This is a genomic window from Paenibacillus sp. CECT 9249, from assembly GCF_918697855.1.
Lineage (GTDB): Bacteria > Bacillota > Bacilli > Paenibacillales > Paenibacillaceae > MSJ-34.
The window spans coordinates 114,976-230,318 of the sequence record NZ_CAKKLI010000001.1; the positions used below are offsets into that span (position 1 = coordinate 114,976).

The 115,343-nt window shown below is 50.9% G+C and carries 107 protein-coding genes and 1 tRNA gene (2 of these 108 only partly in view); 27 read left to right on the plus strand and 81 right to left on the minus strand.

What is annotated here, in order from left to right; translation table 11 throughout:
* The 5 genes in view from LQ229_RS00565 to LQ229_RS00585 are tightly spaced (at most 28 nt apart) and all read right to left on the minus strand, a layout consistent with a single transcriptional unit that may run on beyond the window.
* Positions 1-803, minus strand: partial view of a ketose-bisphosphate aldolase gene (locus LQ229_RS00565; protein ID WP_216539439.1) — the 5' portion only. Its footprint begins 64 nt before the window's first position; only the first 803 of its 867 coding nucleotides appear in the window; it begins with the start codon at positions 801-803; its stop codon lies beyond the left edge, outside the window.
* 28 nt (positions 804-831) lie between these two features.
* Positions 832-2,001, minus strand: a complete 1,170-nt coding sequence (locus LQ229_RS00570; RefSeq protein WP_230190676.1) for an ADP-dependent glucokinase/phosphofructokinase — start codon at positions 1,999-2,001, stop codon at positions 832-834.
* Positions 1,998-2,825: a carbohydrate ABC transporter permease gene (locus LQ229_RS00575; RefSeq protein WP_216539436.1), complete on the minus strand. Its 828-nt coding sequence runs from the start codon at positions 2,823-2,825 to the stop codon at positions 1,998-2,000. Before LQ229_RS00575 ends, LQ229_RS00570 begins: the two co-directional genes overlap by 4 nt.
* Before the next feature lies 1 nt (position 2,826).
* Positions 2,827-3,723 (minus strand): sugar ABC transporter permease, encoded by an 897-nt coding sequence (locus tag LQ229_RS00580; protein WP_216539435.1) that lies wholly within the window; start codon positions 3,721-3,723, stop codon positions 2,827-2,829.
* Positions 3,720-5,045, minus strand: a complete 1,326-nt coding sequence (locus LQ229_RS00585; RefSeq protein WP_216539434.1) for an ABC transporter substrate-binding protein — start codon at positions 5,043-5,045, stop codon at positions 3,720-3,722. The genes LQ229_RS00580 and LQ229_RS00585 overlap by 4 nt, the downstream gene beginning before the upstream one ends.
* A 396-nt stretch (positions 5,046-5,441) precedes the next feature.
* Here LQ229_RS00585 and LQ229_RS00590 point away from each other — a divergent pair, with 396 nt between their 5' ends.
* Positions 5,442-6,194 carry a DeoR/GlpR family DNA-binding transcription regulator gene (locus LQ229_RS00590; protein ID WP_230190677.1) on the plus strand — a complete coding sequence of 251 codons (753 nt, stop codon included), beginning with the start codon at positions 5,442-5,444 and terminating at the stop codon, positions 6,192-6,194.
* A gap of 116 nt (positions 6,195-6,310) precedes the next feature.
* Here the strand turns inward: LQ229_RS00590 and LQ229_RS00595 are convergent, their stop codons facing one another.
* From LQ229_RS00595 to LQ229_RS00660, 14 genes are all read right to left on the minus strand, one after another.
* Positions 6,311-6,649, minus strand: coding sequence for a YtxH domain-containing protein (locus LQ229_RS00595; RefSeq protein ID WP_230190678.1), 339 nt, complete (start codon positions 6,647-6,649; stop codon positions 6,311-6,313).
* Between the two features lie 19 nt (positions 6,650-6,668).
* Positions 6,669-7,127: a DUF948 domain-containing protein gene (locus LQ229_RS00600; protein WP_230190679.1), complete on the minus strand. Its 459-nt coding sequence runs from the start codon at positions 7,125-7,127 to the stop codon at positions 6,669-6,671.
* Between the two features lie 165 nt (positions 7,128-7,292).
* Entirely contained in the window at positions 7,293-8,105 is an 813-nt protein-coding gene (locus LQ229_RS00605) for a carbohydrate ABC transporter permease (protein ID WP_230190680.1), read from the minus strand.
* 17 nt (positions 8,106-8,122) lie between these two features.
* Complete coding sequence (locus LQ229_RS00610) at positions 8,123-9,022, minus strand: sugar ABC transporter permease (RefSeq protein WP_230190681.1); 900 nt, start codon at positions 9,020-9,022, stop codon at positions 8,123-8,125.
* 94 nt (positions 9,023-9,116) lie between these two features.
* Positions 9,117-10,433 (minus strand): ABC transporter substrate-binding protein, encoded by a 1,317-nt coding sequence (locus LQ229_RS00615; RefSeq protein WP_230190682.1) that lies wholly within the window; start codon positions 10,431-10,433, stop codon positions 9,117-9,119.
* Positions 10,434-10,665: 232 nt separating this feature from the next.
* On the minus strand, positions 10,666-12,267 hold the full coding sequence (locus LQ229_RS00620) for a response regulator (RefSeq protein WP_230190683.1): 1,602 nt from the start codon (positions 12,265-12,267) through the stop codon (positions 10,666-10,668).
* Positions 12,260-14,083, minus strand: a complete 1,824-nt coding sequence (locus LQ229_RS00625) for a sensor histidine kinase (protein ID WP_216539426.1) — start codon at positions 14,081-14,083, stop codon at positions 12,260-12,262. The genes LQ229_RS00620 and LQ229_RS00625 overlap by 8 nt, the downstream gene beginning before the upstream one ends.
* 164 nt (positions 14,084-14,247) lie before the next feature.
* Positions 14,248-14,682, minus strand: a complete 435-nt coding sequence (locus LQ229_RS00630) for a HepT-like ribonuclease domain-containing protein (RefSeq protein WP_230190684.1) — start codon at positions 14,680-14,682, stop codon at positions 14,248-14,250.
* Positions 14,683-14,822: 140 nt separating this feature from the next.
* Entirely contained in the window at positions 14,823-15,110 is a 288-nt protein-coding gene (locus LQ229_RS00635; RefSeq protein ID WP_216539424.1) for a Dabb family protein, read from the minus strand.
* Positions 15,111-15,311: 201 nt separating this feature from the next.
* Positions 15,312-15,704, minus strand: coding sequence for a phage holin family protein (locus LQ229_RS00640; protein WP_216539423.1), 393 nt, complete (start codon positions 15,702-15,704; stop codon positions 15,312-15,314).
* Between the two features lie 117 nt (positions 15,705-15,821).
* Entirely contained in the window at positions 15,822-17,132 is a 1,311-nt protein-coding gene (locus LQ229_RS00645; protein WP_230190685.1) for a 6-phospho-beta-glucosidase, read from the minus strand.
* Positions 17,133-17,168: 36 nt separating this feature from the next.
* Entirely contained in the window at positions 17,169-18,149 is a 981-nt protein-coding gene (locus tag LQ229_RS00650) for a BadF/BadG/BcrA/BcrD ATPase family protein (protein WP_230190686.1), read from the minus strand.
* Between the two features lie 144 nt (positions 18,150-18,293).
* Positions 18,294-19,169, minus strand: a complete 876-nt coding sequence (locus LQ229_RS00655) for a helix-turn-helix domain-containing protein (RefSeq protein WP_216539482.1) — start codon at positions 19,167-19,169, stop codon at positions 18,294-18,296.
* Positions 19,170-19,429: 260 nt separating this feature from the next.
* Positions 19,430-20,029, minus strand: a complete 600-nt coding sequence (locus LQ229_RS00660) for a TetR family transcriptional regulator C-terminal domain-containing protein (RefSeq protein WP_230190687.1) — start codon at positions 20,027-20,029, stop codon at positions 19,430-19,432.
* A 113-nt stretch (positions 20,030-20,142) separates the two neighbouring features.
* On the opposite strand from LQ229_RS00660, the gene LQ229_RS00665 reads away from it, so the two are divergent.
* Positions 20,143-20,685 carry a hypothetical protein gene (locus tag LQ229_RS00665; RefSeq protein WP_230190688.1) on the plus strand — a complete coding sequence of 181 codons (543 nt, stop codon included), beginning with the start codon at positions 20,143-20,145 and terminating at the stop codon, positions 20,683-20,685.
* A 74-nt stretch (positions 20,686-20,759) separates the two neighbouring features.
* On the opposite strand, the gene LQ229_RS00670 is transcribed toward LQ229_RS00665, so the two are convergent.
* Entirely contained in the window at positions 20,760-21,116 is a 357-nt protein-coding gene (locus LQ229_RS00670) for a helix-turn-helix domain-containing protein (protein ID WP_230190689.1), read from the minus strand.
* Between the two features lie 186 nt (positions 21,117-21,302).
* On the opposite strand from LQ229_RS00670, the gene LQ229_RS00675 reads away from it, so the two are divergent.
* From LQ229_RS00675 to LQ229_RS27240, 4 genes are all read left to right on the plus strand, one after another.
* Entirely contained in the window at positions 21,303-22,481 is a 1,179-nt protein-coding gene (locus LQ229_RS00675) for an MFS transporter (protein WP_230190690.1), read from the plus strand.
* A gap of 122 nt (positions 22,482-22,603) precedes the next feature.
* A complete protein-coding gene (locus tag LQ229_RS00680) occupies positions 22,604-23,329 on the plus strand; it encodes a cupin domain-containing protein (RefSeq protein ID WP_216539415.1) in 726 nt (241 codons plus the stop codon).
* A gap of 208 nt (positions 23,330-23,537) precedes the next feature.
* The gene (locus LQ229_RS00685) at positions 23,538-24,185 is read left to right on the plus strand and encodes a transcriptional regulator (protein WP_230190800.1); all 648 of its coding nucleotides are present in this window, start codon (positions 23,538-23,540) and stop codon (positions 24,183-24,185) included.
* 304 nt (positions 24,186-24,489) lie between these two features.
* Entirely contained in the window at positions 24,490-24,663 is a 174-nt protein-coding gene (locus LQ229_RS27240; RefSeq protein ID WP_216539414.1) for an Hsp33 family molecular chaperone HslO, read from the plus strand.
* A gap of 709 nt (positions 24,664-25,372) precedes the next feature.
* Here LQ229_RS27240 and LQ229_RS00690 read toward each other — a convergent pair.
* Positions 25,373-26,245 (minus strand): putative RNA methyltransferase, encoded by an 873-nt coding sequence (locus tag LQ229_RS00690; protein ID WP_230190691.1) that lies wholly within the window; start codon positions 26,243-26,245, stop codon positions 25,373-25,375.
* 154 nt (positions 26,246-26,399) lie between these two features.
* On the opposite strand from LQ229_RS00690, the gene LQ229_RS00695 reads away from it, so the two are divergent.
* Entirely contained in the window at positions 26,400-27,260 is an 861-nt protein-coding gene (locus LQ229_RS00695; protein WP_230190692.1) for a GNAT family N-acetyltransferase, read from the plus strand.
* 243 nt (positions 27,261-27,503) lie between these two features.
* Here LQ229_RS00695 and LQ229_RS00700 read toward each other — a convergent pair whose 3' ends face one another.
* From LQ229_RS00700 to LQ229_RS00710, 3 genes are all read right to left on the minus strand, one after another.
* Complete coding sequence (locus LQ229_RS00700; RefSeq protein ID WP_216539409.1) at positions 27,504-27,908, minus strand: DUF1801 domain-containing protein; 405 nt, start codon at positions 27,906-27,908, stop codon at positions 27,504-27,506.
* A gap of 663 nt (positions 27,909-28,571) precedes the next feature.
* Complete coding sequence (locus tag LQ229_RS00705; protein ID WP_230190693.1) at positions 28,572-29,609, minus strand: LLM class flavin-dependent oxidoreductase; 1,038 nt, start codon at positions 29,607-29,609, stop codon at positions 28,572-28,574.
* A gap of 27 nt (positions 29,610-29,636) precedes the next feature.
* Positions 29,637-30,059, minus strand: a complete 423-nt coding sequence (locus LQ229_RS00710; protein WP_230190694.1) for a MarR family transcriptional regulator — start codon at positions 30,057-30,059, stop codon at positions 29,637-29,639.
* 189 nt (positions 30,060-30,248) lie between these two features.
* On the opposite strand from LQ229_RS00710, the gene LQ229_RS00715 reads away from it, so the two are divergent.
* Complete coding sequence (locus LQ229_RS00715; RefSeq protein WP_216539402.1) at positions 30,249-31,493, plus strand: MFS transporter; 1,245 nt, start codon at positions 30,249-30,251, stop codon at positions 31,491-31,493.
* A gap of 120 nt (positions 31,494-31,613) precedes the next feature.
* Positions 31,614-31,886 (plus strand): hypothetical protein, encoded by a 273-nt coding sequence (locus LQ229_RS00720; RefSeq protein WP_216539401.1) that lies wholly within the window; start codon positions 31,614-31,616, stop codon positions 31,884-31,886.
* Positions 31,887-31,946: 60 nt separating this feature from the next.
* Here LQ229_RS00720 and LQ229_RS00725 read toward each other — a convergent pair whose 3' ends face one another.
* The 7 genes from LQ229_RS00725 to LQ229_RS00755 all read right to left on the minus strand — a co-directional run bounded on the left by LQ229_RS00725 (position 31,947) and on the right by LQ229_RS00755 (position 37,785).
* Positions 31,947-32,315, minus strand: a complete 369-nt coding sequence (locus LQ229_RS00725) for a DUF4180 domain-containing protein (RefSeq protein ID WP_216539399.1) — start codon at positions 32,313-32,315, stop codon at positions 31,947-31,949.
* Positions 32,316-32,428: 113 nt separating this feature from the next.
* The gene (locus LQ229_RS00730) at positions 32,429-33,952 is read right to left on the minus strand and encodes a M56 family metallopeptidase (RefSeq protein WP_230190695.1); all 1,524 of its coding nucleotides are present in this window, start codon (positions 33,950-33,952) and stop codon (positions 32,429-32,431) included.
* Positions 33,945-34,325: a BlaI/MecI/CopY family transcriptional regulator gene (locus tag LQ229_RS00735; RefSeq protein ID WP_216539395.1), complete on the minus strand. Its 381-nt coding sequence runs from the start codon at positions 34,323-34,325 to the stop codon at positions 33,945-33,947. The genes LQ229_RS00730 and LQ229_RS00735 overlap by 8 nt, the downstream gene beginning before the upstream one ends.
* A gap of 129 nt (positions 34,326-34,454) precedes the next feature.
* Complete coding sequence (gene tyrS / locus LQ229_RS00740; protein ID WP_216539394.1) at positions 34,455-35,714, minus strand: tyrosine--tRNA ligase; 1,260 nt, start codon at positions 35,712-35,714, stop codon at positions 34,455-34,457.
* 369 nt (positions 35,715-36,083) lie between these two features.
* Positions 36,084-36,818: an ABC transporter permease gene (locus LQ229_RS00745; RefSeq protein ID WP_216539392.1), complete on the minus strand. Its 735-nt coding sequence runs from the start codon at positions 36,816-36,818 to the stop codon at positions 36,084-36,086.
* A complete protein-coding gene (locus LQ229_RS00750; protein ID WP_216539390.1) occupies positions 36,815-37,546 on the minus strand; it encodes an ABC transporter ATP-binding protein in 732 nt (243 codons plus the stop codon). Before LQ229_RS00750 ends, LQ229_RS00745 begins: the two co-directional genes overlap by 4 nt.
* Positions 37,543-37,785, minus strand: coding sequence for an AbrB/MazE/SpoVT family DNA-binding domain-containing protein (locus tag LQ229_RS00755; protein WP_216539388.1), 243 nt, complete (start codon positions 37,783-37,785; stop codon positions 37,543-37,545). Before LQ229_RS00755 ends, LQ229_RS00750 begins: the two co-directional genes overlap by 4 nt.
* 202 nt (positions 37,786-37,987) lie before the next feature.
* Here LQ229_RS00755 and dnaE point away from each other — a divergent pair, with 202 nt between their 5' ends.
* Genes dnaE through LQ229_RS00775 form a run of 4 tightly spaced genes read left to right on the plus strand, consistent with a single transcriptional unit; the run spans position 37,988 to position 42,442 of the window.
* On the plus strand, positions 37,988-39,937 hold the full coding sequence (gene dnaE / locus LQ229_RS00760; protein WP_253074563.1) for a DNA polymerase III subunit alpha: 1,950 nt from the start codon (positions 37,988-37,990) through the stop codon (positions 39,935-39,937).
* An 11-nt stretch (positions 39,938-39,948) separates the two neighbouring features.
* Positions 39,949-41,073 carry a hypothetical protein gene (locus tag LQ229_RS27060; protein WP_253074564.1) on the plus strand — a complete coding sequence of 375 codons (1,125 nt, stop codon included), beginning with the start codon at positions 39,949-39,951 and terminating at the stop codon, positions 41,071-41,073.
* A 2-nt stretch (positions 41,074-41,075) separates the two neighbouring features.
* Positions 41,076-41,861, plus strand: a complete 786-nt coding sequence (locus LQ229_RS00770) for a DUF72 domain-containing protein (RefSeq protein WP_230190697.1) — start codon at positions 41,076-41,078, stop codon at positions 41,859-41,861.
* A complete protein-coding gene (locus LQ229_RS00775) occupies positions 41,858-42,442 on the plus strand; it encodes a uracil-DNA glycosylase (protein ID WP_230190698.1) in 585 nt (194 codons plus the stop codon). The genes LQ229_RS00770 and LQ229_RS00775 overlap by 4 nt, the downstream gene beginning before the upstream one ends.
* A gap of 133 nt (positions 42,443-42,575) precedes the next feature.
* Here the strand turns inward: LQ229_RS00775 and LQ229_RS00780 are convergent, their stop codons facing one another.
* The 4 genes from LQ229_RS00780 to LQ229_RS00795 form a co-directional block, all read right to left on the minus strand.
* Complete coding sequence (locus LQ229_RS00780) at positions 42,576-42,992, minus strand: CAP domain-containing protein (RefSeq protein ID WP_356709134.1); 417 nt, start codon at positions 42,990-42,992, stop codon at positions 42,576-42,578.
* 260 nt (positions 42,993-43,252) lie between these two features.
* Entirely contained in the window at positions 43,253-44,041 is a 789-nt protein-coding gene (locus LQ229_RS00785) for an alpha/beta hydrolase-fold protein (protein ID WP_230190802.1), read from the minus strand.
* A 123-nt stretch (positions 44,042-44,164) separates the two neighbouring features.
* Positions 44,165-45,202, minus strand: coding sequence for an ABC transporter substrate-binding protein (locus tag LQ229_RS00790; RefSeq protein WP_216539377.1), 1,038 nt, complete (start codon positions 45,200-45,202; stop codon positions 44,165-44,167).
* Positions 45,203-45,250: 48 nt separating this feature from the next.
* On the minus strand, positions 45,251-46,471 hold the full coding sequence (locus LQ229_RS00795) for a helix-turn-helix domain-containing protein (protein WP_230190700.1): 1,221 nt from the start codon (positions 46,469-46,471) through the stop codon (positions 45,251-45,253).
* 849 nt (positions 46,472-47,320) lie between these two features.
* Between LQ229_RS00795 and LQ229_RS00800 the strand changes: the two genes are divergently transcribed.
* Positions 47,321-47,986, plus strand: a complete 666-nt coding sequence (locus LQ229_RS00800; protein ID WP_216537365.1) for a transcriptional regulator — start codon at positions 47,321-47,323, stop codon at positions 47,984-47,986.
* Between the two features lie 346 nt (positions 47,987-48,332).
* Here LQ229_RS00800 and LQ229_RS00805 read toward each other — a convergent pair whose 3' ends face one another.
* The 3 genes from LQ229_RS00805 to LQ229_RS00815 form a co-directional block, all read right to left on the minus strand.
* A complete protein-coding gene (locus LQ229_RS00805) occupies positions 48,333-51,416 on the minus strand; it encodes an ATP-binding protein (RefSeq protein WP_230190701.1) in 3,084 nt (1,027 codons plus the stop codon).
* A 58-nt stretch (positions 51,417-51,474) separates the two neighbouring features.
* Positions 51,475-51,945, minus strand: a complete 471-nt coding sequence (locus tag LQ229_RS00810; protein WP_230190702.1) for a hypothetical protein — start codon at positions 51,943-51,945, stop codon at positions 51,475-51,477.
* A gap of 648 nt (positions 51,946-52,593) precedes the next feature.
* A complete protein-coding gene (locus LQ229_RS00815; protein ID WP_230190703.1) occupies positions 52,594-53,205 on the minus strand; it encodes a PadR family transcriptional regulator in 612 nt (203 codons plus the stop codon).
* Between the two features lie 143 nt (positions 53,206-53,348).
* Between LQ229_RS00815 and LQ229_RS00820 the strand changes: the two genes are divergently transcribed.
* Positions 53,349-54,554 (plus strand): NAD(P)/FAD-dependent oxidoreductase, encoded by a 1,206-nt coding sequence (locus tag LQ229_RS00820; protein WP_216537361.1) that lies wholly within the window; start codon positions 53,349-53,351, stop codon positions 54,552-54,554.
* Entirely contained in the window at positions 54,551-55,054 is a 504-nt protein-coding gene (locus LQ229_RS00825) for a hypothetical protein (protein WP_230190704.1), read from the plus strand. The genes LQ229_RS00820 and LQ229_RS00825 overlap by 4 nt, the downstream gene beginning before the upstream one ends.
* 108 nt (positions 55,055-55,162) lie before the next feature.
* On the opposite strand, the gene LQ229_RS00830 is transcribed toward LQ229_RS00825, so the two are convergent.
* From LQ229_RS00830 to LQ229_RS00870, 9 genes are all read right to left on the minus strand, one after another.
* A complete protein-coding gene (locus LQ229_RS00830; protein WP_356709281.1) occupies positions 55,163-55,438 on the minus strand; it encodes an AbfB domain-containing protein in 276 nt (91 codons plus the stop codon).
* Positions 55,432-56,388, minus strand: coding sequence for a glycoside hydrolase family 43 protein (locus LQ229_RS00835; protein WP_230190705.1), 957 nt, complete (start codon positions 56,386-56,388; stop codon positions 55,432-55,434). Before LQ229_RS00835 ends, LQ229_RS00830 begins: the two co-directional genes overlap by 7 nt.
* A gap of 10 nt (positions 56,389-56,398) precedes the next feature.
* Positions 56,399-57,268, minus strand: coding sequence for a carbohydrate ABC transporter permease (locus LQ229_RS00840; RefSeq protein WP_230190706.1), 870 nt, complete (start codon positions 57,266-57,268; stop codon positions 56,399-56,401).
* Positions 57,269-57,282: 14 nt separating this feature from the next.
* Positions 57,283-58,149, minus strand: a complete 867-nt coding sequence (locus tag LQ229_RS00845) for a sugar ABC transporter permease (protein WP_230190707.1) — start codon at positions 58,147-58,149, stop codon at positions 57,283-57,285.
* A gap of 89 nt (positions 58,150-58,238) precedes the next feature.
* Positions 58,239-59,600 carry a sugar ABC transporter substrate-binding protein gene (locus LQ229_RS00850; RefSeq protein WP_230190708.1) on the minus strand — a complete coding sequence of 454 codons (1,362 nt, stop codon included), beginning with the start codon at positions 59,598-59,600 and terminating at the stop codon, positions 58,239-58,241.
* 172 nt (positions 59,601-59,772) lie between these two features.
* On the minus strand, positions 59,773-60,609 hold the full coding sequence (locus LQ229_RS00855; protein WP_230190709.1) for an AraC family transcriptional regulator: 837 nt from the start codon (positions 60,607-60,609) through the stop codon (positions 59,773-59,775).
* A 466-nt stretch (positions 60,610-61,075) separates the two neighbouring features.
* Complete coding sequence (locus tag LQ229_RS00860; protein ID WP_216537354.1) at positions 61,076-62,566, minus strand: Lsa family ABC-F type ribosomal protection protein; 1,491 nt, start codon at positions 62,564-62,566, stop codon at positions 61,076-61,078.
* A 303-nt stretch (positions 62,567-62,869) separates the two neighbouring features.
* Positions 62,870-63,808: an RNA polymerase sigma factor SigJ gene (gene sigJ, locus LQ229_RS00865; protein WP_230190710.1), complete on the minus strand. Its 939-nt coding sequence runs from the start codon at positions 63,806-63,808 to the stop codon at positions 62,870-62,872.
* Positions 63,778-64,527, minus strand: coding sequence for an NAD(P)H-binding protein (locus tag LQ229_RS00870; RefSeq protein ID WP_216537352.1), 750 nt, complete (start codon positions 64,525-64,527; stop codon positions 63,778-63,780). The genes sigJ and LQ229_RS00870 overlap by 31 nt, the downstream gene beginning before the upstream one ends.
* A gap of 468 nt (positions 64,528-64,995) precedes the next feature.
* Between LQ229_RS00870 and LQ229_RS00875 the strand changes: the two genes are divergently transcribed.
* On the plus strand, positions 64,996-65,463 hold the full coding sequence (locus LQ229_RS00875) for a helix-turn-helix domain-containing protein (RefSeq protein ID WP_356709144.1): 468 nt from the start codon (positions 64,996-64,998) through the stop codon (positions 65,461-65,463).
* A gap of 467 nt (positions 65,464-65,930) precedes the next feature.
* Here the strand turns inward: LQ229_RS00875 and LQ229_RS00880 are convergent.
* Positions 65,931-66,006: transfer RNA gene (locus tag LQ229_RS00880), tRNA-Ala, on the minus strand.
* 125 nt (positions 66,007-66,131) lie between these two features.
* On the minus strand, positions 66,132-66,602 hold the full coding sequence (nrdR, locus tag LQ229_RS00885) for a transcriptional regulator NrdR (RefSeq protein WP_216537351.1): 471 nt from the start codon (positions 66,600-66,602) through the stop codon (positions 66,132-66,134).
* Between the two features lie 120 nt (positions 66,603-66,722).
* On the opposite strand from nrdR, the gene LQ229_RS00890 reads away from it, so the two are divergent.
* On the plus strand, positions 66,723-66,941 hold the full coding sequence (locus LQ229_RS00890; RefSeq protein WP_216537350.1) for an alpha/beta-type small acid-soluble spore protein: 219 nt from the start codon (positions 66,723-66,725) through the stop codon (positions 66,939-66,941).
* Positions 66,942-67,012: 71 nt separating this feature from the next.
* Here LQ229_RS00890 and LQ229_RS00895 read toward each other — a convergent pair whose 3' ends face one another.
* The 11 genes from LQ229_RS00895 to LQ229_RS00945 all read right to left on the minus strand — a co-directional run bounded on the left by LQ229_RS00895 (position 67,013) and on the right by LQ229_RS00945 (position 78,412).
* Positions 67,013-67,579, minus strand: a complete 567-nt coding sequence (locus LQ229_RS00895; RefSeq protein WP_216537349.1) for a lytic transglycosylase domain-containing protein — start codon at positions 67,577-67,579, stop codon at positions 67,013-67,015.
* The gene (gene coaE, locus LQ229_RS00900) at positions 67,576-68,172 is read right to left on the minus strand and encodes a dephospho-CoA kinase (protein ID WP_230190711.1); all 597 of its coding nucleotides are present in this window, start codon (positions 68,170-68,172) and stop codon (positions 67,576-67,578) included. The genes LQ229_RS00895 and coaE overlap by 4 nt, the downstream gene beginning before the upstream one ends.
* Before the next feature lie 22 nt (positions 68,173-68,194).
* Positions 68,195-68,893: an MntP/YtaF family protein gene (locus LQ229_RS00905; protein ID WP_230190712.1), complete on the minus strand. Its 699-nt coding sequence runs from the start codon at positions 68,891-68,893 to the stop codon at positions 68,195-68,197.
* 126 nt (positions 68,894-69,019) lie between these two features.
* The gene (gene mutM, locus LQ229_RS00910) at positions 69,020-69,865 is read right to left on the minus strand and encodes a DNA-formamidopyrimidine glycosylase (RefSeq protein WP_230190713.1); all 846 of its coding nucleotides are present in this window, start codon (positions 69,863-69,865) and stop codon (positions 69,020-69,022) included.
* An 85-nt stretch (positions 69,866-69,950) separates the two neighbouring features.
* The gene (gene polA / locus LQ229_RS00915; RefSeq protein WP_230190714.1) at positions 69,951-72,602 is read right to left on the minus strand and encodes a DNA polymerase I; all 2,652 of its coding nucleotides are present in this window, start codon (positions 72,600-72,602) and stop codon (positions 69,951-69,953) included.
* Between the two features lie 203 nt (positions 72,603-72,805).
* Entirely contained in the window at positions 72,806-73,462 is a 657-nt protein-coding gene (gene phoU / locus LQ229_RS00920; protein WP_230190715.1) for a phosphate signaling complex protein PhoU, read from the minus strand.
* A 24-nt stretch (positions 73,463-73,486) separates the two neighbouring features.
* Positions 73,487-74,242 (minus strand): phosphate ABC transporter ATP-binding protein PstB, encoded by a 756-nt coding sequence (gene pstB / locus LQ229_RS00925; RefSeq protein ID WP_216537344.1) that lies wholly within the window; start codon positions 74,240-74,242, stop codon positions 73,487-73,489.
* Between the two features lie 28 nt (positions 74,243-74,270).
* Positions 74,271-75,146: a phosphate ABC transporter permease PstA gene (gene pstA, locus LQ229_RS00930; RefSeq protein WP_216537343.1), complete on the minus strand. Its 876-nt coding sequence runs from the start codon at positions 75,144-75,146 to the stop codon at positions 74,271-74,273.
* Between the two features lie 2 nt (positions 75,147-75,148).
* On the minus strand, positions 75,149-76,015 hold the full coding sequence (gene pstC, locus LQ229_RS00935; protein ID WP_230190804.1) for a phosphate ABC transporter permease subunit PstC: 867 nt from the start codon (positions 76,013-76,015) through the stop codon (positions 75,149-75,151).
* Between the two features lie 175 nt (positions 76,016-76,190).
* Positions 76,191-77,183, minus strand: a complete 993-nt coding sequence (locus LQ229_RS00940; RefSeq protein ID WP_216537341.1) for a PstS family phosphate ABC transporter substrate-binding protein — start codon at positions 77,181-77,183, stop codon at positions 76,191-76,193.
* A 101-nt stretch (positions 77,184-77,284) separates the two neighbouring features.
* Positions 77,285-78,412, minus strand: coding sequence for a methyl-accepting chemotaxis protein (locus LQ229_RS00945; RefSeq protein WP_290369997.1), 1,128 nt, complete (start codon positions 78,410-78,412; stop codon positions 77,285-77,287).
* A 342-nt stretch (positions 78,413-78,754) separates the two neighbouring features.
* Here LQ229_RS00945 and LQ229_RS00950 point away from each other — a divergent pair, with 342 nt between their 5' ends.
* Together LQ229_RS00950 and LQ229_RS00955 are read left to right on the plus strand one after the other, a co-directional pair.
* Complete coding sequence (locus LQ229_RS00950) at positions 78,755-80,098, plus strand: cytochrome ubiquinol oxidase subunit I (RefSeq protein WP_216537340.1); 1,344 nt, start codon at positions 78,755-78,757, stop codon at positions 80,096-80,098.
* Positions 80,099-80,129: 31 nt separating this feature from the next.
* On the plus strand, positions 80,130-81,152 hold the full coding sequence (locus LQ229_RS00955; RefSeq protein ID WP_230190716.1) for a cytochrome d ubiquinol oxidase subunit II: 1,023 nt from the start codon (positions 80,130-80,132) through the stop codon (positions 81,150-81,152).
* A gap of 143 nt (positions 81,153-81,295) precedes the next feature.
* Here the strand turns inward: LQ229_RS00955 and LQ229_RS00960 are convergent, their stop codons facing one another.
* From LQ229_RS00960 to LQ229_RS00975, 4 genes are all read right to left on the minus strand, one after another.
* Positions 81,296-82,018 carry a response regulator transcription factor gene (locus LQ229_RS00960; protein ID WP_216537338.1) on the minus strand — a complete coding sequence of 241 codons (723 nt, stop codon included), beginning with the start codon at positions 82,016-82,018 and terminating at the stop codon, positions 81,296-81,298.
* A 102-nt stretch (positions 82,019-82,120) separates the two neighbouring features.
* Positions 82,121-83,959 carry a two-component system histidine kinase PnpS gene (gene pnpS, locus LQ229_RS00965; RefSeq protein ID WP_216537337.1) on the minus strand — a complete coding sequence of 613 codons (1,839 nt, stop codon included), beginning with the start codon at positions 83,957-83,959 and terminating at the stop codon, positions 82,121-82,123.
* 99 nt (positions 83,960-84,058) lie between these two features.
* Positions 84,059-85,600, minus strand: coding sequence for a fumarate hydratase (locus LQ229_RS00970; protein ID WP_230190717.1), 1,542 nt, complete (start codon positions 85,598-85,600; stop codon positions 84,059-84,061).
* 343 nt (positions 85,601-85,943) lie between these two features.
* The gene (locus LQ229_RS00975; protein ID WP_216537335.1) at positions 85,944-86,837 is read right to left on the minus strand and encodes a transposase; all 894 of its coding nucleotides are present in this window, start codon (positions 86,835-86,837) and stop codon (positions 85,944-85,946) included.
* A 461-nt stretch (positions 86,838-87,298) separates the two neighbouring features.
* Between LQ229_RS00975 and yfbR the strand changes: the two genes are divergently transcribed.
* Positions 87,299-87,886: a 5'-deoxynucleotidase gene (gene yfbR / locus LQ229_RS00980; RefSeq protein ID WP_216537334.1), complete on the plus strand. Its 588-nt coding sequence runs from the start codon at positions 87,299-87,301 to the stop codon at positions 87,884-87,886.
* A gap of 41 nt (positions 87,887-87,927) precedes the next feature.
* Here the strand turns inward: yfbR and helD are convergent, their stop codons facing one another.
* The 5 genes from helD to citZ form a co-directional block, all read right to left on the minus strand.
* Positions 87,928-90,276, minus strand: coding sequence for an RNA polymerase recycling motor HelD (helD, locus tag LQ229_RS00985; protein WP_216537333.1), 2,349 nt, complete (start codon positions 90,274-90,276; stop codon positions 87,928-87,930).
* Positions 90,277-90,433: 157 nt separating this feature from the next.
* Positions 90,434-91,303: an SDR family oxidoreductase gene (locus LQ229_RS00990; RefSeq protein WP_216537332.1), complete on the minus strand. Its 870-nt coding sequence runs from the start codon at positions 91,301-91,303 to the stop codon at positions 90,434-90,436.
* 123 nt (positions 91,304-91,426) lie between these two features.
* On the minus strand, positions 91,427-92,368 hold the full coding sequence (gene mdh / locus LQ229_RS00995; RefSeq protein ID WP_216537331.1) for a malate dehydrogenase: 942 nt from the start codon (positions 92,366-92,368) through the stop codon (positions 91,427-91,429).
* A 22-nt stretch (positions 92,369-92,390) separates the two neighbouring features.
* Complete coding sequence (gene icd, locus LQ229_RS01000) at positions 92,391-93,686, minus strand: NADP-dependent isocitrate dehydrogenase (protein ID WP_216537330.1); 1,296 nt, start codon at positions 93,684-93,686, stop codon at positions 92,391-92,393.
* A gap of 120 nt (positions 93,687-93,806) precedes the next feature.
* The gene (gene citZ, locus LQ229_RS01005; RefSeq protein ID WP_230190718.1) at positions 93,807-94,919 is read right to left on the minus strand and encodes a citrate synthase; all 1,113 of its coding nucleotides are present in this window, start codon (positions 94,917-94,919) and stop codon (positions 93,807-93,809) included.
* A 278-nt stretch (positions 94,920-95,197) separates the two neighbouring features.
* On the opposite strand from citZ, the gene ytvI reads away from it, so the two are divergent.
* A complete protein-coding gene (gene ytvI, locus LQ229_RS01010; protein WP_216537328.1) occupies positions 95,198-96,316 on the plus strand; it encodes a sporulation integral membrane protein YtvI in 1,119 nt (372 codons plus the stop codon).
* Here the strand turns inward: ytvI and LQ229_RS01015 are convergent.
* From LQ229_RS01015 to LQ229_RS01050, 8 genes are all read right to left on the minus strand, one after another.
* A complete protein-coding gene (locus LQ229_RS01015) occupies positions 96,294-96,689 on the minus strand; it encodes an FxsA family protein (RefSeq protein ID WP_216537327.1) in 396 nt (131 codons plus the stop codon). The genes ytvI and LQ229_RS01015 overlap by 23 nt on opposite strands.
* Positions 96,690-96,723: 34 nt before the next feature.
* The gene (locus tag LQ229_RS01020) at positions 96,724-97,209 is read right to left on the minus strand and encodes a thioesterase family protein (RefSeq protein ID WP_216537326.1); all 486 of its coding nucleotides are present in this window, start codon (positions 97,207-97,209) and stop codon (positions 96,724-96,726) included.
* Positions 97,210-97,383: 174 nt separating this feature from the next.
* Entirely contained in the window at positions 97,384-98,808 is a 1,425-nt protein-coding gene (gene pyk / locus LQ229_RS01025) for a pyruvate kinase (protein ID WP_216537325.1), read from the minus strand.
* 134 nt (positions 98,809-98,942) lie between these two features.
* Positions 98,943-99,908 carry an acetyl-CoA carboxylase carboxyltransferase subunit alpha gene (locus tag LQ229_RS01030; protein ID WP_230190719.1) on the minus strand — a complete coding sequence of 322 codons (966 nt, stop codon included), beginning with the start codon at positions 99,906-99,908 and terminating at the stop codon, positions 98,943-98,945.
* Complete coding sequence (accD, locus tag LQ229_RS01035; RefSeq protein ID WP_230190720.1) at positions 99,898-100,803, minus strand: acetyl-CoA carboxylase, carboxyltransferase subunit beta; 906 nt, start codon at positions 100,801-100,803, stop codon at positions 99,898-99,900. Before accD ends, LQ229_RS01030 begins: the two co-directional genes overlap by 11 nt.
* Before the next feature lie 140 nt (positions 100,804-100,943).
* Positions 100,944-101,132 (minus strand): glutamate decarboxylase, encoded by a 189-nt coding sequence (locus LQ229_RS01040; RefSeq protein WP_216537322.1) that lies wholly within the window; start codon positions 101,130-101,132, stop codon positions 100,944-100,946.
* Between the two features lie 97 nt (positions 101,133-101,229).
* On the minus strand, positions 101,230-101,742 hold the full coding sequence (locus LQ229_RS01045) for a phosphatidylglycerophosphatase A (RefSeq protein ID WP_216537321.1): 513 nt from the start codon (positions 101,740-101,742) through the stop codon (positions 101,230-101,232).
* A 133-nt stretch (positions 101,743-101,875) separates the two neighbouring features.
* The gene (locus LQ229_RS01050; RefSeq protein WP_230190721.1) at positions 101,876-105,469 is read right to left on the minus strand and encodes a DNA polymerase III subunit alpha; all 3,594 of its coding nucleotides are present in this window, start codon (positions 105,467-105,469) and stop codon (positions 101,876-101,878) included.
* Between the two features lie 158 nt (positions 105,470-105,627).
* On the opposite strand from LQ229_RS01050, the gene LQ229_RS01055 reads away from it, so the two are divergent.
* From LQ229_RS01055 to LQ229_RS01065, 3 genes are all read left to right on the plus strand, one after another.
* Positions 105,628-105,954, plus strand: a complete 327-nt coding sequence (locus LQ229_RS01055; RefSeq protein ID WP_216537319.1) for a YtrH family sporulation protein — start codon at positions 105,628-105,630, stop codon at positions 105,952-105,954.
* Positions 105,955-105,957: 3 nt separating this feature from the next.
* Positions 105,958-106,443: a hypothetical protein gene (locus LQ229_RS01060; RefSeq protein ID WP_216537318.1), complete on the plus strand. Its 486-nt coding sequence runs from the start codon at positions 105,958-105,960 to the stop codon at positions 106,441-106,443.
* 89 nt (positions 106,444-106,532) lie between these two features.
* Positions 106,533-106,829 carry a YtpI family protein gene (locus tag LQ229_RS01065; RefSeq protein ID WP_216537317.1) on the plus strand — a complete coding sequence of 99 codons (297 nt, stop codon included), beginning with the start codon at positions 106,533-106,535 and terminating at the stop codon, positions 106,827-106,829.
* A gap of 421 nt (positions 106,830-107,250) precedes the next feature.
* Here the strand turns inward: LQ229_RS01065 and LQ229_RS01070 are convergent, their stop codons facing one another.
* The 4 genes from LQ229_RS01070 to LQ229_RS01085 all read right to left on the minus strand — a co-directional run bounded on the left by LQ229_RS01070 (position 107,251) and on the right by LQ229_RS01085 (position 113,088).
* Complete coding sequence (locus LQ229_RS01070; RefSeq protein ID WP_216537316.1) at positions 107,251-108,591, minus strand: DRTGG domain-containing protein; 1,341 nt, start codon at positions 108,589-108,591, stop codon at positions 107,251-107,253.
* Between the two features lie 114 nt (positions 108,592-108,705).
* Positions 108,706-111,435 (minus strand): Ig-like domain-containing protein, encoded by a 2,730-nt coding sequence (locus LQ229_RS01075; RefSeq protein WP_216537315.1) that lies wholly within the window; start codon positions 111,433-111,435, stop codon positions 108,706-108,708.
* A 101-nt stretch (positions 111,436-111,536) separates the two neighbouring features.
* Positions 111,537-111,809, minus strand: coding sequence for a hypothetical protein (locus tag LQ229_RS01080; RefSeq protein ID WP_230190722.1), 273 nt, complete (start codon positions 111,807-111,809; stop codon positions 111,537-111,539).
* 109 nt (positions 111,810-111,918) lie between these two features.
* Complete coding sequence (locus LQ229_RS01085; RefSeq protein ID WP_216537314.1) at positions 111,919-113,088, minus strand: DUF445 family protein; 1,170 nt, start codon at positions 113,086-113,088, stop codon at positions 111,919-111,921.
* Positions 113,089-113,305: 217 nt separating this feature from the next.
* On the opposite strand from LQ229_RS01085, the gene LQ229_RS01090 reads away from it, so the two are divergent.
* Together LQ229_RS01090 and LQ229_RS01095 are read left to right on the plus strand one after the other, a co-directional pair.
* The gene (locus tag LQ229_RS01090; protein ID WP_216537313.1) at positions 113,306-114,673 is read left to right on the plus strand and encodes a YheC/YheD family protein; all 1,368 of its coding nucleotides are present in this window, start codon (positions 113,306-113,308) and stop codon (positions 114,671-114,673) included.
* A gap of 53 nt (positions 114,674-114,726) precedes the next feature.
* A protein-coding gene (locus LQ229_RS01095; RefSeq protein WP_230190723.1) for a YheC/YheD family protein crosses the window boundary here: on the plus strand, positions 114,727-115,343 show its 5' portion. Its footprint extends 502 nt past the window's final position; only the first 617 of its 1,119 coding nucleotides appear in the window; it begins with the start codon at positions 114,727-114,729; its stop codon lies beyond the right edge, outside the window.

The window sequence follows — 115,343 nt, forward strand, 5'->3', positions numbered from 1 at the left end:
TTCGCCGCGTCGATCGGCGCCGGGAACAATACGGTCGGTTCGTATTCGTTCGGGCGCGCTTCGAGATTGGCTCGCAATTGCGTGAAAAACGCCTTTTTCATTTCGCTGGAAATATTGACTTTGCTGATCCCCAATTGAATCGACTGCGCCACCTCCTCCGAGCTGTTATCCGAACCGCCGTGCAAAACGAGCGGTACCGGAACGACAGCGGCGATTTGCCGCAATCGGTCTAACTGCAGCTTCGGTTTTTTCGATTTCGGATACATCCCGTGCGCGGTTCCGATCGCTACGGCAAGCGAGTCGATTCCGGTCAATGAAACGAATTCCGCAGCTTCCCGGGGATCCGTATACAAAATCTCGTCATGCCCTTCTTCAATGCTTCCTTCCGCTTGCCCTACCGTCCCAAGTTCCGCCTCCACGGATACCCCTGCGGCGTGGGCAATGGCCGTCGCTTCGCGCGTCATGCGAACATTTTCGTCAAAACTGTATTTGGAAGCATCGATCATGACCGAGGTAAATCCGCAACGGAGCGCCCGGATCATATCGGCATTGTCGCCGCCGTGATCCAGATGAATGACAACGGGTACGGCCGCCTTCTGCGCCGCTTCCCGGCAATAGGCGACAAAGCTGTCCGTCAAAAAGGCAAGCTCCGACGGATGGATCGCCAGAATAACGGGAGACTCGTTCGCCTCGGCCGTTTCCAAAATCGCGCGCAAAAACTCTCCGTTCCCGATATTAAACGCTCCCACCGCAAATTTTCGTTCATAAGCTACGGACAGCATTTCTTTCATTGTGATTAACATTGTGACTTCTCTCCCTTGTTTTTAAGTTCTATGTTAGCCGCGGCGCGGCAAGCAGCAGTCCGGACGTGAACGTATCGCCTAACCCAACCGTACTTACAGCCTCCGCTTTCAATGCCGGGACGACGGCCGCCGTCTCTAAACGTTCGGCATAAGATGCTAATCGAATGCCGCGGGGATGCATAGGCAACTCCTTTTCCCAACGTTCGATTTCATCCATGCTGCAAAACCGTCCGCTCGCGGCTCTCGCCGCAGCGAATCTCGCTCCGTTCCGCAGCGCTTCTTCCCATCCCGCAAACCCTTGGGCGGAGATGCAGGCCGCAAATTGATGCGTGTGGACGATGAGATGCTCGACGCCGAAACGATGCCGCGCCTTGATCAACAGGTCGATCAGCTCATCGTCGTCCCGTTCCAACAGGGGGCGCTCCAAACCGTACAGCTCGCGGATTTCGTCCTCGTTTAATCCGAGGCTTTGCACGAGCGGCCCAAGCTCGCGGATAATGCGCAGTTGATCGCTGTTGGAAGATATAGCCGCCAGTTCCAGATGCGTTGGCGGGCGATTTGCGCCGAGATGCGTCAAAGCCCGTTTCGTTTCCTCGAGCAACTCCATCGTCTCGGACGAAGAATCGGCGGCATTATAGCCCGACAGAAGCAACCAACGGTACGGACCGTTCGCATTTTCCAACGCCTCGATAAAGCCGGGGGCGAAGACTCCCCCTTCAAATTCTTTCATTCCGCGCAAAATAACGCGATTGGAGGCCGAACCGTTATCGTATTCCACGATATAGTGGATTGGAACGGCGCCCCGCCGTTTCACGGCCAATTCCATTTCGTTATGATCCAACAAAAAGTTATAATCGTTCGACCACGAAGGAATATTCACGAGCGCGCCGAATCCGGCCCGGCAAGCCGCTGCCGCAGCTTGCAGCCCCGTTCCGCCGACGGCCCATTTCCAATCCGACATTTCGGCCAATGCCGTCATGATCCGTTCGTCGGCAACGATATACTCCCCGCCGCTCCCTTCCCGCTCATGCCAACGAATAGCGCCCGCCACCTCGTCCCAATGATGCAAAAAAGGCTTCGGCGGAACGGCCGCCTCCGAATTTCGTTTGCACAGTCCGGCGATCTGCTCGGACAACCCCTCGTTCCAATGTCCGGCGGCATCCACATTTGCCGTTAGTCCGCATGCGATACGCTTCATCCTTTAATCGCACCTCCGACCAAGCCTTTCGTTAATTTCCCTTCAAACAGGACGACGAGCAAAATTAACGGCAACGTTACGACCACCGAAGCCGCCGACAAATCCCCCCACGGTACGTAAAACATTTGCGGAAACAGAGCGATTCCCACCGGAATCGTCTGTACTTGAACGTTGTTGGTCAGTGTCAGCGCAAACAGAAATTCGTTCCAAGAAGCGATGAAAACGAGCAAGCCCGCCGTAACCAGCCCCGGCATAACCAACGGGAGCGCGATTTGCCAATATGTGCGGATGATTCCGCACCCGTCGACTGCTGCGGCTTCTTCCAGCCCGCGCGGCAAATCGCGGAAAAAACCGTGCAACAGCCACACGCAAAGCGGCAAACAGAAGAGCATGTACGATAAAATAAGGCCAAGATAAGTGTTGTATAAACCCATTTGCCTGATTAAAACGTACAGCGGACTGACGACGGCGATCTGCGGAAACATCGAGGTGGCGAGAAACAATCCCAATACGAATCCCTTCCCTTTGATCGGCAATCTCGCAATCGCATACGCTGCCATGCTGCCAAGCAGAAGGCAGACAATCGTCACGCTAATCGCAACGACGCCGCTGTTGACGATAAAACGAATAAAAGTGGACGAAAATACGTTCATATAGTGATCGAATGTAATTTCGGGCGGCAGCAGCGGCGGCAAAGAGTTCAAATCCCGATCAAGCTTGAAAGACGTAACGATTTGCCATACGAACGGTCCGATATTCAAAATAACGACAATGGAAAACAGCAGCAATAATATGAATTTGACAGGCTTATTGCGCAATGCCATGTTAGCTATCACCTTCAATTCGGGCATAAGTTCGTTTAAGTAAAAGCTGCATAAGGATCGCGAAGACAAGCACCGAAGCGGCCATTACCGCCGCCATGGACGCCCCGTACCCAACCTGCGTGGACGAAAAGGTAATTTTATAGGCGTAACTGGACAGCACTTCCGTCGAATTGGCCGGACCGCCTCCTGTCAGTACATAGATCAGGTCGAATACCCGAAAGGCGTCCAGCGCCCTTAGCAGCAGCGCGGTTAATAGAATCGGCATAAGCAACGGGAGAGTAATATGCCAGAAACGCTGCCAGGAACGAATTCCGTCCATATCGGCCGCCTCGTAAATCTCTTCCGGCACCGTCTGCAATCCGGCAAGCAATATAAGCGCCATAAACGGGGTCGTTTTCCAAACGTCGGCGGCAATCGCAGCCCATAATGCGCTTGAACTTTCGCCTAACCAATTCTGATACGAGTCGACGATTCCGATTTGCGTTAATAGATAATTGATTAGTCCGAAATCGGCGTTATACAGCCACTGCCACATGCTCGCCGATATGACCGTCGGAATGGCCCAAGGAATCAAAATACTGACTCTAACCCATTTTCTTCCCGGCAATTTCTGATCCAACAACAAGGCGATACCGAGCCCGATCAGCGCTTCTCCCATAACCGAAACGAACGTAAAGAGCCATGTATTTCCGTACGCCTTTTTGAACCAAATATCGCTTCCCAATCGCATATAATTGCCGAAACCGACGAACTCGGAAACCGGATTGATAAAGGATGCGTCGTATAAACTTAAAATCAATGTCCGCAGCAACGGATAAAACCCAACCACCGCCAAAACGATCAATGCCGGAGCGACAAACAGATATCCGACAGCGGCTGATTTCCGTTCCCTCTTCATTTCACAATATCCTTGATTTGTTTATCCATTTCCGACAACGCCTGGTCGACGGACATTTTATCCGACAGCACAGCCGATAAATTCGCCTGCAACTGCAAGGAGATTTGCGGATATTTCGGACTGATCGGCCTTGCTACCGTCCCGCGAAATACGTTGTCGATTTCCACCAGAAAAGGATCGTTCTTCTTAAGCTCCTCATTTTGCAAGACGGCAGGTCTGGTCGGGCTAAACGCCACTTTTTGCGCGAAATACAACTGCGAAGATTCGCTCGACAGAAATTTTGCAAATTGGATAGCCGCTTCCTTGTGTTTGGCATTTTTGGCCACCATAAATTGATAACCGCCCATCGTAGATGCGCTCTTCGTGCCGTCGAAAGACGGCAGCGGAGCAACGCCTACTTTGCCCGCCACTTTCGAGCTTTTTTCATCCTGCGTCACGTTCCAGACATACGACCAGTTGCGCAAGAAGATCGCATTCCCGTCCGTAAATACGGTCCGGCTCGGCTCTTCGTCGAACGAGAGTACGGAGGCTGGGCTTATGCCGTCTGCGAGCAGCCTTTTCATCAGCTCTAGCGTTTTTGCCGTTTCGGGGCTATTGATGACCGCTTGTTCGTTATGATCCAATACGGCTCCGCCCGCGCTTGTCAAAAATTCGATGAAATCGCATACAAGCACTTCCGCCTGTTTGGCCTGCCATACGTAACCTTGGAGCTTCGGATCGTTTTCCCGTTCCATAATCCATCGGCTCGTTTCGATAAGCTCATCCCATGTTGCCGGAACGGGCAGGTTATATTTGTCCAACAGGTCTTTCCGGTAATAGAGCATGCCTCCGTCGACGTACCAGGGAATGGCGGACAATTCGCCATTGTATGTAAGCGCCTCAATCACACCCGGATAATACTGGTCCTTGTCTGTCAAATGATCGTCCATCGGCTCGGTCCATCCTGCCGCCGCAAATTCAGGCACCCAGATCACATCGCCGGTGAAAACATCAATATCGTTCTGGCCTGAGGACAGCGCGGTCACTAAAAATTGGTGTATCTCCGTGCTCTTGGAAGGAGCGGGAAGCTGCGTCACATTTACTTTGATATTGGGATTTTCCTGTTCGAATCGCTGAACCAATTCGGTCCAGGAATCTTCGCCGAATGTTTTGATTCCCGCAAAATGAATCGTTAGTTTCTCATCGGAACTTTCCGCTTGCTGATTTTGTTGGACGGCTTGCGATTTTTCGCTCGGGCCGGCATTTGGCGTTTGCCCGCCGCATCCGGAAAGAACGAGCATGACGACACAAATCAAACTTGATATCACATGAAAATTACGCAAAACGAACCCTCCTCATTCTTTTTTCTCGGAACCAGAATCTTAAAAGAACGCCAGCCTACATACCGCTCCCCCCCTCGCTCACGTATGCAACCCTTCCCGGAAACGAATTCAACCCCGACAACCAAACAAACATATAAACAAATATTCCGTATTGTATTCGCTTCCACCACGAGTTACGAGTTCATATTAACAACAAAATGTTTGTTAGTCAACACAAAATAAACATTTCGAACAAAATATTTTTTGGTTTCTTACACTCAAAAGGATGGATTTCTATATTTTATTGCTTTATTTCAAACAGATTCGCATTGACAATGATTGTTCAGTAATCTAATATGTTTATATAAACAAATATAATGTATCGCCTTTGGGCTATGCTTTAAACGGAGGGTAACTATGTCGTCGGAACATCGTTTGCAACTGGCTTCCGAGATGATCAAGCAAAAAGGAAGCCTGTCTGTGCAGGAATTAATGGATTATTTTCAAGTTTCCGATATGACAGTTCGCAGAGATTTGCAGAAATTGGAGAAGACCGGCGAATTTCGCCGCTTTCACGGCGGAATCCGCTACTTGGATGAGCCTCCCATACCAATGCGCGAAACGTACCGGGGGGCGGAAAAGCAACGAATTGCCGATTATTGTTTGTCGCTCATTCAACCCAATGACACGATTATTCTGGATTCCGGAACGACAACCTATCAAATCGCCGTGTCGCTGGCAAAATCGGACATCCATAACGTCACCGTCGTGACCAATTCTTTAAACGCCGCTCATGTACTCAGTCATGTCGAGCATATTCATCTCATGATGTGCGGAGGCGAACTGCGCAAAAATTCACAATCGTTCGTCGGGAAGTCGTCCCGCGATTTTTTCAGCCAAATCTATGTCAATAAAGCCTTCATCGCTACTGGCGGCATTACTCTAAAAGGATATACGACAGCAAGCTTTGCGGAGGCGGAAATTAAGAACAGTATGACCCAGGCGTGTGAAAAAACGTATATCGTGGCGGACTCGTCCAAATTCGGCCATCATTCCTTGCATTTGTTCGCTCCATTGGAAAGCGCCGATGTGATCGTTTCAGATTGCAATGTCGATCAGGAATGGTCGCAATTAATAGAAAAAAGCGGGATCGATCTCGTCAAAGTATAGGTTCGCATCAAATCGATTCGAAGGGCTGGGGATCCGGTCCTCTTCTCATGCCTGCACATAAATAAAGACGGGGAAACGCCGCGCGCTCCCACGTCTTCTATGTGTACTTGATTGCTTTATTTCAAAACTTCCTCCAATACAAGCTCCCTTTCTTGCGCCTCCTCCTTAACTCCGGAAACTTCCGCAACCTCGAGTTCGGAACGATCCTCTTGATTGCCCCGGCGCCGCGAGGCCAGATCTTCCGCTTTGCTTCGGGCTTTGCCGATCCAGGCGGTCGTTTGCTCGCTGACTTGTTTCACGACTTGCTGCGTCTTCTCCCCGACTTGCTGCGCTCCTTCTTTAATATCTTTGCGCAGTTCGCGTCCGGACTTCGGCGCAAACAGCAAAGCCGTAACCGAACCGACAATGCCGCCGATCAATGCGCCTACCATAAATGTTTTCCCTTTGTCGTTCATGCTCACACTCTCCTCGTTATTAGGCATTCGGCGAATCCGTCCGGGACGAAGACGAGCGGTGCTGCTGCCATCTTTTCCATAGACCGAACCCGAAATCGACCCATTCGAACAAATCGCCGATTCGCTGCTCGTTTCTGGCATGGGCAAGCCGGATATGCTCGACGGCCGACTCGGCCAGCGTCGCCGAAACCGCGGAAACTTCGGCAGTCACCTGCTCAATCGTCTCGCCGATCCCGCGTGCGGACGCGAACAAAGGGTCGACGGCGTGGACATGCTCATCGAGCTTGCCAAACGTCCGATTCGCCCGTTCGAGCAGCTCTTCGACTTCGATCCGCAGTTGTTCGGAATCGTCCTGCAACTGTTCGATCGCGGCTTGCGCTTTGAGAAACGTTTGATTCACCGTGCGCAGCACCCATATGGCAGCCGCGGCCACAGCGATGAACGCGACGGCGACGCAAACAACGCTCCATTCGATCATGGCGATGTCACCTCGTTATCCAGACATTTACGGGCGAATGCCCATTTCTTTACTGACATTATAAGTAGGCGCAGCTCGTCTTGACACAGCGGACAACCCGTTTTCGCGCAAAAAAAAGCATCCCGCGATGCCCTGGCGCAGACATCCGGATGCTCTTTCTTCTTATTATCCTTTCACCCCAGTCATGGAAACGCCTTGAACGATATGCTTCTGGAGAAAAATATAGACAACCATGGTCGGAATGGCCGCAATCGCGCTGGCCGTCATAATCGTATTCACATGCAGCACGTTATTGGCAAGGAATGTCGGAAGCCCGGTCGCGAGTACCATGTTGTCCTCCGAATTTATGGCGATGTACGGCCAGATGAAATTATTCCATGACATGATGAAATAGAAGATGCCGATCGAAACCATGGCCGAACGCGTCAAAGGCATATAGATCGACCGCCACATGCGAAAATCTTTGCAGCCGTCGATTTGCGCCGCCTCCATGTAGTCCTTCGGCAATCCGTCCATAAATTGTTTGATTAAGATCAATCCGAGCGGATTCGTTAAGCTAGGCAAAATAATGCCCCATTTCGTATCGAGCAATTCGAGTTTCAACACGGTTTCGTATAACGGGATCAGCATCGCTTCCGTCGGTATGAGCAGGCCGGAAGCGCACAGAATAAACCAAAAACCTTTCGTCTTAAACGATTTGCGCGAGAACGCAAATGCGGCAAGCGAGCTAATCGCTACCGTAATAACCGTAGTAATGGCGCCGATGACCAAACTATTCGATGTCCATTTCAAAATTTGGGATTCCGTAAGCACCTTCTCGTAGTTTCGTATCGTCAAATCCGAGAAGTCCACCCATTCTTTGATCGTGATGGCGGATACGCCTTCGGGTTTAAAGGAAACGACGAACATCCAAACTAGAGGAATGACAAATAAGACGGCCAATAAGACGGTCAGACTATAGATTGCAGCTCGAGCCACCTGTATTCCCCCTCTATTTACGATTCTTTTCTATTCATAAGCATGTATTGAACGGCGGCAATCAGCAGCATAAAGATGCAGAACATCGTAGACTGCGCGGCCGCGAGACCGAACATATCCTTCTTGAATCCCGTGACATAGATGTAACGGATGATCGTGTTCGTCGCGTCCCCCGGGCCTCCGTTCGTCATGATTTGCACTTGGCCGAACAATTTCAATCCCGCGATGATCTGGAAGAAGATTTGCACCTTCATCACGGAAGACAACCCCGGAAGCGTAATATAACGGAACTTTTGGGCCGCGGACGCCCCGTCGATGTCAGCCGCTTCATAAAGATCCGGCGAGATTTCCTGCAGTCCTGCCAGGAACAACACCATGACGAAACCGACGGTCCACCAGACGGTGGCGATGACGATCGACCACCATGCCGCATCCGGGTTTGTCAGCCAGTTGACGGATGGCAGACCCAACGAATTGAGGACGACGTTCACAAGCCCGTCCCTCGAGTCGAACATCCGCAGCCATATAAAGCTGATGACGGAGACGGAGAGAACATAAGGGAGAAAGAAGATCGACCGAAACGTCGTCCGGAACGGAATTTTCCGCTGAATTAATAGGGCCAACAATAAACCTAGCAAAATAATGGCGGGAACAACCAACAGGACGAAATAGAAGCTGTTCCATAAATATTTGAAAAAATCGGAGTTCCCCAGCAGTTTCGTATAGTTGTCGAGACCTACGAACTTTTGTACACCAAGAATTCCCCATGAATGAAAGCTGATCCAAACTCCGCGAAGCAGCGGCCATATATAGAAGACTAGAAGCGGTATGACAAATGGGGATAAAAAAGCGAACGCCGAAAATTCAAGCTTAAGACGTCTCTTCCACCCGATGCCGGCTCCATGCTGAGCTTTCACATTCATCCTCCTCCAATGGTCGGCGAACCGAACCTTTCTCTATAAGGTGGAACGGAACCGCATCGTTCGATGCAGTCCCTTCCCCAACGATCGACTAGTTCTGAACGATCTCGTTGATCTCCTTCTCCATGCCTTTCAATCCGTCTTCGACCGTCACGGTTTTGAAAATGATGCTCTGAAGCCATTCCTTGACGATCGTATCAATCGCATTGTATTGATCGGTCTTAGGCGCGTATTTCACCGTTTTCTGCGACTCGATGAATTCGGCGCGGTACGGCAGGTTCAAATATTCATCGCTTGCCGTAACGGCTTTGCCCGCGGGAACATGGCCCGCTTGCGCCCATATTTTTCCGCCTTCCAACGTGAAGTACTTCATAAATTTCATGGCCGCAACCTGCTTCTCTTCCGTCACGTATTTCGGAATGACGAGCGTATGGGAGCCGGACCAATGGGATTCGCTGCCGAAGAACGGAGGGATGGATACGATGCCGACATTCAGCCCGTCTTCGCCAAGATGCCAACCCGCTTCCCATACGCCGCCGAACCAGGTCGCGGATTTGCCGCTATGGAACGTATCCCAAGGCGTTTTGTCGTTGATATCGCTAAGTCCTTGATCGTACAAATCCAGGTAAAAGTTCAGTACGTTTACAGCTTTCTCGTTGTTCAGGTCGGCCTTGCCAAGGTCTTCCGTCAAAATATTGCCGCCCGCTTGATAGTACAGATTGTAAAAAGGTTCGTGGAAATATGGCGTGTTCACGCCGAACGGCGTCACGCCCGGCACTTTGTTCTTGATTTCCGTCAGAAATTGCTTGAAGCCTTCCGGAGAAATGTCGCCGAATTTCGGCGTGCCGTCTTCGTTCAACAAATCCGCCTGGCTGAGCAAATCTTTGTTGTAATAGAACATATGGAAATGCGTATCGAGCGGAACGGCGTAAGGTTTGCCGTCATAACTCACGCTCTCTACGTTCGTATCCGTAATCTCGCTGAAATTAAAATCCGCTTTGGCGGAGAGATCGTCGAGCGCGCTTAATTGGTCCGCCTTAACGAACGGAGCCAGCCGGTCCGCATGGGCGACGGCTACGTCCGGTCCTTTGCCCGACGCCAGCGCCGTACCCAGCTTCGCGTAATATTCGTTGGATTCGAGTCTGAGCGTCTTCACCGTAACTTCCTGCTGCGACTCATTGAATCCGTTTACGATTTGGTCTACGAAATCGCCTTCGCCGCCGCCGAACAGATTCCAGAACGTAATTTCGACCGGCGCGCCAGTCCCGTTTCCTGCTGCGCTGTTGTTCGTCTCTGCCGGTTTTTCCGTATTCGCCGGCGTATTCCCCTTCCCGGAGCAGCCTGCCAGAATCATGACGCCTGCGAGCGCTGTCAGCAACATCGATGCCCATCTTTTGTTTCTCTTCATGAGATGTTTCCCCTTTTCTTATTAAATTCGGATTGGCGCGCAACGCGGCATATTTGATGTAAGCGTCTACACCCCGTTCCTGACTTTAATCATAATCATTGCAATGCGATACTGAAACGGAATGAACCGCGCATTCTGTCGTAAAATACCGCTCTATTAAAAAGCACGAATTCATCCAACGAATCCGTGCCAGTGGAATATTTCACGATGCCGGCGTCAAATGTACGGATGCTTAACCGTCGCTTCCCTCTCTATATTCGCTTGGCGTCGCACCCACCATCTTCTTGAACAGCTTGGAGAAGTATTTGGAATCCGGTATGCCCACCATGAGGCTAATTTCGCCGCTCTTCAAATCCGTGCCGCGAAGCAGCACTTTCGCCCGTTCCAACCTGATTCTTGTAATATAATCAATGATCCCCTCGCCCGTCTCCTTCTTGAACAGGTGAGCCAAATAATTTTTGCTCAGATGGACGTACTGGCTGAGCACCTGCAGCGACAACGCTTGGTCGTAGTTCTGCTCGATATACGCAATCACTTTCGGAATGGCGCCTTTGTCGCTCGAATAAACGCTTCGCAGCTTCCGGATCAACTCCTCGTACACCTCGACGAACCACCGTTTCAGGTCCTCCAGCGTTTCAAGCCCTTTGATTTGGTCATACAGCTCCTTTTTCCGTTCATACAGCCATTCGTGGTCGTTCGTTAATTCCGAATACATATTGGTCAAATTCAATAAAAGCTCAATGGAAATCAAATGGGTCCTCTCGTAATCGAGCCTTGCTTCCGCGTCTTCGAATATTCGGATCACATATTGCCGCATCGCTTCCTTATCCAACGAATACAAATATTCGTTGAGCTTCTTGTTCAGCATCGGAGCCGGGCTGCTGCCCGGATCGGATTGATGCCTTGGCTCCGTTCCGATCACGATGCCGCAACCGAGAAACAACTTTAGCTTGTAGCGGCGTTCCGCCTGCGTATAGGCGTCGCGAAGCGCAGCGAGCGAGTGGAACATGCCGCTTGCCCCTACCGTTGCCGACACGCCCCAATCGCCGGATAAGCGGGAGATGATGCTTGCCCCCAGTTCCATTACGGCGTCGCTGTCCGCGCCTTTGAGCAGTACATTCCATTCTCCCGCGCTGCCGGAAAATTGCTCGCTGCGGCAGCCCTTGGAGGCACAAATCTCCCGAATGGCCTCCGCGGCTTCCGTATGCAGCCGGCTTAGATCTCCCTCCGCTAAGCGCCGGCTCAACTCCTCCATATAATCGATCCCGATATGGAGCAGCGTAAGCCGGCCCTCCCAATCGGATAGGCCGGAAGCGTACAGCTTGGCTTCGGTCACGCGACTCTCCGACAAGGTGCCGTGCGCGAGCCCCATAAGTAGCGCATCCGCTGCAATCGTTTCTGGCGCGGACGGCTCACTCGCTTGCTGCTCGGCAAGTTGACCGCTACCCTTCCGTTCCTCGTCAAGCAATGTTCTCAAGTTCAGCATGACCCGTTCCAAATCTATCGGCATCATATCCGATTTGATCAAATAATCCGTCGTACCTAGCCGCAGCGCCTTCTGCGCGTAATCGAAATCTTCCAGGCAAGTGAGCAGAATCAACTTCACTTGCTTGTCGAGGGCCCTGACCTGGCCGATGAACTCCATTCCGTCCATGACCGGCATCTTAATGTCGGATATGACGACATCGGGAGACAATTCCTCGAAGGCAAGCAAACCGTCCTTGCCGTTGCCGGCTTCCCCCGCTACCTTAAATCCGATATCCTCCCAATCGATCATCGCTTTGATGCCGTATCGAACCAAATGTTCGTCATCTACGATCAGTACTTTATACATGGTTGCTTTCCCCCTTCATAATCGGAAGCGTAATGACGACGGCGGTTCCTTCGCCCGGCCTGCTTGTGATGCCGAGCCCGTAATCCGCGCCGCAAATCAGCTTGATGCGCTCCTCCACATTGGATAGACCGACGCCAAGGAATGAAGCGCCTTTAGGCATCTCGTCCCAAGCTTGGCTTGCGGAGGCGTACATCTCTTGTTCGAATCCTCGTCCGTTATCCGTTACCTCGAAAATGAGACGGTCCCGATCCTGCCTGCAACGGATTGTAATAACTCCGCCTTCCGTATGGTCGGCGAAGCCGTGCAGCACCGCATTCTCCACAATCGGTTGCAAAATCACTTTCGGCGTTCTAAACAGCTTGACCTCGTCGGCGATCTCGTATTTTACCTCAATCCGGCCCGCCGCCCGCAAATTTTGAATGCCCATGTAACACTCGACATGCTCGATTTCCTCTTGCACGAACACCGTATCGTCTCCTTTTCCAATGCTGATATGCAGCAAGCGGGACAGTAGACGGGCCATCTCCGCAGCATTGTTCGCTTTTTGAAACAAGGCCGTCCATTTGATCGCATCGAGCGTGTTATATAAAAAGTGCGGATTGATCTGCGCTTCCAGCGCTTTTACTTCCGCAATTCTTTTATTGTTTTGTTCCCGATAGACCGCATCCACCAATTCCTCGATCCTCTCGACCATATCGTTGAAATGGTATTGAAGGCTTGCGATCTCGTCGATTCGATTCGCGTCCCTGTCGATTCTGGCGGACAAGTTCCCGATATGGACCTGCTTCATCGCTCTCACCATCCGCTTGAGCGGTCTGGAGACGGAACTCGCCATCGCATAGGCCGCAACGATTGCGAACAACACGCATGCCAAAATAATGACGGCGATCACCTGGATCACCCGGTCCGAATCCTTATACAAGCTGGACCTTTCGATGATATGCACGACTCTCCAATCGTTGCTCTTGAGCTGCAAGTAATTGACCATGACTTCTTTCCCTTTATAATGGGCGACGAATCCGTCCTCCATGGCGTCGTTATGTAGAAACGAACTATCGTTTCCGTCGAACCACTGCTCCACGGAAGTCATTAGCATCGATTTATCCGCATGGGATAAAATAATGCCGTTCCGATCGATAATGAAGCTTTCCGTATGAAGTTCGCTCTCCGCGTTTTTTTTCAAAATATCGCTCAACATCTCTTCCCGAATATCCAGAACGACCGCCATCCCAAGCTGCCGCCCGTCGTGAATATTGAATACCTGCTTGGAAACGGAGAAGACCAACTCTTCATGGTTATCCGCCGTGTCGGAATACAGCCCGAGCCGTGTCGGAAACCATACAAAGTCATTCCCCGCAGACATCGTCCGGTTAAAGAAATCAACCTTGCGCTCCGCCTGGTCGTCCCAACGGAAGATCCCTTTGATGTACATGGATTCCGTCATAAACGATACGGACTTAAACTCCGGGGAGACGGATGTAAAATAAGCAAGTTTGGAGGTTAGCGACAAATTCTCGACAACGCTCTCGTCCCGCTGCTGGATTTTATGGAGCAACGACATAATTTCCGGGTTCGTAATCATCTGCATCAGCATATCTTTGTACCCCGAGAACCGAATGTCGATATTTTCCCCCGTCTGCCTAATCAATTGCTTGGAAGAATCTTTGACCTTCTTGTCGATGGCGTCCTTCGTAATCGAATAGGAGACCACGCCCAAAATAAACAAGGGGATTAACGTTATCGCAATAAGCAGCAGCATCCATTTATAGGTAATGCTGGACTTCAGATGCCGCATGCTCTTTCCAAGCGCCCCCATATTGATCATCTCCATAAGTATAGGTACGAACAAAGTAAGACCCGGCCGCAAGGCTGGATCTTACCACTATCGTATCATCATCCCTCCGCCATTTTTATATCTTATTTAGTATAAAAAATAGAGATCGCAAAGTTTTGCAATCTCTATATGGCATGCCGCCAACGTTACTTATTCACCGTTCCAAGTTCTTTGTCCAAATATTGGCGAATCGAGGCTTCGAAGCTGCGCAGGACGTCCGGCAGTTCCTCAAGCAGCGGATGGCGCTCTTCGCCGTTCCAAGCATAATAGTCCTGCACCAGCGGCCTGCGCAAGCGCACCAGCTCTGTTAGCGGTTGCAACAAATCTGAAGGAAATACGCCTTCCTCCCCGATAATTTCCACAATATCTTCATAACTGCTGGCGTCCCGCATAATAAATCCGTCAATCAAATAGCTGCCTACGTCCGTCACGATTTCGATTGCCAAATGCAACGCTCGTTCTTGAGCGAGTCCGATCAGTTTGCCGCCGTCCCATTCCGCCATAATCGTTTGCATCGCTTCCACAATGCCCGGGATGCAGCGCAGCCGAAGTTCAATTTGTTCCTGATTTACGTAATACAAGGAGTTCCCTCCGCAACTGTCATTTATTTTTTTTCGCCTTGCGCTTTAACCATACGATCGTTACTGCAAACGTAATAACAACCACAAATAAAACCAAAAACGCTTGTCCTAAATCTTCGCTCAACTTGGTCCCTTCTTTCCTAGCTTTCGAAATCCACGCTTACCGAGCTTTCGCGAACGGTCGCCATATGCTCGATGACTTTGACATGTTCCGGGTGAACCTGGTACGCTTCCAACGCCGCAAGCGATTCGAATTTCGTAATTAAGGCAATATCGTAAGAGCGCTCGCTGTGCAGCACGTCGATGCCTACTTCCAATTCCAGCAATTCCGGGATTTGTCCGCGCATGGCATTCAGAACGTCCGCTGTCTTCCGCACGCTCTCGGGGCTGCGATCCTTTAACTTAAAAAATACGATATGGGTTATCATCTCATTATCCCCCTCATATTGACGCATTATTTTAATTGTACTCATAGTAGCGAATCATCTCAACCGGAATATGTAAATCCGCACTGATTTTATCGGCAATTTGACAAATCGATGAACAATTGGAGCCGACTCAAGCTCATACCGGAATCGGCATTCGATAGAACGAGAAACGCTTGCAATTTGGTCTGATTCGTCAATTAATTAACGATCTTTTTGTTTCAGCGCGGAGATAAGTTGTTTCACTTTATCCGGCAACGGAAGCCCGATTCTGCCGTAATTTTCGGTAATCGATATGAGCTCGTTCGCCAAATAAAAATAAATGGCGCCGGACATAATGACATCGGTGTGAAACAGCAAATCCATATGATGCGCCAACATGATGATCAATAGCATTAACGCTTTTTTGGCCAGCCCCCAAAATCCGACCTGGCTGTTCAGTCCGCTTCCTTCTTTCACCGATGCCGCAATGCCGCTGAAATAATCGATCGCAATCGTGATGAGAAAAATGGTGAGCAACTGGTTCCACTCGCCGAAAGCGAACGTCGCGGCAGCCCCGATGAATCCGCATATCGTGTTGAAAATGGTCTGATTCATTTCCCTCCTCCTTTGCCGCGTTTATCATATTCTATGAAGAAATGATAGATTTGGTGAGGGCAAACAAAAGAAACTGCCGTATCGTGCGATACGGCAGTTTGCGGACCAACAAATCGATTAGGACTTAAAAAAATTCGGCAAATAGTTGCGGTTAGCTTCCAACATTTCGAATAACATTTCCTTGGCTGCATTCACGGATGGAACGAGCGGATGATGGGCCAACGCTTGAAGCGCGATTCCCCGATCGCCCGTCACGGCCGCTTCGATCGTCAACTGTTCGTATGTTTTGACGGCATGCAGCAGCCCTTTCACATGTTCCGGCACGGTTACCGGCGGAATCGGCAGCGGCCCGTGCCCCGTCACGACGCAATTGACTTCAATGCTGGCATCGGCGGGAAGGAAGTCGTAAATGCCGCCGTTCGCTACGTTCAACGTTTGGATATCGCGGGCATCGTTATACAACGAATACATCAAGTTGACCGCCGCTTCGGAATAATACGCCCCGCCCCGCTGTTCCAACTGCTTCGGCTTCTCCTGCAAATTTTCGTCCTTGTACAATTCGAACAGCTCTTTCTCGACGCGGCTGACGACTTCGGCGCGGGTGCCGCTTTTCTCCAGCGATTCGCTCATGTCTTTATACATTTCGTTAGTCATATAATAATATTTCAAATAATAGGTAGGAATAGCGCGCAAAGATTGGAGAAATTCCGGATCCCAGTCGAGCGCGGACACGTTTTTGGCCGAATACTGCTTATTCGGATCGAGCAATTCGTCCAGTTTGTCCTCCCCGTTCACATACGCGGCCGTAACCCAATGCAAATGGTTAATGCCGACGAATTCCGGAAGGACTTCCTTTTGGCTAACCCCATACGTTTTCGCCAAATACTTCTGGAAATTGATAGGGGAATTGCACAATCCGATCGATCGAACTTTGGAATGCTTGGCGACCGCTTCCGTCACGATTCCGGCCGGATTCGTAAAGTTCAACATCCATGCGTTCGGCGCCAACTCTTCAATATCCCGGCATATGTCCAGAATAACCGGAACGGTGCGCAGCGCCTTCATCATTCCGCCCGGGCCGGTCGTTTCTTGACCGATCATCCCGTATTTGATCGGGATATGCTCGTCGCGTTTGCGCGCTTCCAGCAATCCGACGCGAATCTGGGTCGTGACGAAATCCGCATCCCGGATCGCTTCGCGGCGGTTTAGCGACAAATGGACTTCCATCGGCAGGCCCGCCTTTTTGACCATCCGTTTGGCCAAATTGCCGACGATTTCGAGCTTATGCTGTCCTTCCTCGATATCGACAAGCCAAAGCTCGCGAATCGGCATCTCGCTATATTTCTGAATAAATCCCTCGACAATTTCCGGCGTATAAGAAGATCCACCGCCGATCACCGCAACTTTCAAACCGGATTGATTACTCATCTGTCATCCTCCTCAATGTTTTGTTCCAATTTATTGCTATTTATTGGAAACTTTAAACGTTATGCTTTTGAGAGCGGCATAAGCGGCTTCATCAATGACATGGCCGCTTTCATCCATCGCGCTCATGACCGCCCCTACGACCGGTTCCATTTCGAGCTTGACGATATTGGCCTGCGGCGCAACCGAATTGACGACTCTGCGAATCGCTTCGACTAAATGCAATCCTTTGCTCTTCTGCAGGACGCTGCCTGCCAATACGACATCGAAGCTCTCGTTCTCCATATGAAGCTTGCGTATGATCGCCCGAGCCGCATTCCCCAGTTCCTCTCCTTCTTCTTCCAATATGGAAATCGCGACCGAATCGCCTTGTTCCGCCGCCTCGAATACCAATTTGCCCAAGTCGGGCGGCAACGTTTCGTGCCCGTACAGCACATCTTCATATAAGGTATCGAATGAATCGTATCCCGTTTTTTTCAAAACCATGTCGAGCAGCATCGTCGGCTCGCCGCGTCCGTCCCATGCCCGAACCGCCGAGCGAAAAGCATGAACCGCGAAATCCGATCCCGATCCTTTCCCGTCGCCGAACATATAGCCGAAACCGCCGTAGTCGGCTTGTACTCCTTGCGCGTTGCGGCCGGCGCAATTAAAGCCGGTTCCGCTAATGATAACGAGACCGTATGGATGCACCGTTCCGGCGCGCATGCCGATCATCGTATCGCAAACAATATTAAAGCGCTTAAACTCAAGGCCGGAAATAATAGGCCTTAAAATGGCCAAATCTCTTGCACGGTCCGCACCCGCCATACCGAAAAACGCGAATGTGACATCGTCCTTCGTAATATTCGCCTCTCTGAGCGCTTGGTCGCAGGCGGAATGAACGTTACGTTCGGCTTCGGCGCGATTGATTTGGTGATTCCCGTTGCCGCTGTACCCCTGTCCCAGCACCCGACCGGTCTCGTCGACAATTAAGGCATGTGTTTTCGTACCACCGGCGTCAACGCCCAAAAAAATGTTCAATAGAAACTCCCCTAACTTGTCAAAGTATACAATCCGCCTAATCTGAGGGATTCAATGTTGTTATTCTATAATTAAATTACCAAGAACCTATCGGATTAAGCTACTACAAATGTATTACAAACTGATACAATCTTACTGTAATCTTCATTCATGGTGCTGGACCGCCTGGCGAATATCGGTCGGCGATTGGCCGATATGCAGCCGAAACAGCCGGTTAAAATTGGACAAATTGCGAAAACCGCAAAGCATCGATATTTCGATTATTTTACGATCCGTCGTTTTCAGCAAGTGAACGGCATGCGCAAGCCGCAATTGAATCAAATAGTCGATCGGCGAGGTGCCTACGATCTGGCTGAACAACGCACAGAAGCGCGACGGGCTTAGATGCACCAGATTGGCGAGTCTCCGAACCGTCCATGGTATCGCGATTTGCTGTTCCATAATTTGAACGACATCTTGAATTAAATCCGATCCTTGCAGTTTAAAACGCGTTTTGTTCGCTTCTTTCAAAGCGAAATACCGGTTGACTAACGCTAAAAACCGAATGAGATGCGAGCGAATAACGGAGACGAAGGAGGGAGCCTGGTTGAGAAATTCAGTGCGCATATCTTGCAAAATTTCGGCAAGTTCGATCTGCTTCGGATGAGTCCGATCCAATAAATGGGTAAATCTGATGCCCATCTCATGAAACGGCAGCAGCAATTCCGGATCGTACCGCTGTTCCGTTGCAAGCCACGACGGATCGAACATAATCACCTCGATCTCCAAATTTTCCGTTTCAAACGCGCGATGAAGATCGTTCGAGTTAATCAGCAATATATCGCCTTTGCGGAACGAATACTTGATCCCGTTGATAAGATAGTATCCCGTCCCTTCGACAATATAATTGATTTCCAGTTCGTGATGCCGGTGCAATCGTTGAAAGAGCGGAGATACGCCGTGATTCTGCGAAATCTGGATCGGCAAGTAAGAAGGGAGCATAATATGATCTTTGGCTATCGTTGGATGCTGCCGCAACACCTTCACCCCTAACTGTATCCGCGCAAAATTACTCTTATTATACCATATAGTTGAAAGTGTTTACATTAAAAATAAGCTCATGGAAAGCTAGTTGCCGAAATAGATCCGGTAAAAAAAGCCCCGGGTTCGTCTTCCCGAGGCTGTCGCCGGCGTTGCGGTCCCGGCCAACCGTCAAGCAATCTATATAAAAGGGTGAGTAATGTCAGTATAGTAGCGAAACCTTAAAGACAACTTATTTCAATATTAAATGAACATAAAAATTATTCGGAAATTGCATCTGCGCATATCGAATTCAGATGATAAGTAAGCACTTCGACGATCCGCTCGCGATCCAAACGATGCGGCTCCAATAGCGCGTGCAGCGCTATTCCGTCGATTAAGGCGTACAATCTTTCGGTCTCCACCGCCTTATCCAACTCTTTGCGCAGCAAGCCGTAATAATCCAACCCTTCGATTAGCTTGCGCATACCGTTGTATATCTCGTCATGATTCGCGTCGAAAAGTTCTCCCTCGTATCTTTTATGAAAGGTGAAAGCGAACCAAACTTCCATTTCAGCCGTCTTCTGTTCGTCCGTCGGCACAAGTTCGAGCAGGATCCGCAATATTTTGTCCTTCGGAGGCAGGTCTCCTAAGGCGATCTCGTTAATTCGAGCCGTCGCCTTTTCTTTTACGAGCTTCATCGCGAAAGTAAGCAGTTCGTCCTGTGTAGCAAAATAGTGGCGCAAAGCGCCTAAAGACAATCCCGCTTCCTTCGCGATATTCCGAACTGTCGCCCCTTTCATGCCCAGATTGACGATGACCCGCCACGTAGCTTCGGCAATTTCATTTCTTCTTTCTTCATGATCGACTATTTTTGGCATAGTCCTATTTTAACAAAAACGAATGAAATAATACAGTTGTGCTATTTAAAATCGGATGTTATAATAATTTTTATTTTATATAATACACATGTGCGAAAAAGGGAAGTGATGATATGAATTTTGTCGCGTGGGCGATCATTGCCAGTGAAATCGGGTTTTGGGTCGTTATTTTATTAGGCTTGATGGTACGGTACTTGTTCAAGAAGCCTAAACTGGGACTTTTCCTGTTAGCCTTGACTCCCGTTATCGATTTGATCTTGTTGGTTGCGACAAGCGTCGATTTATACCGCGGGGCCGTTGCGACTACGCCTCATGCGATTGCCGCCGTTTATATCGGCGTATCGATCGGATTCGGCAAGAGCATGATCGCATGGGCGGACGAACGTTTTCGATATTATATCGTAAAACAAGGACCCCCGCCGACGAAACGATTCGGCATGGACTATGCCAAACATTATTTGAAGAGTTGGGGCAGGCATGTGATCTCCTATCTCATCGGTGCGGGACTGTTGGCCGGTCTCATCTATTTTATTAACGATCCTTCCCGTACCGAAGCGCTGTCCGGCGTGTTAAGAATATGGACGCTTGCGCTGGGCATCGATTTCATTATCGCGGTCTCCAATTTTATATGGCCCAAGAAATCGAAGCTTAGCTAACGGGACGACAGGCGAAACGGAACGCAAGGATAAGCGCGAATAGGCCGCAACCCCAGTTGCGGCTGACTCTTGCATTATGAATGTTCTTCCCCCTCACCCTCTCTTATCCTCCACTTCAACGCCCAATTGTCCAGTTCTTTCAAAGCCGCCTTGAAATCCATTCCTTTCTCGGTCAAGGAATATTCCACCGTTACCGGCACCGCGGGAAACACTTCGCGGCGAACGACCCCGTTCTGTTCCAATTGCCTCAACACATCCGTTAAAGATTGCGTTCTGACGATCGCCAAATCCCGATGAAGCTGTTTGAACCGCCTTTTCCCTTTCGAAAGCTCGGCAATCACTAGAAAGGCCCATTTCGCGCCAAGTATTTGCAGCACGGAACAGATGTTGGAATACCCTTGTTTATGTTCTTCTTCCTTCCTTAATTCCATTGTATACACCACTCACTTACTAATAGTTAGTTAGTCAATTCATTTGGACAATGAACAAATCCTTTGCCTTCTTACATAATTATCGTGACCTAATTATAATACAACAAAGAGATCTCGCAATATCCATTTTCCGAAAAACAGCCATGTGCTGGCCGCGGCAACATAGAGCAGAAAGGAATTTGTCCAATGAATCGACTGTCAATTTATATACTTGCGCTTGGAGCGTTTCTAACCGCAACTTCCGAGTTGGTCGTCTCCGGCATCTTATACGTCATCGCCGAAGACCTGCATATTTCTCTCGCCCTTGCCGGCCAACTGATTACGGCTTATTCGCTTGCGTTTGCGATCGGTACGCCGATACTGGTAGCGCTCACTTCCCGTTTGGAACGCAAAAAAGTGCTCGTCGCCTCACTTCTCTTATTCATGATAGGCTGCGTCATTTCTTCCCTAAGTTCGAATATTGCGCTCTTTATGGTTTCCCGTGTCATCACGGGAATCGCTTCGGGCGTTTATCTTGTCGTCACGTTCGGCATAGCCGCCAAAATCGTGCCGCCTCACAAATTGGGAAGCGCAATCGGTACGATCGTATTCGGGTTCAGCAGCGCGCTCATCTTGGGCGTGCCGATGGGGATCGCGATCACCAATTGGTTGAGTTGGCAAGCCATATTCATCATATTATGCTTGCTAAGTTTGATCATTGCGCTGATCATTTTCCGGCTCCTCCCCACGATCGAAGGAAGCGTTCCGGTTTCGTTCCGGCAGCAATTCCAGGTGCTGGGCAGTTCCGTGATCGTATTCGGCTTATTGCTCACTTTATTCAGAGAATCGGGCGGCTCCGTCTTCGTCACCTATTTGACACCGTTTCTTCAAGACCATCTTCGCATCCATGCCGCCAACGTAAGTATCGTTATGCTTGTGTTGGGCATTGTCGGCGCAATCGGCTCGCGCGCGGGGGGGTACGGCATCGATCGATGGGGAGCGGCAAAAGTCATCGTTCTGGGAATGATCGTGCAAATTGCCGCTTTGGCGCTTCTGCCGCTGCTAACCGAAGTCCCTCTTATCGGTCTGATGTTGGTCGGCTTCGTCATGCTTTCCATGTTTACGGTCGGTCCGGCTATTCAAAGCTATTTCATTCAACAAGCCCTCCGCTCATCCGATTTGGTTCTAAGTTTAAACACATCGACAACCCATTTAGGATTGGCCATCGGAGCCGGCACGGGCGGTTTGATGGCCGACACCGCATCTACGCTCCTGTATCATCCGTTGGCGGCAGGCTTCATCGTAGCGCTTGGATTAGGGGCGGGCTTGATCGGTTTTGCGGTCGGAAACAAGCGATTACAAGCTACTACTTCGTCTCTGCGCTGAGGTGCCGAAGCAAAGCCAAAGGGCGAAGGACCGACGCAACTTGGGCGCACACGCATTTGAAAGAAAGCATATGGTATCCCATAGACGAAAGCCCATATCGAATTGGAAAGGCAGGGAATACCGTGGCGATTTCTTACATGGACTATGCTTCGCCGAACGCGCAGTTTACGTATGATTTACGCAATAACCCTTTTTTCCGCAAGGATGACCGGAATTATATCAACGCTCTTTCGATCAGGCAGCTTAACACGCTTGGAAATACATCCCTGTTGGACATTTATTTGAGCGCCGGGAACGTGATCGAACCTCATTACCACCAGAACGCGTCGGAACTGGTATACTGTATTTCCGGCGCGGCCGTCGTCTCCATACTCAATCCGTTCACGAAAGAGTTGCGCAATTATCCGATCGGGCCTAGCCAGGTGGCGAATGTACCCCAAGGCTGGTGGCATTACGAAGTGGCTACCGCCGACAATACCCACTTATTGGCCATCTTCGATGCGCCGATTCCGGAATTTATCGGCGGTTCCGACTTGCTGCGCTTAACTCCGGCAAACGTGCTTGCCCATACGTATTGCCTCGACGAGCGAAAAGTAAGGGATACGTTGGCACCCATTACGAAGACGGTGTTCATCGGCCCGCCGAGCGAGTGCAGCGTTCAACAAGCCCAAGGAGTTCCTGTGCAGCAGGCGTACCCGCAGCAGGCTTATTCGCAACAGTCATATATGCAGCAAGCTTACTCACAGCAGGCTTACCCGCAACAGGCTTACTGCAATCAACCGCAGGGATACCGCTACCGGCAGCCGACAGGCTCCTCGCGGCAGCCCGCCGTCGGCAACGGAGGGTGACCGCGCAACTCGCGGTCTGGCCCGACTTCTTATGAAATAAAGATTGCCGGAGGTCCGGTTTCGCGATATACTGAATTCAAATAAACGGTCATGAAGCACATGCCGCATGAATACTGGCGACCTTAATGAATCTAGGGTCGTTCGTATCAAGGCGGCTTTTTTGTGTTTCCGAGCGTTGAAGAAAGGAAGGAGCGATGTGGTGTCGATCATGCGGCGTTTTGAACAAACATATGAGGACTGGATACAGGCAAATATTTCGAAGGAAGAAAAATCCAGAAGGCGCGAACGGCTTGAGAAAGGACTGGGACACGGGTCGGTTGAGTTTCTCCGTTCCGTCTGGTACCCGGCTGTAGGCAACTTCAATCACCTGTATCCCGAGTGGGAGGTGCGTGACTTTAATAACGGATACCGCTACCTCGATTTTGCTTATATGCCCGGAGGAGCGAAAGGCGGAATCGAAATTCAAGGCTACGGACCGCATGCGAGAGATCTTGACGTAAGACGGTTTAAAGATTTATGCAACAGACATTGCCTGTTGGCGCTCGACGGATGGGTTTTCTTGCCGTTGGCGTTTCCTTCAATTCAAGATGAACCCAAGCTTTGTCAGCAGCTTATTCTCACTTTTATCGGCAAATTCGTATCCACAGACGTGCCTTCGCAGCTAACTTGGTTGGAGGCGGAGACGATGCGCCTGGCGCGTCGGTTGCTGCGTCCGTTCGCGCCGCTGGAACTTGCGCGTCATCTAAGAATAAGCGACCGGCACGCCCGGCGCATCCTGCATGCCTTGGTTGATATGCAATTGCTGTACGTCGCAAGCGGGCGAGAGAGAATTCGTACCTATAAGTTGAAGGTTTGAAATGAGCTTGCCGTAACGGCCGGACTTTAGCAATCCGGACACTGGGTACGTTAATTGTGAACATTCCTCCATTCTCGGCATCTATCCGGACACAGGATCCTCTAATTGAGGTTTTAGGTAGGAAATTGCACTCTTTTGGGTCAAATAACGTATCCTGTGTCCGCGAAATTCCCAAATCCCCCCTTTTTGTCACAAACAGCGGAACGACGGTCCGCGAAGCCGCGGAGTTCCCCGCGATTTCGGTGAAAGGAGTAGAGCCTCTGCGGCTCTTCTGCGGATGCACACCAAAGGGATTTTGTTCCGTATGCTGTACTCGTTGGGTAAGGAAGAACTGGCGAACGCTCATGAAAACGACGGTTCGATCGAGATCGTATGCCATATGTGCGGAAAAAATATACGTACGGCCCGGAGCAAATTGCGGATCTCCTCCTTGCTCCGTGATGAACGTCGTTCTCGCCGAAAAGCCATAAGTACCTGAACGCCGGAAGCTGATAGCTGATGACCTCCTCCGCTTCGGGAACCGCTTCTTTGATTGTTTCCTCATTTGTTCCAAAGTGTCTTGCACCTCGTCCGGGAAGGTGGCGATATATTCGTCTACCGTTTGAAAATTGCTTTTTGCAGCGGATGCAATTACTGAGGACAACAACTGCGGAAAGAAGCAAGCAGGATCCGGAACAAGATCGGTCCCTGAACGAAATTGCTACTGAACGAGGGGGATATCGACAAAAATACTCCACAATTTACCGTTAATCGAAAGACGCTACCGGTCGGATTGCGACGCCCCTTCCCCCGATCACAGTAAAATCATGACCACCCGTTGGGCGGGTGGTCATGATTCCGAGTAAAGACGACTCGGCCCGGCAAGTCGGATGCGCCCTTCTCCATCTGTTTTCGTAACACAAGTTGTATGGAATACAACATGGTGAGGGGCAAAGGCCACAATTGGTGATCCATGTTGTACAATGTACAACATAATCGTCAATTCCATGGCAAAATGACCGGTTTTGACCCAAAAATGTTGTATATTGTACAACAGCAGCACCGAAACCCAAGATTGAAGGGGAGAAATGTTGTATATTTTACAATGAGCGATGCCTTTAATGCCGTACCTTATCCGCTTTTGGCGCCTGTTCGCGGAAATCGGACCTACAGCCGCGATTCGCAGCTTGCAGTTTCGAGTTCCGGGCTCATTCAGTGTATTTTCCAACCAATATATGCAGGTCGATCGTAATCTCGCTTACATCCCGGTCTAAATACGCATCAATGCGCGCTTGATCCCTCGACCAGGCAAGAGGGGTCATTTGAACTAACTGTTGGCGTTCGGCTTGATTCAATTTTTTCGTATCGTTGAGATGGAAAAGATGCTGCATATGAAAATGCGTTTTAAAAAGCGACACCGTATCTTCATTCGTGTACGCCCTTTTCTCATCGTCATCGTAAAGCGCTTCGCGAAGTTCCCTTAAATAATCGGGGCCGGGCACAACCTTGATGGCGAGTCCGTCCCGAACCAACATCCGCTTGAATTCCTTATAATTGGACGGAGCAAAAATATTAAGAACGATGGGAAACGATTGGTCCGCGAACGGCGATTTCGCCAAATCGCCGACAAACCAAATTGAACGATCGTATCTTTTGGAAGCCATTATGATGCCTTCCTTTGAAATGTCGAGACCGACGCCTGTTACTTCCGGATTGTCGCATTCGTCCAATATTTTGTATAAATGAGAACCTTCCCCGCAGCCCAAATCCGCAACCAGGCAAGGATTCCCGGCATCCGCATATTCCTTGATCGCTTTCCCGACCGTCTTATGCATCGAAGCGTATAACCCAGTTTCCACAACAATTTTATGCCTTGCTTCGAACAGTTCCTTCTTATAATTGCCGGCAGAAGGACGGGGCAACAAATTGACATATCCCTGTTTTGTAAAATCGAACGTATGGTTGTTAGGACATACGAGACTCTTCAGCCCGGCGACCTTCATTGGATTTTCGCAATGCGGGCATCTCAATGCCGATTCAAATCTGCTCACGAGCTTCGCGCTGTCTGTCATTTTGGACATTTGTACCACTTCCTATTGAAAATATGATATGATCGGGCTAAGTTATTGGAGGGGATAATATGATAACGAATATAGCCGGACCTATTCTCGAAGGATAGCGCCTGCTGGTCCATAAACCGCGTATTTTCCTTCGCCAAAGAAGGAGCAAGCATCCATGTTACATTATACTATAACTGAACTGACAGATCATTCAAACGAACAAATCGACGCTATCGCTCGGCTCGAGCAACGATGTAAACAATTTGAACAAATAAACGTTAGCGTCGGCATCGAACATCTCGGAAAAGAAGGCGGAGACCGCGCAATTCTATGTTACCGTCAGGATGAGGTCATCGGTGTTCTCGCTTGGTACACTTCCGACGGCATCATCGCAAATGTCAATGCGGCGGTTCATCCAGACTACCGCCGTCAAGGCGTGTTTCGCAGCATGCTGCAGCGCGCCCGGGAAGATATGAAGCTGCAAAGGCTGCAAACGATCTGCTATCGGATCCCTTCCGGTTCCGACTCTGGTTTCGGCTGCGTACAGTCTCTGGGAGCAGGCTTCAACAGATCGGAATACTCGATGACGCTTGCCCATTTGCGAACCGCGCAACCCCATCATTCGGATATAGGCTTGCACCCCGCGCAACCTGCAGACTTGGAGTTTATCGTATCATGCTTATCCCAAGCTTTCGGCGATTCGGAGTCATGGACGCGCGAATATTGGGCCCGCACGAATAAGCCCGGCCGTATGAACTATATCGCTTTGGCGAACCATACGCGGGTCGGCCTGATTCGCGTTAATGCCTTGCAGCCGACTGCCGCGATCATACATGACTTTTGCATCCTGCCGTCCCGCCAAGGGAAAGGGCTTGGACGTGACGTTCTGGCACAGACGGTGAGTCTTCTGTTGGAAGAAGGGTTCGCGCAGATCCGTTTAAGCGTCGTTACCGTTAATGACCGTGCTTTGCATCTATACCGCAACGTCGGGTTTGAGGTTCGATCCGAGTTCCAATACTACATTGGCGATCTGTAACGACGAAGTCTATATGAATGAAGAGCATCCCGATCCAAGAGGGATGCTCTCTACTATTGCGGGGAAAAGAGGGAAATTGGGGTAACTGACCCAACAACTCATTAGATGGAGGGGTAGACGTATGCAAAATCATATCGTTACGCCGGGCAACTTGCTCAACGACGACGGTTCCCTCGCGCAGAAAGGCTATTCGCCTTCGCCGAGCATGCAGTCAATCATTGGTAGATGGGCAGTTCGCATGGGTCAGTTTACTTCCAGCCACTTGCCGATGACCTGTACGAGTTTGTCTCTTTTGGCAATCACATCATTCATATCGTACAGCTTCGCCGTCGCCCGATCGGCGGCGGCCCATTCCAGCAACCCTGTCGTATCTTCGAACAGCGGTTCCTTGCCCGCCCGTTTCTTCACTTTTGCTCCGCAATGAAAGACAAGGAGAAGGTAGTCTTTGCTTCGCAAATTGAACGTCACCCGGTCCTCCCCTTGATAATGGAAGCTCGGCGCATTCCATTTTATATGCTCCTTCAGCTCCGGGTGGGCGTTCGCAATGATTTGCCGGACTTCCTCGATTTCCCGTTTAAGCGGGTGTTCGAGATGCTTCATAAACTCCGCTACCAGCTCTGAATCGGACCGTTTCGCCGCTTTTGCCATACAAAATCCCCCTTATCCTTATTTTCATAACTTTATCATAGAACAATGCAATGAAATTCTTTTATATTGCTAATTTTCTTTGAGTCCATTTCATCATTCGCCACCGTTGATGCAACTGGCTTTATTACGCGTATCGGAGGGGGAGCTCCCTATTTCGAAGGAGATCCGCGCGGCCCTACGCTTCTTGTTCGGCGCTAACGAAACTAACAATCCTTATTGGGCTCAAAATGACGACGTTCCAATCCTAACGAAAGCAGGTATCGTTATTCCTCGGAAATCGGCTGTCTTAACGCCTTTTTCCCTTCATTAGCGTGTTTCCGTTTCGTTGCGCCAGCAATCAGATGATTTAGCAGGCATTAGCGTTTGGAAGTTTCGTTAGCTCGCTCGACGGACCGTCAGCCGCGCAGCTATTATGCAATTGACTCTTTTCGCAGGAATTGGTATTGGCCGCGGTGAGTTGCCGGCCCAGCCAATCACGTATGACAACTTCCATGAAATCGAATCCGCAGCCTTTTTCGATGCATCGCCAGTGTTTTCGCAGCGCTCATTCTTCAACGTTGTCCGGCGGCGGGCATTTGCCTCGCCTTATTCGCGAAAAAACGCAACCATTCAAGATTGCGTTTCATGTCGTAGCAAGTGGACCGGCGTGGTATCCGCAAGCTCCTAGATTGTCGTATGCATCCCGAACGCATCCGCAATCAGCTCATACGAGCGAATGCGCGCTTGCGGGTCGTGAATCGGACTGTTGATCAATATCTCGCCGACGTTGTAGTCTTGCCCCATTTGAAGCAGCTGCTCCTTCACCTGAGCCGGCGTGCCGATTAAGCGCCGTTGGCGAATTTGTTCAATCGCCAGCAAGTCTATCTCCGTGTACGGATACTCGATTGCCGTCTGGACGGAAGGCAGGTAAGGCATTTCCATGCCGGTCCGGATGCCGAGAAACAACAAATCGCTGCTCTTGGACAAGCGATTCGCCTCTTCTTCCGTCTCCGCACAGATGGCGAGTACGGCAATCATCGAACGCGGCCGTTCTTCCAAAAGGCCGTTTCGCTCAAAATGCTCGTTATAGTACTTCGTCGCCTCCTGTCCTCCCGGCGTGCCGAAGAACTCTGCGAATGCGTACGAGGTGCCAAGCTGCGCCGCGATTCTTGCGCTCTCGCCGCTCGAGCCCAGCAGCCAAATCTCAGGCGCGGTCGGAATGGACGGAACAGCCAACAGCTTCTCAAACCGGTGACCTGCGGGCATCGCTTCATGCAGGTATCCGATTAGATCAAGCACCTGATTGGGGTATTTGTTGACGTCCACGTATTTGTCCTGCTGCAGCGCTCTTGTCGCAAGCGGCATGCCGCCGGGCGCGCGCCCGAGGCCAAGATCGATGCGGCCGGGATGGAGCGCTTCAAGCAGGCGAAAATTCTCGGCAACCTTATACGCGCTGTAATGCGGGAGCATAATGCCGCCCGAACCGACGCGAATGCGGGAAGTTGCAGCCGCCAAGTGGGCGACCAGCACCTCCGGGCTTGAGAAAGCGAGGGCCGGCATGGAATGGTGCTCGGACACCCAGTAACGGGAGTAACCGAGCTTCTCCGTCTCTTGCGCGAGACGCGTCGCTTCCTGCAGCGCTTCTGCCGCGCTGCGGCCTTCGCTGACGTATACCTGGTCAAGAATACCCAATTTGATATGAGACCGATTATCTATACTCAACATTGTCCCCTCCATCGCTGATATATTTCAATTGTACGATTGATTAAACTTGCTTAAGAGTTGTCCGAATCTTTGGCATTCTTCATCAGTCCAGTCTTTTAATAAATGCTTCATTCGGGCCAACCTCGCCTTCCTGTGCTCCGCTAATTCCTTAGCGCCCAGATCGGTGATTTGAAAGGAGAAAGCCCTGCCGTCCACCGGATCGGGAATTTTGTACACATATCCTTTTTGCTCCAAAGCTGCGGCTTGTCTGCTGACCGTGGATATATCCAGGCGGAATTCATCCGCCAATGCCTTAACTCCGGCAGAACCATGGACAGATAATTGCTGCAACAACAAATATGCGGATCGATCGAGAGTTCCCACTCTTTTCTCGGATGAGATCGACGTGATCCGACGAATCAAAATCGCCAACTCAAGCTCGATATCTTTCAGTGACTGTTCATCCATTATTTTACCACCACACTACAATCTTTTATTTGCTATGGAATCATCGTAACACATCGCCGGCGCTTTTCAAATCACGCCCTCCATCGGCAATTCAAATTGACAACATCCGATATAGTTGTATAATACATTCATGTAGTTTCATCATACAAGTATTTTGAAAATCAGCAATAAGAAGAGGAGTTAATAAATATGTCTTCAATAACGCCAAACCATGCATCGCCCGCATTAAAAACAAATTCATCCGCACGGGAAAAAGAAGGCTTGGCCAAGCAGCCGCGAAGCGTGTGGGCTGTCTTCTTTGCCTGTATTATCGCTTTTATGGGGCTTGGGCTCGTCGACCCGATATTGCCTGCGATCGCTCAACAGTTGAATGCTTCCCAAAGTCAAGTCACCTTGCTGTTCACCAGCTACAATGCCGTGATGGCGGCAGCGATGCTGATCACCGGCGCCATCTCGTCGAGACTCGGGATCAAGCGGACTCTGCTTGCCGGCATTGTCATTATTGCGGTCTTTTCGGCGCTCGGAGGGTTTTCCAACGGCATTTGGGAACTGGTCGGACTAAGAGGCGGCTGGGGGTTGGGAAACGCGCTGTTTGTCGCCACGGCTTTAACCGCAATCGTAACCCTGTCCAATTCCGGTACGGCGAAAGCGATTATTCTGTACGAAGCTGCGATCGGTCTTGGCATCTCCATCGGGCCGCTGCTCGGAGGCGAACTGGGGGCTATTTCATGGCGAGGTCCGTTCCTGGGTGTCGCGACGTTGATGGTGATTGCCTTTGCCGGTCTGGTTTTGATGATGCCGACATCCAAGACCCCGCAAGTTGCCAAAGCAAAAACCTCCTTGCTCGACCCTTTCCGGGCCATGCGGCATCGTTCCTTGGTTGTTTTCGGAATAACCGCTTGTTTGTACAATTTTGGCTTCTTCACCTTGCTCGCTTACGCCCCTTTCGTCATGAACCTGGATGAACATGGGCTGGGCTATGTCTTTTTGGGATGGGGCATATTGCTGGCTCTCACGTCCGTGTTTATGGCGCCGAAACTGCAGCAAAGATTCGGGACGGTCGCATCCATGTGCGCCATGCTGTTCTTGTTCGCTCTCGTTCTGCTGGCGATGGGAATCTGGACTTCGACGCAGTGGGTCGTCATCGCCGCAGTCATTGTTGCCGGAGCTTTGCTGGGGAATAACAATACGCTCATCACGACAGCCGTTATGAACGCCGCTCCTGTAGAGCGCTCGACAGCCTCTGCGGCGTACAGCTTCCTGCGTTTTCTCGGCGGCGCTGTCGCTCCGTTTTTTGCGGGAAAATTGGCGGAATGGTTCAATCCGCATGTTCCGTTCATCGTCGGCGCAGGGTTTGTCATGGTATCGGTGTTGTTCATCTTCCTCAATCGGAAGCACGTGAAGCATGTCGACCGAGCAGGATCCGGGCATTAAAAAAATCCGCCTTGATACACACATCTTTTTTAGATTGGTCGTTGTATTAAGGCGGTTTTTTTGAAACCATTTCCTACATTAAGTTATAATTAAATCCATGGAGAAGGGAGAGTTGCACGAATGGAACTTGCCTTTACAAGAGTGGCGACAGAGGAAGACGTCGAGCTTTTAGCCCGGTTGGCATCGGAAATTTGGAATGAATATTTTATTAGCATTATATCAAAAGAACAGATCGACTATATGCTCGGCAAATTTCAATCCGTTCAGGCCGTTATGAAAACGATTGCTGTTTATGAGAAAAAAGGATTTCGGACGGTACGAACTCAAGTAGCGGATATAGGCAACGGTTTTGTGATGGACGATCATGTCATGGAAAAAGAAATTGTGATGTAAACGAAGCCGTCGGTCCCCCTCTATGCCGCATGGAGAACCGACGCAGACGTTCCGTTTTTTCTATTGCAGCGTGCTTAATTTTTCAATCGCTTGTTGTTCGGTCGGCAAGAAAAAGATATGGCTTCCTTTGTTGCATTCATAGATGAAGTCTCTCAAGCTTTGGCTTGAATACACGGAAAAATCTCCAACAATAGCAACCTTCACGCGATAAGTGACGAACTTCTGAAGAATCTCGCCCGCAAGCCGCGTTTTCAAATCGAAAAAGCTCTCGCTAAACAAGGATTTGTTGATAACGATACGATCGCACCCTGTTTCATATTGTACGCTTGCCATAAGATCCATTGCCGATTGAACATCCTCGATTGCGATTTCGCTGCCGCTCGCGACGGCAATATGTTTCCCGCCTGCTTCCACCTTTGTAATATTCATAGTCACCCTCCTACAAGTTTTGCGAACCGTAACGCGCGCGAATCAACAGATAAAAGACGGTGCAGCCATTCTCGGCCGCGCCTTGCATCCGCATGAACTTAAATGATGTACCCTCAATCAGGAAAGGACGAATCCCAATTCTCCAACAGCTGGCCAAGCTTTTCAATATTAACGGCGATTTCGTTAAAATCGACATGCCGTGCGAAATCGGACCGTAGAAACGTTAGATGAGCGTCGTATGCCGACTGATCCAACTGTCCCGTTGAAGGACCGCTTCGGAAAGCGAATGTAATCTCGTCCACATTATCGATCATCGCGAACAAGACAAGCGCATTTTGCCGGCAAATATCCGCTAACTTGGAATTCGGCCCGTGATCGGGCCGGGGCGGAACATCATTCGCTCCGGAGTCCGGCTCATAGAAGGCTGTTAGGCCGTAGGGCTGTTGACTCGTTTGCAGGGCGATATAGCGTTGCACGTAATATGGATCCGGCGCCGGCAGTTGTTCTACAAGATGCAATACTTTGGAATTGTCGCCGACATACTTGGTTCGGTCCTTCGCAATTTCCTCAAGATTGTAACCGGCGTACATTTTTCCCGATTCGGGTTCGCCGCTTGGCCGGGCGCGATCTTGGACGAACGATCCGGTAAACAACGCTCCGCAGCCGATCAAGGTGGCCAATGCAAACGAAACGATCGCAATCGCCGCGCTTCTTTTTCCCGATTTCATGATCGCCGTCAATCTCTCCTTTAAATGCCGCTTCTCCTCGCTCATCGCTCTCGCGCCGGCCGCAGGGCGGTAAGAGCCGGACGCCGCCATCGCGATTAAAGTGTTGCCGTAACCTTGCTTCTCTTTCGGGCTCAATCTCTTGATTACCGCCTCGTCGCAAGAAAGTTCGCAGGCCCGGTCGATTTCCCTTACGGCCAAATAGACGACGGGATTGAACCAATGCAGACATTGCGTGAGCTGCGCAAGCCATTTATACCATAAATCGCGGCGCTTGAAATGGGTAAGCTCGTGCAGGAAAATATAACGCAATTCGTTCTCGTCGTAATTGCGGTTATCCGGCAGCACGATCGCGGGCCGCAGCAGCCCGAACAACATCGGCGTAGGCGCCAGCGCATTGCGGTATAGCGGCACCCGTGCCCCGATTTGCAATTCGCGCCGGCAATCGTCCAGCATAGCCAGTACGTTCGGTTGGGTAACCGTACGATGCCCCGCGCTGAATTGCCCGCGGAACCTCATGTAGCCGTACCCTTTCCAAATGAACATGGCGGCCGCCCCAATAAACCAAACGATCCACAGCATCTCCCATACGGACGTCTGCGCTTGCATTTGCTTTGCAAGCATCGGCAAAGCCGTCGGAGCATGCGTACCGGCAATCCCGGAGACGATGATATCGGCGCCGCGGTTGATGACGCGCTCCGCGGGAGGCACGACGCGTTCGAACCAACCGCCGATGAAATTGGGCCCGGGAGAAATCGGAACAAGCAGCCGCAGAATGACGATCAGGTATATATAATATTGCCACGATTGCGACAGCCGGTAACGGACGATCGGTTTGATCGCCAATAACAACAGAGCGATCAACGCGCCTGAAACGGAGAGCGACAATAAGGTTAGCAAAAATTCACTCATCTTGCCCCTCCACCTTAAAGTACGCCTTCAAATCGTCAATGTCCGCCTCGCTTAGCTTGCCTCCGTGACAGAGCGCCGCCACCAAACTTTTAACATTGCCCTTGTACAGCTTGTTCGCCATCTCCTGCATTTGAAATTCCGCAAATTCCGCTTCGGAAATATTGGGAGAGTAGTAAAAAACGTCCCGCTTCTCCGCGTTTATAACTCCCTTATCGTGCAATCTGCGGATTAACGTCAGGATCGTCGATTTTTCCCATCCTTTTTCGTCTTGCAGCATGCTCCGGATCTCCGTGGACGATACGGGCGAATCCGCCTGCCATAGTAGTTTCATGACCTCAAGCTCCGAATTGGATATTTTATCGGCCAGGTGCATCGTTCATCCCTCCAACGGTCTACAAATGTAACATACGATCAGTCTACATTAGTAAACCGATCCTGTCAACCGCCATTCGGGAAACAAGAAAAAGCTCCCCTTCGATCCAAGGGAAGCTTCTTATTTCTGTTATGACAACCGCACCAGGCTGTAGTTTTTCTTGCCTTTGCGGACGATGATGAAGCGGCCGCCGATCGCTTGATCCGGCGTAATCTCAAGCTCCAAATCGCCGATGCGCTCGCCGTTGATCGAGATCGCGCCTTTCGCAATATCCTCGCGCGCTTGCCGCTTGGACGGCTCAATGCCAAGCTCGACCAGCCACTCGACGATATTTTTCGATTCCCGCGCCGCTTCGTATGTCGGCATTTCCTTGAAGCCTTGCTCGATCTCGTCGGCGGTGAGCGATTTGATATCGCCGCTAAACAACGCAGCGGTAATGCGTTTCGCCTGCTCCAGCAATTCCTCGCCGTGCACGAATCTCGTCATTTCCTCGGCCAGCGCTTTTTGCGCTTCGCGTTTATGCGGCTCGGTCCGTACCTTCTCCTCCAAATCTTCGATCTCTTCTTTGGTCAGGAACGTGAAGTACTTCAAGTATTTCACGACATCGCGGTCATCGGTGTTCGCCCAGAATTGGTAGAATTCGAACGGCGTCGTTTTGTTCGGATCGAGCCAGATCGCTCCTCCCGCCGTTTTGCCGAATTTCGTGCCGTCGGCTTTCAGCATAAGCGGGATGGTAAGTCCGAACGCTTTCGCCTCGGGGCCTTCTTTTTTGCGAATCAGATCGAGGCCGCTCGTAATGTTGCCCCATTGGTCGGACCCGCCGATTTGCAGTTGCACGTCTTCATTCTTGTACAGATGCAGGTAGTCGATCGATTGCAAAATTTGATAGGAGAATTCCGTGAACGAAATCCCGCTGTCCAGCCTGCTGGCTACAACGTCCTTGGCAAGCATCGAATTGATGCTGAAGTTTTTGCCGTAATCGCGCAAAAATTCGATAATATTCATATTATGCGTCCAATCGTAGTTGTTGACCAGGCGAATCTGATTGTCGCCTTCCGTCACGAACAGCTTTTTCATCTGCGCAGTCAGCGCCTCTACGTTTGCTTGGACTTGTTCCATCGTTTGCAGCGAGCGCTCGGTTTGGCGTCCGCTCGGATCGCCGATCGTACCGGTTGCGCCGCCGATCAGAATGACCGGCCGGTGGCCTGCAAGCTGGAAACGTTTCAACATGATAAACGGAATCAAGTGACCGATATGCATGCTGTCGCCGGTCGGATCCACGCCGCAATAGAGCGAGATCGATTTCTGACCGGTTAATTCGCGGAGACCTTCCGCATCCGTCTGTTGATTGATGGCGTCGCGCCATTCGAGTTCGTCGATAATATTCATTGCCATACACTCCTTCGATTCAATACATCATTGCGCCGTTGAAAAATAAAAAAACGCCCCTAGTCTATTGTAGACATAGGGACGATTGTTAACCGCGTTACCACCCAGTTTGCACCAACGAAGCATCGCGACGTAACGCGCGCCATTCGTGCCGCTCTCGGCGAGTTATCGTTCGCCGCTGCCGCCCGGCATTACCCGGGATACTCCAGAGTGTAATTCGCCAGCTTACTATGTATCGGGTTCCATCGCCTCCGACTTTCTAGAACAGGGAATAAGCTGCTACTAGGCTCTTTCAACGTATATCGCATATAAGATTAAAGATAGTATAGAGAAATAATATATCAATGTCAACTTTTCGAGAAGAGAAAATTAGCTTCTCATTTTTCGTCTGAACAGCATGACGGCAAACAAAAATATGACCGCGGCATACCCCAGTACCCAGCAGAGATGCGGCAGCATTGCCGCATATTCTCCGGCGAGACCAGCCTTCGCCAACTCCACGGCATGGGCAAAGGGAAGAGCATAGCATACCGTTTTCAACGCGCCGCCCATCATGTCCAAATCAAACCACATGCCGCTCGAAAGGGCCGCCACCTGAACCACGATGGACGCAATGGGCCCGACCTGTTTATGGGAGAGGATGCTGCCAAGCAATAGCCCGAAACCGATAAACAATACGGCGACAGGGATGAGGGAAAGAATTGCGATCAGCACATTGGCATGAATAGGCAATCCCAGAAAAATGGCAGTTACAAAGCAGATTGCACTTTGCAATAAAGCGATAGGGATGACCGGAAGCGAATATCCGACAATATAATCGCTTGCGGATAAGGGCGAAGCAAACAGCCGAGCCAAAAACGAACTGCTGCGGTCGTTGGCAAGCAGCGTTCCTATAAATATAGAGATAAAGGACAGGCTGAACATTGCGATTCCCGGTGTGAAATTTTCGATTTTGAATATTTCAACCGGCATACCGGCCATGTTTTTTTGAATGGTTGCAATTAACAAAAGCAGCAATACAGGCAGTCCGATTCCGAATATGATGCTGAGCGGATCGCGCATCAATTCCTTTCGATTACGCGAAGCAAAAGGGAGAAAACTCATGACATTACCTCCTCTTCCGTCAGCGCAAGAAAGGAATCCTCAAGCGTTGCCTGGCCGGTAGCCCTTTGCAACTCTTCCGCCGTTCCCAGAGCTTGCAGCTTCCCTTCGTGCATAATCCCGATTTTGTCCGACAGGGCTTCGGCCTCTTCGAGGTAGTGAGTGGTAAGAATGATCGTAACCTTCCCTTTCAATTCGAATATGTGTTTCCAAAGCTCCCGTCTTGCACGGACGTCAAGCCCCAGCGTAGGTTCGTCCAAAAAGACGATATCCGGATCGGAAATCAGCGCCATGGCTATGCTTAATCGTCGCTGCATGCCTCCGGACAACGTTTTGGCTTTGTCGACGGCCCGTTCGGAAAGACCGAATGCGCTCATCATGTCAATCGCCGTCGCCTTCGCTTCCCGCTTCGTTTTTCCGTATATTCGCGCCATCAGTTCAAGGTTTTCTTTAACCGTCAAGTTTGGGGCTACCGCCGTTTCCTGCGGTGACACGTTGATTTTTCGTTTTACGGCTTCCGGATGTTTATTGATGCTGTCGCCCAGTAAGAGAGCGTCGCCGCTTGTAGGCGGCAGCAGACATGTAAGCATTTTAATTGTCGTTGTTTTTCCGGCGCCGTTTTGTCCGAGCAATGCGAAAAATTCTCCCTTTTCGATCGAGAGGTTGAGAGAGTTTACAGCCGTTCGGTGACGAAACTCTTTGGTTAGATCGATCGTTTGAATTGCCGTCATTCGCCTGCCTCCTCCGGTTTATCCTGTACGCGCAAAATTTCGTTCGCAAAATTTTTGAATAAATCGTTTCTCACGATGGCGATTCCTTGTTCTTTATCGGCGAGCAACAACAGGGTATCGCCCGGTTTAATATCGAACAAATCCCGCGCTCCTTTGGGGATCACGATTTGCCCCTTTTCACCGACCTTTACCGTACTCATAAATTTGCCTTCGGGCGATTGTTTCTTTTCGTTTACCATACGATTCTTCTCCTTACCATTTGTGTAATTTGTATAACTTTTCCCACTCGTTACACTAATCATACTTCAACTAACTGATTAGTGCAAGTTTTTCCGAATGCGGCTGGTTCATAACGGATAAACCGGAAACAACCTCCAATGGACAACGATCAAACCTGCCGGTATGATAGAAACAAATGTTCTTATTCAAAGGAGTGCCGTCATGGAAAAACCCGGGACAAGCTTCGTACATCTTCATGTTCATACGGAATACAGTTTGACGGAAGCGACGTGCAGCCTGGAAGATCTCTTGCAAACTGCCGCATCATGGAACATGGATGCGCTGGCAATAACGGATAAAGGTGCAATCAACGGGATGATTCCGTTTTGCAAACTTGCGGAGAAATTCGGCATTCATCCGATTGTCGGATGCGAAATGCCGGTCGGGGACGCGGGAGAAACGCTCATTTTATTGGCGGTTGCCCATCGGGGCTACGAGCAGATCGTCGAGCGGTTGAACAGCGATCGTTTCTATCCCCCGGCCTGTCATGGGGATATTATTGCGCTAAGCGGGGGCAGAACCGGCAGCATTCATCGTCTGATTAAGAGCGGGCGGATGGATCTGGCAGAGAAACAAGCGCTCCAATATATAAAATGGTTCGGGGAGGAAAATTTCTTTCTGGAGGTTCAGCATCACGGATTGGAAGACGACGATGCATTGTTGGAGCGGACCGTTCGCCTTTCCCGGGAAATGAAAATTCCGCTCGCGGCTACTCACGACGTGCATTACCTCGCTCCGGAGGACGCTCCCTTGCTTCATATGATCCGGCACGAGAAACAATCCGGTGCGGCTGCCCCTTCCGCGACCGGGCCGTTCTATCTTCCTTCGCCCTTTGAAATGACGGAGAAATTCGGCCATCTGCCGGACGCTTTGGCTAATACGGTGCGGATCGCGCAGCGATGCCGATTCCAACCGGAACGAAGCGAGCATAGGCTTCCAAGCTTCTCCGTTCCGGCAATTTGGAACGCAGATACCGGGAGAGATTCGGAAGAAACGAGCTATGCGAGTGCGCCGCAAAGCGCGGATGAAACATTGTCCCGGTTATGCCGGGAAGGAATGCGGCGCCGATTCGCTTCGGCCGTTCCGGCTCCCGACGGTTCGGAGTGGCCCACATGGAAAGAGCGAATGAACCGGGAGCTTGAGATCATTAGGCAAAGAGGGCTCTCCGACTATTTCCTGATTGTATGGGATATGATACGGTTTGCGCGGAACAGGAACATTCCCGTAGGACCCGGAAGAGGTTCGGCCGCCGGGAGCCTGGTGGCATATTTGCTTGGCATCACGGAGGTGAATCCGCTTCTGCACGGCCTTTCGTTTGAACGTTTTCTCAGTCCGGATCGCGCCGATTTGCCGGATATCGATGTGGACGTCTGCCAAAGAAGGCGACACGAATTGCTGCAATACGTCAAAGACAAATACGGAGCGGACCGGATCGCTCATGTCGGCGTATTGAACACGTTTGGAACGCGGGGGGCGGTCCGGGAAGCCGGTGCTTATATGCGTTTGCCGAAAAAACAAGTCGACACGCTGGCCAAACTGCTCCCCTCTTTTTCCGGGAAAGGCGGTATCCGCCACAGTCTCGAGACGTTGCCGGAACTGCGCAAGCTGCCGGTCGACCGAGAACCGTTCAAATCGCTCTTTCGCCTTGCCGAACGGCTTGAAGGGCTGCCTCGCCAGCATTCCGCCCACCCATCGGGCATTATTCTCGGAGACGAACATTTGACCCGTATTGTCCCCCTGCTGCGGCGGCCGAACGGGGAACCGATGACTCCTTTTAATAAGGAGGATATTAAAACGATGGGCTTATTGAAGATCGATCTCCTCGGTTTGCGCAACCTGACGATCATTCACGATACTCTCGCATCGCTTCGCGAACGAACAGGCAAACAACTCGATTGCGGCGATATTCCTCTAAACGATCCCGATTCGTTCCGCACGATCCGCAGCGGAAATACGCTCGGATGTTTCCAATTGGAAAGCATGGGGATCCGCCGGTTAATGCGCAGAATGGAGCCGCGCAATATTTGCCATTTAGCCGATCTGCTCGCTCTATACCGGCCCGGAGCATGGAATGAGGGAATCGGCGGCGAGGCGAAGAAACATTCAAGGTAATACTGCCTGAAATGGAGCCGATTCTATTGCCGACGTACGGCTTGATCCTGTATCAGGAACAAGTGATGGCCATTGCTCAAGCGGTTGCGGGATGTTCCGTGGGAGAAGCCGATTCTCTCCGGCGGGCGCTTTCCGCCAAATCAGTCGAAGCGCTGGCCAAGCACCGGTTGCGTTTTGTTCGTGGAGCGGCGGAACGAGGCGTGGCGAACGGGAAAGCGCTGGCCGTATTCGATTTTTTGGCCCGTTTTGCCGGTTATAGCTTCAATAAAGCCCATAGCGTGTCCTATGCCTATCTGGCCTACTGGACGGCTTATTTAAAAACGCATTGCCCGAAAGACTACATGGCCTCTTTATTAAGCTTGGAGGGAGGTTATTACGACAAAAAAGTATACATTAGGGAGAGCGTCAAAATGGGCCTTTCTTTGCTTGGTCCCGATATGAACCGAAGCGGGTTCGGGTTTCGTGCCGAAGAGGAAGGCATCCGCGTGGGGCTCGATGCCATCCGAGGCTCGGGGCCGGAATCGGTGATCGCTATGATGCGTTCCCGCCAACGTGACGGCGTATTTCAGACGTTTCCCGAATGGGTTCGCCGGATGAAAGCGAGCGGGATCAAAAAAACGGTGCTCGAAGCCTGGATCGCCGCGGGCGCCTGCGATCGATTCGGCCTTCATCGGAAGGAGATGATCGCGTACTTGAACGATTTTCCCATGGCAACAGGCATGCATTCGGCGAACGTAACGGTTCCCGATTTTACCGAACCGGAAAAAAGAAAAATGGAAAAGGCGCTGCTTGGCTTCTCGCTGCAACAATCCGTACCCGGGAAATGGAAAGATTTCGCGGAGCGCTTCAATATCGTTCCTATCCAAGCGTTATCGGATTTCAGCGATGATACGCGTGTCCGCATATGCGGAACAGTTATCCACAGCAGGCGTTACCCGACAAACAGCGGAGAATACGTGCTAATGCTTATCTTACAGGATCATACGGATATGATTGAAGTTATGCTCTATCCCAAGACATACAAGTCATTTTTATACGAATTGAATCCACAGGGCATATTACTTGAAGGCGACGTCCGCATGCGGAACGGGCAGGTGCACGTCATAGCGGACAAAATCAAAGCGCTTGGAGGATGAATATGCTACTGATCGGAACGGCCGGTTACAGTTATGAGGATTGGCGCGGGGTGTATTACCCGGAAGATCTGGACAAAAAAGAAATGCTCTCTTTTTACGCCAAGGAATTCGCGTTTACAGAGGTCAACTCGTCTTTTTACGCGATGCCTAACCGATTTATGCTTTACCATATGCGGGAAAAAACGCCCGCTCACTTCCAATTCGTCATCAAAGCATATCGGGGGATGACGCATAAACGGGAAGATAACGAACAACATTTCCAAGATTTTAAAGAAGCGCTGAAACCGTTAATAGAGGCGGACAAACTGGGATGCGTGCTGGCCCAATTTCCAACCAGCTTCCGGAATCGGGATGAAAACCGGGATTATTTGAAGGAATTCAAAGAGTTCATGGGCGACATTCCTGTCGTTATCGAATTTCGCCACGAAGAATGGATTGACGATCGTATCTTCGACCTGCTGGAAGAAGAACAATTGGGCTATGTCTGCGTGGACGAGCCGCAGTTTAAAACGCTTGTTCCCCCGATCGTCAGAGCGACCGGCCCGATTGGTTATATCCGGTTTCACGGCCGGAATTACAAGAAATGGTGGCATCATAAAGAAACGCACGAACGTTACGACTACTTGTATACGGAAAAGGAACTGACGGATTGGGTCCCGAATATTCGCAAACTAGCCGAGAAAACGGAGAAAACGTTCGTCAGCATGAACAACCATTATCGGGCGCAGGCCGTGATCAACGGACGGATGCTGAAAGAGATGCTGCAATTGGAGGTCGCCGGAACATGATTGCCGAAACGATCTCTCCGCAAGAATTGCAGTCTATCGGCAATCTGCAAAGCCTGCATGCCTTTAGTCAACGCGTCTTTCAGCCGGAACCGGGAGAGCGGCTTGTATTCGGCGAAGGGCCCGAGCACGCCCGTCTGCTCCTGCTCGGCGAGGCCCCAGGGGAAAAAGAAGCCGAAACGGGAAGGCCTTTTGTCGGCAATTCAGGAAGACTGCTGAACAAATATTTGGAGAATGCGGATATCGCAAGGGAGGAAGCGTATCTGACGAACGTCATCAAAGTAAGGCCGCCCGGCAATCGGAAACCGAAAATGGCGGAGGTGAAAGAAGCGGCGCCGATTCTGCTCCGGCAAATCGAGCTGATTCATCCGGCGATTATCGTTTGTCTGGGGAGTATAGCCGTACATGCGATTGTCGATCCGAAATCCAAAATTACGGAAATTCGCGGAACGTGGCTGGAGAAGGACGGAATCCGTATCATGCCGACCTATCATCCGTCCGCCGTATTTCGCGACGAAAATAAAAGAGAGCTCCTGAAACAGGATCTCTTCTCTGTTGCAACTATGTTGAACAAGTTGGGATAAAGAAGCCTTCACCCTTCAGGACATGTTGAGCGGCGGTTGATTGCAAGCCTGCGAGGATGCGGCTTTTTCCGTTCCGGCGAAAGATGGGTTGGGAACGGAAATTGCTGTATCGACGCAGGCTTTTGCTCTGACTTTAACCGGTAAATTCCTGAACCCACTGGCCATTGTAGTATGCGATTCCAATTTGGGTGTAATTACCGTTCAAAATGTTGGCTCGATGATCGGGGCTGCTCATCCATTGATTCATCACTTCCGTCGGACTCGTCTGTCCTTTGGCGATATTTTCTCCTGCGGAGTTATAGGAGATCCCGAATTTCTTCATCATATCAAACGGGGATCCGTAAGTCGGCGACTGATGATCGAAATAATTGTTGTTGTACATATCCTGCGCTTTTGCCATGGCCACCCCCGAGAGACTCGCGTTCATACTCAGGGACTTCAACCCGGCGTTCGTTCTTTCCCGATTCACCAGGTCCAACACTTGCTGCGCAAATCCGGTTGGATTCGCGGCCGGTTGCGAAGGGACGTTGGGTATTTGTTTCGCGGTCATCGGCGTTTTCCCTGCATCCACTGTGGAGATGGACGACGTTTGCGTTAAGGTTGACGTTGGTGCGGCATGGCCGGAATGAGTTTCAACCCGATTGCTCGAACAACCTGTAACGGCAACAAGAAGCATAGCTGTTACGATAATGTGTTTTATAACAAAACCTCCTCGATCCGTCTTACGTTATCGAACAAAGGTTTTGCAAAATGCTCTCGTTTTATTCAGAACCTCGCTGCTTTCGTCTCCCTATTTCCCGAAACTCCACGCTACGGACTCAGGGCAAAACGCAACGCGCGGCTAATCAAGACGGGCAGGACCGATACATGGTTCTCGTCTTCAAACACTTTAAACTCGGCTTTCACGCCATGACCGGAGAGGCCGGACAAGCGTTCCGCCAGTTCCTGTGCGCTGTCGCAATTGCGGGATATATGGCTCTTTTCCAGTTCGCCGAATGCGAGCAGCAGACGAACGCCGACCGGATCCTCGGCCAAGCGGGCAGCAAATTCCCGCTCCTCCGCGAACAGATATTGTTTGTTCCAATGGATAGAGGGACTGCCCGCTATGTAATATTGAAACGCGCCCGGTTTCGTCAAGAACGCATACAATACGAACAGGCCGCCGAGCGAATGGCCGAAAATCGCTTGCCGTTTGCGATCGATCTTGAATTCGCGCTCGAGATGCGGTTTCAATTCCTCCTCGATAAATTGCAGGAAATGCCCCGCTCCCCCTTGTTCGGGCAAGGCCGTTCCGTCGGGTCTGCGGAGATATTCGGTCGTCGGCTTCGGCGTCAAATCGTAGAATCGTTCCGGAGCAAACGGCTCTTCGGTCTCATATCCGATTCCGACAACAATGGCCGGAACGACCCCGGTCTTATCCGGCCGACGGCTTTGCAAGCGGAGCGCCTCCACCATCGTTCCGAACACGGAATTCGCATCCAGCAAATAAACGACCGGGTAACCTCCGGGCGGAGGATCGCCCGGTGGCTGGGCCACCTTAATTTGGTACGCGCGGTTTTCCGCGTTCGAACGCATTACCCATTGTTCCGCCCGCGGCATCTCGACTTTGAGACGCTGCGTTTCCTTGACCGCGCTTGCCGTCGCTGCCACATTAGCAGCGGTTCCGTCCTGCCTGTCGTTATGAAAAACCATTTCACCCACTCCTCTTCCGGCTAGTCACCCTTACCGGGTCAGAAAACGGACTGTGTCGTCGATAATTTTCTCGTACGCAATCAAACCGCTGCCAAGCCAATACGTATTATCAACCTCAACTACGCGCCCTTTTTTAACCGCCGGAATGCTCTTCCAGATCGGACTTTCCGTCATCTCTTTCATCCGTTCGTTCCCCATGTCGTAAGCATTCAGCATGAAAATATAATCCGCGTCCAATTCGGGCAAAATCTCCAGCGAAACATTGGCACTGTTCTCGTTTTCTACTAATTTTGAAATTCCGAGCCCCAGATCCTTATGAACAACATATCCGCATAAATAATTGCCGCCCATCAGGCTTACGCCTCTCGGGGCAAAGCGAAAAATCGCCACCTTCTTGTCTCCTGCCGCTTGCTCCAGCTTCTCCTTGGCTTCTTTCACCTTCTCTCGATAGGCTTGCAACGCTTGTTCGGCTTCGGCCGATTTGCCGAGCAGTTCCCCCAAGGTAACGAGCGATTTTTCAATATCCCCGGAAGCATTCTTAAACACATAAGTCGGGGCGATTTTGGAATAGTTTTCGTAAGCGCCGTCTTTATCATAAGTCGCCGTATGCAGAATGATCAGGTCGGGATTGTAAGACATCAACACTTCCGGCGACGGCAGTCCGGCCGAGAGGTCAAGCTTCGGAACATCTTTCAATTCCTCTTGCAAATACTCATGACCTCGATTGCCGTTGGACCATTGCGCTACCGGTTTGACGCCCAGCTTGAGCAAAGAATCCTCCATATTGGGGGCGAAAATGTTCTTGGGCGCCGCAGGAACGATCACTTCATGGCCGAGCTCGTCAATCACCGTTCGTTCGCCGGACGGTACCGCGCCGCTCTCCTTGGATTTCGTGTTTGCCGAAGAATCGGACACGGCCGCAACCGAAACCGGTTGCTCGGGCGAAACGGTGTGATTCTGCGCATTCGAACCGCAGGCCGTCAACAGGCTTCCGGCCATGAAGCAGCATAACCATGCCGAAACCCGGATTTTAAGGAATGTTTTCTTAGGATGAATCATTTGCAGCATAGCGACTTTCCTCCTGTGATCATAATTCTCAATTGCATTGAGTATAAATTATGCGTCGCAGGATTTGCCATGGACATTTTCCGGGAAAGCATTTGGACATTTTCCGGTAAACAGAAGCAGCGCTTCATCCAACATTCGCGCAATCGCCGTCGCCGAATACTCGAACCACGGATCGGCGGAGATCGGATAGACATGTCCGTTATTCACCGCTTGGAGTTGCCGCCATTCGGGGGAATGCTGCAGCGCCAGCCAGAATCTGCGGGACGATGCCTCGGGACACACGACGACCAAGATTCTATCCGGATTAAGCTCCGCCAATCGCTCCGGCGCGAGCGGCGCGTTGCAAGGCCCGCCATCCGTACGGCATGCCGGCTTAAGCTTCAAGTCTCGATACAATACTTCCTCTAACCCGCGGTTCTCATAGAGATGAATGTCTTGTCGATAGATGCGTAAGAGCAGGATGTTATCGTAGCCCATCGCCTCGCCGATTTGCGTTCTCGCCGCAAGAACCTTCCGGTCGTATTGCCCAATCCACTGTTCGGCCCGATCTTCTTTATGTAAAAAACGAGCCGTCATCCGCAATTGCTCTCGCCAATCGACATCTGTCGGTACAAGGAGGCAAGAGGCAATATCCTCCAATTTGGCCCTCTCCATAGGGCTTAATCCGTCGGTTCCGATAATGGCGTCAGGACGATCCTGAGACAGTTGATCCAGATTCGCTTCAAATGTCCGATCGGTATAGGGGAATGTAAGCTTCAGATGGGATTTAATTTTGGTATGATAAACATGATAGTAATAAGGCGTCCACTTCGGATGAAGCGGCGCGGCCGCCGGAATCACATGAAGCGCAAGCAAATGTCCTATCATTGAAGGGGAGTTGGCCGCGATGCGCCGTCTGAAATTTTTTGCATAATCGGACGGAGCCAGGCCGACTTCCTTCTTGAATTTGCGGCTGAAATAAAATTCGTCCCGGTACCCCACCTTTATAGCGATCTCCCGCAATCGCTCGTCGGTTTCCGCCAAATAACGCTTGGCGCGATTCATCCGTAGATCCGTCAGGTACTCCATGGCGCTTTGTCCATATGTTTCCTTAAAAAGGTCGACAAAATATTTGGGGCTGATATTCGCCATCTGCGCCAGTGATCCGATGGAAAGCGGTTCGTTATAATGTTTGTCCATAAATTCCTTGACGTCATTCAGGTTCGTCTTTCTATTCCGGTCCGGCGCATATAAGTTATTGTCCGTCAGCGTCTCTTCTTCCGTGAACACGGGAAACCTCCTTTCGATTCTCGAGCGATAAGAAGTTTATTTTGGATGTAAATGAACATATTGGTGTTGCGGTTGGTGTTGGCTTTGAAGTTGATATTGATAATCATTATCATTAACAAAACTAACATATGGCCGTATTCCAGTCAAGCGCGACAACTGTTCATAAGAAGCCACTTCTTGAAAGTGGCGAGCGGGGAGCAAGCGATACCGCAACTATTTCTTACGAAACCGAGCATCGTTATTTGGGCAAAATGGAGCTTCTCCATTTGCTAACGAAACTGGGAATCGCTATACATCATAATAGAAGGTCATACAGCGGTTTTTCACCCAAATAACGACTTGGAGTTTCGCTAAAATTTGTAATCGCCTCGTTATTACGGCCATAACGTTCCTCAGGTTCGCTAGCCCCAATCCGACGCCATGCTCGCGCTAAGCCGGATCGAAGAAGCTGTTTTCACAGCCGATAACTCCGGAGCAGTTACTCAACACAACTTTTCCTTAAAGTTTCGATATATCCATGCGCCATATGCGATTTGCCTCGTAAACCTGCCATTACCTCATTCTCCTCAACTTGGAGTCAAGCTGTTAGAACGCAACAAGAGGCAGGATCGGCTAACCCCTGCGGGGCATGAGTTTATCCCAAATGGAACGCTCCATTCCCCGAAATTCGGCATACTTTTGTTTCCAACTCGCTATCGATCGAAGTGAACGACTTGTGTGTACGGGTTGCCAAAATTTTGCTCGCGAGTTACAATTGGATTAACTCGGACGTGAAGCACACGCCGCTTCGATACTTTTGTATCGGAGCGTTTTTTTGTTGTTACAATCGAAATAAAGGTGGTGGACGTGTTGTCGACATTCGAGCAAAAGTATGGGGAGTGGCTGGAATCGAACATTATGCAAGAGAAAAATCACAGAAGGCGTGAATTGCTTGAGAAGGGGCTAGGGCACGGAACTACGGAGTTTCTACGCACCGTTTGGTTTCCGGCAGTTCAACATTTCGATCATTTGCATCCTGAATGGGAGGTGCTTGATTTTCATAACGGATACCGCTACGTGGATCTTGCTTATATGCCCGGAGGTATGAAAGGCGGGATTGAAATTCAAGGGTACGGTCCTCACGCCAGGGATATTGATGTCAAGCGGTTTAAGGACCTTTGCTGGCGGCATTGCTTGTTGGCGCTCGACAATTGGATCTTTTTGCCGATCGCTTATCTTTCTATTAAGGACGAGCCTCGCCGCTGCCAACAGCTTGTTCTTTCCTTCATTGGCAGATTCATGGCAACGGATGTGCCGACCGAGTTGACTTGTCTTGAGGCGGAAGCCGTTCGCTTTGCCCGGCGGGAGCTACGACCGTTTACCCCTATGGAATTGGCAGCTCACCTGCGAATATCGGATCAATATGCCCGTCGAGTTCTGCATAAGTTGGTGGAACTGGAGCATTTAGAGGTGGCGAGCGGGAACAAGCGATGCCGCAAATATTGCTTACGAAACCTAGCATCGTTATTCGGGTAAAATGGCGCTTCTCCATTTGCTAACGAAACTGGGAATCGCTATTCCTCATAATAGAAGGTCATGCAGCGGTTTTTCGCCCTAATAACGGCTTGGAGTTTCGTTAAATTTGAAATCGCCTCGTTATTACGGCTTTAGCGTTCCTCAGGTTCGCTAGCGCTTCAGACACCGTGCCCGGCCCGTTACGCTGAAGCCGAATCAAGAAGCTTTCCCAACGCTCCCTGCGCGCGGACTGAACCCGGTTTCGCCCCCTCAGCAGTCAACAAAAACCACTTCTTGTCGAAGTGGTTTTGATTTTCGTTTTGGTGGGTCAAGTACAACATTGTACTTCCGCCCGGTCGCTTGCAATCTAACTTATCACAAATGAAACCGACGTACCCGCTCCCGGAGTGCTTGCAATGTTCAGGCCGCGGCCATACAACCGTTTCAAGCGAAAATCGACATTGCGCAGCGCGATCCCTTTACGATCCGCATCCGGCTCCAGAAGCCCGGACGCAACCTCTTCGCTCATCCCTACGCCGTTATCGATGACGGAAATTTCCGCGCCGCCGTCAAGTGTTCTCACCCGGATCCGCACGATGCCGCCTTCCGCCCGCTTCATCAGGCCATGTCTGATTGCGTTCTCCACAAGAGGCTGTATCGAATACGGCGGTATGTGCCAATACTCCGTGTTTCCGTCTACCTCCCACTCCACTTGCAGCCTGTCCTCATATCTCGCCTGCTCGATAAACAAGTAGGACCGCACAAGTTTCAGTTCGTCGTTCAGAGGAACCCGTTCGCCGATATTTTGGAACTTAAACTTTTCGCGCAAAAAATCCCCAAAATGATCAATCAGTTCGATCATCTGTTCCGGATTGTCAGCATGCAATGCGACAATCGAATTGAGCGTGTTCAAGAAGAAATGCGGTTCGATCTGCGCTTGCAGCCAAGCCGCTTCCATTCGTATGCGTTGGCGGGCCGATCTTCTCAGATGAGTCAACGCCTGAACCCGGGCCCGAAGCTCCCTGGCTTCCACTGGCTTTGTCACGTAATCGTTCGCGCCGGCCAAAAAACCATTCTCAATATCTTGCGCGCGATTGCGGGCGGTGAGCAGCAAGACGGGCAACTCGGACACCGCGTATCGCTCCCGTATTTTTTGCGTAAGTTCGTAACCCGACATACCCGGCATCATGATGTCGGTTATGACCAGATCCCACTCTTGGCCGTCAAGCAATGCCAAAGCTTCGGCACCGTTCATCACCGTTTCCGCCTTATAGTCATCGCGGGAAAGAATGGACACCATAATGCTTAAGTTCAGCGCATCATCGTCGACAACCAGTATACGCGGCTTATCCCCTACGTACCGTTGCAGCGGATCCTGCTTCTCCTCTTTCCGATCATCCGGCACGGGCTGTGCCGCGGCAACCTCCAAAGATTGGAAGAAACCGAGGGAACCGTCGGTCCCCTTCTCATGCGCAACCTTCGCCCCAGAGGAGTCATCCGGTATCAATGTAAAGACAAACCGCGAACCTTTGGCGGGAACAGACCGGACCGAGATGGTTCCTCCATGCAATTCCACCAATTGCTTGCTTATGCTAAGTCCCAGGCCAAAACCGCCTTCGTAACCGTTCATCGGATGTGCTTGTTCATACGGTTCGAACACCCGGCGCACGGTCGATTCATCCATGCCGACCCCGGTATCCGAAACGACGATGAACGCCCGGCCCTTCTCGGTGTACGCCTCTACGCACACCTCGCCTTCATGCGTATACTTCACTGCATTGTGCAACAGATTGAACAAAATCTGAATCAAACGATTCTCGTCGGCGAACACTTTGGGGAAATGTTCCGAAACCCGATTTGTCAGCTCAATTGGCTTTCCGACGGCCATAAACCGGATCATGTCCATGACTCCGCTTACGATCGGCTGTACGGAGACGCTTTGGATATTCAGCCTCAGGCTGCTATCCTTCAGTCGCGCGACGTCAAGCAGGTCATCGAGCATAAGCGACATTCTCCTGCCTACTTTCAGCACCGTCTCCAATTCGCGAATGCTCGTTCCGCTTATGGCATCTCTTTCCCGCTCAAGCACCGACTGGGAAATATTAATCATACCGTGCAACGGATTGCGCAACTCATGAGACGTGTTTGCCAGGAACATATCTTTTTTCCTGTCGACTTCTTCCAGCTTCTCGGTTAGCAGTTTCTGCTCGGTGTACAACTCGAAATAGCGCTTGATCCAGATGGAAGAAAACAAAATCATGCCCAGAATAAGGTCAAACGGATAAAAGATGACCTTGATTCCCATGAACATATAAATCATCCACCAAATCATGTGATTCGAAAACGCCAGAAATGCCAAAAACTGCATCAGACTGCTTCGAATCCCCTTCACCGCCATACGAAGCACGGAAACGATGAGCAATACGAAAATGGGTGAAGCGGTCAGGAAGATCGCATATTGCATCATTTCACTGCCTTGAGGCGGAAGCCATATGCTCATCACAACCCCGACGATTGCCGCAACGCCGTATACCCGCAGCCATTTCGCCCGCCATGCTTCGGGAAGCTGTACGCTCACCATTTGCAAAATGGCATAGGCAAGAACCGTAAGCGATAGACACAAAAGCTTGTAGCTCCATGCATACGAAATTGGAAACCAATGCAGCAACAATTTGTCTTCGCTGCTATTCAAGGTGATGAGCGTGAAGCTCATGATGGACACGGCAAAGTAAAACCAATGCTTGTTTCGCTCAATGGCAAAGAAGAGCAGCAAGTAGACCGCCTGCATCATCAATGCGGCTGCGATAAGCTGCTGCGTTGCCATGGAAAGCTGCTTTTCGCGGAAAATAGCCTCATCCGTTCCGAACTTGAGCGAACGGACCAGTCCCCCGCTTCGAGGATCGGCAAAGTTGGCTGCCTGAATCACCAGCTCGATCGTCCGTTCCTTATCCGCCATGAATGTCGCTATGTAAGGAACATTTCTCGCTTCATACTCCTCGGCACTCGACGCGGGATGGCCGGAAGAAGCGATCAATTTGCCGTTGACGTACAATTGCGACGAACTGCGGATACTGGGAACATAGATGCTGTACACTTCATCCGCGGAATCGACCGCAATTCTCAGCCTGTATGTACCGAATCCGTAAGGGGTCGGTGTATCCGTCCGCAAGTGCGCATTCCATTTCGAGGGGACGTCGAGTCGCTGCGCGCGGTATTTTGCAAAATCTTGGTCATGTCCTTCGGACATCGGCAAAATACCCGGGTAGAATTCCCACTCTCCATCAAGCGTAATCGTTTGGCCGGATCCCGAATCCCAGTTCCGCAAATCCAGCAGCCCGCCCGCAGCGAAAGGTTGCCCGGACGGCTTGAATAACTCCAGCCATAAGAGGCGGCCGCCGTTCATCACCGCAATAAATAATAAAATGGTTAGAATAACGCGATATTTTTTCATAACCTTGTAAAGATTCGACAACTTTCTCCATATTCCTCCACCGCCCGGCGAAGCTGAATCAAATCAAATCTGAACTCAATGTTGAACCCAGATACTCATATTGGCGGATTCTGCCTGAGCCTCCTGATGGCACTGCCCGAAATTTCCCTTTCTCTACAAGTAGGCGGCAATATTTGATGACAGTTTGCTTATGCAGCTCAAGTTCTCTTGCAGCTTGCGAAGGGCGAATAACACGATGACGCCGAATAGCCAAGCGCATCAATTCACGTTCAATTTTTGCAAATTTGTGCGGGATATTTCCATTCTGCTCTATGGTTACAGCTAAATAAGGGGCCAAAATACTGCGCAGCATAGCCACGATAACGAAGGATTTTCCTTCAGTTCGTCCAATGAAATCGCGATAAAGCAATATCCTTGCGATTGCAGGAAGAGTCCCCGATTCAGATCCATGCGGTATTTCGTTCGATCCATAGCGTGCGAACCATAATCCATAATCTCGAATGCAAAAAAATGTCCACCCAAAATCCACATAAAATCTACAAAGTAAGACCGTCCTCGCGACTCCCTCACTTCATACTCCGGATGCAGCCCAATAAAGTGTCCTATGAGGGGCCACCATATCTTCTCTGCAAACAGGCGATTTCCATATCCATGTCCCCTTCGCAGCGCATCCTTGCGTTCCCCTTGCCGTTTAGCCAAATGTGTCCGGATCCACTTTTCATGCTCAACATCAAAACTCATAACAAGCCACTCCTTTCCCAAAATAAAAACCCCGGACTCCTCTCCATACGGGAAGGAATACCGGGGCGTGCTTCGCCACTTGCATTATGTCAAGTTTATATCATGAATCCCCAATATTTTCAAGCTTAAAATTAATGAACCCTTGGGTGAAGCATAGACTTGTATGATTTTTCATATTAACTGAGCTCTTTTGCATCATCGAATCCGATGATTGTGCGATTTTTCATATAAAATTGAAGCCACATGATCGCATATACGGGATTGTGTACGATTTTTCGTACAATCGCTCTATTTCAACCGTTTGTATGAACCTATTGTTCGATTTTTCATACAAGAAACAAGGGGTCGAACCCCTAACCTTTACACTGCCACCGATGCGCTCCCCTACCCTTGTCCAAATGACCGCTCCATAACTTATGTCGCAAAAAAACCGGAGTTAACCTTGAAAGTCAAAAGAGAGCGCCCAGTTCAATTTCCCATCTTTTTTCTCGGTTATGGACCCATTTTCAATATCTTTGATCAATTTATGAATCCAGTTTCGTTCGGCTTCAAGCAAAGCGAGCGAGTATTCCTGTTCGATGACGAACAGCCGATCGATTCCCATGGATCGAGTCGCCTCCATCGAAGAACGGGTTTCCTCTATTTGTTTGACGAGCGCTTCGGCTCTTTCCGCCAAAAGGTCCAATACTTCCCCTGGCGTCAAATGAGCCAAAAAAGAAAGTCCTGCCGCAAATTGCGGATATTCTTTCGCAGGCAAACGCAACAATGATCGAAGCCAATCGAAAAACTCGGCTCTTCCTTCCTCCGTAGGTCCATAAATCGTCCGTTCGGGATGCCTTCCCTCCTTTTCCGTTCCAACCGATTTAATCAGGTTGTTTTTCAATAAACCCTCAATGACTGCGTAAAGCGAGCCCGTGTTCAATTTGATGCTGTCGGAAAGCCCGCGTTGCCGCATCGTAACCCCAATTTCATAAGGATGCATGGGTCGTTCGTGCAGCAGAGACAAGATAGCCAGTGCCAGCAGATTGCTTCGTTTCGGTTTAGGCAAGCCACTTCGCCCCCTTTCTGATTCGATTCATTATTATTATAGACCATTTTAAATATTTTGAAAATAATTAGTTTACTTATTGTAGTCTAAATGTTATAGTTTATTTAAACTAATAAAACAAATTGAAATGAGGATGAGGGAAAATGGAAAACTCCAATCAACAGCATAAAGCATTAATTATCGGTTGCGGCATCGCCGGTCCGGCTACGGCCCTGTTTCTGAAAAGAATAGGAATCGATTCCGTCATTTACGAAGCGGAGAAAACAAACGACGATTATGCCGGATTGTTTCTCAACCTGGCACGCAACGGGTTGCGTGTTATGGACGAGTTGGGCATTGACGAACCGATTCGCCAGGAAGGCATTGTGATGCAAACGATGAAGATGGTCAGCGGGAAAGGCAAGATGCTCGGCACGGTTGGCCAATCGACGGGAGAACCGCAAGGTTACACGATTAAAAGGGGGTTTATCCACAAAGTGTTGCGCGAAGAAGCGCTGCGTCAAGGGATACCGATCGAGTTCGGCAAGAAACTAAGAAGCATCGAGACAAACGAGCCCAATCGTGTAGAGGTTTCCTTCGAAGACGGGTCCTATGCATCCGGGAACATACTCATCGGCTGCGACGGCATTCATTCCCGTACACGGAAAATTGCCCTGCCGAATTCGCCTGTCCCATCCTACACGGGATTAATCAGTTTCGGCGGTTTTGTGAATCGCAGCAAGGTGCCTTATGAACGAGGAATTCAAAAGCTGGTATTCGGCAAACGCGCCTTCTTCGGGTACATGGTCAAACCGTCGGGCGAAGTATACTGGTACGGCAACATGGATTATAACGGGCAGCCGACCCGCCGGGAATTACAAAGCATTCCGCAAGAAGAATGGCGAAAAACGATAAACGGTTTGTATGCGAACGATCTCGATCCGATTCCGCAAATCGTGCGATCGACGCAAGGGGAGATCGGCGTGTTCCCGATCTACGATATGCCGCCGGTAGCCGAATGGTATCGCAAATCGGTTGTTTTGGTCGGAGACGCCGTACATGCGACATCGCCCAACGCCGGTCAAGGCGCTTCCTTAGCGCTTGAGGATGCCATGGTGCTGGTGAAGTGCATACGGGACCTGCCGAACCTGGAACAGGCATTTTCCATGTTCCAACAATTGCGCCGCGACAGGGTAGAACGGATTGTGCAGTATTCGCGGTCCATCGGCCAACGCAAGCATGCGACCAATCCGGTGCAGGTATTTTTCCGCGATTTGATGCTGCCGATGTTTCTGAAACAGGCCAACAAGGACTCGCTCGGATGGATGTACGATTATAAAACGAACTGGGAGGATAAGATTACGGTATGAGAGAGAAGTTTGCTTTTTTAACGTTGTTTATTACGGTCTTGTTGTTTGGGGTAGTGAACGGGGGAGGCTTATACGAGGAAATGATCGTTGCTCCCGTATGGAGCGCATCGCCGCCCGAATCCTTTGCATTGATCCAACCGCCGGATGGCCTCGCGCTGATAAACTTTTGGATTCCTTTTCACATCGCTGCAAACATATTCGTTATCATTGCATTGATCATGAATTGGAAAGCGAAAAAGCGTAGAACCTATCTATTGGTTGTATTGGGGTTGTATGCGATTATACGGATCGTTACGTTTGCGTATTTTGCCCCCGAGATTACGTTTTTCCAGAATACGCCCGCCGAGGGGCCGTTTTCTCCCGAACTTGCAGCCAGGGCCGAATTATGGACTATGCTTAGTTGGTTAAGAACGATCGGTGAAATCGGCATTAATATATTGCTTTTACTCGCTCTGATCCAGCCAGGATTCCAAAGAGATACAAGGTTGTCTTCCAGATAACGATCAAGAAACCCTGTCCCTTTTTTTTTAAGGCCGCAGGGTTTCTGTTGATTTAAGCGTTACTTTAGAACAGTAAAGAAATGTCGGGGCCCGTTTCTACCGCGTTTTTTATTTCACGTAGAATGTAGCATCCTGCTGATCCAGAGATGAGGACACCGGAGAGATTTCCAGCAGGCCGCTCCGATGCCTCAAATAAGCGCCGGCGATATTGTAGGATTCGAAAGATGCCGCCCACGGGCTGGCAAACCCGCTACGGATGCGCCAAGTCGCATCGTTCTTGAAAAGCGTTGAATTGTCATTTGCGTCCAGCCAAACTTCTCCGTTCCGGTGACGGAGAAAATAACCCGGCATGGCGGAGGATTCGATCGATTTGCCGCCTAGAATTCCCCCGAGGGTACCGGTATGTCCTGCGAATCGCCCAGAGGGATGCCGAAATCCGGCGTTCCGTCAGGTTTCCAAGTGAATTTCTGAATACGCGTGGATCTTAAACTCGTCTCCGCTCCCGGCGCGGGCAGCGCGTGAAAGACAATCCAATCCTCGCTTCCGTCCGGAGACTGCGTGAAGCTGTTATGTCCCGTCGCGTATACGCCGTTCTCTACGCTTTTGCGGAATACGGGATTCGGCGATTTCGTCCAGGAGGACGGATTCATTGGATCGTCCGTCTCCTTCATAGTCAACATACCGAGAGCATAGTCCTCTGACCACGTCGTGCTTGCCGAATAGACAAGGAAGATGAAACCGTTGCGGTGCAGTATGACCGGCCCCTCGTTAATCGCCATGCCGCCTTGCTTCTCCCATGCCAGCGTCGGAGCCGTCAGCAGGACATGATCCCCCTCCAGCGTCCACGGATTCGCCATGCGCATGATGTAGATCGCCGAGCCGTAATCCGGGAAATGTCCATATCCCGCGTATAGAAAATACAGCCGGCCTCCCCATTCCAGCACAGTGCCGTCCAGCCCGGGAACGGGCGTCGAAAGCGCCCCCTTCCACTCCCATACGCCTTCGAGCGGGTTAGCCGCTCCGTTCTCCAGCACGCAGATGCGCCGGGACTCGTCGCCGCCGCCGTCGTTGGCCGTATAGTAGATATACCATTTGCCGCCCAGCCGATGTATTTCCGGGGCCCACAGATTATGGCTGTATCTGCCGCCCGGCGGCGGCGTCCAGACCGTTTTCGTACGGCCCCCGGCAAGCCCCGTTAAACTCGAGGATTGCGTCAATTCCAAAGTTCCGGACTGCGTGGACATAAAGTAATAATAGCCGTCGGAATGCCTCATGACCCATGGATCGGCCGCTTTCTCCACGATCGGATTGCGAAACGTTGCGTATTGTGTCATTTTTTCTCCCCTATCCCTTCATTCCAGTCAAGGCAATGCCTTCGACAAAATATTTCTGCGCAAAGATAAACAACAATAAACTCGGAATCAATGCAAGCGTGGATCCAGCCATAATATAGGTCCATTGCGAGCTATAAAATCCTTGAAAAGATGCGAGAACGAGCTGCAGCGTGTACTTCTCGGGAGAGTTAATATAAATAAGCGGCCCGAGGTAATCGTTATAACCCGCCAGGAAGTTCAGAAGTCCTTGTGTGATCAGAACCGGCTTGGATAACGGCAATAGAATCCGGACAAAGATCAAAAACGGGCCTAATCCATCGATCTTGGCGGCATCCTCCAGTTCCTTGGGGATGGTCATAAAAAACTGCCTCAGCAGAAATACCGCGGCGGCTGCGCCGAACATGCCCGGAACGATTAACGGGAGCCAGCTGTCCACCCATCCGATGCTCTTGAACAAGATGAACGATGGAATCATCGTGACCACGCCCGGAATCATCATCGTCGCCAGCAGCATGATGAACAGAACGTTCCTGCCGGGGAATTGCAGCCGCGCAAAAGCGCTCGCCGCCAGCGCGCTTGTGAACAGGCCGACCAAGCACGGCAGCGAAATAATCAGTATCGTATTCATAAAGCCTTGCAAAATATCGGATTCAAACAGAACAAATCGATAGTTCTCCCAAACGAAGTTCTCCGGTATCCATTTGGGGGGCATTTCAAATTCCAATCCTTGCTGCTTCAGCGAAGTGGACAGCATCCACAGGAAGGGTACAGCCATTACCAGCGCACCGGCAGAGAGGAATAAATACGCAAACGTTTTGCGGAATTGTTCGCCCATCCTCTTCCGTTGCCATGTGCCGCCGGAATTCAAGTTATTCGCCATGCGTTTTCCCTCCCTTAATCGTAGTGCACCCATCGCCGGGACAAATAGAAATTCAGCAGCGTTATGACCAGAATGATTAAGCCGACAATCCAGGCCATCGACGACGCATATCCCATGTTCATGTAACGGAAGGCATTCTGGAATAGATAATAAACAATCGTTGTCGTAGAATAGTTCGGACCGCCCTCTGTCATAATCTGGAATCTCGGATAATCTTGCAGCGCGGCGATGATGGCGGTGATGAGAATATAAAGCGTAGTCGGTGAAATACACGGTACGGTGATGTGCCGGAACTGCTGCCAACGGCTCGCGCCGTCGATCTCCGACGCCTCATAGAAGCTCTTAGGCACGCCTTGAAGCGCCGCCAGATACAGTACGATATTGAGGCCGAGTCCTGCCCATGCCCCTTGAATAATCATGGCCGGCATGGCCCATGTTTCGCTGCTCAGCCAAGCGGGGCCATCGATACCGATCCGCTCGAGCAAGTTGTTGAGCAGACCGTAAGTATCATTAAATATCCATTTCCACAGCAATGTGAGCGCGATAACCGAGCTAATCGTCGGGAGAAAGAATACAGCCCGGAAAAAGTTGATCCCGCCAATCTTCTGATTCAGCGCGATCGCTGTTCCCAAGGCGATCGCCATCCCAATCGGAATGCTCAGCGCGGAATAGAACGTATTAAACAACGTTTTCCAAAAAAGATCGTCATTCACCAAATTGACATAGTTGTCTGCTCCGCTAAAAACGGGATCCTGGTAGCCGCTATAATCGGTGAAGCTAACATAAACGGAAAAACTGAGCGGGATAAAGGCAAACAGCATAAATCCCAGGATCGGAGCGGAGATAAACAGATAAGCCCAAAGGGATTCCCTGCGTTTCATGTTCATCCTCCAATGCATACGGCGAAGGAAAACGCACATTGGCGTTATCCTTCGTTCAAAGTTCGTCTCTTTGCAGCTCTCCTTGCGGCTTATTTAAACAAAGCGGGATTACCTTCCTTAATTGCCGCATCGATTTTCGGCTTCAAGTCGTTCAACAGCTGATCTGCCGTTTTTTTGCCTTCCCACATTGGAGCAAGCCCTTGTGCAAGCATGTCGTACCATTTGGCGTTAGGCAGATTCGTCCATGGACCCGCAACCTGGACTTCGGCCGCCTTGATGAATACTTCCGCATGCTCCGGCTTCTGGCCAGGCTGCAGGAATACGTCCGTATTCGCCATCGACATGAAGCTTGGGATCGAGAAGCCCATGAGCGATTGTTCCTTCTGGCCTTCCGGTCCTCCCAAATATTCGACCAGCTTGTATGCCGCTTCCACATTTTTGGACTTGCTATATATGGACAGTCCCACGGATCCGCTGGTTCCGCCCCATTCCTTGGTCGGCAACGGAGCCACATCCCAATCAAAGCTGAGCTTGCGGAATTCCGGTACCATCCAGCGGCCGGTGATCATCATGGCCAGCTTGCCCGTCTTGAACATTTCACCGTCATTCAAGTCCTTCAGAGCAGCCGAGCTTGGAACGACGCCGTGTACGTTCGTGAGATCCGCCGCGAATTGCAGAGCGTCGATCGTTTCCCGGCTGTTGCCGATAAACTCGCGCTTATCGTCACTCAGGAACTTGCCTCCGTTCCCGTACGCAAAGCCCTCCCACCAGATTGGACCCATGCCGTATTGGACGGTTTTGCCGTTCTCTACGACCGTCAGCTTTTTGGCTGTTTCGAGCAACTTTTCCATCCCCATCGGCGAGTCCGCATCCGGGAAAGGAACGCTCATTTTGGCGAACAGATCCTTGTTATAGTAAAGTACAGTAGGTCCGATGTCCTTCGGAAGCCCGTACAGATTCCCTTGGCCGTTGGATGCTCCGTCGTAGCGGTAGCGGGCCAGGCCCGATTCCCACATATCGTCGAGATCGATGTTGCTGTTCTTCACGTATTCGTCAATAGGAAGCAGCAGACCCTGGCTGACCCATCTGCCGAAGTCGCCGTCCGGGACATAGAACACATCGGGAGCGTTGCCCCCGGCAAGAATCGTGTTCATTTTGCCCACGTAATCTCCTGACGGAATATGCAAATAATCTACTTTAATGTGAGGGTTCTTGCTTTGAAACGCTTCTATCAACTTCGTGAAAACTTCTTTTTCGGATGGATCTCCCCATCCCGCAAATTGAATTGTGACGCGTTCATTCGACTGTTCGTTGTTCCCGGATCCGGCCGCAGCCGGCTCTTGTTCGTTCTTGTTGTTATTGCCGCCGCACGCTGCCAAAAGCCCCATTAGCAGCACCAAGCTAACAGTCACTAACAAACCGCTGAATAATTTGCTTTTTCGTAGATTCATCTTTATTAGCCCCTTTGTTATATTCTGCCTTGCTTAGTTTTATTATCATGGAGTCCTGCTGCGCGAACAATTGTGAAAACGCTTCATTTAAACCACAAAAAAAAAACGATTCTGAATCGTTTTCGACGGACGAAAAAAATCCCCAGGGAGGAAAATTCGCTTGCGTTTTTGTTTATTGATTTTGCTTGCGCCACTCGAGCGGCGTCATACCGAAAGATTTGAGGAAAAAATCGTAAAAGCGGCTGGAAGAAGTAAACCCCACCTCGGTCGAGATCGAATCGACAGGTTTGTTCGTTTGCTGCAGCAGCCGTTGCGCTTCTTGCAGACGAAGATTGATGATGTACTGCTTGGGGGAAACGCCGGTCAAATCCGAAAACTTTTTGCGCAAATTACTCTCGGAAATAAAATGTTTTGCTGCAAGTTCGCTAACCGTCATCTGCGTGTAGTAACCTGCATGAATTTCCTTCAACACTTCTTCGACAATCGCTTGGTCTGACACATTCCGAGCAGCAGGCTGCATGATTCGATTCCGCTGAAACAATAGCAGAGTCGTTTCCAGAGCAATTCGCATTAAGTTCATAGCGTCTATATTGTTTTGGGCCGACTTCCATTCTTTCTCCAACTGGTAGAAGCTGATCTCGGCCCATCGCAAATCTTCTTCTTCAAGATGAGCTCTGCGAATACGCTGAGGGTTCTGCTCGAGACTATGAAAGATGTGCTGGCAATAAGCCGGGAGCCGTTCGTGGTAAAAATGAACGGAGACGCCTTGCCAAGGTTCCGTACATACAAAGCCGTGATGAAGGCGGGAGGGAATCATAATGAGGTCCCCCGCAGCCACTTTCATATTTTGCTGCTGTGTGCTGTAGTAACCCTCTCCATCCAATATTAATGTCAGCTCATCATATTCATGAGCATGCGACATAAAGAGGCCTTCGCCTTTCTCCGCCTGAAAAGTATGGGGCTTGAATCGTTCCAAACTGATCACGAAGTGTTTCTCATTATCTTTCATTGTCCCACCACCCAAGATTAATAGATACCTACATTCTAACATGTACGGCGGTAATAATATCAACCTATGCAATAACCGTATACGATGAACGAATTCAAGGCCGGATCGGTTGCTTCATTTTGCGTTTAGACATCTCAACAATCGATGAAACGGGTCCATGAGCGGAACGATCAACACGATTACCGTTAAGGAAATCACACAGGAAACGACGGGCGTAAGCACATCCTCCCAAAGAAGAGACGATGTCGGTCAGACACCAACCAAACAGGAAATTTGGGGAAAAGATCTACACTGCCAATGCAGCGCTCCCCCGTTGTGGTGAGATTCATGGCCCTAACCCCCCACTTTCAGGCAGGACCGTATTTGATTTACTTGTAAGCCTGCGCCGCAAACAAAACAGCTGCCATCTTCATGGCAGCCGTTTTGATCTCCGGTTGCAGACCCGCTGCGTCCGGCGCAATAAATTTTAGTTTATCTCTTCCAGTTCCACAATCTTTGTCGCAATATGCTTGCAAAACTCGCTGTCATGCTCCACAAAAAGGATGGTCGGAGAATGCTCCAGCAGCAACTCTTCGATTTGCATCCGGGAAATGACGTCCACAAAATTGAGCGGTTCGTCCCAAACATGCAAATGAACCCGCTCGCAGAGGCTTTTTGCGATCAGCACCTTCTTCTTCTGACCGCCGCTAAAAGAAGCGATGTCTTTTTCAAATTGCAAACGCGAAAAATCGAATTTCCTCAATATCGATTTGATCAAGCTTTCGTCAATTCCGCTGTTTCTGGCGAATTCCGACAAATTGCCCTGCAAATGTGAGGTGTCCTGCGAAACGTAGGATACTTTCAACTGGCTCCCTCTTCGAAACGTGCCGGAAAAAGGAATTTCATCGCCGCAAATCAGTTTGAGCAGACTGGATTTGCCTGAGCCGTTCGGACCGGAGAGCGCAATGCGGTCCCCTTGCTCCACAGTAAAGCTGACGTCGCGGCAAACCTTCTTCTCGCCGTAACGAATCGAAACGCGGTCCAACTCGACTAATTGCTGTTTGTGATACGACAACTGAGATATTTTCAGGCTTTCCGAGCTTTCAACGTTATTAAGCAGTTGGAATCTTTCCTCGATCGCGGATTGTTGTCTTTTCTCGATCGATTTGGACCTCTTCATCATTTTGGCAGCCTTGTGACCGATGTACCCTTTATCGACCTTGGAGCCGGAGTTGCGGGTGCCGTTTTTTGTTTTTTCCACTTCGTGCGACCAGTTGCTGGTCCGCTTGGCGGCTTCGGACAGCCGCTTGATGTCCTTCCTCAGCTTTTCGTTCTCGGCCATCTCAAAGTTGTCCTGTCGTTGTTTGTTTTCCCACCAGTCGGAAAAATTTCCTTTCTGGATTTCGATATTCGTCTTGTTGATCGAAAGAACGTGATCCACGCAGTTATCGAGAAACGCCCGATCGTGCGACACCAAAATAAACCCGCTCTTGCCGTTCAAATAATCGCTGACCAGCTTCCGAGCATGCAGGTCTAGATGATTGGTCGGCTCGTCAATAAGCAAAAAACGGTTTTCCTTCAAAAACAGCGCCGCAAGCTGCACCTTCGTTTGTTCTCCGTTGGACAACGATTCGAACGGTCGGTATAACACGTCCTCTGACACCTTTAGCAGTGAAAGCTCGCGAAGAAGCTGCCAGTGTTCAAAGTCGGGATAGATGTCGGCGACGACGTCGACGGTATTGTTTTGTTTGCGTTCAACGTGGAATGGGAAATATTCGAAGCTAACGTTAGCCGAAATCGTTCCGCTGTATTCGTACTTACCCAGCAGCAGATTGAGAAACGTAGTCTTACCCCGGCCGTTTCTCCCCGTAAAGCCCAATTTCCAGTTGGTATCAATTTGAAAGCTTACATTCTCAAAGATGTTGTCGTAACTGCCGTCATAAGCAAACGTCAGGTTCGTTACCTTGATCAATGACATGTGTCGGCAACCTCCTTTTGTTAAAATAAAAAGAGCTACAAGAAAGTTACCTTTCTTGTAGCTCAAAAGATACCCGCATCCAACCCAGTACAGGGCATGACAAGGATTTATTTTCTGAGTGAAAAGAATAAGGTAACTCTCTTGCCAATAAAGAATAAAACAAACCCTGTTTTATTCTTAAAAAAAGCGGCAAGAAATATTACATTATCCTCTTCAACTCCCATCGTTAATTGTCAGTTTAATTTTAACAGACCCGCTTCTACATTGCAACAGACTATAAATGACAACCCGCTTGCGATTTGCTTACGGTTCAATGTTTGACAATTTATCAGGATTGCGAATTGCATCGATTGCGATAATTCTGCCTTTGCTTACTGTAAGGGATACAACGGTTAGTAGCCCATCAGCATCCTTTAACACGATGCCCGGCACACCATTAACTAAGGCAATTCGTACATAATGCGGGGCTCGTTGAGTAAACTGGAGAATTCCGAATGCTACGCTCGAGGCCCCATACTCAGCTTGTTGTAGAGTGCTAACCTTACCGCCCCCATCACCTCGCCATACTACTTCAGGATCAAGCAAGGCAATAAGCCGTTCCAAATCACCTTCTAGGCAAGCCACAGCAAAAGCGTTCACTAATTGATATTGCTCTTCGTATGTTGGTGTGAACCTAGGCCGTCCACGCTCAACATGTTGCCGAGCACGAGAAGCAAGCTGCCTGACGGCAACTGTCGATCGTCCCAGTACTTTGGCGATTTCATCATAAGATAGTGCAAAAACATCATGCAAAAGAAAGGCGGTTCGTTCTGCTGAAGTCAATCGTTCAAGCACGACCATCAAAGCCATGCTTACGGATTCATCCAAGGCAACTTTTTCAGCGGGATCCATTGAATCAATGTCCTCAACCATTGGTTCGGGCAACCATGTCCCTACATATTGTTCTCGGCGAATACGAGCGCTTCCCAGTGCATCCAGTGCCAGTCGAGCGACAATCGTAGTAAGCCAGGCAGATAAATCACGAATCTCTGAAGGATCATTCATTCGTTGCAAACGAAGCCATGCCTCTTGCACACAATCTTCTGCATCAGCTAATGACCCTAGCATGGCGTAAGCCACCCGAACTAGACGAGGGCGTTCAGCTTCGAACGCTTTAGTATAAATTAAGTCTGTATCAAAAGTTCGTGAAGCTTCATTATAAGGTTTACGCGTCAACCCTTGGTCACCTCCTTCTTCAGCCATGTAGCAAAACTGATTGTTCCAGATACCGCTGGCTTTTCCGTCGTAGCAGCTCCAGCACGTAAAGCTTTTCCAACCATTCCCGGTAAAGGGATGGGTAAATGAATTCCGTGAATGCCAGTAATCGATTTCCACGTCTTTGCAAGGTCACGAGCATCTATAATTTCAGGGCCTGCCACCTCAATCGTTTTCTGAAACGGACGAGATTCTACAGTATCCGCTACAGCTTTTGCAACTTCATCCACAGAAACGGTTTGAGTCTTCATCCTTATCAAGGGAAGCACCTTCCAACGATTGGCCTGTTGGAACATTTCTGCAATATACTCATGAAACTGGGTAGAGCGAACAATCGTCCAAGGTACGATTCCCTCCATTACCAATGCTTCTTGATTTGCTTTCATACGGAAATAACCGATTGGAATTCGATCACAGCCAACAACAGACACGCATACGTGGTGGCCTATACCCGCAGCTTTTTCAGCCATGAGCAGCCTGCTTGTGCCATGTATAAGGACATCCTCTGCTTTCCAGGAGGAATTGCTGGCATCCACGACCGTGTCACAACCCTCTAATGCTGTCTCCAATCCCTCGCCTGTGACTAAGTCCACTGGGTACGTATGCGATTTACGACTAAGCACGCGTACATCATGCCCTCTTCTTACCAGCTCTTCAGTTACTCGCATCCCCAACTTGCCTGTTCCGCCAACGATCGCGATCTTCATCGTCATTTCTCCTTTCTTCCTCTCTACTTGGAAGACGATGCAGCCAGCTGAAATGTGACATAGTTGTAAAGTAAAAAACGGGTTTTTCCTCCCGCATACTTCAGGCATGCTTTTTAATAAAAACGCCCGAAATATTTCCCTTCATGATAAAAGGAATATTCCGGACGTGCTTCGCCACTCATCAAATCGCAACAATGATTATAGTATGCCATAACTAGGTCATTTTTCAAGAAAAATGTAGGGAGCATTTTGTACGATTTTTCGTATAACAATGGACTCCAAGCGACGAAATTACGGTTGTTTATTCGATTTTTCGTACTAAATCTCCAATTCAATCTTCTACGCAGCATTTTTAATACGATATTTCGTACAAACTCGAATCCTCCGCTTGCATGATCCGTTGTTTATACGATATTTCGAACAAAACCATTTCAATTGCACAAAATGGTTCGGGATAGGAAGCATTCTTTGCCGCGCAGCCTGAATATGCTTATCGTCCAACAGAAGATGAAGCTTCTGTGGAAATTTTTTTGTAAAAAATACGCGGATATACGAGGGGGAAATAAATTGCATTTAAATACAGAAGAGGAACAATGCTGGTTCGTCGTTGGTGAAGTTCTACAAATTATGACAGGAAAATGGGCGTTTTTAGTCATTGCAGAACTGTACAAAGAATCCAAACGTTTCAATCAATTACGAAGAGCTTTGGATCATGTTAGTACCAAATCTTTAACGGATATTCTAAGGCATTTGGAACAACATGGGGTCGTTAAACGTCGAGTGTTTCCAACAGTACCTGTAACAGTAGAATATTCCTTAACGGATAAAGGCAGGGACTTTCAATGCGTACTCCAAGAGATGAGAAAATGGGGGGTAAGGTGGGGAATACCTGATAAACCGAATCACAACGTATCAAATGAAGATCCAGCCCAATAGGCCCGGAGACTAACAGATATCGCCATCTACACTTGCCTGAATCGCGATCGTTCCATTTTCATCTACAACCCTTTTGGCATTACTGTTTTCTTACTGGTTCTATCATACTAATTTCCCGTCTTGTTGAATCAATTAGCTAAATTCAATTTTTAAACAAGAAAAATGTTCGTCTCCAGTACAATTACCAATCAATATTGGGAAGCTTGTAGCGTTTTTAAACTGTAGAAAATACAAAAAAACGGCATCTCTGCCGTTTGAGTTCTGTGTTGGTGGAGCCTAGGGGGATGTCCGAATCTTTGATTGAATGGCTGTCGAAGCTCACTCGACGAGGACTTTTAGCGGTAGATTCAGACGCCGTGCTCCTCCGCTTCGCTCCGTCCGCGCGGACTGAACCCCGGGGTTCGCCCCCATAGCAATCCACCATATACAAAAAAACACGCTTCTTTAGCGTGTTTAATTCTTGTATATGGTGGAGCCTAGGGGGATCGAACCCCTGACCTCATCGCTGCCAGCGATGCGCTCTCCCAGCTGAGCTAAGGCCCCGTACAAACTTACTGCTGGTATTCAATTTTGGGGAAGCGTAACTGACCATGCCATACTCCCAGCTGAGCTGAGGCCCCGGCACAAGGAATATCTTAACACATAGCGACCGGGGCTGTCAACGAAAATTATTTGTCTTCCAACGTATGCTTGGACAATAAATTCGTCAACTCTTTCATGAACATGTTAATGTCTTTGAACTGCCGATAGACGGAGGCAAAACGGACATAGGCGACTTCATCGACGGGGTACAGCTGCTCCATGACAAGTTCGCCGATCGCGCGGCTTTCGACTTCGGTATTGGCCGTATTGCGGAGCGATTTTTCCACTTCGGAGACGATCGATTCGAGCCGCTCCGCCGATACCGGCCGTTTCTCGCAAGCGCGAATCAACCCGCGCAGCACTTTGTCGCGATTAAACTCTTCGCGATTGCCTCCCTTTTTGATGACGATTAACGGTGTTTCCTCAATCGTCTCGAATGTGGTGAACCGCCGATTGCATCTTTCGCATTCGCGACGGCGGCGAATCGATTTGTTTTCGTTGGCAGGTCGCGAATCTAATACTTTCGTTCCCGAATAGTCGCAATGCGGACATTTCATACACCGTTACCTCCAAATTTACTTCTTTACCCAATTAGAACTATTTCCCAATCGTTATCTGTAATGAACTTTGAATTAACGAGCATAATACAAATACCAACCGCAAGGAGGTGATATGCAATGGGTCAAGGACAACGTTCTAATGTACTAGTCGTTCCTCAAGCTACAGCAGCTCTTGAACAGTTGAAATACGAGGTTGCTCAAGAATTGGGGATCGCAATTCCTCAAGACGGTTACTACGGTAACATGGCTACTCGTGACACTGGTGCTCTTGGTGGTAACATCACTAAACGCCTGGTGACTATCGCCGAGCAACAATTGGCAGGTCAATTCAAATAATGATTGAAAAGCAAGGAAGTGTTGGACAAAGCTGACAAAACAGCTTGTTCAATGCTTCTTTGCGCTTTTGCTCAAAAATCAGAATAATGTTCCTTATATTTATTATAATAATAAACAACGCGCTGTACATAGTGTTTCGTTTCGCCGTAAGGGATTTTTTTGGCGGTCTCGATTCGCCCGTCCCATACGTCGTTATCGATCCATCTCGCAACGACAGTCGGTCCGGCGTTATATGCCGCGACGGCCGCGAAGATGTTTCCATCGAAACGATCAAGCAGCGTCTTTAAATACCAAGTGCCGATCTGAATGTTCGGTTCGGGCTCATGGTTCACCCGTTCCATTGAAATGCGGGGCAATTTCGCCTTCTCCATCACCCAGTCGGCCGTATCGGGCATAACCTGCATCATCCCGAGCGCGCCTTTCTTAGACTCTCTGCTAGGTTTATAATTCGATTCCACGCGAATGATCGCGGCGACAAGCAACGGATCGACCTCGTACATGATGGCAAAATTGCGAATCGGTTCCTGATAATGAATCGGATAAAGCCATTTCCCCATCCAACTTGAGTTGAAAAACAGTACGATGACAAATCCGACAAACAGCAACAGCAGCACCCTTTTTTTACGCAGCCAACTCATGCAAGTCCCTTTCCGTGCCAAAACCGGTCAATTTGTTTCTTCGTTTCGTCAAGGGAAGCGCGGTTATCGATAACGTAATCCGCTTGTCGTTTTTTCCATTCGATATCGAACTGCGCATTGAGACGTTTGCCGGCTTCCTCCGCCGACATCCCGTCCCGCTTCATCAACCTCTGCAGTTGAACCTCTCGCGGTACATATACCACCATAATTTCCTCATACATCGATTCCAAACCCGATTCATACAACAGAGGAATGTCCGCAACGACAAGCTTGTCCGGATAATCGCGCTCAAACGCTTCCATCCGCTCCCGCATGACCGACCGTATGGCCGGATGCAAAATCGATTCGAGCGCTTTGCGCTCCGCCTCGTCGGCAAACACGATTTCGCCCAATTTTTTGCGGTTCAACGAACCGTCCTCTAACAGAACAGCTTGTCCGAACCGTTCGGCAACCTGTTGCAAAGCGGGACTGCCGGGAAGGACGACTTCCCTGGCAACCCGATCCGCATCTATGATCAAAGCGCCCCGCTCTTCGAGCAAAGACGAAACTGTGCTTTTCCCCGTTGCAATTCCGCCGGTCAATCCGAGATTCATCATTTCACCTCGTCAAATCGTATTAAAAAAGTCGTAGAATGCCGATCAATATTAACATGCACCCCGGCAGCGCGGACAATCTTCTCATCCACTTCACTCCTGCAAATGTAAAGCCTATATGCATCCCGATGACGATAAAACTTCCGCTTGCAACCGCAATAACGAGCGACGTAGCGAGCGGCGAAAAGCCGAGCATCGCCGCGCCGAGCCCGGCGCCGAACGCGTCCAGCGACAGCGCGATCCCGAGCAAAGCGGCTTCCGAAGCCGAAATGCTCCCCGATCTGTCCACGTCGGCCGCCGACGGTGTCCGTAAAATTTGGACGACCAAGCCGAAGCGTTTCAACTCGAGCGACCATAACGTGCTTTTGCCGGACGGCAGCAAGGGTTTGCCGTGACCCGCATTCCCGCTTCCCGCATCCGGCCCTGCATCTTCGGCGCAGCTTTTGTTCTGGGACAAGTACAATTGGATAAGCGCCCAACAGCCGATGCCGATTAAGATGACAGCTCCGATCCAATTCGTATAATCGCTGGATACGTACCGGGAAATCAACACGCCGATTTGCATGGAAATAAAAATAACGACGCCGGAACAGAAAGAAATGATGGCAATAGAGACGATCGGTATCCGTATTTTACGCAAGCCGTACGTCACCCCTACGCCAAATCCGTCCAAGCTTAACGCGAATGCCAGAAAGATAACCGATACGATGTGAGCTAGCACCCGAATTCCCCTCCCGTATAAACCGCATCATTGCCACTTCCGTAAAGCCTGCGGTTAATGTCTTACACATCATATGGGAGATTGGGCGGTAAGGTGCCTAGCGATACGAATCGTTTCAACCGGCGATTACGAAACGAATGAATCGGGCCGAGGCTGGCATTGCGGGCATATATGCGTTCCCCTGCCGCCGACGACCGTTTTTTCCACGATTGCGCCGCACCTGACGCATGGCTCGTCTTTCCTTCCGTAAATAAGAAGCTGATGTTGGAACATTCCCATCTCGCCTTGACCGTTCACGTATGACTTGATAGACGAACCGCCGGCATCGACCGCTTCATTCAACGTTTCAATAATAGCCCGGAACAAACGTTCGAACTCTTCCGACGTTAATGATTGCGGCGATCTCTCCGGATGGATGCCGGAGCGGAACAAAGCTTCATCGACATAAATATTGCCGATCCCGACAATATATGCCTGGTTTAACAACACGGTTTTAATTTTCGTCGTACGCCGGGCGATCGCTTGCTTGAACTTCTCCAGCGTAAAATCCGCATCGAGCGGTTCGAGCCCGAGCTTGCTGAGCGGAGGCTCTTTCAGTTCTTCGCCCGGTTCGAATAGATGCATCGTGCCGAACTGCCGCACGTCTTTGTAACGCAATTCCGTGCCGTCGGTAAAATGAAAGATGACATGGGTATGCTTCTCGAGCGGCTCGTCCCGCTTATAAAGGCCGTAACGGCCTTCCATACGCAAATGGGATACGAGCACGAGCCCGTCCAGCGTCATCCTTAGAAATTTCCCGCGGCGCTCCACTCGTTGAAACGTATGCCCGGCAAGCAGAGCCGCGAACATAAGCGTATCTTGCGGGCGTTGTATAATACGCGGCAACGAGACGGTGACGCGTTCGATTTGTTTTCCGATAATTAACTGGTTTAACGTTCGTTTTACCGTTTCCACTTCAGGCAATTCCGGCATGAAATTTCACCTCAGTCCATATTATACCGGAACCTTCCCGGCCAATCCATCGAAGCTTGCCGGACAACGGGAGCGCATGACGGCATTACTTGGCTTCATACCAATTCGAACCATAGCTGACATCCGCTTGCAGCGGAACGTCAAGCTGCAGCGCTCCGGCCATGACTTCCGGCACGATCCGGCTCATCGTCTCCAATTCTTCTTCCGGCACTTCAAATACCAATTCGTCATGCACTTGCAGCAGCATGCGGCTGCGCAGCTTCTCCGCCCGCAACCGTTCATCCATCTGAACCATGGCGAGCTTGATAATATCCGCCGCCGTTCCCTGGATCGGCGTATTCATCGCCGTCCGTTCGGCAAACGACCGCAAATTGTAATTGGATGCGTTAATTTCCGGCAAATAACGGCGCCGCTCGAGCAATGTGCGTACGAAACCGTCGGTCCGCGCTTGCTTCACGATGTCGTCCATAAACCGGCGAACCCCTTGGAAGACGGCAAAATACTGCTCGATAAATTTAGCCGCTTCTTTGCGCGTAATGTTCAAGTTTTGCGACAATCCGTAATCGCTAATGCCGTACACGATGCCGAAGTTGACGGCTTTCGCCTGCCGGCGCATATTCGAGTCCACATCGGATTCGGATACCCCGAAGACATCCATGGCCGTTTTCGTATGAATGTCCATATTATGCACGAACGCTTCTTTCAATTTCTCGTCCTGCGATATATGGGCAAGCACGCGCAATTCGATTTGCGAATAATCTGCCGCCAGAATATGCCAGCCCGGTTCGGACGGAACGAACACTTGTCTAATTTTGCGCCCTTCCTCCAGCCGGATCGGAATGTTCTGCAAATTCGGAAACTGGCTGCTGAGACGCCCTGTCGCCGCAATGGTTTGACGGTAGTACGTATGCACTTTCCCCGTTTCCGGACGAACCTCTTTCAACAAGCCTTCCACATAGGTCGATTGAAGCTTGGCGATTTGGCGGTAATGCAAAATTTTTCGCACGATTTCATGGTACGGTTCCAACTTCTCCAATACTTCCGCGTCGGTCGAATAGCCTGTCTTCGTCTTCTTCACGACAGGCAAGCCCAATTTATCGAACAAAATTTCGCCAAGCTGCTTCGGCGAATTGATGTTAAATTCCGTACCGGCCAGTTCGTAAATGTCTTGAACCAGCGTAGCGATTTGCGCCTCGAATTCTTGGCCGAGCCGCTGCAAACCTTCCGCGTTCACCGAGATGCCTTGCTTTTCCATATCGGCCAGCACTTTCGACAACGGCAGCTCCAACTCGTAATACAGGCGATGCATTTCGTATTTTTCCAAGTCCTCCTGCTGTTTGGCGATAACTTGTTGAATCGCCGCAGCTTTCCGGCCCAAATGCTCGCTTACGATTTCGAGATCCGGCACTTTGAATTTGGCTCCTTTGCCGAACACGGCCTCATCCGACTGCAACGAAGGCAAGCCGTATTTCGAGGTTAACGCGCTAAGCGACTGGTCGGATTCCGTCGGATCGAGCAAATACGCCGCGAGGTGAACGTCGAATGCGGCTCCCTGCAGCAATATGCCGTGCCAATGGAGCACGATGTCCGCCTTGTGCAGATCGTACCCCCGCTTCGGAATGTTCTCGTCCGCAAACCACTCCCTTAGCGGCGCCCCCGCCTCGGAAGCGAGCAGCTCGAACGGCACGTAATAGCTCGTATCCGACGTCCGCAGCGCGATGCCGATCAATACCGCATGATGCGGATTCTCGCCGGCCGATTCCACATGGACGACATCTACTTCGGCAAGCCGTTCGATCAGCGAACCGACATTCGTTTCGTCAAGCACGACCAATTGCAGCGGCGACTCCGGCTCCCGGCTTTCATCCGTTTGCGCCGCCGTTAAGTCGAGACGCTCCAGAAGCGACTTGAATTCTAGCTTGCGAAAAACGGGCACGGCCGTTTCGGTTTGCAGGCCGTTAAATTTCATGTCGTCCCATTCTTTCTCAAGCGGCATGTCGCGGAATATTGTCGCGAGCTCTTTGCTCATTTTCGCGTCTTGCACATGGCTTTCTATATTTTCTTTCAGCTTTCCTTTTAATTCATGAACATGCGCAATGACTTCTTCCACCGTCTGATATTGATGCAGCAGCTTAAGCGCCGTTTTCTCGCCGACTCCCGGCACGCCCGGAATGTTGTCGGACGCATCGCCCATCAGCCCTTTTAAATCGACGATCTGCCCAGGCGTTAAACCGTACTTCTCCTTGATTTGCGCCGGATTATAAGCTTCGATCTCCGTTACGCCTTTGCGCGTTAGCGCAATCGTCACATGGTCGGAGGCGAGCTGCAGCATGTCTTTGTCGCCCGTCACGACGAGCGTTTGCTTACCCGCTTCATCCGCAAGACGGGTTAACGTCCCGATAATATCGTCCGCTTCGTAGCCCGACATTTCAAACTGGGCGATTCCGCAGCCTTCGAGCAGCTGTTTCATGAGCGGGAATTGCTCGGACAACTCCGGCGGCGTCTTGGCGCGCCCGCCCTTATATTCTTTGTATTCCGCATGCCGGAACGTAATTTTGCCTGCGTCGAACGCGACGAGCATATGCGTAGGTTTTTCCTCTTCAATTAATTTCAGTAACATCGTAGTAAAGCCGTATACGGCATTTGTGTGCAGTCCGCTGGAATTCGTCAAAGGGGGCATCGCGTAAAACGCCCGGTTGGCAATGCTGTTCCCATCGATCAGAATGATTTTATCCATACAACACCTCGATTTCTCAACATGGCGGTTCCGTCCTGCGGACAGACACCGATTCCTATATTCTATGATAGCATAGTGCGCTAGAAAGATAAAAAAGCTTTTGCCGAAGGCGCATGGAAAACAAAAAACAGAATCGGTTTCATAAGAAACGGATCCTGTCCATATTAATGCGTGTTCAAAAAGTCAACTTTTCAGCACCTCTATTAGTTCAGATCGGCTCGTTTGCCGGTGACCAAATAAATGACACTCTCTCCGATATTCGTCGCATGATCGGCGATTCGTTCGATATAACGTCCGACAAAAGTAAGCAGCATCGCCTGGGATATGGTAGCCGGATTTTGCGCCATCAGCGTAAACAGTTCGCGTACGATTTGGCTGTACAATTGATCGACCTGATCGTCGTCCTTGGACATTTTGTAGGCCAGATCGACGTTCTCTTCCGAATACGCTTGAATCGATTCATAGGTCATCTGCGTGACGATGTCGGCCATTTGCGGAATATCGATCAACGGCTTCATCAACTGCTGGCCTTCGATTCTGAGTACGACTTTGGCAATGTCGACCGATAAGTCTCCCATCCGCTCCAAATCGCTGGCAATTTTGAACGCCGCCAGAATGCGCCTTAAATCTTTGGCTACAGGCTGCTGCGTCGCAATGAGCATGGAACCTTTCTCTACCACTCTATCTTCCATTTGATTCAATTCGGGATCGATCGATATAATTTTCCGCGCCTGCTCCGCATCCACCCGCTGCAACGCGTCCACCGCTTCGCTGAGCATCGTCTCGACGCGCTTGCCCATCTCCTCGAGCAGGGCCGTTAATTCATTCAACTGTTGATCGAATTCTTTCCTTTGAACCATGATTCTTTCCTCCTGTCCGTTGGATTATCCGAATCGGCCCGTAATATAATCTTCCGTACGTTGATCGCTCGGATTCGAGAACAATTTTTCCGTTTCCGTCGCTTCGACGACTTCGCCGTTCAAGAAAAATACGGTCCGGTCGGAGACGCGCGCGGCCTGATGCATATTGTGGGTTACCATGACGATCGTGTACTGAGCCTTCAACTCCTGCGCCAATTCCTCGATTTTAAGCGTCGAGATCGGATCGAGCGCCGAAGTCGATTCGTCCATCAGCAAAATATCCGGGTTGACGGCGAGCGCCCGAGCAATACATAGCCGCTGCTGCTGTCCTCCCGACAAGCTGAAGGCGGACCGTTTCAAATAATCTTTCACTTCGTCCCATAGCACCGCCTTCCGCAAGCTATGCTCGACGATCTCGTCGAGCCGCTTCTTGCTGCGGACGCCGTGCAATCTTGGACCGTATGCGATATTATCGTATATCGATTTCGGAAAAGGATTCGGTTGTTGAAACACCATGCCGACTTTTTTGCGCAACGTTTCCACGTCCACTTCTTTGCCGTAAATGTCGGTGCCTGCAATTTCGACTTTTCCTTCGATTTTCGAACCGGCAATCATGTCGTTCATCCGGTTGAGCGTGCGCAGCAGCGTCGATTTCCCGCAGCCGGAAGGGCCGATAAACGCGGTAATCGCTTTTTCGGGTATTTCCAGGTTTACGTTTTTAAGCGCATGATACGTACCGTAATATAAGTTCAAATCTTTGATATCGATTAACGTTTGCATCCTCGATGCCCCCCTTTTCCCGATGTTCTCATATATTTTTCTGATACTTGTTGCGCAGCACAATGGCGGAAAAATTCATCAAGATCAACAGTACGAGCAGGACGATAATGCCTGCCGCCGCCAATTCATGGAACGCGACCTGCGGTCTCGAGACCCAGTTGAAGATTTGAATCGGCATAACCGTAAACGAGTCCATAATGCCGCTAGGCAAGAAGGCGACAAACGTCAGCGCGCCGATCATAATAAGCGGTGCCGTTTCGCCGATCGCTCTGGAAAGCGCGAGAATGACGCCCGTCAAAATGCCGGGAATCGCCGAAGGCAGCACCGAGCGCGACACCGTCTGCCATTTGGACGCCCCAAGCGCATAGGAAGCTTCCCGCCGCGATTTGGGCACCGCACGCAGCGCTTCTTGGGAAGATACGATGATAATCGGCAATACGAGCAGCGTCATCGTAAGCGCGCCGGACAGCAAGCTCCGCTCCAGATGAAGGCCGCGCACGAACAGCGTCAATCCGAGGATGCCGTATACGATGGAGGGTACGCCGGCCAACGTGCTGATATTCAACTGCAGCAATCGCGTTAACCGGTTTTTCTTCGAATATTCCTCCAAATAAATCGCCGCCCCGACGCCAAGGACGAACGACAACGGAGCCATAATCAAGATCATATAAATCGTGCCGACGATGGCGGATTTCATTCCGGCTTTGGCAGCGAACCGCGAAGGGTAATTCGTAAATAATTCCGGAGACAGACGCGTCAGTCCGTCCATCATAATATTGATCAACAAAGCCATCAACGCCAAAATACCGATCGAGGTGGCTGCGACAAACAGCAGGTGCAGCGCGAAATCCGTATTGCGCCGCTTGCGGATCTGGCCCCGGTTCGCATCCTGTAAAATGCTCATAATCAATACTCCTCCCTAAATCGTTTGGCAACGTAAGAGGCTAATATATTTAATAGGAAAGTGAACAAGAACAACGTGAGCCCGACGGCGAATATGGTGCCGTATTCGATCGAACCGTGCGGGGTATCGCCCAAACTTACTTGAACGATATACGCCGTCATCGTCTGGATGCTTTCGAGCGGATTCATCGTGAGCTGCGGCGTCGATCCGGCGGCGACGGTTACGATCATCGTCTCGCCGATCGCGCGGGAGAATGCCAGCACGCCCGAGGACACGATGCCGGAGAACGCCGCGGGCACGACGATTTTGAGCGCCACCTCGAAACGGGTGGCACCCAGCGCGTAGGCGCCGTGGCGCAAGCTGCGCGGCACCGCCGCCATCGCATCTTCGCTGAGCGAGGTAATCATCGGAATAATCATAATGCCGACGACGATGCCGGCGCTGAGCGCGTTAAATACGCCTGTCGACGGGAAGACGGCGCGAATGATCGGCGTGACGAACGTTAACGCAAAATAACCGTAAACGATCGTAGGCACGCCCGCGAGCACTTCCAAAATCGGCTTGACGATTTTGCGAACGCGGTTCGGCGCATATTCGCTTAAATAGATGGCGCTGGCGATGCCGACGGGAAACGCGAATACGCAAGCGATGACGGTAACGAGCAGCGTGCCGCTCAAGAGCGGCCAAATGCCGAAGCTTTTCGGTTCGATGAGCGGACTCCACTTCATGCCGAACAGAAAATCGAACAGCGGCACTTGCTTGAAAAATTGAAACGTCTCCGAAAACAACGTATAAACGATCCCGATCGTCGTCACGATCGAAACCGCCGCACAAAGAAATAAAACGACCGGCATCAATTTATCCAACATATATATATTTTTATTTTTCAACTGCAGTTTGGGCCGCTTCGTTTGCAATTCCAAATCGCTCATTTTTCCTTAACCTCGCTTTGTTATCGTTTCGTGTGCGTATCCACAAAAAGGTGATGCCTCGCTTTCAAAGGTTGAGACATCACTTTTTTATGGATTCGTGTTGCGTTAAGGATTATTGACTCAGCTTCGCTTTTTCAGCGTCGTATTGCTCATCCGGGAGCGGAACGTATCCGACTTCACCCGCCACGCTTCCGGCATGCTGCATGAAATATTCGACGAAAGTTTTCACTTCCGGTTTTTCCATCGCTTGTTTGCTTACATAGATCAACAATGGGCGGGCAAGCGGAGAATAGCTGCCGTCTTTGATCGTTTCCATCGAAGGCGTTACCGTCGCCGTACCGTTGTCGACCGGAACGAGCTTCAATTGATCCGCGTTCTCTTCATAGAAGGCGTAGCCGAAATACCCGATCGAATATTTGTCGCCCATGACGCCCTGCACGACCGCATTCGTGTCTGCGCTGAACGTAATTTGGTTGTCATTGCGGCTTTCTTTCGCCGTGCCGATAATTTCTTCCGTGAAATAATCGAACGTTCCGTGATCCGCGCCCGGCGAATAAATTTTGATCGGCTCTTGCGGCCATCCGGCGCGAACGTCAGCCCATGTTTTCACCGTGCTGTTCGGCTCGTATATTTTTTTCAGTTCGTCAACCGACAATTTATCTACCCAGTCATTATCTTTGTTAACGACAACGGACAACCCGTCATACGCTACTTTTAATTCGATATAATCGACGCCGTTCGCCTTCGCTTCTTCCGCTTCGCTGTCTTTAATGGCGCGGGAAGCGTTGCTGATCGCCGTCTCGCCTTTCGTGAAACGTTTGAATCCGCCGCCGGTGCCGGACGTGCCGACCGTTACGCGAACGTCTTTATACTCTTTGCTGAACTCTTCCGCAATCGCTTCTGCCATCGGGAATACCGTGCTGGAACCGTCAATTTCTATCGTACCCGACAGCGCCGCCGTTTCTTCCGCATTCGATTCGTTGCCTGCCGCCGGCGTTTCCGCAGCAGGCGTCTCTGCCGCTTTCGTACCGCCGCAAGCCGCAAGCGTAAGCGCGACAATAATAATTAGCAGCGTTAGCAAACTCTTTTTCCCCGGTTTCAACATCTACAACCACTCCCCTGATTCATCGTACTTTTATCCTTTTTCTTCGCTACGTTTCCAATGGTAGCGAAAGATTGTTAAGCCTGTTCGAAAGTTTTGTTAACTCAGTGTAAAAATTTCAAGATGCTCCGAATCGCCTGTTTGACTTCATCCGTTTTTCGATCGACGACGGCGGCGTTTGCGAACATTTCCTGCACTTGTTTCCGGTGGTCTTCCGCAGCGTGCAGCAGCTTCTCGAATGCTTCCGCCGCTTCGCGAACATACGCCGCGCTGTTCTCCGTCTCCGCGCGTCCCGCCTGCACCCATTGCGCCGTTTCCGCAACGGATTCCCCGACTTCGCCGAGCATGCCGGCGATAGCGTCGGCCGACGCTTTCGTGCGGTCCGCAAGCTTGCGCATCTCGGAAGCGACGACGGCAAATCCTTTGCCGTACGCGCCGGCTCTGGCCGCTTCGATGCTCGCGTTGAGCGCCAGTAGATTGCTCTGTTCGGCCAAGTCGCGAATCAATTGCGTGATCGCGGAGATGCCCGCCGTTCGCTGCTGCAAATGTCGAATATGCCGTTCCTGCTGTGCCGTATTATGCATGATGCCGGCGAACGCGTCCGATACTTTGCTTAGTTCCTTCTTCCCTTGCAGCGTCAATTCGACCATCGCTTCCGAATCTAGAATTCCGTTTCGCGCCGAAAGCGTCACGTTCGCGGCCGCTTCGTGAATTTGCGCGATCATGGCGTCCGTACCCCGGGCAATGCGATGCTGCGATTGAACGGCCGCTTGCTGCAGCGTTAACGACAATTGCAGCAGCGACCCCACCGTTACAATGCCAAGAAGCCGCCCTTGCTCCGTTACGATGACGCAATCGTAGCATTGTTCGTTCGGACGGTTCAGCGCCAAATCGATCATTTCCTGCACCGGCAGGGAGATGTCCACCTGCAGCGCATTCGCGTCCATCAGTTTAGCGACCGATTTCGAATCATACAAGTCGATTCCGTACGTTTGCCCGATGATGCGGAAAAAGCGGGTTTTCATCAACAAGCCGAGCGGCGCATCTTGTTCGTCCACAACGACCATGCACTCCTCTTCGGGCCTTTTTCCTAGCAAGGCGATCGCTTCCCGGCACGTATGAAACGGTCCCAGAACCGTCGGCGCTTGTATGTAGCGGCGAATATCCACACTCCCGCTTTCTTCCGCTTTTTGCGGAAAATCAATTATTTTTTGGAGCGCCTGCGCGGACATATCGGTTCCCTCCTCGATAGACGATGCGGCGAGCATCGTAGTTCTTTCTTCCTATCCCTACGGCACCAGTGTAGCAGCGAACGGTTAACGGAATGTTTGCGGCATATTAATTTCATGTAAATTGTGGCAAATACAAGGTTGGTGTAATAACGGAAAAAGAGGGAAAATTAATCAATATTGCAACGCACAAACTCGCGGCAAGAGACGGAGGAAGTATGACGAAACGCTATCGTTCCGATCCCATTCGCAAACAGGAGAGCAGATTAATCGCGCTCTGTTTCATTATCGCGCTGATTATGCTTTTTTCTATTATCCGGCACTTATGAGAAGGAGTGACGCGGGATGTTCCCTTACGATCCGGTCGTTTACAGCCGGATATTAACCGGTTTGACGCTGGCCTTTCACATCGTGTTCGCCACAATCGGCGTCGGGGTGCCGATCTTCATCGCGCTCGCGGAATGGATGGGCGTAAGACGCCGCGATCCGCACTACTCTTTGATGGCGCGCCGCTGGGCTCGCGGCTATACGATTACGGCGGCCGTCGGCGTCGTGACGGGTACCGCGATCGGGCTGCAGCTTAGTTTGCTGTGGCCGAGTTTTATGCGCGTCGCGGGCCAATTGATCGCATTGCCCTTGTTCATGGAGACGTTCGCCTTTTTCGTGGAAGCGATCTTTCTCGGGATCTATTTATACACATGGGATCGGTTCAAACAACCGCTGCTTCACCTGTATTTGCTCATACCCGTGGCGATCGGTTCCTCGGCTTCCGCCTTTTTCATTACATGCGTCAATGCGTTTATGAATACGCCGCAGGGATTCAGGCTCGAAGACGGAAGCCCGACGGACATTCGGCCGATCGCGGCGATGCTGAATCCGGCGATGCCGACCAAAGTGGCGCATGTGCTCGCCACCGCCTATGTCGCATGCGCGTTTCTTCTGGCGGCGATTGCCGCCGTTTCGCTGTTGAAAGGCCGAAGCCATATATATTATCGCAAGGCTTTGAAACTAACGATGACTTCCGGATTGGTGTTTGCGTTGACGACTTTTGTCCTCGGCGACCTGTCGGGCAAATTTCTCGCTTCGTACCAACCGGAGAAACTGGCGGCGGCCGAGTGGCATTTTGAAACAGGCACGCATGCGCCGCTCATTCTCGGCGGATATCTTGACCGGAATAACGAAGTGAGGCTTGGCCTCAAAATTCCGTACGCGCTCAGCATTTTGGCGCATGGCGACCCTGGCGCCGAAGTTCGCGGGTTGAGCGAGACGCCCAAGGAGCTTTGGCCGCCGCTCGTGACGCATTATTTATTCGACTCGATGGTGGCGATCGGCATGTATCTTATCGCCGTCGGCGTCTGGTACGTCATCGCCTATCGCAAACGGCGCAAGCATGCCGTTCCGCGGACGGCGCGCCTGCTTCACTATTTTATCGTCCTCGGCGCTCCGCTTGCTTTCCTGGCGATCGAATTCGGTTGGATGTATACGGAAGTCGGCAGACAACCGTGGATTCTGGTTGGCATCATGAGAACGGCGCAAGGCGCCACGACATCGGGGCATGTCGATACGATGCTATGGCTGTTCGCGCTCCTGTACGCAATACTAGGCGTCAGCAGCTCGGCCATCTTGCTGAGAATGTTCCGAAACAACCCGGCGGAAGCGGAAATTCGCGCGCGGAATATGGATGATTAACATTTGTGCGCATTGAGGGGGCCATGTTTGAATGGGCTATGAATTGTTGGGGATCACGGTGCTATGGGTGTTCTTGTTCGGCTATCTTATCGTCGCCTCGATCGATTTCGGGGCGGGCTTTTTCAGTTATTACAGTCTAATTACGGGAAAAAGACATCAAATCAACCCTGTCATCGAACGCTACTTGACGCCGGTATGGGAAGTGACGAACGTATTTCTCGTATTTTTCTTCGTCGGCATCGTCGGTTTCTTTCCGGATACGGCTTACTACTACGGAACCGCCTTGCTGGTTCCCGGCAGCGTCGCCATCGTTCTGCTCGCGATTCGCGGCTCCTATTATGTATTCAGCACGTATGGGAACCGGGAAAATACGTTCTATATGTTCTTGTACGGCGCAAGCGGCCTGCTCATTCCGGCCGCGTTGTCGACGGTGTTGTCCATATCCGAAGGAGGATTTATCGAAGAGAGAGGCGGCGGCGTGTCCATTTCGTACGGCAAATTGTTTACGAGCGGCTACGCCTGGTCGGTCGTCCTGCTCGCTTTGGTTAGCGTACTCTATATTTCCGCCATGTTCCTGACCTATTATGCCGACAAAGCGAAGGATGCCGAAGCTTTGAAAGTGCTGCGCCGCTATGCGCTCAGTTGGTCCGCGCCGACGATCGCAAGCAGTCTGCTCGTTTTTTTCGCCATTCGCGCTCATAATCCGCTGCATTTTGACAATATGGTCGCCAATGCCTGGATGTTCGCCGCTTCGTTCGTCTGTTTTGCCGTCGCGGTTTATTTCGTATGGAAGGGCCGTTTCTACAATTACGCGTTCGCACTCGTTATTTTGCAGTTTGGATTCGCCTTTTTCGGATACGGAAAATCGCACTTGCCTTATTTGCTATACCCTTACTTGACGATTTACGAGCACTTTACGAATCCGGAGATGGCCGTCGCATTAATCGCCGCGTTTCTTCTCGGATTGCTTGTGCTCATTCCGTCCTTATATTTGTTGCTCCGCCTCTTTTTGTTCGATTCCACTTACGTCCAAGGCAAGCTGGGAAGAAAATAGAAAGGAATGACGTTTCCATGCACGCGTTTTTTCTTTTTTACGCGCCGATCCTACTTCTTATCGTGTCGGTCGTTATTGTGTTTTGGTGGGCGGGACGCAGCGAGGATCCTTCGTAATGCAACGAAAAAAAGTCTCCGTATTCCTTAAACGGAATGAGAAGACTTTTTTACGACCAGTTTGTATCCGACGCCGCGAATCGAGTCGATTTGCACCGTTTGTTGATTCATCTCCAGTTTTTTGCGCAAGGAACTGACGTGAACGTCTACCGTTCGCTGACCCCCGATATAGTCGAATCCCCACACGACATTCATCAAATCGTCCCGCGAAATGACCATCCCCGGCCGCTGCACCAGATAGAGCAGCACTTCGAACTCTTTGGGCCGCAGCGGGATCGAGCCCCCGTGAAGAAGCACTTCGTAACGTTCCGGGTAAATTTTCAGTTCGCCGATTTCGATCGTTTTCTCATGGTCGGCGGCCGCTTGGAGCGGAACCTCCTCCCCGGAGAAGCGCCGCAGCACCGCCGATACGCGCGCCAGCAGCTCCGCAACGCCGAACGGTTTCGTAATATAATCGTCGGCGCCGCTTTTCAAACCTTGCACCACTTCTTCCTCCGCGTTGCGAGCGGTTAATATAATGACCGGCGTCCGTTTGCCGGCTTGTCTCATCTTCGCCAATATTTCAAATCCGTTCATGCCGGGAAGCATAATATCCAGTATGATCAAATCGAAATGCTCGCTCAGCCCCGCCTGCAGCCCTTCCGTCCCATGGTCGACCACCTTGATGTCGTAACCTTCCTGCGCTAAATTGTACGATAGCAATCTGGCGAGCGTCGGTTCGTCTTCTATTATCAGCACCTTATGCGACATGACAACCTCCTTCGTTTACCAAAGAACTGAGCCGAGTTAACATTTTTATCTTATCATACATTTGTAAACGGAGTGTAAATTTCGTGTAAACGGATCGTTAATTTACTCGATTTGCTGTTGGATGACCGGTATATCGATGATGAAGCTGGTACCTATTCCTAGCTCGCTTTCCACTTGAATCGTCCCTTTATGCAGTTCAACCAAGTGCTTCACGATCGATAAGCCCAATCCGGTGCCGCCCGAGCTGCGGGAACGCGCCTTGTCGACGCGGTAGAACCGTTCGAAGATACGCGGCAAATCCGGCTTCGGTATCCCGATGCCGGTATCCGAAATCGTAATGCGTATCGTTTCATACTCTTCGGGATCCGCATCGCTTGCCTCGTCATTCCGTTCGCCCGCGGCTTGCGCGATCGGCTCTGCGGTAACTTTCACTTTGCCGCCTTGCGGCGTATAGCTGATGCCGTTGGACAGCACGTTAATGAGAATTTGGCGCAGCCGATCCTCGTCCGCTTCCGCAAATAAATATTCGGGCACCTGCGATTCGAGGGCGATATTTTTTTTCGCCGCTTCCGTGCGCAACATTTCAACCGTCTTATCGATAAAGCTTTGCAAATGTACCGGAGAAAATTGCAGCGGCGATCGTTTCGACTCGATCTTGGACAGTTCGAGAATGTCGCCGATCAACCGGTTAAGCCGATCGCTCTCGTCGTATATAATTTGCAAAAACGCTCTTGTCGTTTCCGCGTCGTTAACGGCTCCGCTGAGCAAAGTTTCCGCAAACCCTTTGACCGCGGCAACCGGCGTTTTCAATTCATGCGACACGTTGGCGACAAATTCGCTGCGCATCCGCTCGAGGCGGCGAATCGCCGTCATATCTTGCAGCAGAACGAGCATGCCGACCCATTTCCGATCGTCGAAATACATAGGCACCAGGTTGACGTCGAGCAGTTTTTCTTCGGGCAAATATACGGTTACCTCGTCGCGCATCATTTCTTTTCGTTCCAAGCCTTCCGCAATAAACTGAACCAAAGCATGATGCTGCTTAATGTCCTTGTAATTTTTCCCGGCCAACTGTTTCGCTTCCAGCCCGAGTATCGTTTCGGCAGACTGGTTGGCAAGCACGATCGTGCCGTGCTGATCCGCCATCATGACGCCGTTGATCATATTTTCCAGTACGTTTTGCAATCGGTGCTCATTTTCGCGGATATGATTCATCTGTTCCTGCAGGCTGTCCGCCATCGTATTGATCGCCGCGCCGAGCTGGCCGATTTCGTCGATTTTACGGACGTCGACCCGCGCTTTATAATTTTTGCGCGAGATCATGTACGCCACTTTCGTAATATGCTCGAGCGGCCGCGTCAGGCCGAATGCGATGCGAAAACTGACGAGCGCCGCCAGCGCGAACAGAACGAGCAAACCGCCGAACAAATAGATCCAAAGCTGGCGGATGTCCGCTTCAACATCGTTGATGCTCATCGCAAGCCTGACGTATCCTTGAAAAGAAGGATTCTTCGCAGGGATTGCCACATACAGCATATTATGTCCCAATGTTTCGCTGAAACGAATCTGGCTGCCGCGGCCCGTCCGATCCGCCGCTATAATTTCCTCGCGTCCGGCGTGGTTTTCCATCGTACGCGGATCGTGCTCGGAGTCGCCGATCACCTGCCCGTCGCTGCGAATAAACGTAACCCGCGCTTCCGTGCTTTCGCTCAATTGTTTGGCGGCATCGGTATAATAAGCGAACTGTTCCGCTTCGTCTTCCGAAGCCGGCAGCCAAGGAAACATCTCAAGTATCATTTTAATTTCACGGTCCATATTTTCCTCTAATGCCGACAAATGCGATTGTTGGAACATGCGAACGGAGAGCATGCCGGCCGCAAGCACGGACAAACCGACGATCGCGATCAAAATCACCGTTAAGCGTACGCGAAATTTCCGCATCGAATTTTCATTCCTTTTCATGAAATCCATTATGACGTACGAAACAAGGGTAACAAAAAGAAACCCAGGTATCAACAGGATACCGGGTTTCCGCACATTTTAAAATACGCGTTCTTGAAATTGCGCCAATTTGGCAAGAGAGTCCTTCTCCACGTCGGCATGCAGGCTGTTGCCATGCGAATCCATCGTAACGATAGCGGCAAATCCTTCTACTTGCAAATGCCACATCGCCTCGGGAATGCCGAACTCCATAAAGTCTACGCCGTTCACTTGCTTAATGCATTCGGCATAATATTGCGCCGCGCCGCCGATGGCGTTCAAATAGACCCCTCCGTGCTCCTGCAGCGCTTGGAGCGTCTTCGGTCCCATTCCGCCTTTGCCGATGACCGCTCGTATGCCGAATTTTTTAATAATATCGCCTTGATACGGTTCCTCGCGAATGCTCGTCGTCGGTCCTGCCGCTTTAACATGCCAGCCTTGCTCGTCTTTCAGCATGACCGGTCCGCAATGATAGATAACCGCACCGTTCAAATCGACCGGAGCGTCGTGGTCCATCAAATATTTATGCAGCGCGTCGCGGCCTGTATGCATTTCGCCGGAGATAACGACAACATCCCCTACGCGCAAGCTGCGGATTTGTTCTTCCGTAATCGGCGTCGTCAGTACGACCTCGCGGCGCTGTTCTTCGTTTTGCTGTTCCGTTGCAGGTGCGGCCGCGGCTTCGTCCCTCATCGCCGTTTCACTGCCGCGTTCGTAGATCCATTCCTTGATTTCGCCCGTTTCGGCGTTAAGCAGAACGCCTTGGCGGCGGAACGCCCAGCAGTTATACGCGACCGACACGAAGAAGCTGGCCGGCAGCCGGTCCATCGCGCCGATTTTGCAGCCGAGAAGCGTCACTTGCCCGCCAAATCCCATCGTGCCGATGCCCAGCTTGTTGGCGTTTTCCATGACATACTCCTCCAACTTCCGCAAATCGGGATTCGGATTCGTGTCGTCGACGCGGCGGAACAATTGTTGTTTCGCTAGTTCATAGCCGGTCGTCCGGTCGCCGCCGACGCCTACGCCGATAAACCCGGCGCTGCATCCTTGGCCTTGCGCCTGGTATACCGCGTGCATAATGCATTTGCGGATGCCGTCCAAGTCGCGGCCCGCTTTGCCCACACCTTCCAGTTCGGCAGGAAGGCTGTATTGAATGTTTTTATTTTCGCAGCCGCCGCCTTTTAGTATCAAACGAATATCGATCTCTTCTCGTTCCCATTGTTCGAAATGGATCACGGGCACACCCGGCCCTATATTATCGCCGCTATTCGCTCCGGTCAAAGAATCGACCGAATTCGGGCGCAGCTTTCCGTCCTTCGTCGCCCGTTGGATCGCGCTTTGAATTTGCCGTTTCATGACGATCTGGTTGGCGCCGACAGGCGTATGCACGATAAAGGTAGGCATCCCCGTGTCTTGGCAAATCGGGGACACATTATATTCCGCCATTTCAATATTTTGCGCGATCGTGGACAACGAGAGCCCGGCGCGCGTCGCCCGATCTTCCGCTTCCCGCGCCGCTTTCACCGCTTTGCGCACATCCGCGGGCAAATTGGTGGATGTCTCAACGATCAAGTTGTACACGCTTTCTTCAAAATGCTGCATATGATTTGGAACTCCTCTCTGTTAGCGCTTCTTATATATTATTTCTTTAAAATTATTCTTATCTTTATCTTACACCTTCGACAACGTTCTTACAATGGAATTGCCCGTTTGCAGGCGAGCTTCATCGGATGTTTCCCTATTGCAACGCTCTATTAAAACATAAATTATATGCCGTAACTTTTTTGAAATGTAGGGCGGATCGGTTGTTGCCTTTTCGGTATCTCCTTTTTCCGCCCTTTGTCGATATCCCTCTCGTTCAGGAAAATGGTACTCAGTTATGTCTCTGCCACGGAAGTGATAAAAAGGGACATCTCATGAAAACAGTCGTAATAAGGATAATGGATCAGGACGCGATTTTATAAGGAACTTTACCTGTATCGACAGCACGGCCGACGAGTTTGGGATACGTAATCGTTCGAGAAGTAACGCAACTGTTGAATAGCGATTTCAGCGAGGAATTGCTATGGTTGAACATATAACAATAATGATTCAAATAAGCTTGCAGATGCTTGCTTCCAATGCCGCCGAACCGGCAAGCAAGCCACGTTTCTACTTCCCGTCCAAGCCGTATTAACGTTAGGTTCCTGTCGCGTCCGATGCGGCGCGTCACAATCGCGCAGGCAGCCGCCTTCGGATCCACGTAACGATCGATAAAATGATCGACCGGAAAAGGCTTAAAGCTAGTTTGGATCGGTTCTTTCCGTTGTTTTTCGATTTTTATTTTCACGATAACCCCGTTCTCGTCCTCCGAAGCGCCGATGAGCAGAGGTTGTTCTTGTTTATGCCAGTTCGAGCCAGGCGTGGGCCTCCAGGCATAGATCGCTTCCGAAATGCGAACCAGTCCGGACAACAGCTCCGTCGATTCCGTCTGGGACATGGCATACCGCAGCTTGTGGCAGATGAGCCAAGCGGTTTTGTAAGTTACCTCGATGATTCGGGATAATTGTATCGCGTTGATGCCCTCCGGCCTTGCATGGAGATAGATCGCCTGAAACCATTTGCGCAGCGAGGTGCGGCTGCCTTCCATGACCGTACCGGCAATGAGCGAAGTTTGCGCCCTACAGGATTGGCATTCATATAGAGGGAGTTTGCGGGTCGTAATGACGTAAGCGGCATGATGCTGACACCGGGGGCATCGGAACCCGTCCGGCCATCTCATGTCGTACCATGCTTTCGCGCATGTCTCTTCCTTCTCATAATAAGCTGAGAACGCTTCAAAGGATAACAAATCGGTCATTACAATCCCTCCTGGCATAACAACTAGAACCTATGTTCCCTTTAATTATACCAAACGTATGTTCCGATTGCAAGTTTCATTTTTATTTTTTGGAAGAAAAACCAATACGGCTTTGCCCAATTAAAAGTCTTCACTGTTAAATGTGAATATATGAAAGAAACAGGTGTTCTACGCTTTCTGAACGATGGGGATTTCGACAGAAGAGGGACGGAAAGAGGTGGTACGGATGAAGTCAGGGGCCAAGAGAAAACGAAACAATTTTCTGAACCTTTCTGAGTGAAAGGGATTTCGACAGAAGGGGCGGGAAAGAGAGGGATACGAACGAAGTCAGAGCCGACGACCGAACGATACAGCTTCCAGAGCTTCTGAACGAGTGGGATATATCGCTAAAAAGATTGTTGATCCCGCAAGAAAGTCGTAATATAAAATGAGAGTCTTTCCACGAAAGGGTTGAAACACAAATGGAGAATCATTTTTCGGCTTATATGTACCGGCTGCGATATATTGAAAGATGGAGTTTGATGCGCAATATGGTCAAGGAGAACGTGGCGGAGCATTCGTTTCACGTCTCCTTGCTGACCCATCTGCTCTGTACGATCGGCAATGAAATATACGGTCGCGGCATCGATACCAATCGGGCGGTAACGATGGCGTTGTTTCATGACGCGACAGAAGTATTTACCGGCGATATACCGACTCCTGTCAAGCATCACAATCCGCAAATTCTTAAAAATTTCCGCGAAATCGAAAATATCGCCGCCGAGCGGCTAATCGGCATGGTGCCCGAACCGTTGCAGAACGTGTATGCCCCGCTCCTCGACCCGAAGCGAAGCAATACGCCGGATCTGCTCGCTTATGTGAAAGCCGCCGATCTGCTCGACGCCTATTTGAAATGCGCAACCGAGCTTGCGGCCGGAAACCGGGAATTCGCCGAAGCGAAGCGGCAGGCGGAGGACAAGCTGCAGCAGCTCCGCATGCCGGAAATGGAATATTTCCTCGCTTATCTAGCGCCCAGCTTCGAGAAAACGTTGGATGAACTGTCCAGTTGATTCAACCCAACGCCAACGCTATCTGCGACGATCGTGCGGAATTACAGGCGTGCATATAAGGCCGGATTAAGTCCTGCAATGAAGGGAGTCGGTTCGGAAGCCGTGTAGAGCCGCAAATGGTGCATGGCCCGCGTACAAGCCGTATAGAACAGTTTGCGTTCGTTTTCCTGCCCATACTGTTCCGCAGAAGCGTCGTAAATGAGGACAGCGTCGAACTCGACGCCTTTCGCCAAATAGGCCGGAATGACCATCGTTCCTTCGGTGATCGAACGCGACGTTTTGCCGATCAATTGCAGGGACCCATATGGCTTCAACGCTTCGTACGCTTGCTCGCTTTCCGCCGACGTCTTGCAAATAACGGCGACCGATTCGGCGCCTTCGGCCTTGAAATGAGCGATATGTTCAGCCATTTTCCCGAGAAGTTCGTCCCGGTTAGGCGCCGTCACAACGGCAGGACGCTCTCCGGAACGGTTGAACGGTTGTATCGCTTCCCCGCCGGGCAGCATGCCCCGGGTGAACTCGACGATTTCCTTCGTCGACCGGTAGCTCTTCGTCAATTGGAATGTTTCGGTCTCTTCATCTCCGAAAATGCGCGCAATCGTTTCAAAGCTATCCTGCTGCGCGGTCTGCATTATGATCGCTTGGTTGAAATCCCCCAATATCGTAAACTTGCTGTGCGGAAACAACCGTTTCATGAACAGATATTGAAACGGCGAATAATCTTGTCCTTCGTCGATCAACACATGACGGACATTCGTGACGGTGCGGAAGCCTTCGATCAATTCTTTGAGCAGCAGCAGCGGCGTTGCGTCTTCGTAAGGCAATTCGCCCCGCTCAAGCTTCTCCGCCGTCTGCGAGCAAACCTCCCGCCAATGTTCCGGGAGCGCGATTCCTTCCGCAACCTTCGATAACAAACGTTCATCCGTAAACAGCCGTTTATACAGTCCCGGGATATCGATGAACTTCAGACGTTTGACTTTTTTGCGAAGCGGCGCGAAATGATCGTGCACCACCTTTTTGCTAAGCACTTCATATTCGTCCTGCGCATCGTTAAAGGTATCCCCGCGCATTTTTTTCGTCCGGTATAACGCCTCGAACGCTTCTTGGAAGTCGTCCTTGTCAAGCAGTTCGACTTCATCCTGAACCCAATCCTTCACGCGTTCTTCCTTCTCCAGGCGGATCAATTCTTTGTTTATGGCCGACCTCAGCGCCTCCAAACGATAATTGAGCTTGCCCGACATATCTCCCGCATAGAAACGCTCCGCAATCTGTTCGCCCTTTATTAGCGTGTCCCCGCGGAAGTGCAAATCTTCGAACAGCATTCCTTCCGTTTTCAAAAGCTCGACATAAGATTCAATCATACGGTAAAAATTTGCCGACGCTTTAAAGCGAATGCCTGCCTGTCTGGCGCGATATGCCGGCCCGTCGGACACAGTCAACATATATTCAAGCTGGCTATATGCGTCCTCGACTCGAAAACCGGCTCCCAATCTCCGATCCAAGTAGTCTTGAAACGTCGTCTGTTGAATATTCGCTTCGCCCAATTCCGGCAATACGTTGGATACATAATTGGAGAAAATCGGGTTCGGCGAAAAAAGCACCATATTGCCGGCATTCAACGTTTCTCTATATTTATATAAAAGATAGGCGACCCGCTGCAAAGCGACCGATGTTTTGCCGCTCCCGGCCGCTCCTTGCACGATGACGGTACGTCCGCGCACATGGCGGATAATGGCGTTCTGCTCCTTCTGAATCGTGGCGACAATGCTCCGCATCTGCGTATCGCTGCTGCGTCCGAGCGCTTGCTGCAGCACTTCGTCGCCGATCGTTTCGCCCGTATCGAACATAAACTTCAGTTCTCCGCGGCGGATGACAAATTGCCGTTTTAAATCGACCGTGCCTTGTACCGTCCCCATCGGGGCCGTAAATTCCGCGGGTCCAAGCGCGTAATCGTAAAAGAGGCTCGAAATAGGGGCCCGCCAATCGTAAACGTAGTGCTCGTGAGTATCATTATCCACAAAAGATGCGATTCCAATATAGACCCGATCCGTCTCCGGATATCCCGTTTCCGTGAAATCGACTCTGCCGAAATACGGGGATTCGTGAAGTCTCCGCAACGTGTTAAGCGATTCGCTGGAATGTTTATGGTGACGCTCCATTTCCGCAAGCACCATGGATTGCTGGCGGATACTGTCCAGCGTTTCTTGAGCGTCCTCATGGTTGTCAAAATTGACGGTAACGTCGTCCCAGAAGTTTTTGCGATTTTCCACTACTTTCGATTTCAATTCGCCTACGTCAATTTGCAATTGCTCGATCTTTTCGCCAATTTTGGCAATGACTTGCCGTATACGCCGCTCTTCCCCCTGAAAGCCGTGATTTGAGTTCGACATTCTAGCGCACGCTCCTTTAATTTAATTCCCAAAAACATTTGACAAACTGCTCTCTTTGTTATATAATTAAATTAAGGATTTATAGCTTAGTTTGCGAAAACTTGCTATAAATCCTTTTTATTTTACCATTACACGCCCGCTTCTACAAGATTAAATTTTATCCGTTTACGATTTCTCCCCCATTGATATGCAGCATCTGCCCCGTCATATAGGTAGAATCGCCGCAAGCCAAAAATACGTATGCGGCCGCCAGTTCCTCCGGCTGTCCCGGACGCTGCATCGGGGTATCGGAACCGAAAGTTGCCACTTGATCGGCTTGAAACGTGGACGGTATGAGCGGGGTCCAAATCGGCCCCGGCGCTACCCCGTTGACTCGTATTCCTTGCTGAACGAGCTGTCCGGATAACGAACGGGTGAAGGAAACGACCGCTCCTTTCGTCGCAGAATAATCAAGCAACTGCGGACTGCCTAAATAGGCGGTAATCGATGCGGTATTGATAATGCAGCTTCCCGACTTTAAATGCGGGAGCGCCGCCTTCGTCACATAGAACATTGCGAACACGTTCGTTTGAAACGTCCGCAGGAGTTGATCCGACGTAATATCGGCAATGCTGTTCTGCGGATGCTGCTCTGCCGCGTTGTTCACTACAAGGTCTATCGTCCCCAATTCCTTGACGGTACGCGCGATCGCCTCCCTGCAAAACGTTTCGTCTCCCGCGTCGCCCGGCAGCAGCACACATTTGCGCCCCGCCTCTTCCACATGGCGCTTCGTCTCTTCGGCATCCTCGTGTTCGTTCAAATAAACGATCGCCACATCGGCCCCTTCTTTGGCGAAAGCGATCGCGACCGCTCTGCCTATGCCGCTGTCTCCGCCTGTAATGACCGCTTTTTTCCCTTGCAGCTTGCCGGCCGGTTTATACATGCTGCCGCCAAACAGCGGCCGCGGTTCCATCTCCGCTTCCAGCCCCGGCTGCCTGTTTTGATGCTGCGGCGGTAAAATCTGTTTTTTCGTTTGATTCGAAGACATGCTAGATCACCCTCGTTTCTATAATGAATATTAGTTAGCATGCTTCCTTACGGGGAAGTTAATTCGGCGTGAAAAAAAGCCACCCGAACATCGAAAGTTCGGATGGCTTGGTCTTGAACATGATTACCCTGTAATGACTTTGATGACGTTGCGTACGGATTGAGCGGATCGATCCAATGCCGCTTTCTCCTCGGCAGTCAAATCCAGTTCGAATACTTTCTCGATACCGTTGCCGCCGAGAATCGTCGGAACGCCCATAAACAAATTATCGTAGCCGTATTCGCCCTGCAGCAAAGCGATGACCGGAATAATGCGCTTTTTGTCTTTAATAATCGCTTCCGTCATTTGAACGAGCGAAGCCGCCGGCGCATAATACGCGCTGCCGTTGCCGAGCAAATTGACGATTTCCCCGCCGCCTACGCGCGTGCGTTGTACGATTGCTTCGATGCGGTCCGCCGGAATGAGCTTCTCGATCGGAATGCCGCCTACGTTGGAATAGCGCACCAACGGAACCATGTCGTCGCCATGGCCGCCGAGAACGAAACCGCGTACGTCTTCGACGGATACGTTAAGTTCCTGCGCGATGAACGTGCAGTAACGAGCCGTATCGAGCACGCCGGATTGGCCGATGACGCGGTTTTTCGGAAATCCGAGCGTTTCATATGCGACGTAAGTCATCGCATCGACCGGATTGCTCAAAATGATGACGATTGAATCCGGGCTCGTCTTTTTCACATTTTCGCAAACGGATTTGACGATTCCCGCATTCGTATTGACGAGATCGTCCCGGCTCATTCCCGGTTTGCGGGCAATGCCGGCCGTTATGATGACGATGTCGGATCCCGCGGAGTCCTCATAGCTGGAAGTGCCGACGATATTGCTGTCGAACCCTTGCACCGGGCTCGATTCCATCATATCGAGCGCCTTCCCTTTCGTAGGGTTCTCCAATTGCGGGATATCGAGCAAGACGATATCGCCGAGCTCTTTTTGCGCCAGCATGAGCGCGGTCGTCGCGCCGGTAAAACCGGCGCCGACTACAGTAATTTTTTTGCGTTGAATCGGCATGAGGCATCTTCCTCCCAATCAACTACATGTTTTTAATAATTTCATCCGCGAAGGCCGAGCATTTCACTTCGGTCGCGCCTTCCATCAAACGTGCAAAGTCGTAAGTTACCGTTTTGTTGTTAATCGATTTCTCCATTCCTTTATAGATCAAGTCCGCCGCTTCTTGCCAGCCCAAATGCTCAAGCATCATCACGCCGGACAAAATGACCGAACCCGGATTGACAACGTCTAGATCCGCATATTTCGGAGCCGTACCGTGCGTCGCTTCGAAAATCGCGTGTCCGGTAACGTAGTTGATATTCGCTCCCGGAGCGATACCGATGCCGCCGACTTGCGCCGCAAGCGCATCGGACAAGTAATCGCCGTTCAAGTTGAGCGTAGCGATGACATCAAAGTCGGTCGGACGAGTCAATACTTGCTGCAAAGCGATATCTGCAATCGCGTCTTTGACGATGATTTTGCCGGCAGCTTCCGCATCCTTTTGCGCTTTGTTCGCAGCGTCGACGCCTTCGGCTTCTTTAATGCGGTCATATTGGCCCCAAGTGAACGTTTTGTCGCCGAATTCTTGCTCCGCTACTTCATAGCCCCAGTTTTTGAACGCACCTTCGGTAAATTTCATAATGTTTCCTTTGTGCACCAAAGTTACGCTCTTGCGGCCATGCTTGATCGCATATTCGATCGCAGCGCGCACGAGACGTTTCGATCCCTCGGAGGAAACCGGTTTGACGCCGATACCTGACGTTTCCGGGAAGCGGATTTTTTTCACGCCCATCTCTTTTTGCAAGAATTCGATCATTTTCTTCACTTCGGCGGAACCTTCTTGATATTCGATCCCCGCATAGATATCTTCCGTATTTTCGCGGAAAATAACCATGTCAACGAGATCCGGACGCTTTACCGGGGAAGGTACGCCGCTGAAATAGCGAACAGGACGCAGGCAAGTGTACAAATCCAATTCTTGGCGCAGCGCAACGTTCAACGAACGGATTCCGCCGCCGATCGGAGTCGTAAGCGGCCCTTTAATCGCAACGATATATTCGCGGATCGCCGTCAACGTATCGTTCGGCAGCCATTCGCCGAATTGATTAAACGCTTTCTCGCCGGCGAACACTTCGTACCAGGCGATCTTCTTCTCGCCGTTGAACGCCTTCTCTACCGCGGCATCCAATACGCGCTTGGACGCTTTCCAAATGTCGCGGCCCGTGCCGTCCCCTTCGATAAACGGAACGATCGGCCGATTCGGAACTTGCAATTTGCCGTTATCGATCGTAATTTTTTCGCCTTCGGTCGGAAGCGCGAATTTTTCTAATTGCAGCATGATTCCATCCTCCTAAAATTTCATTCAATGAGCCGGCACTTCCGCGCCGAATCGCGATACAACTTGTCCGCACGGAAGCGTTCGCCCATTATCGATTTTTAATATAACATAACTTGAAGGTTAGCGCATTTCAATCGGAATATATTTTTGCCCGGTCTGTCCGGTATATTCCGCGCGCGGACGAATCAACCGGTTATTCTCGTATTGCTCCAAAATATGAGCCGTCCATCCGGACGTACGGCTGATGGCGAATACAGGCGTGAACAATTCGCGCGGAATGCCCAAAATCGTATAGACAGAAGCCGAGTAGAAATCGACGTTCGGCTTTAAGCCTTTTTGGCCTGTTACCATTTCTTCGATGCGAACCGACATATTGTACAGTTCCATATTGCCCTTCATTCGGCTCAATTCCTTGGACATTTGCTGCAAATGCTTCGCGCGGGGATCGCCGTTTTTGTATACGCGATGCCCGAAGCCCATAATTTTCTCTTTATTGTTCAGTTTATCTTGAATGTAATCTTCAACCCGATCGTAAGAGCCGATTTCCTCCAGCATAACCATGACCGCTTCGTTTGCGCCGCCGTGCAGAGGGCCTTTCAAGGCGCCGATCGCCGATGTGACGCCGGAGTAAATATCCGACAACGTCGCAACCGTTACGCGCGCCGCGAATGTAGACGCATTCAATTCATGGTCGGCATGAAGCACCAACGCTTTATCGAGCGCTTTCACCGAAACTTCGTTCGGTTCTTCGCCTGTCAGCATATATAGAAAGTTGTGAGCAATCGAAACGCCCGCTTTCGGCGCGATCGGTTCAAGTCCGGATCGAATTCGCGATAATGCGGCAACAATCGTCGGCAATTGAGCCTGAAGTTTGATCGCTTTACGGACGTTGGCTTCTTGAGACATATCGTTTGCGGCAGGATCGTACAGAGCGAGAGCGGAAACAGCGGAACGAAGCGCCGCCATGGAATTCGTGTCGTTTGGATACGATTTCATTTGCTCTATCAATTGGGCCGGAATGCTGGCCGCATCGCTTAGTTGTTGTTCGAGCGAGGCCAATTCCGATTTGGTGGGAAGTTTGCCGTACCAGAGCAAATAAACGACTTCTTCGAAACTTGCGTTCGACGCAAGGTCGTCGATATTATATCCGCGGTAGGTAAGTACACCGTCGATAATCGAGCTGATTGACGACGTCGTTGCAACGATTCCTTCCAATCCTTTGGTAGCTGTCATGCATCTTCTCTCCTTTATAGATGAAATAACTGGGGTTGCCTTAATAATTTCCAAAAAAAAATAACAGGCAAATCATTATGATGTTTTGCTTGTCAATGCAATACTTCACTTCTAATAATATAGGACTTTGACCTTTATGTGAACATGAAATCCGAAATATTTGATAAAAATCGCTTATTAATTTAATTTATAAATTTATCATTTTTCGCTTCTGTCTTGTTTTGCCCCGTACAAGCATATGAATGAAGTACGAACTACTTGCGAAGGGGGCGTTGCGATTGGAGAAGATTGTGCTGCAAAGAGTGCTTCGCGGCCTTTGGGTCGTATGTATTGCGAGCGTCGCCGTATTTCTGATGTACAAAGCGGCCCCTCTCGTCTATCCGTTCGTTATAGCATGGCTCATTGCGTACATTTTAAATCCGTTTGTCGATCTTTTGCAAAATAAATTGAAATTCCCCCGTTGGATGGCGGTCGTCTCTACCTTGATATTGTTCGTAGGAGCGGCGTTAACTGTCATTGCGGCGGCCATTACCCGCATTATTGTCGAAGTGCTGCATTTGCTGCAGAACATGGAGGGCAGCATCGAGAATTGGAAGCATATGATCGTCAACTTTATCAAAAACGTGGAAGTGCAGCGGTTCGTCAGGCAAATCGCGTTCCTGTACGAACAAAACCCGAACTACCAGGCGACGATCAACAACAATTTAAACAATACGGCGCAAACGGTAGCGAATGCTTTATCCTCGCTCATCCGATTTTTGCTGAACAGCTTCCTTAATTTCTTATATTCGCTGCCGAACATCGCCACCATCATGATCGTCATTCTGCTGTCCGTTTTCTTCATCAGCAAAGACTGGAAGCGGCTCACCCAGTTTATTTTGTCATGGTTTCCCAACCGTGTGCGCGATCCGGCGAGTCTCATATGGAACGATTTGCGCAAGGCATTGTTCGGATATATGCGCACGCAATGCCTCTTGATCTCGATGACCGCCGTCATTGTAACGATCGGGCTGCTCGTCCTCCGCGTAGAATATGCGATTACGATCGGCATGTTGATCGGCCTCGTCGATTTGCTTCCCTATTTGGGCCTGGGCGCTGCGATGATCCCATGGATCGCGTATTCGTTCATGAACGGCAACGAATCGCTAGGCATCGGATTATCCGTTATTTATTTGCTCGTGCTTATCATCCGGCAAATCGTAGAGCCGAAAGTGCTCGCCGCGAATGTCGGCCTCGATCCGCTCGCGATCCTAATCGGCATGTTCGTCGGACTGAAGCTGTTCGGGTTGCTCGGCATGCTGGCCGGACCGGCGGCGCTTGTCGTCCTGTCGGCGGTGAAACGCGCGAACGTGTTCCGCGACATCCGCAATTACATTATGGGCGGCGATAAAAAGTAATATGCCCGTTCTTCATCTTTTTCTCGATATATTTCAAAATGACGGCGCGATAGAGCGGCCGGGTCAGCGGAAAAACGAGCGTAAACCCGACGATATCCGTGACAAAGCCGGGAACGGCCATCATGATGCCGCCGGCGAAAACGCATAATCCGTCGATCATCGAACGGCCCGGCACTTGGCCTGCTTGCATCTGGGCCCGCATATCCTCGATCACTTTCCCGCCTTCGAAGCGGGCGACCGCCGCGCCGATCACGCCGGTCAATATAATTAGCAAAAACGTGTTCCATCCTCCGACCCATTGCGCCATTTGTATAATACCGAATATTTCGACGGCTGGAATCACAATCAACAATACAAATGCAATGCGTATCAAATTCGGATCCCTCCCTCTATCTCCGCGGTCCTTCCTAACTTCGCCCTATGGCATGCTGCAGCAATTCGAACAGATCGGGCGCCTCTCTATCGATGCGGGTCGGCTTCCACGCCCGGTTTAACCAGACATGCTTCGTCATGCCCGACACGAGCAGTTGCCCGGGCGGCTCATCGCCCTCCAGCCCGGCTTCGGGCAAACGAGCCAGTTCATCCGCCGATAATCTGCGCACTTGCGATTCGAAATGCAGCTGCAAAGAGGTCAATTCCGCAATGCGCGTAAACACGGTGACCCAATCGTCGTATTTCGCCGGCTGTTTGAATTGCGTCGCCAATTCCGTCACAGGCAGAAGCAGCCCTCTTGCTTCCACGTCGCGATAATCGTATCCGAGGGTTCGAATCGATTCGGTGCGTCCGATCTCGAACCAATTCAAATAATTGGCATGATAGACGACGCCCATCTGATCCGTCTCTTGATATCTTACCCTCAAATGATGGAAAAACCAGCGGCTGTGCAGTCTCATTCTTCTTCACTCCTTACGGTCGCCAAAGCTAACTAGGACGGCGAAATTATATATGAAGCCGGCCCTTTTCATCTAACGTAAAATATACCATGACAAATCCCGGGAAAGCAAAAAGAGCAACGGTGTGCCCATTGCTCTTCTGTATGTGTCGATATAACTGAAGCGGTTGATCGCTTACGCTTCCGGAATATGCACGATTTTCACCAAGTTTGTCGATCCTGTGCAGCCTAACGGCACGCCTGCCGTAATAACGACCAAATCGCCTTCTTGGACGATGCCGGATCGGCGTCCGCCTTCGATCGCATGATCGAACATTTCATCGGTCGAGGACGCGTGTTCCGCTTTGACGGGGATAACGCCCCAAGTCAGCGCGAGCCGGTTCATCACTTGCTCCACCGGCGTCACCGCAATAATCGGCGCTTTCGGACGATATTTCGAAACCATACGGGCCGTATACCCGGATTCGGTCGAGCTGATAATCGCCTTCGCGTCCAACTCCAATGCGGAGCTGGCGACCGCTTGGCTGATTGCCTCGGTAATCGTCGTTTGCTGCGCCAATCTTTGTTTCATATAAATTTCGCGGTAAGGCAATGCGGATTCCGCCTTTTCCGCAATCCGCGCCATCGTCAGTACGGACTCTTCCGGATATTTGCCTGCCGCGGTTTCCCCGGACAGCATGATCGCGTCGGTTCCGTCGAAGATCGCGTTGGCGACGTCGCTCGCTTCCGCGCGGGTCGGTCTTGGATTGCGCTGCATCGAATCAAGCATTTGCGTAGCGGTAATGACCGGTTTGCCAGCGCGATTGCATTTTTCGATCATGCGCTTTTGCACGAGCGGAACTTCCTCGGCCGGAATTTCTACGCCCAGGTCGCCGCGCGCAACCATCAAACCGTCGGACGCTTCCAAAATTTCATCCAGGTTGTCGACGCCTTGTTGGTTTTCGATTTTAGAAATGATTTGAATATGTTCGGCATTATGTTTTTTGAGCAGATCGCGGATTTCCATGACATCGCTCGCTTTACGCACAAAAGAAGCAGCGATGAAATCGATGCCCTGTTCAATCCCAAAAATAATATCGTTCGCGTCTTTTTCGGTAATGCCCGGCAATGAAATTTTTACCCCGGGAACGTTGACGCCTTTGCGGCTTTTGATCGTTCCGCCGTTTACGATTTTACATTTGATTTCCGTTCCTTGAATGTCCTCTACTATTAATCCGATCAATCCGTCGTCGATCAAAATCGTCGATCCGACCTCAACATCTTGCGGCAAGTTTGGATAGCTGACCGAGATCCGGTTTTTATCGCCAAGAATTTCTTCCGTCGTCAATACGAGATATTCGTCCTGCACAAGCTCGATCGGCTCTTCCGCCAATTTCCCGATGCGGATTTCCGGACCTTTCGTATCCAGCAAAATCGCTACCGATTTATTTAATTCTTTACTCGCTTGACGAATATTCTTAATCCGGTTTCCGTGCTCTTCGAAATCGCCGTGGGAGAAATTCAGCCGCGCCACGTTCATTCCGGCAGAGATCAATTTTTTTGTATTTTCCAACGACTCACTGGAAGGACCGATGGTGCATACAATTTTTGTTTTGCGCATGATTAGTTTCCTCCGTTTTCAAAAACATCCATAACAACAATTAAATTTACAACATTTTCAGTGATTTGTATATGAAAATTGTCATATTGTCATATGATTATATCATTATTGGTTTCCAATTTCCATGTAAGCTATTACAACGGTTCTTCGTGCGTGAAGGTTCCGATCTTGCGGAATTTGGCGTACCGGTCTTCCTGCAATTGCTCCGGCGTCATTTGCGACAATTCGCGCAAATGCTTCCATAACGCCTGCTTGATCGATTCCGACTGCTGCTGCACGTCATGATGGGCCCCGCCTTTCGGTTCGGGAATTATCTCTTCGATGACGCCCATTTCAAGCAAATCCGCAGCCGTAATTTTCATCGCCTCCGCCGCCTGATCCGCTTTGGAAGCGTCTTTCCACAGTATCGAAGCCGCGCCGTTCGGAGAAATAACGGAATAGATCGCATGCTCCAACATGAGCACCCGATTGCCGACGCCGAGCGCCAATGCGCCGCCGCTTCCTCCTTCGCCGATCACAACGCATAGGACCGGAACGCGCAGCATCATCATTTCCCGCAAGTTGCGGGCGATCGCTTCCGATTGGCCCCGTTCTTCGGCCGTATTGCCGGGATATGCGCCTTTCGTATCGATAAACGTCACGATCGGACGGCGGAATTTGTCCGCTTGATGCATGAAGCGCAGCGCCTTGCGAAAGCCTTCGGGATGCGGGCTGCCGAAAAAGCGGGAAATATTGTCCTTCGTGTCTTTGCCGCGCTGATGTCCGATAACCGTTACCGGAACGCCGTTTAATTTAGCCAATCCGCCGACAATCGCCAAATCGTCGCCGAACAGCCTGTCCCCGTGCAGCTCCATAAAATCCGTAAAAATATGCTGTATGAAATCGAGCGAAGTCGGCCGTTGCTGGTACCTGACGAGATGCATTTTCTGGGAAGGAGTAATATTGCTGTACACTTCTTCCTCCAGCTTCGCGTATCTCTCCTCCAACCGGGCGATTTCGTCGGAAAAATCGATTTGTTTCTCAACGCCGAATTGCTTCAATTCGTCGATCTTTTTGCGCATTTCAACAAGAGGCGTTTCAAAAGGCATTTCAGCCGCCATTAGAGACATCCCCCTTTACCGTATGCAGGTCGAGCAGTTTCGCGAGCGTCGCTTGCAAATCTTTGCGATGAACGACCATATCCAATTGTCCATGCTTCAAATTGAATTCCGCCGTCTGGAAATTATCCGGCAGCTTCTGACGGATCGTCTGCTCGATGACGATGCGGCCGGCGAATCCGAACAACGCTCCGGGCTCGGCCAGAATAATGTCTCCAAGCATGGCAAAACTGGCGGACACGCCGCCGGTCGTAGGATCGGTGATGACGGATATATAGAGGCCGCCCTGTTCATGAAATTTGGCGAGAGCGGCGCTTGTTTTGGCCATTTGCATCAGGCTGAGAATGCTTTCCTGCATGCGCGCGCCGCCCGACGTCGAAAATATGATCAACGGATATTTCTTCAACATCGCCGTCTCGATCGCTCTCGTAATTTTCTCGCCGACAACCGAACCCATGCTGCCGCTGAAAAAATCGAAGCTCATTACCGCGACGACGACGGGAAATCCGCCGATGGTACCTTCTCCCGTCACGACCGCTTCGCGAAGTCCGGACTTCTCCCGCTGCTGCTTCAGTTTGCTCTCGTATCCGGGAAATTGCAGCGGATCTTCCGATATCATATCGGCATCGTACTCGAATAGCCGCCCTTCGTCCAATGTCATTTGAATCCGTTCCAAAGCGTTTAACCGCATATGATGGCCGCAACCCGTGCAAACTTTCAAATTTTTCTCCAATTCTTTCGTGAATTGTATCGTACCGCATTTACTGCATTTGCTCATCAGCCCTTCCGGAATTTCCCGCTTCGGGCGTTCCCCTTCTTCGGATTGTTGGGCGCGATCGGCACGTTCGGAAGGGATTGTTGCGTATTTCCTTTTTTTCTGAAACAAATCCTTTAACACAACTACACCCCTTAAAACGTAAATTTGGCTTACATTGCTATATCCTTAATGCGCGCAATTCGCGCATCGTCAAGTTTTATTCAATAAACGACTTGCAAGGACAGCGTAACAAAAGTACGAACGAGGATGATTGCTCCCCTCTATGAATTCAGGATGGAGTTCAGCACTTCTTGAACTTCCTCCAATTCGCCAGAAGGAACCAATATTTCAAATTGCTGCTTCGATAGATTAATAGGACGGATTTGCACCAAAAAACCTTCTTCGGTCAATTTCGTTTTTATCATCTCGGCAATCTTTGCCGTAGGAGCGATATAAATTACCGTCCACATGCATATGAACCCCCTAACCTCATCTACTGAGCCCACATAATGCAATAATGATAACATAACTCCCTTTTTAACCGCAACAAATCGATTCCTTCGGCCTCTAACCGGCCGGCTCGCCCTGATCGGAATCCGCAGCGTATTCATGCGCGTTTTGGCCGGCATGGGCGATTCGGGCCGATGCCGCCGCCGCGAGCCCTGCGACGAGATCGTCGAGGAATACGTGGATTTCCGATTTTTTATTGTTGAGCGTCCGGATGATGCCTACTTTCTCCTTGTCCAAATATCCGAAGCTCGTCAATCCGATCATGCCGTATACGTTCGTAATGCCGAGAGCCAACGTTTCGTCGACCCCGTACAACGATTCGTCCGCTTCCATAATCGCCTGCAGCGGCTGAGGCAATAGGCGCCGTTCCGCCAATTCGTCCAAGGCGATGCCCGTATATAGCGTATATTGCACTTCACGCTTGCGCAATACCGCAATGACGCTTTCCTCGCATTCGGACAGCTGCAGGTGAGGATTATACGGTTTTTGCAGCTTATAAACGATTTCCGCGATCGACTCGACCGATACGCCGCGCCGTTTCAACAGATTTGCCGCCGTTTCGTAAGACATTGCTATTTCCCCCTGTCCAATTAGACTGTAACTAAATGTATGCCGGGAAAGGGGCAAATGTTCATTCTTTTTTTGTTGCCAGGCGAAATCTATGTCTCAAGCGAATCGGCGGACGGCTTGCGAACGCGTCCCGTCATTTCACCTTGACGGTGCCCCTGCCGAGCATCTCCTCGATCTCCCGGAACAATTCCGGGGAAGGCTTGACCCGGTAAGCGCCGCTTAGGCCGAGCGCTTTCTGGCTTCGCTCGTAGAACAGCACCGTATCCATCGGCCCGGGGTGTCCGAGCAGGAGCGTCTGCAAGCGCGATAAGATATGCGCCGTTTCCTGCGCCGCCCCGATCTTAATGTAGACGCGCTGGCCAGGCTTGGGCGGCCTTGTGCCGGTTCGGGCCGCCTGCGGCTGCGCCCCCTTCGCTTCGGCCGGACCGGCGGGACGGGACGGCGTTTCCGAACGCGCAGGCTGCCCGCTCGAACGCACCGCTCCCCCTCCGGCGGCGGAACGGCGCCGGGGGTGCAGCAGCGCTTCCGCTGCCCCCCGTTCCAGCGGAGCGACGTCGTCCGCCAGCAGCTTATATTCTTCGTCTTGATGCTGGAGCTTGGCCCTGACGGCGAGCAGCCTGCCCTTCCCGACGAGCGCCGAACGGCGCTTCCAAACTTCCGGGAACAGGACGACTTCGGTGCGGACGACGCGATCCTCCAGCTCGATGAAAGCCATCGCTTTGCCCTGTTTCGTCGTAATCGTCTTGAGCGAGACGACCATGCCCGCTACGACGGTCTCGCTCCCATCCGGCGCTTCCGCCAGATCGACCATACGGTCGATTCCTAAAGCGTCGAGCAGTTCGTCATGTTCGTCCAGCGGATGTCCCGAAATGTACAAGCCGAGCAATTCCCGTTCAAACTCCAATTGCTGCGCGGCCGAATAGACTCTTATGTCGGGATATTCGATCGTCCAATTATTCGTTTCGACGAAGCCGAACAGTTGGATTTGCAAGTCTTCCCGCTCTTTGCGCCATTTCACCGCCGCTTCGACCGTCTCGTCCAGCATGGCGATGAGCTGCGCGCGATGCCCCGGCAATGAATCGAAAGCTCCCGCTTGAATGAGCGATTCGAGCACCCGTTTGTTGCATACGCGCAAATCGACGCGGCGGCAGAAGTCCAGCAAACTGTCGTACGGGCGTTCCTTGCGCTCTTGCAATATGGTTTCGATCGCCTGCGTCCCGACGTTCTTGATCGCCGCCAGCCCGAAGCGGATCGCCGCGCCTGCGCCGGCCGCGACCGGAGTAAACAGCGTGCCGCTTTCGTTCACGCCCGGCGGCAGCACATCGATGCCCATGCGCCTGCATTCGTCGACATATTCGGCCACTTTGCGATGGCTGCCCATGACCGCGGTCAACATCGACGCCATAAATTGCACCGGATAATGCGCTTTAAGGTACGCGGTTTGAAACGCCAGCACGGCGTATGCCGCCGCATGCGCCCGCGGAAATCCGTAATCCGCGAAGCGGACGATCATATCGTATACGCGGTTGGCTTCCTCCTCCGCAAATCCCTGTGCGACGCTCCCTTTCACGAAGTGCGCCCGCTCTTCGTCCAGCACTTCCCGTTTTTTCTTCGATACGGCGCGGCGCAGCAAATCGGCTTCGCCGAGCGAAAAGCCCGCCATCGTCGAAGCGATCTGCATAATTTGCTCCTGATATACGATAATTCCGTACGTATCCGCCAGTATCGGCTTCAACGCCTCATGCGGATACTCGATTTCGATCAGCCCGTGCTTGGCCTGAATGAATTTCGGGATAAATTCCATCGGTCCCGGCCGGTACAGCGCCACGACGGAGATGATGTCTTCGAACGACGAAGGCTTCAAGTCGCGCAACACCCTGCGCATTCCGGCCGATTCGAGCTGGAACACGCCGGTCGTCGCGCCGCGGCCGAGCAGTTCGTACGTAGCGGGATCGTCGTCCGGCACGTCATGAAAATCGATCTTCGAACCCGCCTGTTCTTCCAGCCAGTTCAAAGTGCGTTCGATGATCGAGAGCGTGCGCAGCCCGAGAAAATCCATCTTCAACAGGCCGATCGCCTCCAAATGCTCCATCGAATATTGCGTGAGCGGCGCCGCTTCCGAGCCTTCCTGCAACGGCACGTAATGCGTCAGCGGCTCGCGCGAAATGACGACGCCCGCGGCATGCGTCGATGCGTGCCGCGGCATTCCCTCGACCCGGACCGCCATGTCGATCAATTCCGAGACGCGGGCGTTTTGCCCTCGCAGCGCTTGAAGCTCGGGACTAGTGCGAAGCGCCTCTTCGATCGTTACCCCGGGGTAGCCCGGAATCATTTTCGCCGTCTTGTCCACCTCGCCGAACGGCATATTAAGCACCCGGCCGACATCGCGCACCGCCGCCCGCGCCGCCATCGTTCCGAACGTAATAATTTGCGCCACATGGCCGGCTCCGTATTTGTCCGTTACATAAGCAATTACTTCATCGCGCCGTTCGTCGCTGAAATCGATATCGATATCCGGCATCGTGATCCGCTCCGGGTTAAGGAAACGCTCGAACAGCAGCTTGTAACCAATCGGGTCCACATCGGTAATCCGCAATACGTAGGCGACCAGGCTGCCTGCCGACGAGCCTCTTCCCGGCCCGGTCACAATTCCGTGTTCATGTGCGAAACGAATGAAATCCCATACGATCAGAAAATAATCGGAAAATCCCATCCGCTCGATCGTGTCCAGTTCGTACCGAAGCCGCTGCCTTGCCTGTTCGCGGAACGTCTCGGAAAGCCATGCTTCCGTATTGCCGTACCGCCGCTGCAACCCTTCCTCGCACAGGAGGCTTAAATACGCCGCCGCCGTCAAGCCGTCCGGAATCGGTTCGAATGCGGGCAATATCGCCTTCCCGAATTGCAGCTCCAGATTGCATCGTTCCGCAATCCGTTCCGTATTGGCGATCGCTTCCGGCACATGCGGGAATAAGCGGGACATCTCCGTCCCGTGTTTCAAATACAGTTGATCCGTCGTTATGCGCAACCGGTCGTCGCTGTCGATCGTCTTCCCGGTGCCGATGCATATCAGCACATCCTGTACGGCGGCATCCGCAGGCCGTACATAGTGCACATCGTTCGTGACTACAAGGGGGATGCCCGTCTCGCGGCTTAGCCCGATCAACGCCTCATTGACCCGCTTTTGCTCCGGCAACCCGTGATCCTGCAGTTCCAAATAGAAGTCTTCGCCGAATATTTCCTTGTAGCGGACGGCGGCTTGCCTCGCTTCGTCTACGCGTCCATGAAGCAAATGCTGCGGGATTTCGCCGCCTAAGCAAGCGCTTAAGCATACCAAGCCTTCCGCATATTGCTTGAGCGCGTTCAAATCGATTCGCGGTTTATAATGAAAGCCTTCCAGATGCCCGAGCGAGCACAGTTTCATTAAATTGCGGTATCCTTGCTCGTTCTTGGCCAGCAAAATGAGATGATATATCGGATTTTCCTTGCGCGTCCCCTTATCTTTCATGGAACCTGTCGTCAAATACGCTTCACAGCCGATAATCGGCTTGATGCCGTGCGCTTTGCAAGCTTTATAGAAAGGGATCGCTCCGTACATGACGCCGTGATCGGTCAAAGCGAGCGCCTTCATGCCGCAGTTCGCGGCTTCGGCTACCAACTCTTCAATGCGCGCCGCCCCGTCGAGCAAGCTGTATTCGCTATGAACATGCAAATGTACAAATCCGCCCATGCTCCGCTCTTCCTTTCTTCCAATCATCCCGCAAAACTTTCTTTACGTTCCTATTTTAGCATACTAGGAGGGACAAAGCCCACATATATTAGAGTAAGGAACCCCGCGTACAAGCCGGTTCCGCCCATTTTATAGTCAAGTGAGGTGCAAATAGCGCTATGTCACAATTTATTACCAGGGCTTTGCTCGATTATTTTATCGCGTTCGGCATCGTGATCGGCGGAGCGATGCTCGGCGGCATTGCCGCCGTTCTGACGCTGCAGTCCCCGGCGCTGACCATGGTAGCCGTATCGAAGCAATTGAAAATTTGGGCGCTCGCAGCCGCCGTCGGCGGGACGATCGATCCGATGCGGGTGATCGAAAGCAATTTCCTCGACGGCAATTTATCGCCGGCAATCAAGCAAATTTTATATATTTTATTCGCCTTTCTCGGAGCGCATATGGGGACGGAGCTTGTAGCCTGGATTTGCCGGGAAAGGGGATAAACGATGAGAGTGCCGCAGTTCTCCCGTTACAGCGGCTTGCTGCAATCGCTCGCGGTATTCGCTTTAGGCATGATCGCGGGGGCGATCGTTTACAACGCCATCTTCCATGTCACCGTGACGAAGCTCTACGCGATCAACATCGATCTAAAAACGCAGAACCAGCATTACGAAAATGAAATTAAAGAATTGAATAAATATAAAGACAATCAGATGGTCATCTCTGAAATTCGCGTATATGTGGAAAATAACGGCGAGCTCGATAAAGTGACCGAGACCGAAATTAAAGGGCGTCTGATCGATGAGTTGGACATTTTCCACGGACGCGATATTTTCAAAATCAGTTCCGACAGCAAGCTGGTCAGGCGGTTGCTGGACAAAAAAACGTACGCTGTCCGCGAAAAAAATTACGAGGTGCGCGTCAGGACGATGCTCGCCAACGCGGGATTGCTGCAGATCTGGGTCGAAGTCCGCGAAACTATGCCCCGTTAGCGGTTTGACTTCCTTTAGCACTTTTATGATACAATCGTTACTAGCAAACAATATACAAACGTTGTCGAGAAAAAAGGAGTGCTCCCCGCATGATTGAAACGATTGAATCGGTACTATACTTTTTGGCGGTAGCCGCCTTGATAGGTTCCGTCGTATACAGCTTCAAGTTCCGGCGGGCGGCCGATCCCCGGGTGCGCGGCCTGAATATGTCGAAGATGAATATATTTATGGGATTGTTGCTCGTCATCCTGGCGATCATTCAAATGTTCATGTTCAGCGGCTCTACGCTGCGCGTTATTATCGGCGCCGTCTTTATGGTGATCGGGCTGTTCAATATTTTCGCAGGCATTCGCAACCATAGCCATTACAAACGAATCAAAGCTTAAGACAACCGCCGGAGCGAATCGCTCCGGCGGTTGTAATCGCTGGCTAGCCGAAAAAGCGGGATGGCGAGCAGTTCGTCCCCCCACCTTTCGGAATAGCTCCAAAATGCGGAGCTAATTGGCCGCTTGATCGGCTATAGGACATATTACGGTAAAAACTGCCGCTAATCCATTGCAGATCAACCTTTTCGTCGCATCCGCTCAAGATTACCGCCGCAAAATACCGTTAATTGCCTTTTCTCTCTCCATATGATCGAATTAGCTCCAGCATTTACCGTTAGGTGCAAGAATGCAGGAAGGCAAGGGGGCAAGAAGGACGGTTTCCAAAGAGCGAATGCAAAATGACGGAATGTCTAAACGATAGAACGTTAGCCCCGCGCCCCCTCGGCTTGTCCCGGATGCCGGACGTTCCGGGCCGCAGCCTCTACGTTTCGTCGATCGCCTGCGCGGTCATCATCGCTTTGCACATTAACTGCCTGTCGTGGTACACGCCTACATCGAGCTTGCAAAACTTCCGCCCGACCTCGATCATGTGCGGCCGAATGACGATTTCGTGATCGATTTGTATCGGACGCACGAAATAGGTCGTCATATTTTCGAGCACATGCTCGTATTTGCGCAAATCTTTCACGGCGCGGTATGCCGCCTGCGTCATAATCGTCGTCAGTATACCTTCGGACACCATCCCCAATTCATTGGCCATTTGCGGCGTAATATGCCCCTGGAAGAACAAATTGCCTTGCTCGTCCCTCACCTCTTCGATCCCGTTCCATATTAAATCCTCGAACGTCTCTCCAAGCTGCGGCTGCCGATGCGAATCGCGCATCGCTTTCAGCACTTCCTTGCGCGTAATGACCGCGATCAGCTTCCGGTTGCGGTCGACGACCGGCAGCAGTTCGATACCTTCCCACATCATAATATGCGCGGCCGAGGCCAACGACGTGTTGAGCGTAACGGTAATCGGGTTGCGGGTCAAATATTTCTCGATCGTCTGCTCGCCCTTCGCTTTCGCCCCGATAATATCCTTGTACGTAATGATGCCGATCACACGGTTCCATTCGTCGACGACGGGAAAGCGGGAATTGCCGGTCCGCTCGCGCAGCTGCTCGAACTCCGCGATGTTGCTGCTCGTTTTCAACACATGCATCTTGGATTGCAGCGTGACGATGTCCTCGATCATCATAATTTTTTTCTTGATCAGCCGATCGAACTGCGCCCGGTTGATGAGCGAAGCGACGGTAAACGTATCGTGCCGCGAGGAAATGATCGGAAGCTCGAGCGCGTCGGCAATCCGGATGTTTTCCCTGCTCGTGCCGAAGCCTCCCGTAATGAGTACGCCGGCGCCTTGCTCCAATGCGAGCCGGTGAGCGTTGTTGCGGTTCCCTACGATCAACAGGCTGCCTTCGTAAATATACCGCACCATCGCGTCCAGTTCCATCGCGCCGATCACGTATTTATGGAGCGGTTTGTCAAGCCCTTTGTTGCCTCCGAGCACATGGCCTTCCACGATGTCGACCACTTCGGCGAGCGTTAAATAATCCGACGCGCTTCGCGCCTTCTTCTCGACGCGCACCGTTCCGATCCGTTCTTTCGTCACGACATATCCGATGCTCTCCGCTTCCTTAACCGCCCGATATGCCGTTCCTTCGCTAACATTCATCTCCTTGGCCAATTTGCGCACCGATATTTTCGTGCCGATCTCCAAGCTTTGAATATGCTGCAGCAATTGCTCGTGCTTCGTCAACGATTCATGATGGGAATCCATACTGTACCACCTCTTCCGTCCAAACTGTATTAAACTGTACTACCAGTATACCATGAATGGAAGAGAAAAAAACGAAAGCCCCAAGGCGTTGCCGCGCCCCAAGGCTTTCGTTTTTTATTTTGTGCCGAAATTGTACCAATCCGTGGACGGTGCTTGCCGGTTCTCGTCCTTCAATTGTTCCGCTCCCGCGGCGGAAACCCGCAAGCTTGCGAATTTGCCTTTCGGCATTTTCGGCACCGTCAGCGTAATCGCCTTGCCGTCTTTGATCGAACCCCAGGCAGGCGTTACCGTTTGGCCGTTCACGACAATGTCGAAATAATCGTTCTCGTTTTTATATCCCCAGATGTTTTCGCTGAACGTTATCTTTATTTTTGTCCCTTCAGCTTCTATTTTTTTAATGAACGGGCGCTCGTTCTCTTTGTTTACGCCTTTGAATCTCGCCGAATTCGCCTTTTCAGCCACGTCGAACGGTTTCCCTTGCAAATCGACGATCCTTCCGCCATCCGCATCGTATAGAACGGTGTAAGTTTTTCCCGCCTGAAGCGGAGGCACCGCGTCCGCATGCAGTTTGACCGTTAATTTCGTCCGATCCTGCGATTCGACCAATGTTGCATTATCCCCATTCTTTAAATTGATGGAAGTATTGTCCGTCTCGTTCCATAATGTATAAGGCCCCGACCCGCTATTGACAACCGGTTCGCTGAAAGCAATCTCGAAGTTGTAACGGTCGATGGGCGCGGCGCCGATTATTCTCGGCGCGGCATTCGCGTCGCCTACCCCGGCAAAAGCGATGACATAAGGCGACGAACCGTCCGGCGCTCTCATTCCGTTCCAGCCGGCCGCATCCGTAATTTGACGGTCAATCGTCATATAATAGGTTTGCCCGGATTGGAGCGGCGTCGCCAGTTGCAGGGTAACTTCCGTGACTACTTTCCGCTTGTCGCCCACCGAATCGCTGACGACGTGAATCGGCGTGCCGTCGGCGGTTTTGACCGTGAAGGATGATTTCGCGACGTTTTTGACCGGCTCGCTGAACCAAATTTGCAGTTGGGTGCTATTTACCGCCTTCGCATTGGAAATATACGGATCCGCGTTGCTCCGGTCCGTTCCGGCAAACAATCTTACGTTCGCGTCGTCCCGGGTATCGAGCCCCGATATGCCGGAGGCGGAAGCGAAATAAATATGTCCGCCGCGGAACAAGGAAGGATTGGGCTCGTCATTCGTACGATATTGTACTCTTACCTTCTTTTTATCCGTTTGCGGATGGACGTACGCGCTCCATCCCCGCATCGAGACCGAAGCGTTGTTGTCGCGTAAAATGTCCACTTTCAAATTCGACACGTCGTTCGACGTCAAATCTTTATCGAATGCAAGCTCGATCGTATTGGAATCGACCGCGCGGATCGATTGCAGCCTGATTCGGTGCTGATCCGATCCGATGCCGACAAACGAAGCTTTCGTATTCGATTTGATCTCGTTTCCGGCGCGGTCTTTCACGTTGTTGATCGTAATTTCGTAAATTTTGCCGGGCGTCTGATCCAATGTCGTCAGCTTGACGCTCATTTGCGAATCGTCATAAACGAGATTCGCGGGATATCCCAAATTGCCGCTTACGTAATAATTCGACACCGCTTCCGCCGTTTCCCGGTTCAATCTTTCGCTGAAATAGATCGTTACCGCATTCGCGCCGGGTACGACATGACGAACAGTCGGCGGCGTCGTATCCACTTTCTCGCCGAAATAGAGCGTCACCGGTTCCATCACATTTCCGGCTTGATCGGCTATGTTATAGATCGTAATGGCGTAACGCCGGTCGTCGCGCTGCGCCGAAGTCAGCAAGGTCACTTTTTTGCCGTCGGAGGAAAGATCCGCGCTGTGCACGGTCAAGCCGTTGTTGATCGAGTAATTCGTTTTTTCCGTCGCCGAACTTTCATCGACCCGCTCCGAGAAGGTCAGTTCCACAATATAGCCCGCCTTCGCTTCGACCGATACGACGCGCGGCTGCGTATTGTCGGCGGCCAGCGCGACGAAATGCTTCACATTTCCGTCAACCGTTAACGTATATTGATAGCCTCCGTCCTGCGGTTCCGTAACGAGAGTCACTTTTTTGCCGTCTTCGCTTAGAATCGCCTGAAGAACATCCAGGGCGCTGCCGTTGTTTTTGCGAATGACGAAGTTCTCCTTTTTCACAACCTGCACGGCTTCCGATAAGTGTACTTCCAATTTCGTATTGGAAACGGCATTCAATGATTTCACTTTCAAATCTTTGTATTCCGGTTCGTTCATGCGCGAGTACATCTCGTACACCGCTTCGACAAGCTGCGCCCGTATCGCCGGAACCGTATAATCGTTCTGCTCGGCGATATAACCGAGGTCGAGCGCGACCGGCACGATCGGCTTGGCCCATGCCGACACCTTGCCTCCAACTTGCCGCGTCGAGGAAAGTTCCTGGCCGCTTGCGCGCACAAGCGTCGCCGCAAGCTGCTCGATCGTCACTTTCGAGGTCGGCCCGAACTTGCCCTCGCCCATGCCGTTCATCAATCCCGCTGCCGTTACCGCCTCGATATAGCCGTAAGACCACCGCGACTTCAGCACATCCGTATAGCTCTGATTGCGCTTGTCTTCCCTCAGGTCGAGCAGGCGAACCAATACGGCGGCAAATTGCTCGCGCGACATTTCCTCGCCGAGTCTTGCGCTGCCGTCTTCAAAGCCTGTGAAAATGCCTTTGTCTTTCAGGACTTGAAACTTCTCTTCCGTGGACAGCGATTCTGCGGAGATTATTGCTGCGGATATGTTCAAGAGCACGAGAAATGACGCGAGCAGGAGCGAAATCCATCTCTTCATTCCATTACCTCCCATCATACCTTCCAATCTTGCGTTCATTGATAAAGACGACGCGCCGCAGCAAAAAGTTTCGTCCCTCCGTTTGGAAAATTTAGCCCTTCTCATTTTCCCATTTTTCGTTCAAGCGCACGCTGCCACCCGGCAATCTTCTGCTGCCGGATTTGCCGCAATCGTTCCCGCTTCTCCTCGTTTACGCCAAGCAGAAAATGAAGCTGCGCTCCGATGACAACAAGCGTGAAACCGACCCAGACGGCGCCGAACAAGGTCGCGAGCGTCCATTCGTTCGTAAATTCGATCTTCGGCAGAGCGATCAGCAGCATCGCGAATGCAAGACATAAGTATACAACTTGATTGGTTTTCGACTTCCGTTTCACAAAAAAACAGCTCCTTCGCCAGTTTGTCCATATTCCATCCGTATGCGGCCATACAGGGAAATATGAGTCCGAACCGAAGCGAAAGAGCCGCAAATGCAAATTCGAATTGTTACATACCCATCCACAGCATCAATGCCGATTGAACGAGCCCGATCATGCCTCCGAGCAAAGCGCCCAGCCAAGTAATGGCGCGGAATTCACGCCCCGAAACGCTCAAAATAATTTTCTCCAACCGTTCGACGGGAAATTGCTCCACTTGCTCCTGAACGAGCCGGGGCAATTGAATCGCCTGAACGATATGGGGCAAGGCGCGCTCGATCGCCTTCAAACCGCTCTGGATCAGCGGAGGCAAATTTTCAGCAACCCTCGTTTCATGCCTTCCGATCAAATCGCATAGCCGCGCCGACTCGAATCGCCCCATCCATTGCTCCCATTGCAATACGGCTCTGAGCTTATCCGACACCCACGGCCATGCCTCCTCGCCGGTCGCCGTTTGAATGGCCTGTCCGAGCGGAAGCTCGGCAATTTCGTCCAGCTTGCGCTCGATCATGCCGCGAATCGTGCCGCGCAGCGCATTCGATCGCAATTGCTCCACGATAACCGGCGTCAGTTTATGTACAAGCTTGTCTTCGTCGACAAAAATCGCCGCCATTGCGCCAAGGAATCCGCCGGCTTTGTCGATGAGGCTGGCAGCCAGCTTGCGCAGCGTGCGTTGCCCTTGCGCGGAAGCCAGTTCTTCGGCCACAGTCGCAACAATCGTATCGACAGCAAGCTCCGCAAACCGGCCTTTCATGTCGGCGGACCACCCCGGCACAAGTTCCTTCAGCGGTTTGTCCTGCATGCCGTACCGATCCCATAAGCGGCGGACGCTTCCATTCGCCGTTTCCGCCAATATGCGCGCCAGCTTGGACTTGAAGTTTTCCCATCCCTCTTCGGACCAATATGCCGAAGCGATCTCTTTCACCGTTCGTTCGTCTCTTGCCCATAACGCCAATCGCACCCGCAAATTTTGTTCTATTTTGCCGCGAAATTCGGGTTTGGAAACAAGCTGCTGCAGCCCTTCCGTCGTAACCAAATAATCGGCTACGACCTCGCCCAGGGAACGGGCGATTTCCTCTTTTCTTTTCGGAATCAGGCCGGGCGTGAAGGGGACGCGCCATCTTCCGATATGCCACGCTTGTCGCGGATGAAACAGCATTTTAATCGCAAAATGATTCGTCAGGCCGCCGACGAATGCGGCGACACAAACGCTGACGAGGATAAACAACCATGTTGGCATACGTACCATTCCTTTGTCGATGTTCAGTAAGTGATAGGCGGATCATACGGCCGCAAGCGCCCAAGGAATTCGGAGCGCACTTTTCGTATGTGGGTCAATCACCAAGGTATATATGTCCTCATATGATACATTATTCGATCCCAAAGCGGATAGCATGTTTTTCTTGACAAACGAACTGCAACAGCAACCACAAGATGATGTTGGAAGGAGATCCACGATGCCTAAATCAAAAGTGTTAATCCAAGTGATCAGTTCCGGCATCATGCAAGAACATGTTCTTATGTTAGGCGATAGCTACGTGAAACTGTGGAAAATTCCTACCAACCAAAACTTGACGCTTCGATTCGGTTCGTTCAAACAAAACGTGAAAGTGGTGCCGGTACCGCGTTACGACGGACTGCGAATCAATCAAGTTTTGGCTCGCAAAATGGGACTGATCTCCGGCTCATACATTCGAATGAACTATAAGCAAGGCATTAACACGTTAAGTATGGGCCCGCTCATTAGCGTTCTGATCAGCCGGGACTATCCGAACATGCCCGACAAGCCGTTCGGCTCCATTACGTCGTTCTGTAAAGAACTGGTTGACGCTTGTCAGAAGCAAGGCGCTTACGTCTATTTTTTCACTCCGGATCTCATCGGCTCGAATACGACTCAATTGCAAGGCTGGGTATACTCCGACGGCTGGCACCGGATGACGGTGCCGATCGCCGACGTCATCAATAATCGACTTACTTCGAGAAAACTGGAGAATAAACCTAGCGTACAGCATTTCATGAAAGAAGTAAAATCGCGCTATCGTACAAGTATTTTTAACGAAAAATTTCTCGATAAAACGGAAGTGTTCGACGCTTTGAAAAGCGACGCGGCTTTGTTGCGTTATTTGCCCGAATCCCACTTGCTTCGCAATTTCTCCATGCTGAAAACGATGTGCTCGCGCCATCAAGTCGTCTTCCTCAAGCCGGTGCGCGGCAGTCTCGGGAAAGGGATTATCCGAATCGCCAAATCGCCCGACAATCACTACAACGTATACTATACGACGATTAACGGCACGCGCAAGCAAACATTCAGCAGCTTGCACAAACTGTTCTCCAGCATTTCCGGCAAAATGAAGACGACCCGGTACCAAATTCAGCAAGGCCTCACGCTGATCGAAAACAATAAACGGCCTGTCGATTTTCGCGCGCTTGTGCAAAAAAACGATACCGGCAAATGGACCGTCACCTCCGTCGTCGCCAGAATCGCCGGCGATCAGCATTTCGTCTCCAATCTTGCCCGCGGCGGTTCGCTAAGCACGGTGAAGGAAGCGGTCGTCAAATCGGTCGTTTCCCCGCAAACGAAAATGGATGCGCAGGCGAAACTGCATAAGGCGGCTCTGGAAATCGCCAAAGGGGTGGATACGCATATCCCCGCCCATTTCGGCGAGCTTGGCATTGACCTCGCGCTTGACACGAACGGGCGCGTCTGGCTGCTTGAAGTCAATTCCAAACCGTCCAAAAACGACAACACGCCGCTGAGCGACACGAAGATCAGGCCGTCGGTCAAACAGATGATCCAGTACGCCTGCTTTTTGTCGGGTTTCTAAGGACGCAGCTTTCGAAGCGCGTGCAACTTCGTAACAACTTAGGAGCGTTGCCTATGAACAAGGCTGAGCATTATCTTGGCATTATGATATGTGAAACAAGAGGAAAGCTTCCGTTTCCGGAACAATCGTTTTTTCGCAAATTATGCCTGATCGGCCGCCGATACGGTTTGTTCGTTTACGTCTTCTCGCCTTTATGGCTGCGGGCTGAAGGCATTGTATCAGGCTATACGTACACGAAGCAGGGTTGGACGCATAGAATGTTCCCTCTCCCTTCGATCATTTACGACCGGTGCAGTTACTCGAGTTGGGAACAGTACGCCAAAGTCCAGGAGGCGTTGGAACGGATGATGAAACGCCGTAACATTTTGTTTTTGGGAAACGGGCTGAAAGGCAAATGGAGCGTATACCGCATGTTGATCAAAGACGCCGCACTTCTGCCCTACGTTCCGGAAACGGTGGAATACGAAGGCTCGCAGCAACTCCGGAGCTGGCTTGACGATCATGATGGCGAAGCGTTTCTGAAACCGCATAGCGGCAGTCACGGGAAAAATACGTTGTACGTGCGTCTCGATGAGGAAAACGGCAAAATGCACGTTCATGGACGGGATCAGGCCAATCGTTTGATCCGCAAAACATTTCGGGAAGCGGCGGCAGGCTTCGGATGGATTCG

Excerpts from the sequence above, each read along its gene's own strand:
- LQ229_RS00775 (WP_230190698.1), top strand. The coding sequence starts at position 41,858 with ATGATTGCCGAAACGATCTCTCCGCAAGAATTGCAGTCTATCGGCAAT.
- LQ229_RS00835 (WP_230190705.1), bottom strand. The coding sequence starts at position 56,388 with ATGACACAATACGCAACGTTTCGCAATCCGATCGTGGAGAAAGCGGCC.
- LQ229_RS00895 (WP_216537349.1), bottom strand. The coding sequence starts at position 67,579 with ATGAGTTGGCTGCGTAAAAAAAGGGTGCTGCTGTTGCTGTTTGTCGGA.
- yfbR (WP_216537334.1), top strand. The coding sequence starts at position 87,299 with ATGGAGAATCATTTTTCGGCTTATATGTACCGGCTGCGATATATTGAA.
- LQ229_RS00850 (WP_230190708.1), bottom strand. The coding sequence starts at position 59,600 with ATGAATCTACGAAAAAGCAAATTATTCAGCGGTTTGTTAGTGACTGTT.
- LQ229_RS00950 (WP_216537340.1), top strand. The coding sequence starts at position 78,755 with ATGTTCCCTTACGATCCGGTCGTTTACAGCCGGATATTAACCGGTTTG.
- LQ229_RS00600 (WP_230190679.1), bottom strand. The coding sequence starts at position 7,127 with ATGATCGAATGGAGCGTTGTTTGCGTCGCCGTCGCGTTCATCGCTGTG.
- LQ229_RS00590 (WP_230190677.1), top strand. The coding sequence starts at position 5,442 with ATGTCGTCGGAACATCGTTTGCAACTGGCTTCCGAGATGATCAAGCAA.
- LQ229_RS00620 (WP_230190683.1), bottom strand. The coding sequence starts at position 12,267 with ATGTATAAAGTACTGATCGTAGATGACGAACATTTGGTTCGATACGGC.
- LQ229_RS00780 (WP_356709134.1), bottom strand. The coding sequence starts at position 42,992 with ATGACCGCGAAACAAATACCCAACGTCCCTTCGCAACCGGCCGCGAAT.
- pyk (WP_216537325.1), bottom strand. The coding sequence starts at position 98,808 with ATGCGCAAAACAAAAATTGTATGCACCATCGGTCCTTCCAGTGAGTCG.
- LQ229_RS00785 (WP_230190802.1), bottom strand. The coding sequence starts at position 44,041 with ATGCCGCGGGCGGAACAATGGGTAATGCGTTCGAACGCGGAAAACCGC.
- helD (WP_216537333.1), bottom strand. The coding sequence starts at position 90,276 with ATGTCGAACTCAAATCACGGCTTTCAGGGGGAAGAGCGGCGTATACGG.
- LQ229_RS27240 (WP_216539414.1), top strand. The coding sequence starts at position 24,490 with ATGCTGTACTCGTTGGGTAAGGAAGAACTGGCGAACGCTCATGAAAAC.
- LQ229_RS00755 (WP_216539388.1), bottom strand. The coding sequence starts at position 37,785 with ATGGTAAACGAAAAGAAACAATCGCCCGAAGGCAAATTTATGAGTACG.
- LQ229_RS01045 (WP_216537321.1), bottom strand. The coding sequence starts at position 101,742 with ATGTCTTACGAAACGGCGGCAAATCTGTTGAAACGGCGCGGCGTATCG.
- LQ229_RS00665 (WP_230190688.1), top strand. The coding sequence starts at position 20,143 with ATGAATTTTGTCGCGTGGGCGATCATTGCCAGTGAAATCGGGTTTTGG.
- LQ229_RS00745 (WP_216539392.1), bottom strand. The coding sequence starts at position 36,818 with ATGAGTTTTCTCCCTTTTGCTTCGCGTAATCGAAAGGAATTGATGCGC.
- LQ229_RS00735 (WP_216539395.1), bottom strand. The coding sequence starts at position 34,325 with ATGCACCTGGCCGATAAAATATCCAATTCGGAGCTTGAGGTCATGAAA.
- sigJ (WP_230190710.1), bottom strand. The coding sequence starts at position 63,808 with ATGGCTGAAGAAGGAGGTGACCAAGGGTTGACGCGTAAACCTTATAAT.
- mutM (WP_230190713.1), bottom strand. The coding sequence starts at position 69,865 with ATGCCGGAATTGCCTGAAGTGGAAACGGTAAAACGAACGTTAAACCAG.
- LQ229_RS00805 (WP_230190701.1), bottom strand. The coding sequence starts at position 51,416 with ATGAAAAAATATCGCGTTATTCTAACCATTTTATTATTTATTGCGGTG.
- LQ229_RS01030 (WP_230190719.1), bottom strand. The coding sequence starts at position 99,908 with ATGGCGGCTGAAATGCCTTTTGAAACGCCTCTTGTTGAAATGCGCAAA.
- LQ229_RS00675 (WP_230190690.1), top strand. The coding sequence starts at position 21,303 with ATGAATCGACTGTCAATTTATATACTTGCGCTTGGAGCGTTTCTAACC.
- LQ229_RS00640 (WP_216539423.1), bottom strand. The coding sequence starts at position 15,704 with ATGAATCAGACCATTTTCAACACGATATGCGGATTCATCGGGGCTGCC.
- LQ229_RS00580 (WP_216539435.1), bottom strand. The coding sequence starts at position 3,723 with ATGAAGAGGGAACGGAAATCAGCCGCTGTCGGATATCTGTTTGTCGCT.
- LQ229_RS01065 (WP_216537317.1), top strand. The coding sequence starts at position 106,533 with ATGATTGAAACGATTGAATCGGTACTATACTTTTTGGCGGTAGCCGCC.
- dnaE (WP_253074563.1), top strand. The coding sequence starts at position 37,988 with ATGGAAAAACCCGGGACAAGCTTCGTACATCTTCATGTTCATACGGAA.
- polA (WP_230190714.1), bottom strand. The coding sequence starts at position 72,602 with ATGGATAAAATCATTCTGATCGATGGGAACAGCATTGCCAACCGGGCG.
- LQ229_RS00695 (WP_230190692.1), top strand. The coding sequence starts at position 26,400 with ATGTTACATTATACTATAACTGAACTGACAGATCATTCAAACGAACAA.
- LQ229_RS00730 (WP_230190695.1), bottom strand. The coding sequence starts at position 33,952 with ATGAGTGAATTTTTGCTAACCTTATTGTCGCTCTCCGTTTCAGGCGCG.
- LQ229_RS00570 (WP_230190676.1), bottom strand. The coding sequence starts at position 2,001 with ATGAAGCGTATCGCATGCGGACTAACGGCAAATGTGGATGCCGCCGGA.
- pnpS (WP_216537337.1), bottom strand. The coding sequence starts at position 83,959 with ATGCGGAAATTTCGCGTACGCTTAACGGTGATTTTGATCGCGATCGTC.
- LQ229_RS00690 (WP_230190691.1), bottom strand. The coding sequence starts at position 26,245 with ATGTCCAAAATGACAGACAGCGCGAAGCTCGTGAGCAGATTTGAATCG.
- LQ229_RS00970 (WP_230190717.1), bottom strand. The coding sequence starts at position 85,600 with ATGCAGCATTTTGAAGAAAGCGTGTACAACTTGATCGTTGAGACATCC.
- LQ229_RS00625 (WP_216539426.1), bottom strand. The coding sequence starts at position 14,083 with ATGGGGGCGCTTGGAAAGAGCATGCGGCATCTGAAGTCCAGCATTACC.
- LQ229_RS00825 (WP_230190704.1), top strand. The coding sequence starts at position 54,551 with ATGAGAGAGAAGTTTGCTTTTTTAACGTTGTTTATTACGGTCTTGTTG.
- LQ229_RS00860 (WP_216537354.1), bottom strand. The coding sequence starts at position 62,566 with ATGTCATTGATCAAGGTAACGAACCTGACGTTTGCTTATGACGGCAGT.
- LQ229_RS01060 (WP_216537318.1), top strand. The coding sequence starts at position 105,958 with ATGAGAGTGCCGCAGTTCTCCCGTTACAGCGGCTTGCTGCAATCGCTC.
- LQ229_RS00940 (WP_216537341.1), bottom strand. The coding sequence starts at position 77,183 with ATGTTGAAACCGGGGAAAAAGAGTTTGCTAACGCTGCTAATTATTATT.
- LQ229_RS00770 (WP_230190697.1), top strand. The coding sequence starts at position 41,076 with ATGCTACTGATCGGAACGGCCGGTTACAGTTATGAGGATTGGCGCGGG.
- LQ229_RS00635 (WP_216539424.1), bottom strand. The coding sequence starts at position 15,110 with ATGATAACCCATATCGTATTTTTTAAGTTAAAGGATCGCAGCCCCGAG.
- pstC (WP_230190804.1), bottom strand. The coding sequence starts at position 76,015 with ATGTTGGATAAATTGATGCCGGTCGTTTTATTTCTTTGTGCGGCGGTT.
- icd (WP_216537330.1), bottom strand. The coding sequence starts at position 93,686 with ATGCTGCAATTAGAAAAATTCGCGCTTCCGACCGAAGGCGAAAAAATT.
- LQ229_RS01040 (WP_216537322.1), bottom strand. The coding sequence starts at position 101,132 with ATGTGGACGGTAATTTATATCGCTCCTACGGCAAAGATTGCCGAGATG.
- LQ229_RS00595 (WP_230190678.1), bottom strand. The coding sequence starts at position 6,649 with ATGAACGACAAAGGGAAAACATTTATGGTAGGCGCATTGATCGGCGGC.
- LQ229_RS00670 (WP_230190689.1), bottom strand. The coding sequence starts at position 21,116 with ATGGAATTAAGGAAGGAAGAAGAACATAAACAAGGGTATTCCAACATC.
- LQ229_RS00840 (WP_230190706.1), bottom strand. The coding sequence starts at position 57,268 with ATGGCGAATAACTTGAATTCCGGCGGCACATGGCAACGGAAGAGGATG.
- pstA (WP_216537343.1), bottom strand. The coding sequence starts at position 75,146 with ATGAGCATTTTACAGGATGCGAACCGGGGCCAGATCCGCAAGCGGCGC.
- LQ229_RS00700 (WP_216539409.1), bottom strand. The coding sequence starts at position 27,908 with ATGGCAAAAGCGGCGAAACGGTCCGATTCAGAGCTGGTAGCGGAGTTT.
- nrdR (WP_216537351.1), bottom strand. The coding sequence starts at position 66,602 with ATGAAATGTCCGCATTGCGACTATTCGGGAACGAAAGTATTAGATTCG.
- pstB (WP_216537344.1), bottom strand. The coding sequence starts at position 74,242 with ATGCAAACGTTAATCGATATCAAAGATTTGAACTTATATTACGGTACG.
- LQ229_RS00710 (WP_230190694.1), bottom strand. The coding sequence starts at position 30,059 with ATGGATGAACAGTCACTGAAAGATATCGAGCTTGAGTTGGCGATTTTG.
- LQ229_RS00575 (WP_216539436.1), bottom strand. The coding sequence starts at position 2,825 with ATGGCATTGCGCAATAAGCCTGTCAAATTCATATTATTGCTGCTGTTT.
- LQ229_RS00960 (WP_216537338.1), bottom strand. The coding sequence starts at position 82,018 with ATGTCGCATAAGGTGCTGATAATAGAAGACGAACCGACGCTCGCCAGA.
- LQ229_RS00820 (WP_216537361.1), top strand. The coding sequence starts at position 53,349 with ATGGAAAACTCCAATCAACAGCATAAAGCATTAATTATCGGTTGCGGC.
- LQ229_RS01055 (WP_216537319.1), top strand. The coding sequence starts at position 105,628 with ATGTCACAATTTATTACCAGGGCTTTGCTCGATTATTTTATCGCGTTC.
- LQ229_RS01075 (WP_216537315.1), bottom strand. The coding sequence starts at position 111,435 with ATGAAGAGATGGATTTCGCTCCTGCTCGCGTCATTTCTCGTGCTCTTG.
- LQ229_RS01070 (WP_216537316.1), bottom strand. The coding sequence starts at position 108,591 with ATGGATTCCCATCATGAATCGTTGACGAAGCACGAGCAATTGCTGCAG.
- LQ229_RS00945 (WP_290369997.1), bottom strand. The coding sequence starts at position 78,412 with ATGTCCGCGCAGGCGCTCCAAAAAATAATTGATTTTCCGCAAAAAGCG.
- LQ229_RS01085 (WP_216537314.1), bottom strand. The coding sequence starts at position 113,088 with ATGCCAACATGGTTGTTTATCCTCGTCAGCGTTTGTGTCGCCGCATTC.
- LQ229_RS00725 (WP_216539399.1), bottom strand. The coding sequence starts at position 32,315 with ATGAATATTACAAAGGTGGAAGCAGGCGGGAAACATATTGCCGTCGCG.
- LQ229_RS27060 (WP_253074564.1), top strand. The coding sequence starts at position 39,949 with ATGGAGCCGATTCTATTGCCGACGTACGGCTTGATCCTGTATCAGGAA.
- citZ (WP_230190718.1), bottom strand. The coding sequence starts at position 94,919 with ATGACAGCTACCAAAGGATTGGAAGGAATCGTTGCAACGACGTCGTCA.
- LQ229_RS00870 (WP_216537352.1), bottom strand. The coding sequence starts at position 64,527 with ATGAAGATCGCGATCGTTGGCGGAACAGGCAAGTTGGGGATGCGAGTA.
- LQ229_RS00660 (WP_230190687.1), bottom strand. The coding sequence starts at position 20,029 with ATGCCAAAAATAGTCGATCATGAAGAAAGAAGAAATGAAATTGCCGAA.
- phoU (WP_230190715.1), bottom strand. The coding sequence starts at position 73,462 with ATGGTTCAAAGGAAAGAATTCGATCAACAGTTGAATGAATTAACGGCC.
- LQ229_RS00975 (WP_216537335.1), bottom strand. The coding sequence starts at position 86,837 with ATGACCGATTTGTTATCCTTTGAAGCGTTCTCAGCTTATTATGAGAAG.
- LQ229_RS01090 (WP_216537313.1), top strand. The coding sequence starts at position 113,306 with ATGCCTAAATCAAAAGTGTTAATCCAAGTGATCAGTTCCGGCATCATG.
- LQ229_RS00955 (WP_230190716.1), top strand. The coding sequence starts at position 80,130 with ATGGGCTATGAATTGTTGGGGATCACGGTGCTATGGGTGTTCTTGTTC.
- LQ229_RS00720 (WP_216539401.1), top strand. The coding sequence starts at position 31,614 with ATGGAACTTGCCTTTACAAGAGTGGCGACAGAGGAAGACGTCGAGCTT.
- LQ229_RS00990 (WP_216537332.1), bottom strand. The coding sequence starts at position 91,303 with ATGTCTTCGAATCAAACGAAAAAACAGATTTTACCGCCGCAGCATCAA.
- tyrS (WP_216539394.1), bottom strand. The coding sequence starts at position 35,714 with ATGAATATTATCGACGAACTCGAATGGCGCGACGCCATCAATCAACAG.
- LQ229_RS00615 (WP_230190682.1), bottom strand. The coding sequence starts at position 10,433 with ATGAAGAGAAACAAAAGATGGGCATCGATGTTGCTGACAGCGCTCGCA.
- LQ229_RS00750 (WP_216539390.1), bottom strand. The coding sequence starts at position 37,546 with ATGACGGCAATTCAAACGATCGATCTAACCAAAGAGTTTCGTCACCGA.
- LQ229_RS01020 (WP_216537326.1), bottom strand. The coding sequence starts at position 97,209 with ATGAGACTGCACAGCCGCTGGTTTTTCCATCATTTGAGGGTAAGATAT.
- LQ229_RS00715 (WP_216539402.1), top strand. The coding sequence starts at position 30,249 with ATGTCTTCAATAACGCCAAACCATGCATCGCCCGCATTAAAAACAAAT.
- coaE (WP_230190711.1), bottom strand. The coding sequence starts at position 68,172 with ATGAATCTCGGATTGACCGGCGGAATTGCAACGGGGAAAAGCACAGTT.
- LQ229_RS00845 (WP_230190707.1), bottom strand. The coding sequence starts at position 58,149 with ATGAAACGCAGGGAATCCCTTTGGGCTTATCTGTTTATCTCCGCTCCG.
- LQ229_RS00790 (WP_216539377.1), bottom strand. The coding sequence starts at position 45,202 with ATGCTGCAAATGATTCATCCTAAGAAAACATTCCTTAAAATCCGGGTT.
- LQ229_RS00645 (WP_230190685.1), bottom strand. The coding sequence starts at position 17,132 with ATGAGTAATCAATCCGGTTTGAAAGTTGCGGTGATCGGCGGTGGATCT.
- mdh (WP_216537331.1), bottom strand. The coding sequence starts at position 92,368 with ATGCCGATTCAACGCAAAAAAATTACTGTAGTCGGCGCCGGTTTTACC.
- LQ229_RS00855 (WP_230190709.1), bottom strand. The coding sequence starts at position 60,609 with ATGAAAGATAATGAGAAACACTTCGTGATCAGTTTGGAACGATTCAAG.
- LQ229_RS00685 (WP_230190800.1), top strand. The coding sequence starts at position 23,538 with ATGCGGCGTTTTGAACAAACATATGAGGACTGGATACAGGCAAATATT.
- LQ229_RS00890 (WP_216537350.1), top strand. The coding sequence starts at position 66,723 with ATGGGTCAAGGACAACGTTCTAATGTACTAGTCGTTCCTCAAGCTACA.
- LQ229_RS01050 (WP_230190721.1), bottom strand. The coding sequence starts at position 105,469 with ATGGGCGGATTTGTACATTTGCATGTTCATAGCGAATACAGCTTGCTC.